This window comes from Janthinobacterium sp. SUN137, assembly GCF_030587265.1.
GTDB classification, from domain to species: domain Bacteria; phylum Pseudomonadota; class Gammaproteobacteria; order Burkholderiales; family Burkholderiaceae_D; genus Janthinobacterium; species Janthinobacterium kumbetense.
Genome location: NZ_JAPWHZ010000004.1, coordinates 686,631 through 787,412, shown reverse-complemented (window position 1 = coordinate 787,412; position 100,782 = coordinate 686,631). Strand labels below are relative to the sequence as shown.

At 63.9% G+C, this 100,782-nt stretch carries 87 protein-coding genes and 2 tRNA genes (1 of these 89 cut by a window edge); 49 read left to right on the top strand and 40 right to left on the bottom strand.

Annotation, left to right across the window (positions count from 1 at the left end; genetic code table 11):
- Positions 1 to 431: 431 nt before the first annotated feature.
- Entirely contained in the window at positions 432 to 1,208 is a 777-nt protein-coding gene (locus tag O3298_RS24020) for an enoyl-CoA hydratase (RefSeq protein ID WP_289919222.1), read from the bottom strand.
- 63 nt (positions 1,209 to 1,271) lie between these two features.
- Between O3298_RS24020 and O3298_RS24015 the strand changes: the two genes are divergently transcribed.
- Both O3298_RS24015 and O3298_RS24010 read left to right on the top strand, forming a co-directional pair.
- Positions 1,272 to 2,591 (top strand): MFS transporter, encoded by a 1,320-nt coding sequence (locus O3298_RS24015; protein WP_305060704.1) that lies wholly within the window; start codon positions 1,272 to 1,274, stop codon positions 2,589 to 2,591.
- A gap of 137 nt (positions 2,592 to 2,728) precedes the next feature.
- Positions 2,729 to 3,166: a universal stress protein gene (locus tag O3298_RS24010; RefSeq protein WP_077399338.1), complete on the top strand. Its 438-nt coding sequence runs from the start codon at positions 2,729 to 2,731 to the stop codon at positions 3,164 to 3,166.
- A 40-nt stretch (positions 3,167 to 3,206) separates the two neighbouring features.
- Here O3298_RS24010 and O3298_RS24005 read toward each other — a convergent pair whose 3' ends face one another.
- Positions 3,207 to 4,391 (bottom strand): murein transglycosylase A, encoded by a 1,185-nt coding sequence (locus O3298_RS24005; RefSeq protein ID WP_306558300.1) that lies wholly within the window; start codon positions 4,389 to 4,391, stop codon positions 3,207 to 3,209.
- Positions 4,392 to 4,485: 94 nt separating this feature from the next.
- On the opposite strand from O3298_RS24005, the gene O3298_RS24000 reads away from it, so the two are divergent.
- Positions 4,486 to 4,632, top strand: coding sequence for a hypothetical protein (locus O3298_RS24000; RefSeq protein WP_167468630.1), 147 nt, complete (start codon positions 4,486 to 4,488; stop codon positions 4,630 to 4,632).
- Between the two features lie 26 nt (positions 4,633 to 4,658).
- Here the strand turns inward: O3298_RS24000 and apaG are convergent, their stop codons facing one another.
- The gene (gene apaG, locus O3298_RS23995; RefSeq protein WP_034785627.1) at positions 4,659 to 5,033 is read right to left on the bottom strand and encodes a Co2+/Mg2+ efflux protein ApaG; all 375 of its coding nucleotides are present in this window, start codon (positions 5,031 to 5,033) and stop codon (positions 4,659 to 4,661) included.
- Between the two features lie 164 nt (positions 5,034 to 5,197).
- Here apaG and rpe point away from each other — a divergent pair, with 164 nt between their 5' ends.
- From rpe to O3298_RS23960, 7 genes are all read left to right on the top strand, one after another.
- Positions 5,198 to 5,872, top strand: a complete 675-nt coding sequence (gene rpe, locus O3298_RS23990; RefSeq protein ID WP_077399332.1) for a ribulose-phosphate 3-epimerase — start codon at positions 5,198 to 5,200, stop codon at positions 5,870 to 5,872.
- Complete coding sequence (locus O3298_RS23985) at positions 5,872 to 6,576, top strand: phosphoglycolate phosphatase (protein WP_289919228.1); 705 nt, start codon at positions 5,872 to 5,874, stop codon at positions 6,574 to 6,576. Before rpe ends, O3298_RS23985 begins: the two co-directional genes overlap by 1 nt.
- 269 nt (positions 6,577 to 6,845) lie before the next feature.
- A complete protein-coding gene (gene trpE, locus O3298_RS23980) occupies positions 6,846 to 8,342 on the top strand; it encodes an anthranilate synthase component I (protein ID WP_305060703.1) in 1,497 nt (498 codons plus the stop codon).
- A gap of 1 nt (position 8,343) precedes the next feature.
- Positions 8,344 to 8,907 (top strand): aminodeoxychorismate/anthranilate synthase component II, encoded by a 564-nt coding sequence (locus O3298_RS23975; RefSeq protein WP_099665565.1) that lies wholly within the window; start codon positions 8,344 to 8,346, stop codon positions 8,905 to 8,907.
- 65 nt (positions 8,908 to 8,972) lie between these two features.
- Complete coding sequence (trpD, locus tag O3298_RS23970; RefSeq protein ID WP_289912251.1) at positions 8,973 to 10,016, top strand: anthranilate phosphoribosyltransferase; 1,044 nt, start codon at positions 8,973 to 8,975, stop codon at positions 10,014 to 10,016.
- Between the two features lie 33 nt (positions 10,017 to 10,049).
- Complete coding sequence (gene trpC / locus O3298_RS23965; protein ID WP_289919230.1) at positions 10,050 to 10,850, top strand: indole-3-glycerol phosphate synthase TrpC; 801 nt, start codon at positions 10,050 to 10,052, stop codon at positions 10,848 to 10,850.
- A 20-nt stretch (positions 10,851 to 10,870) separates the two neighbouring features.
- Positions 10,871 to 11,335, top strand: a complete 465-nt coding sequence (locus O3298_RS23960) for a hypothetical protein (protein ID WP_305060702.1) — start codon at positions 10,871 to 10,873, stop codon at positions 11,333 to 11,335.
- Here O3298_RS23960 and O3298_RS23955 read toward each other — a convergent pair.
- From O3298_RS23955 to dkgB, 9 genes are all read right to left on the bottom strand, one after another.
- Positions 11,286 to 12,455 (bottom strand): GGDEF domain-containing protein, encoded by a 1,170-nt coding sequence (locus O3298_RS23955; protein ID WP_305060701.1) that lies wholly within the window; start codon positions 12,453 to 12,455, stop codon positions 11,286 to 11,288. The two genes, O3298_RS23960 and O3298_RS23955, sit on opposite strands and share 50 nt — an antisense overlap.
- A 215-nt stretch (positions 12,456 to 12,670) precedes the next feature.
- Entirely contained in the window at positions 12,671 to 14,491 is a 1,821-nt protein-coding gene (locus O3298_RS23950) for a M61 family metallopeptidase (RefSeq protein ID WP_305060700.1), read from the bottom strand.
- A 129-nt stretch (positions 14,492 to 14,620) separates the two neighbouring features.
- Positions 14,621 to 15,229, bottom strand: coding sequence for a nucleotidyltransferase family protein (locus tag O3298_RS23945; RefSeq protein WP_305053956.1), 609 nt, complete (start codon positions 15,227 to 15,229; stop codon positions 14,621 to 14,623).
- A 13-nt stretch (positions 15,230 to 15,242) separates the two neighbouring features.
- The gene (locus O3298_RS23940; RefSeq protein WP_305060699.1) at positions 15,243 to 17,507 is read right to left on the bottom strand and encodes a xanthine dehydrogenase family protein molybdopterin-binding subunit; all 2,265 of its coding nucleotides are present in this window, start codon (positions 17,505 to 17,507) and stop codon (positions 15,243 to 15,245) included.
- Positions 17,508 to 17,517: 10 nt separating this feature from the next.
- Complete coding sequence (locus tag O3298_RS23935; protein WP_099665572.1) at positions 17,518 to 17,976, bottom strand: (2Fe-2S)-binding protein; 459 nt, start codon at positions 17,974 to 17,976, stop codon at positions 17,518 to 17,520.
- A gap of 132 nt (positions 17,977 to 18,108) precedes the next feature.
- Positions 18,109 to 18,825 carry a DsbC family protein gene (locus O3298_RS23930; protein ID WP_034785648.1) on the bottom strand — a complete coding sequence of 239 codons (717 nt, stop codon included), beginning with the start codon at positions 18,823 to 18,825 and terminating at the stop codon, positions 18,109 to 18,111.
- A 159-nt stretch (positions 18,826 to 18,984) separates the two neighbouring features.
- Complete coding sequence (locus O3298_RS23925; protein ID WP_305060698.1) at positions 18,985 to 20,229, bottom strand: FAD-dependent monooxygenase; 1,245 nt, start codon at positions 20,227 to 20,229, stop codon at positions 18,985 to 18,987.
- Between the two features lie 66 nt (positions 20,230 to 20,295).
- Entirely contained in the window at positions 20,296 to 21,225 is a 930-nt protein-coding gene (locus tag O3298_RS23920) for an LLM class oxidoreductase (RefSeq protein ID WP_305060697.1), read from the bottom strand.
- Between the two features lies 1 nt (position 21,226).
- Positions 21,227 to 22,051, bottom strand: coding sequence for a 2,5-didehydrogluconate reductase DkgB (dkgB, locus tag O3298_RS23915; protein WP_305060696.1), 825 nt, complete (start codon positions 22,049 to 22,051; stop codon positions 21,227 to 21,229).
- Between the two features lie 186 nt (positions 22,052 to 22,237).
- Between dkgB and O3298_RS23910 the strand changes: the two genes are divergently transcribed.
- Positions 22,238 to 22,313, top strand: a tRNA-Phe gene (locus O3298_RS23910).
- A gap of 132 nt (positions 22,314 to 22,445) precedes the next feature.
- Here the strand turns inward: O3298_RS23910 and O3298_RS23905 are convergent.
- Complete coding sequence (locus O3298_RS23905) at positions 22,446 to 22,985, bottom strand: DUF2058 domain-containing protein (RefSeq protein WP_077399286.1); 540 nt, start codon at positions 22,983 to 22,985, stop codon at positions 22,446 to 22,448.
- Between the two features lie 266 nt (positions 22,986 to 23,251).
- On the opposite strand from O3298_RS23905, the gene O3298_RS23900 reads away from it, so the two are divergent.
- Positions 23,252 to 23,557 carry a PsiF family protein gene (locus O3298_RS23900; protein ID WP_046682222.1) on the top strand — a complete coding sequence of 102 codons (306 nt, stop codon included), beginning with the start codon at positions 23,252 to 23,254 and terminating at the stop codon, positions 23,555 to 23,557.
- A 51-nt stretch (positions 23,558 to 23,608) separates the two neighbouring features.
- Here the strand turns inward: O3298_RS23900 and O3298_RS23895 are convergent, their stop codons facing one another.
- Together O3298_RS23895 and ptsJ are read right to left on the bottom strand one after the other, a co-directional pair.
- On the bottom strand, positions 23,609 to 24,328 hold the full coding sequence (locus O3298_RS23895) for a hypothetical protein (RefSeq protein WP_305060695.1): 720 nt from the start codon (positions 24,326 to 24,328) through the stop codon (positions 23,609 to 23,611).
- Between the two features lie 33 nt (positions 24,329 to 24,361).
- Positions 24,362 to 25,663 (bottom strand): transcriptional regulator PtsJ, encoded by a 1,302-nt coding sequence (gene ptsJ, locus O3298_RS23890; protein WP_305060712.1) that lies wholly within the window; start codon positions 25,661 to 25,663, stop codon positions 24,362 to 24,364.
- Between the two features lie 92 nt (positions 25,664 to 25,755).
- Here ptsJ and O3298_RS23885 point away from each other — a divergent pair, with 92 nt between their 5' ends.
- The 3 genes from O3298_RS23885 to O3298_RS23875 all read left to right on the top strand — a co-directional run bounded on the left by O3298_RS23885 (position 25,756) and on the right by O3298_RS23875 (position 31,441).
- Complete coding sequence (locus O3298_RS23885) at positions 25,756 to 26,562, top strand: YggS family pyridoxal phosphate-dependent enzyme (RefSeq protein ID WP_099665577.1); 807 nt, start codon at positions 25,756 to 25,758, stop codon at positions 26,560 to 26,562.
- Between the two features lie 137 nt (positions 26,563 to 26,699).
- Positions 26,700 to 28,958 carry a bifunctional diguanylate cyclase/phosphodiesterase gene (locus tag O3298_RS23880; RefSeq protein ID WP_305060694.1) on the top strand — a complete coding sequence of 753 codons (2,259 nt, stop codon included), beginning with the start codon at positions 26,700 to 26,702 and terminating at the stop codon, positions 28,956 to 28,958.
- 92 nt (positions 28,959 to 29,050) lie between these two features.
- Positions 29,051 to 31,441, top strand: a complete 2,391-nt coding sequence (locus O3298_RS23875; protein ID WP_305060693.1) for a S9 family peptidase — start codon at positions 29,051 to 29,053, stop codon at positions 31,439 to 31,441.
- A 42-nt stretch (positions 31,442 to 31,483) separates the two neighbouring features.
- On the opposite strand, the gene O3298_RS23870 is transcribed toward O3298_RS23875, so the two are convergent.
- Positions 31,484 to 32,479, bottom strand: a complete 996-nt coding sequence (locus O3298_RS23870; protein WP_099665580.1) for a cytochrome-c peroxidase — start codon at positions 32,477 to 32,479, stop codon at positions 31,484 to 31,486.
- A 208-nt stretch (positions 32,480 to 32,687) separates the two neighbouring features.
- Here O3298_RS23870 and O3298_RS23865 point away from each other — a divergent pair, with 208 nt between their 5' ends.
- Positions 32,688 to 33,119, top strand: coding sequence for a hypothetical protein (locus O3298_RS23865; protein WP_305060692.1), 432 nt, complete (start codon positions 32,688 to 32,690; stop codon positions 33,117 to 33,119).
- A 45-nt stretch (positions 33,120 to 33,164) separates the two neighbouring features.
- Here O3298_RS23865 and O3298_RS23860 read toward each other — a convergent pair whose 3' ends face one another.
- Both O3298_RS23860 and O3298_RS23855 read right to left on the bottom strand, forming a co-directional pair.
- Positions 33,165 to 33,812, bottom strand: coding sequence for a hypothetical protein (locus O3298_RS23860; protein ID WP_305060691.1), 648 nt, complete (start codon positions 33,810 to 33,812; stop codon positions 33,165 to 33,167).
- 6 nt (positions 33,813 to 33,818) lie between these two features.
- On the bottom strand, positions 33,819 to 33,956 hold the full coding sequence (locus O3298_RS23855) for a hypothetical protein (RefSeq protein WP_305060690.1): 138 nt from the start codon (positions 33,954 to 33,956) through the stop codon (positions 33,819 to 33,821).
- A gap of 98 nt (positions 33,957 to 34,054) precedes the next feature.
- On the opposite strand from O3298_RS23855, the gene O3298_RS23850 reads away from it, so the two are divergent.
- From O3298_RS23850 to O3298_RS23835, 4 genes are all read left to right on the top strand, one after another.
- Positions 34,055 to 34,130: transfer RNA gene (locus O3298_RS23850), tRNA-Phe, on the top strand.
- A 134-nt stretch (positions 34,131 to 34,264) separates the two neighbouring features.
- Positions 34,265 to 35,416, top strand: a complete 1,152-nt coding sequence (locus O3298_RS23845; RefSeq protein WP_305060689.1) for a serine hydrolase — start codon at positions 34,265 to 34,267, stop codon at positions 35,414 to 35,416.
- A gap of 212 nt (positions 35,417 to 35,628) precedes the next feature.
- Entirely contained in the window at positions 35,629 to 37,983 is a 2,355-nt protein-coding gene (locus tag O3298_RS23840) for an acyl-CoA dehydrogenase (protein WP_305060688.1), read from the top strand.
- Positions 37,984 to 38,049: 66 nt separating this feature from the next.
- A complete protein-coding gene (locus O3298_RS23835; RefSeq protein ID WP_099665586.1) occupies positions 38,050 to 38,295 on the top strand; it encodes a DUF1059 domain-containing protein in 246 nt (81 codons plus the stop codon).
- Here the strand turns inward: O3298_RS23835 and O3298_RS23830 are convergent.
- On the bottom strand, positions 38,292 to 39,500 hold the full coding sequence (locus tag O3298_RS23830; RefSeq protein ID WP_305060687.1) for a TCR/Tet family MFS transporter: 1,209 nt from the start codon (positions 39,498 to 39,500) through the stop codon (positions 38,292 to 38,294). The genes O3298_RS23835 and O3298_RS23830 overlap by 4 nt on opposite strands.
- 105 nt (positions 39,501 to 39,605) lie before the next feature.
- Here O3298_RS23830 and O3298_RS23825 point away from each other — a divergent pair, with 105 nt between their 5' ends.
- From O3298_RS23825 to gdhA, 8 genes are all read left to right on the top strand, one after another.
- Entirely contained in the window at positions 39,606 to 40,244 is a 639-nt protein-coding gene (locus O3298_RS23825; RefSeq protein WP_305060686.1) for a TetR/AcrR family transcriptional regulator, read from the top strand.
- 221 nt (positions 40,245 to 40,465) lie between these two features.
- Positions 40,466 to 41,854, top strand: coding sequence for an FAD-binding oxidoreductase (locus O3298_RS23820; protein ID WP_305060685.1), 1,389 nt, complete (start codon positions 40,466 to 40,468; stop codon positions 41,852 to 41,854).
- A 97-nt stretch (positions 41,855 to 41,951) separates the two neighbouring features.
- Entirely contained in the window at positions 41,952 to 43,313 is a 1,362-nt protein-coding gene (yegQ, locus tag O3298_RS23815; RefSeq protein ID WP_289919269.1) for a tRNA 5-hydroxyuridine modification protein YegQ, read from the top strand.
- A gap of 184 nt (positions 43,314 to 43,497) precedes the next feature.
- On the top strand, positions 43,498 to 44,745 hold the full coding sequence (locus O3298_RS23810) for a DUF819 domain-containing protein (RefSeq protein WP_305060684.1): 1,248 nt from the start codon (positions 43,498 to 43,500) through the stop codon (positions 44,743 to 44,745).
- A gap of 466 nt (positions 44,746 to 45,211) precedes the next feature.
- Entirely contained in the window at positions 45,212 to 46,252 is a 1,041-nt protein-coding gene (locus tag O3298_RS23805) for a polysaccharide pyruvyl transferase family protein (RefSeq protein ID WP_289899411.1), read from the top strand.
- A 2-nt stretch (positions 46,253 to 46,254) separates the two neighbouring features.
- Complete coding sequence (locus tag O3298_RS23800; protein WP_305060683.1) at positions 46,255 to 47,556, top strand: Rieske 2Fe-2S domain-containing protein; 1,302 nt, start codon at positions 46,255 to 46,257, stop codon at positions 47,554 to 47,556.
- Entirely contained in the window at positions 47,553 to 48,542 is a 990-nt protein-coding gene (locus O3298_RS23795; RefSeq protein WP_305060682.1) for a glycosyltransferase family A protein, read from the top strand. The genes O3298_RS23800 and O3298_RS23795 overlap by 4 nt, the downstream gene beginning before the upstream one ends.
- 208 nt (positions 48,543 to 48,750) lie before the next feature.
- Complete coding sequence (gdhA, locus tag O3298_RS23790) at positions 48,751 to 50,094, top strand: NADP-specific glutamate dehydrogenase (protein WP_099665596.1); 1,344 nt, start codon at positions 48,751 to 48,753, stop codon at positions 50,092 to 50,094.
- Here gdhA and O3298_RS23785 read toward each other — a convergent pair.
- Positions 50,091 to 50,648: a flavin reductase family protein gene (locus tag O3298_RS23785; RefSeq protein WP_289905633.1), complete on the bottom strand. Its 558-nt coding sequence runs from the start codon at positions 50,646 to 50,648 to the stop codon at positions 50,091 to 50,093. The two genes, gdhA and O3298_RS23785, sit on opposite strands and share 4 nt — an antisense overlap.
- 174 nt (positions 50,649 to 50,822) lie before the next feature.
- Here O3298_RS23785 and O3298_RS23780 point away from each other — a divergent pair, with 174 nt between their 5' ends.
- Together O3298_RS23780 and O3298_RS23775 are read left to right on the top strand one after the other, a co-directional pair.
- Positions 50,823 to 51,452: a head GIN domain-containing protein gene (locus tag O3298_RS23780; protein ID WP_251349266.1), complete on the top strand. Its 630-nt coding sequence runs from the start codon at positions 50,823 to 50,825 to the stop codon at positions 51,450 to 51,452.
- Between the two features lie 41 nt (positions 51,453 to 51,493).
- Entirely contained in the window at positions 51,494 to 52,300 is an 807-nt protein-coding gene (locus O3298_RS23775) for an enoyl-CoA hydratase (RefSeq protein ID WP_305060681.1), read from the top strand.
- A 6-nt stretch (positions 52,301 to 52,306) separates the two neighbouring features.
- Here the strand turns inward: O3298_RS23775 and O3298_RS23770 are convergent, their stop codons facing one another.
- The 5 genes from O3298_RS23770 to O3298_RS23750 form a co-directional block, all read right to left on the bottom strand.
- Positions 52,307 to 53,044 (bottom strand): AIM24 family protein, encoded by a 738-nt coding sequence (locus O3298_RS23770; protein ID WP_152252167.1) that lies wholly within the window; start codon positions 53,042 to 53,044, stop codon positions 52,307 to 52,309.
- 3 nt (positions 53,045 to 53,047) lie between these two features.
- Positions 53,048 to 53,689 (bottom strand): AIM24 family protein, encoded by a 642-nt coding sequence (locus O3298_RS23765; protein WP_034784288.1) that lies wholly within the window; start codon positions 53,687 to 53,689, stop codon positions 53,048 to 53,050.
- A gap of 17 nt (positions 53,690 to 53,706) precedes the next feature.
- On the bottom strand, positions 53,707 to 54,324 hold the full coding sequence (locus O3298_RS23760) for an AIM24 family protein (protein WP_216350350.1): 618 nt from the start codon (positions 54,322 to 54,324) through the stop codon (positions 53,707 to 53,709).
- A gap of 157 nt (positions 54,325 to 54,481) precedes the next feature.
- Positions 54,482 to 57,646 (bottom strand): S8 family serine peptidase, encoded by a 3,165-nt coding sequence (locus O3298_RS23755; protein ID WP_305060680.1) that lies wholly within the window; start codon positions 57,644 to 57,646, stop codon positions 54,482 to 54,484.
- A 1-nt stretch (position 57,647) separates the two neighbouring features.
- A complete protein-coding gene (locus O3298_RS23750; protein ID WP_099665602.1) occupies positions 57,648 to 58,463 on the bottom strand; it encodes an NF038120 family PEP-CTERM protein in 816 nt (271 codons plus the stop codon).
- A gap of 436 nt (positions 58,464 to 58,899) precedes the next feature.
- On the opposite strand from O3298_RS23750, the gene O3298_RS23745 reads away from it, so the two are divergent.
- Together O3298_RS23745 and O3298_RS23740 are read left to right on the top strand one after the other, a co-directional pair.
- A complete protein-coding gene (locus tag O3298_RS23745) occupies positions 58,900 to 59,808 on the top strand; it encodes a histidine kinase (protein WP_305060679.1) in 909 nt (302 codons plus the stop codon).
- On the top strand, positions 59,805 to 60,482 hold the full coding sequence (locus O3298_RS23740) for a response regulator transcription factor (protein ID WP_305060678.1): 678 nt from the start codon (positions 59,805 to 59,807) through the stop codon (positions 60,480 to 60,482). The genes O3298_RS23745 and O3298_RS23740 overlap by 4 nt, the downstream gene beginning before the upstream one ends.
- On the opposite strand, the gene O3298_RS23735 is transcribed toward O3298_RS23740, so the two are convergent.
- Together O3298_RS23735 and O3298_RS23730 are read right to left on the bottom strand one after the other, a co-directional pair.
- Positions 60,479 to 62,968: a TonB-dependent receptor gene (locus O3298_RS23735; RefSeq protein WP_305060677.1), complete on the bottom strand. Its 2,490-nt coding sequence runs from the start codon at positions 62,966 to 62,968 to the stop codon at positions 60,479 to 60,481. The two genes, O3298_RS23740 and O3298_RS23735, sit on opposite strands and share 4 nt — an antisense overlap.
- A gap of 92 nt (positions 62,969 to 63,060) precedes the next feature.
- Positions 63,061 to 63,522, bottom strand: coding sequence for an Lrp/AsnC family transcriptional regulator (locus O3298_RS23730; RefSeq protein WP_305060676.1), 462 nt, complete (start codon positions 63,520 to 63,522; stop codon positions 63,061 to 63,063).
- A gap of 99 nt (positions 63,523 to 63,621) precedes the next feature.
- On the opposite strand from O3298_RS23730, the gene ilvB reads away from it, so the two are divergent.
- A complete protein-coding gene (gene ilvB, locus O3298_RS23725) occupies positions 63,622 to 65,379 on the top strand; it encodes a biosynthetic-type acetolactate synthase large subunit (protein WP_305060675.1) in 1,758 nt (585 codons plus the stop codon).
- 10 nt (positions 65,380 to 65,389) lie between these two features.
- Here the strand turns inward: ilvB and O3298_RS23720 are convergent, their stop codons facing one another.
- Entirely contained in the window at positions 65,390 to 66,247 is an 858-nt protein-coding gene (locus O3298_RS23720; RefSeq protein WP_305060674.1) for a helix-turn-helix domain-containing protein, read from the bottom strand.
- 113 nt (positions 66,248 to 66,360) lie between these two features.
- On the opposite strand from O3298_RS23720, the gene O3298_RS23715 reads away from it, so the two are divergent.
- From O3298_RS23715 to bamE, 5 genes are all read left to right on the top strand, one after another.
- On the top strand, positions 66,361 to 67,800 hold the full coding sequence (locus O3298_RS23715; protein ID WP_305060673.1) for a cytochrome P450: 1,440 nt from the start codon (positions 66,361 to 66,363) through the stop codon (positions 67,798 to 67,800).
- A gap of 35 nt (positions 67,801 to 67,835) precedes the next feature.
- Positions 67,836 to 68,297 (top strand): GNAT family N-acetyltransferase, encoded by a 462-nt coding sequence (locus O3298_RS23710; protein ID WP_289912283.1) that lies wholly within the window; start codon positions 67,836 to 67,838, stop codon positions 68,295 to 68,297.
- On the top strand, positions 68,294 to 68,653 hold the full coding sequence (locus O3298_RS23705) for a nucleotide pyrophosphohydrolase (RefSeq protein ID WP_305056702.1): 360 nt from the start codon (positions 68,294 to 68,296) through the stop codon (positions 68,651 to 68,653). Before O3298_RS23710 ends, O3298_RS23705 begins: the two co-directional genes overlap by 4 nt.
- A gap of 62 nt (positions 68,654 to 68,715) precedes the next feature.
- Positions 68,716 to 69,504 (top strand): hypothetical protein, encoded by a 789-nt coding sequence (locus O3298_RS23700; RefSeq protein ID WP_305053927.1) that lies wholly within the window; start codon positions 68,716 to 68,718, stop codon positions 69,502 to 69,504.
- On the top strand, positions 69,501 to 69,809 hold the full coding sequence (gene bamE / locus O3298_RS23695) for an outer membrane protein assembly factor BamE (protein WP_305060672.1): 309 nt from the start codon (positions 69,501 to 69,503) through the stop codon (positions 69,807 to 69,809). The genes O3298_RS23700 and bamE overlap by 4 nt, the downstream gene beginning before the upstream one ends.
- A gap of 35 nt (positions 69,810 to 69,844) precedes the next feature.
- Here the strand turns inward: bamE and O3298_RS23690 are convergent, their stop codons facing one another.
- From O3298_RS23690 to O3298_RS23680, 3 genes are all read right to left on the bottom strand, one after another.
- Complete coding sequence (locus O3298_RS23690; protein WP_099665611.1) at positions 69,845 to 71,500, bottom strand: PAS domain-containing methyl-accepting chemotaxis protein; 1,656 nt, start codon at positions 71,498 to 71,500, stop codon at positions 69,845 to 69,847.
- 438 nt (positions 71,501 to 71,938) lie between these two features.
- Complete coding sequence (locus O3298_RS23685) at positions 71,939 to 74,095, bottom strand: DEAD/DEAH box helicase (protein WP_251349280.1); 2,157 nt, start codon at positions 74,093 to 74,095, stop codon at positions 71,939 to 71,941.
- Positions 74,096 to 74,367: 272 nt separating this feature from the next.
- Positions 74,368 to 75,213 carry an alpha/beta fold hydrolase gene (locus tag O3298_RS23680; RefSeq protein ID WP_305056698.1) on the bottom strand — a complete coding sequence of 282 codons (846 nt, stop codon included), beginning with the start codon at positions 75,211 to 75,213 and terminating at the stop codon, positions 74,368 to 74,370.
- A 135-nt stretch (positions 75,214 to 75,348) separates the two neighbouring features.
- On the opposite strand from O3298_RS23680, the gene O3298_RS23675 reads away from it, so the two are divergent.
- Positions 75,349 to 76,965 carry a M28 family peptidase gene (locus tag O3298_RS23675; protein ID WP_305060671.1) on the top strand — a complete coding sequence of 539 codons (1,617 nt, stop codon included), beginning with the start codon at positions 75,349 to 75,351 and terminating at the stop codon, positions 76,963 to 76,965.
- A gap of 139 nt (positions 76,966 to 77,104) precedes the next feature.
- Here the strand turns inward: O3298_RS23675 and O3298_RS23670 are convergent, their stop codons facing one another.
- From O3298_RS23670 to O3298_RS23660, 3 genes are all read right to left on the bottom strand, one after another.
- The gene (locus tag O3298_RS23670) at positions 77,105 to 77,521 is read right to left on the bottom strand and encodes an SRPBCC family protein (RefSeq protein WP_289905649.1); all 417 of its coding nucleotides are present in this window, start codon (positions 77,519 to 77,521) and stop codon (positions 77,105 to 77,107) included.
- Positions 77,522 to 77,653: 132 nt separating this feature from the next.
- A complete protein-coding gene (locus tag O3298_RS23665) occupies positions 77,654 to 78,352 on the bottom strand; it encodes a dienelactone hydrolase family protein (protein ID WP_289905650.1) in 699 nt (232 codons plus the stop codon).
- Between the two features lie 88 nt (positions 78,353 to 78,440).
- Positions 78,441 to 81,392, bottom strand: a complete 2,952-nt coding sequence (locus tag O3298_RS23660) for a polymer-forming cytoskeletal protein (RefSeq protein WP_305060670.1) — start codon at positions 81,390 to 81,392, stop codon at positions 78,441 to 78,443.
- A 115-nt stretch (positions 81,393 to 81,507) separates the two neighbouring features.
- Between O3298_RS23660 and O3298_RS23655 the strand changes: the two genes are divergently transcribed.
- On the top strand, positions 81,508 to 82,512 hold the full coding sequence (locus O3298_RS23655) for a GlxA family transcriptional regulator (RefSeq protein ID WP_077399151.1): 1,005 nt from the start codon (positions 81,508 to 81,510) through the stop codon (positions 82,510 to 82,512).
- Between the two features lie 12 nt (positions 82,513 to 82,524).
- Here O3298_RS23655 and O3298_RS23650 read toward each other — a convergent pair whose 3' ends face one another.
- Complete coding sequence (locus tag O3298_RS23650) at positions 82,525 to 82,758, bottom strand: hypothetical protein (protein WP_034784311.1); 234 nt, start codon at positions 82,756 to 82,758, stop codon at positions 82,525 to 82,527.
- Positions 82,759 to 82,876: 118 nt separating this feature from the next.
- Positions 82,877 to 83,983 (bottom strand): S-(hydroxymethyl)glutathione dehydrogenase/class III alcohol dehydrogenase, encoded by a 1,107-nt coding sequence (locus O3298_RS23645; RefSeq protein ID WP_034753481.1) that lies wholly within the window; start codon positions 83,981 to 83,983, stop codon positions 82,877 to 82,879.
- 216 nt (positions 83,984 to 84,199) lie between these two features.
- On the opposite strand from O3298_RS23645, the gene O3298_RS23640 reads away from it, so the two are divergent.
- The 3 genes from O3298_RS23640 to O3298_RS23630 all read left to right on the top strand — a co-directional run bounded on the left by O3298_RS23640 (position 84,200) and on the right by O3298_RS23630 (position 87,067).
- On the top strand, positions 84,200 to 85,651 hold the full coding sequence (locus tag O3298_RS23640; protein WP_305060669.1) for a sorbosone dehydrogenase family protein: 1,452 nt from the start codon (positions 84,200 to 84,202) through the stop codon (positions 85,649 to 85,651).
- 130 nt (positions 85,652 to 85,781) lie between these two features.
- Positions 85,782 to 86,225 (top strand): thioesterase family protein, encoded by a 444-nt coding sequence (locus tag O3298_RS23635; RefSeq protein ID WP_077399141.1) that lies wholly within the window; start codon positions 85,782 to 85,784, stop codon positions 86,223 to 86,225.
- Positions 86,226 to 86,266: 41 nt separating this feature from the next.
- Positions 86,267 to 87,067, top strand: a complete 801-nt coding sequence (locus O3298_RS23630) for an ABC transporter substrate-binding protein (RefSeq protein ID WP_305060668.1) — start codon at positions 86,267 to 86,269, stop codon at positions 87,065 to 87,067.
- On the opposite strand, the gene O3298_RS23625 is transcribed toward O3298_RS23630, so the two are convergent.
- Complete coding sequence (locus O3298_RS23625; RefSeq protein ID WP_305056692.1) at positions 87,055 to 87,597, bottom strand: DUF3016 domain-containing protein; 543 nt, start codon at positions 87,595 to 87,597, stop codon at positions 87,055 to 87,057. The two genes, O3298_RS23630 and O3298_RS23625, sit on opposite strands and share 13 nt — an antisense overlap.
- Positions 87,598 to 87,742: 145 nt before the next feature.
- Entirely contained in the window at positions 87,743 to 88,246 is a 504-nt protein-coding gene (locus O3298_RS23620) for a DUF3016 domain-containing protein (protein ID WP_289919308.1), read from the bottom strand.
- A 435-nt stretch (positions 88,247 to 88,681) separates the two neighbouring features.
- On the opposite strand from O3298_RS23620, the gene O3298_RS23615 reads away from it, so the two are divergent.
- Positions 88,682 to 90,187, top strand: a complete 1,506-nt coding sequence (locus O3298_RS23615) for a DUF3369 domain-containing protein (protein WP_289919309.1) — start codon at positions 88,682 to 88,684, stop codon at positions 90,185 to 90,187.
- 225 nt (positions 90,188 to 90,412) lie between these two features.
- Here the strand turns inward: O3298_RS23615 and O3298_RS23610 are convergent, their stop codons facing one another.
- Complete coding sequence (locus O3298_RS23610; protein WP_305060667.1) at positions 90,413 to 92,368, bottom strand: GAF domain-containing sensor histidine kinase; 1,956 nt, start codon at positions 92,366 to 92,368, stop codon at positions 90,413 to 90,415.
- 185 nt (positions 92,369 to 92,553) lie between these two features.
- Here O3298_RS23610 and O3298_RS23605 point away from each other — a divergent pair, with 185 nt between their 5' ends.
- The 5 genes from O3298_RS23605 to O3298_RS23585 all read left to right on the top strand — a co-directional run bounded on the left by O3298_RS23605 (position 92,554) and on the right by O3298_RS23585 (position 100,278).
- On the top strand, positions 92,554 to 94,101 hold the full coding sequence (locus tag O3298_RS23605) for a C13 family peptidase (RefSeq protein WP_289912294.1): 1,548 nt from the start codon (positions 92,554 to 92,556) through the stop codon (positions 94,099 to 94,101).
- 42 nt (positions 94,102 to 94,143) lie between these two features.
- A complete protein-coding gene (gene czcI, locus O3298_RS23600) occupies positions 94,144 to 94,506 on the top strand; it encodes a cation efflux protein, CzcI family (RefSeq protein WP_289905660.1) in 363 nt (120 codons plus the stop codon).
- 107 nt (positions 94,507 to 94,613) lie between these two features.
- A complete protein-coding gene (locus O3298_RS23595) occupies positions 94,614 to 95,852 on the top strand; it encodes a TolC family protein (RefSeq protein WP_305060666.1) in 1,239 nt (412 codons plus the stop codon).
- A gap of 12 nt (positions 95,853 to 95,864) precedes the next feature.
- Entirely contained in the window at positions 95,865 to 97,070 is a 1,206-nt protein-coding gene (locus O3298_RS23590) for an efflux RND transporter periplasmic adaptor subunit (RefSeq protein WP_305060665.1), read from the top strand.
- Between the two features lie 25 nt (positions 97,071 to 97,095).
- Positions 97,096 to 100,278 carry an efflux RND transporter permease subunit gene (locus O3298_RS23585; RefSeq protein ID WP_305060664.1) on the top strand — a complete coding sequence of 1,061 codons (3,183 nt, stop codon included), beginning with the start codon at positions 97,096 to 97,098 and terminating at the stop codon, positions 100,276 to 100,278.
- A 23-nt stretch (positions 100,279 to 100,301) separates the two neighbouring features.
- Here the strand turns inward: O3298_RS23585 and O3298_RS23580 are convergent, their stop codons facing one another.
- Positions 100,302 to 100,782, bottom strand: the 3' portion of a protein-coding gene (locus tag O3298_RS23580) for a hypothetical protein (protein ID WP_099665627.1). It continues 32 nt past the right edge of the window; the window shows 481 of its 513 coding nt (coding positions 33–513); its start codon lies off the right edge, out of view; the stop codon is at positions 100,302 to 100,304.

Here is a 100,782-nt window from a genome sequence, read left to right as displayed (position 1 = left end):
TAAGGCATGCCGCCAGCGTTCAATCTGAGCCAGGATCAAACTCTTCAGTTTAATCTCTGTTACTTTGCCGTTTTACCGGCACCATCATTGCTGATGGGTCGCTCACTCAAAAAACTGACAGGCCACTACTTTCGTAGCGCCTATTTCATTATTTCTTGTGAACATTTGATATATTTTAAGTATTACAGCAATCCGAAGATCACTGCTGCACTTACATCAAATGCCCACACTTATCGACTGTTAATTGTTAAAGAACTGTATTCGGTACTGCTTTCGCGCTATCGACAAAGCGTTGTGTTTGTCAGCTGCGAAGAAGGAAGAGTATGAAGCGTTTCGGCCATTTCGTCAACCTTCTTTTTTACTACCCAGCCCCTGAAGGCTGTCCCTTTTGTGCCGCAAACTAGTGCGTCTCATCGGGGAGGCGAATCATATCAAAGACCGTCGAAGTTTGGCAAGCGCTTTTCCAAAAAAGCGTGCATGCCTTCTTTTTGTGCAGGCGTACCGAAGGCGGCCTGGAACAAGCGGCGCTCGTAGGCGACACCATCAGTCAAGGTGGTTTCAAAGGCGCGGTTGACGCAATCCTTGATCATCATGGCCACCGAGGTCGGCATGGCGGCGATAGTCTTGGCGGCAGACAGGGTTTCTTCCAGCAACTTATCGGCCGGCACGACGCGCGACACCAGGCCGATGCGCTCCGCCTCGGTGGCGTCGATGGTGCGCGCCGTCAACAGCAGATCCATGGCCTTGGCCTTGCCGATGGCGCGCGGCAAACGCTGCGTGCCGCCCGCGCCCGGCGTGACGCCGACCTTGATTTCCGGCTGGCCAAATTTGGCGCTGTCGGCGGCGATCAGGAAATCGCACATCATGGCCAGTTCGCAACCGCCACCGAGCGCATAGCCGGCCACCGCACCCACCACAGGTTTGCGCACGCGCAAGATATGTTCCCAGTTGCGGCTGATGTAGCCCTGGGTAAAGGTGTCCGGGTAGGTGTAATCGGCCATGGCGGCGATGTCGGCGCCGGCGGCAAACGCTTTTTCGCTGCCCGTGAGCACGATGCAACCGATATTGTCATCCGCATCGAATTTCAGCAAGGCGTTGCCCAGCTCATTCATCATGTTGTCGTTCAAGGCATTCAAGGCCTTCGGGCGATTCAGGCGGATGACCGCCACTTTGTCCTGGATATCGATGATCAAGTCTTCGTATTGCATATAGTCTCCTCTGGATGAACACGGTGACAACGATTGTAGCGGCTAACGGCAGCGGCGCGGCAGGTGCGCTGCTATTATTGTGAGCCTGATCATTTTCATATCGAGCAAGATATTTTCTCCTCCCTCTTCCAGTACTGCGCCCATTACCTGCGCGGCGACGGCAGCGCCGCCAGCGTCGATTTCCGCCGCCTGTGGTTCAGCAACGGCCTCAATTGCTTCGGCGCCCAGATCACCTCACTGGCCCTGCCCCTGTGCGCGGTGCTGTTACTGCATGCGACGCCGGAACAGATGGGCGTGCTGGTTGCCTTGCAGGCGCTGCCGTTCGCCCTGTTCGGTTTGCCCGTCGGCGTGCTGCTGGACCGGCGCAGCAAGCACCCGATCATGCTGTTCAGCGAAAGCATGTCCGGCCTGGCCCTGGCCAGCGTGGCAGTGGCTTACTGGTGCGGCGTGCTGTCGATGCCGTGGTTATATATAGTAGGGTTCATCATCGGCACGGGCTTCGTCGTGGGCGGCGGCGCCGAGCAGGTGTTTCTGACTTTCCTAGTGGGCCGCGATGGCTTGATCGATGCGCAGTCGAAATTTGCCGCCACCGAATCGGCTTCGCGCCTGATCGGTCCCGGCCTGGCCGGCGTGCTGGTGCAGGTCTTGTCCGCGCCCGTCGCCATCCTGTGCACGGCGTGCGGTTATCTGATTTCCGTCTTCAATTTGCGTGCCATGAGCGTGCGCGACCCACGCCCGGCGCCATCCGACAAGCACGCTTTGCGCGACATCGCCGACGGCTTGCTGTTCGTGTGGCGCGAGCCGCTGCTGCGCGCGCTGGCCTGGGGCGCCGGCATCTGGCACTTCCTGTTTTACGCCAGCATGGCCTTGACGGTGCTGTTCGCCACGCGCGATCTGGGCATGAGTCCTGGCGTGCTGGGCATGACGCAGATGCTGGGCGGCGCCGGCGTGCTACTCAGCGCCTTCATCGTCAAGCCATTGACAAAGCGCTACGGCGCCGGCCGCATCATCCTGATCGGCCTGGCATCCACCTCCGTGTGCTTTGCCCTGACGCCGACGATTCCGGCAGCACTGTTCGGCAGCGCGGCCGCCAGCGCCGTGGCGTATGCCATATTGATGTTCTTTTTCGATTGCGGCGTGATGCTGTTCTTTATTCCCTACCTGGGCCTGCGCCAGAAGGTGACGCCCGACCCCATGCTGGGCCGCATGACGTCGACCATGCGCTTCCTGACGGTGGCGACGGCGCCGCTGGGCGCGCTGGCCGCCGGCTGGATCGCGGAACACTTTGGCGTGCGCAATGGCCTGGCCTGTATCGCGGCCGGCAGCATCCTGTTGACGGTGGCCATGGTGTGGGGCACGCCGCTGCGTAGCGTGCGCACCTGAAGCGATGAACGGGCATACACTGCTAAAAGATTGCCTTGGCGACACTATTCGCGCCAAAGCCTGCGAGGTTTGATTTATATCAAGGTTTTAATTGATGTAAATCCATAAGCTGTCTTACATCACTTGAGGAGCACGCCATGTTTAACACCATCTTATTTCCCACCGACGGCTCGCCGTTGTCCGACAAAGCCGCCGAGACCGCCCTCGCCTTCGCCCAGCTGAACAAAGCCAAGCTGGTCGCCATCAGCGTGGTGCAGCCCTTCCCGTTCTCGCCGATGGCCGACGGCGGCATCGTGCTCGACGCAAGTCTGTATGAACAGCAGATGCAGGAAGCGTCACAACGCGCCATCGACAAGATCGGCGCAGCGGCGCGTGACGCCGGCGTGCCTTTCGAAGGCGTGGTGGCCGTATCGCCGAGCCCGCACGATGAAATCGTCAATGCGGCGCAAACCTACCATTGCGACATCATCCTGATGGCCTCGCATGGCCGCAAGGGCTTGAACAAGTTGTTCGTGGGCAGCGAAACGCAAAAAGTGCTGGCCCACACCCATTTACCCGTCATGGTCCTGCGCTAACCTTGCGCTAGCGCAATCCCCGCCCGGCGCCGCGAGAAACTCAGCGCGCCGGCGCCTGCTTCGGCAACAACACCCACACGGCGCCGCTCTGCTTCATGCGGCCCGCATTCTCGGCCGCTTCCGCGCCAAAGCCAAAGAAATAATCGACCCGGATCGGCCCGCGAATGGCACCGCCCGTATCCTGCGCCATCACCAGGCGCTGCATGGGAATCTCGCTATTGGCTTGCGTGGTGGACAAGAACACGGGCGCGCCCAGCGGCAGGAAGCGCGAATCGATAGCCACCGAACGCTGCGGCGTCAGCGGCACGCCCAGCGCGCCCTTCGGCCCCACTTTCGGATCGGGCAAGCGCTCTTCCTTGAAGAAGACATAGCTCGGGTTGGCGTTGAACAATTCATCCTTGCGCGTGGGATGGCCGGCGATCCACGCCTTGATGCCCTGCGCTGACGCTTGGCTCAGGGTCAGCTCGCCCTTGTCGACCAGGTAGCGGCCGATCGATTTGTACGGATGGCCGTTTTGATCCGCGTACGCCACGCGCACGGTTTCCTGCGTATCGGTCAGCTGCACGCGCCCGGAACCCTGCACTTGCAGGAAGAACGCCTCGACTTCGTCATCCACCCACAGCAATTCCTTGCCCGTGACGGACGTGGCGCGCTCGATGTCGGCGCGGGTTGCGTACGGTATCACCTTCTTGCCGACCAGCTTGCCCCGCAAGCGCATATTTTTCAGTTCCGGATACACGCCGGACAAGTCCACCGAGACCAGATCGTCAGGCACCTTGTACAGCGGTGTCTGGTATGGGCCACCGCGCTTGCGCGCGCCGTGCAGCAATGGCTCGTAATAACCGGTCACCAGTCCAGTATTGGCGCCATCGGCGGTGACGACTTGATTTGGCACAAAGAAGGTCTCGAAAAACAGGCGGATGGCCTTGTCGCTGTCGGCATTGACCTGGCGCGCAATCGTGCACGATTCCTTCCAGTCCGGCCGCTTCACCAGCACGCCGCACGAAGCCATGAAGGCGGGCCAGGCGGCGCGCATGTCGTCGCGGGCCCAGCCAGGCAAGGCGGCAAACTTGGCGGGCACGAACGTGGGCGCCGCCACATCCGTGGCATCCTTGGCATCGGCCGGCTTGGCAGGCACAGGCTTGACGACGGTCGGCGCAATGGCGGGCGCCTTGCCGCTGGAAGCAGCGGGCGGCGCGACGGGCGGCGTGGTGCAGGCGGACAAGACAAGCGCGACGGCGCCGATTGAAACAGGTAGACTACCGCGTGTAAACAGACGGCTGGTAAATGGGCTGCGGGTAAATAACATAGGGATGGGTATGTGGATCTTGATGATAGAGGCGCTGGTGGCGTTCTTCTTGCTGGCATTTATAGTCTGGTGGACCATGTATTCGGGCAAAAAGCCCGCACCGCCGGCGCGCAAGCAGCTCAGTGAAGAGCAGGACGCCACCGAAAAACTGAAATAAGGGGGCAAGCCCCCCCCGGCGTTTCCTTAATGCAGGGTGCGCGGCACCGACAGCACGAACTCGGGAATCGGCGCTTCGAACTGATGGCCGTCTTCGGCCACGCAGAAGTATTCGCCGTGCATCGAGCCTTGCGGCGTGCCCAGCATGGTGCCGCTCGTGTATTCGAACTGCTCGCCCGGCTGCAACAACGGCTGGTGACCGACGGCGCCCAGGCCGCGCACTTCTTCCACCTTGTTGTTCGCATCCGTGATGACCCAGTGGCGCGAAATCAGTTGCGCGCCAGCCGTGCCCGTGTTGACGACGCGGATCGTGTAGCTGAACACGTGCCGCCCCTGGTCCGGTGCCGATTGATCGGGCAGATATTGCGTTTTGACCGTTACCGTAAATTCATAAGTCGCCATCGTCATTCCTCTTCAGACATTGCCAGTCATATTGTGTGTCGCGCGCGACGCATTGGCCATTGCGCGATGCGTATTCTGTGTTTCACCGTACTTCATGAGGCATGGTAACGGCGTCAGGCGTAAAATAGCGCAAATCGCATTTTCTATCCTTTGGCTACTTCACCATGACAACATTCCGTATCGCTCCCAGCATCCTGTCCGCCGACTTTGCCCGCCTGGGCGAGGAAGTGCGCAACGTCGTTACCGCCGGCGCCGACATCATCCACTTCGACGTGATGGATAACCATTACGTGCCGAACCTGACCATCGGCCCGCTGGTGTGCGAAGCGATTCGCCCGCACGTGCAAGTACCCATCGATGTGCATCTGATGGTCAAGCCTGTCGATCGCATTATCCCGGATTTCGCCAAGGCTGGCGCGAACATCATCACCTTTCATCCGGAAGCGTCGGATCACGTCGATCGTTCCTTGCAGTTGATCCGCGACAATGGCTGCAAATCGGGCCTGGTTTTCAACCCAGGCACGCCGCTGCATTACCTGGAACACGTGATGGACAAGATCGACATCATCCTGATCATGTCCGTCAACCCGGGCTTCGGCGGCCAGTCCTTCATTCCGCAAGCGCTGAAGAAAATCGCCGAAGCGCGCCGCATGATCGACGAATCGGGCCGTGACATCATGCTGGAAGTCGATGGCGGCATCAAGATCGACAACATCGCCGCTGCCGCCGCCGCCGGCGCCGACACCTTTGTCGCCGGCTCGGCCATCTTCGGCAAGCCGGACTACAAGGCCGTCATCGACGCCATGCGCGCCGAACTGGCCAAAACGGTGGGCAACTGATGCAAGCGGGCACGGTGAAAGACCACGTACTGGCTGGCGTGCGCGCCGCCATCATCGACCTCGATGGCACGATGCTCGACACCGTGCCCGATTTTCATGTCGCCATCAATGGCATGCGCGCCGAACTGGACCTGGCACCCATCAGCGCCGACGCCATCAAGTTGATGGTGGGCAAGGGTTCGGAAAACCTGATCCGCACCGTGCTGGCGCTCGACTTCGATGACGCCGGCGTGGAACAGCGTTTCGAGCAGGCGATGGAGGGCTACCAGCGTCACTACCTGGCCATCAACGGCCAGTTCAGCACCCTGTATCCGGAGGTCGAAGCGGGGCTGGCGGCGATGAAGGCGGCGGGCCTGCGCCTGGCCTGCGTCACCAACAAGCCGATCGCCTTCGCCCTGCCCCTGCTGAAACTGAAAAACCTGGATCAGTATTTCGAGATCGTCTATGGCGGCGATTCGCTGCCGCAGAAAAAACCGCACCCCATGCCGCTGCTGCAAGTGTGCGCGGACTTCGACTTGCCGCCATCCAAAGTGGTGGCCATCGGCGACTCCTCGAATGACGCGCAAGCGGCCAGGGCTGCGGCTTGTCCCGTACTGACGGTACCGTATGGCTACAATCACGGACACTCTATACACGATACCGATTCCGATGGTATAGTAAAGACACTGCTCGAAGCAGCCCGTTTTATTGGCATGCAAAACTAACCGGCATACTGACCAAACCCAACACCATATCGTGAACACGTTTCTCATCAAAAAACACAATGTCACCCAAACCGGCTCGATTGAGGCCTGGCTTTGGCGACGCTGGCAATCCTGGCAGGCTTAAGGGCCGAGCCGTTACGATTGCTGCCGGTTGTACACACGTCGTTTGCGCATGTTGCGCACGTTGCGTGTCCCGGCAAGTTTTTTGATAACCCACCGCAGGGTTTGTGCACTATGCACACTCATACCCTGACGGCATGGAGAGAAACATGACCGAACTCGAATTCAAATCGCTGGGCCAGCAAGGCTACAACCGCATCCCCCTGATCGCGGAAGCGTTCGCCGACCTGGAAACCCCGCTCACCCTGTACCTGAAACTGGCACAGTCCCAACAAGGCGGCAAGAACACCTTCCTGCTCGAATCCGTCGTCGGCGGCGAACGCTTCGGCCGCTATTCCTTCATCGGCTTGCCTGCCACGACCGTGTTGCGCAGCTATGGCAAACGCACCGAAATCGTCAAGAACGGCAGCGTGATCGAAGAACACGAAGGCAATCCGCTCGACTTCATCGAACAATTCCAGTCGCGCTTCAAGGTGGCCCTGCGCCCCGGCATGCCGCGCTTCTGCGGCGGCCTGGCCGGCTACTTCGGCTACGACACCGTGCGCCACATCGAGAAGAAACTCGCCGGCGGCGCACCGAAAGACGACTTGAAGCTGCCCGACATCCAGCTGATGGTGACGGAAGAACTGGCCGTCATCGACAACCTGTCCGGCAAGCTCTACCTGATCGTCTACGCCGACACGACGCAACCCGAATCGTTTTCGAAAGCACAGCAGCGCCTGAAGGATTTGCGCATGATGCTGCGCCGCGGTGTCGATGCGCCCGTCACCAGTGCTTCCGTGCGCACGGAAACCATCCGCGACTTTTCCAAGGAAGATTACCTGAAGGCCGTCGCCAAGGCGCATGAATACGTGATGGCGGGCGACCTGATGCAGGTGCAGATCGGCCAGCGCATCCGCAAACCTTATGTCGATTCGCCGCTGACTTTGTACCGCGCCTTGCGTTCGCTCAACCCGTCGCCGTATATGTACTTCTATAATTTCGGTGACATGCAGATCATCGGCGCCTCGCCGGAAATTCTGGTGCGCAACGAAAAGACGGCGGACGGCGGCAAGAAAGTCACCTTGCGCCCGATCGCCGGCACCCGCCCGCGCGGCGCCACGCCAGAGCGCGACGCCGAATTGTCGGCCGAGCTGCTGGCCGACCCGAAAGAGATCGCCGAGCACGTGATGCTGATCGACCTGGCGCGCAACGATATCGGCCGCATCGCCGAGACGGGCAGCGTGCAAGTCACCGACCGCATGGTCATCGAAAAATACTCGCACGTGCAGCACATCGTTTCGAACGTGGAAGGCAAGCTGAAGGATGGCCTGTCGAACCTGGACGTGCTGCGCGCGACCTTCCCCGCCGGCACCCTGACGGGCGCGCCGAAAGTGCGCGCCATGGAAGTGATCGACGAACTGGAAATCACCAAGCGCGGCATCTATGGCGGCGCCTGCGGCTACCTGTCGTTTGGCGGCGAAATGGATGTGGCGATCGCCATCCGCACGGGCGTGGTCAAGGACGGCATGCTGTACGTGCAGGCCGCGGCCGGCATCGTGGCCGACTCCATCCCCGAAATGGAATGGCAGGAAACGGAAAACAAGGCGCGTGCCGTACTGCGCGCCGCCGAACAAGTGCAAGATGGCCTGGATGGAGGGTTTTAAGATGCTGCTGATGATCGACAACTACGACTCCTTCACCTACAACATCGTGCAGTATTTCGGCGAGTTGGGCGAAGACGTGCGGGTCTACCGCAACGATGAAATCACGATCGCACAGATCGAGGCGCTGAACCCGGACCGCATCTGCATCTCGCCCGGTCCGAAAGCGCCGGCACAGGCGGGCATTTCCGTGGAAGTGCTCAAGCACTTCGCCGGCAAGAAACCGATACTGGGCGTGTGCCTGGGCCACCAGGCCATCGGCGAAGCGTTTGGCGGCAACGTCATCCGCGCCAAGCAAGTCATGCATGGCAAGACTTCCCTCATCGCGCATACGGGCGTGGGCGTTTTCAAAGACTTGCCCAGCCCCTTCACAGTGATCCGCTACCACTCTTTGGCGATCGAACGCGCCTCGCTGCCTTCCTGCCTGGAAGTGACGGCGTGGACGGACGACGGCGAAATCATGGGCGTACGCCACCGGGAATACGATATCGAGGGCGTGCAGTTCCACCCCGAATCGATCCTCTCGGAGCACGGCCACGCCCTGCTGAAGAACTTTCTCGAGCGCTGATTTTCCGCGCACGCCACGGCGTGCCATCAGTGTCCTCCTGCGCCATCATTGAAGAAGGAAGCATCATGCCGATCACACCACAAGAAGCCCTGCTGCGCTGCATCGAACACCGCGAAATCTTTCACGACGAAATGCTGTACCTGTTCCGCCAGATCATGTCCGGCGAAATGTCGCCCACCATGATCGCCGCCCTCACCATGGGCTTGCGCGTCAAAAAGGAAACCATCGGCGAAATCGCCGCGGCCGCGCAAGTGATGCGCGAGTTTTCCACCAAGGTGCCCATGGCCGACACCACCAACCTGCTCGACATCGTCGGCACGGGCGGTGACGGCGCGCACACGTTCAATATTTCCACCGCCTCGATGTTCGTGGCGGCGGCAGCCGGCGCGCGCGTGGCCAAGCATGGCGGGCGCAGCGTGTCTTCCTCGTCCGGCAGCGCCGACGTGCTGGACTCGCTGGGCGTCAACATCAACCTGCAGCCCGAGCAGATCGCCCAGTCGATCGCGCAAACGGGCATCGGCTTCATGTACGCGCCGAATCACCACGCGGCCATGAAGCATGCGGCGCCCGTGCGCCGCGAGCTGGGCGTGCGCACCATCTTCAATATCCTGGGCCCCTTGACCAATCCCGCCGGCGCGCCGAATATTTTGATGGGCGTGTTCCACGCCGACCTGGTCGGCATCCAGGTGCGCGTGCTGCAGCGCCTGGGCGCGCAGCACGCCATCGTCGTGTATGGCCGCGACAACATGGATGAAGTGTCGCTGGGCGCGGCCACCATGGTCGGTGAACTGGTCAACGGCGAAATCCGTGAATATGAAATCCATCCCGAAGACTTCGGCATGTCGATGATCGCCAGCCGCAACCTGAAGGTGGCCGATTCCGTGGAATCGAAAGCCAAGATGATGGAAGCGCTGCGCGGCGAGCCCGGTGCGGCCGCCGACATCGTCGCCCTGAACGCGGGCACGGCGCTGTACGCGGCCGGCGTGGCCAGTTCGATCGAAGACGGCCTGGCGCGCGCGCGCACCGCCGTCAGTTCGGGCGCGGCCCTGGCGAAACTCGCGCAATTCGTGCAGGTCACGCAACAGCTGGGCACCCCGGCACAAGCGTAAGCTGCCGCCCTCCTTTATAGAATAGCGACCATCATGTCCGACATACTCGATAAAATCCTGGCCGTGAAAGCCGATGAAGTGGCCAGGGCCAAGGCCCGCCGCAGCCTGGCCAGCCTGCGCGGCGACGTGGAAAACGACAGCGCCCTGCGCGCCGGCCTGCGCGGCTTCGAAGCGAGCCTGCGCCAGCACATCGCCGCCGGCAAGCCCGGCATCATCGCCGAAGTGAAAAAGGCGTCGCCATCGAAAGGGGTCATTCGCGCCGACTTCCGCCCGTCTGATATCGCCGCCAGCTATGCCGCGCATGGCGCGGCCTGCCTGTCCGTGCTGACGGATGAACAGTTCTTCCAGGGATCCGTGGAGTACCTGCAGCAGGCGCGCGCCGCCTGCGCCATCCCCGTGCTGCGCAAGGATTTCATGGTCGACATGTACCAGATCTATGAAGCGCGCGCCATGGGCGCCGACTGCATCCTCCTGATCGTCGCGGCGCTCGACCATGGCCTGATGGCCGAAATGGAAGCGTGCGCCCACGAACTGGGCATGGGCGTGCTGATCGAAAGCCACGACGGCGACGAACTGACAGCGGCCCTGAAACTCAAGAGCGCATTGATCGGCATCAACAACCGCAACCTGCGCACCTTCGAAACGTCGCTCGACACGACCATCAAGCTGTTACCGCGCATCCCGCAAGACAAATTGATCATCACGGAATCGGGCATCCACGACACGGCCGACGTGCAACGCATGCGCGATGCGCACATCCACAGCTTCCTCGTGGGCGAAGCGTTCATGCGCGCGCCCGACCCCGGCGTGGAGCTGGAACGCCTGTTCAGTTAAACCATGGTAGGCTGGCGGTCATGAGACACGGAATTATCGTCCTTGCCGCCGCCAGCCTGCTGTCGGCCTGCCAGACTGCGGCCCCGCCGGCGGTGAGCACGCCCACATCCACGCCCCCTCACACGCCAGCCGCGATACAGCTGGCCGCCAGCATCGATGCCTACAAGTCGCTGGTGGCGCAGCAGATCATGGCGGCCAACGCTGCCTACACGTTCAGCGGGCGCCTGCCGCCCATGCTGCCGGCCATCGTCGTGCTCGACCTGAGCGTGGGCCCGGACGGCGAGCTGAAAAGCGTGCACGTACACCGTTCGCGCGACAGCGAAGCATCGGCCGCGGCGCTGGCCGCCGTGCGGCGCGTGCCCACCCTCTTTCCGCCGGCGGCACACCTGATGCACCGCCACGCCCGGACCTTCGATTTCTCCGAAACCTTCCTGTTCAACGACCGGTACCAATTCCAGCTGCGGACCTTGTCCGGTCCACAGTAAACGCGGCGGTATCGAGTTCGATGCGGTCGCGTCCCCGTTCCTTGGCCAGGTACAGGGCCGCATCGGCGCGCGACAACAGCTGTTCCAGCCCTTCCACCACCGACGCCTGGCAAGCGACGCCGATGCTGACCGTACACGGTGGCAGCCCCGCATGACTGGGCTCGCGCAGCAAGGCGCGGATGCGTTCGGCCACGCCCAACGCATTATGCGCCAGCATGTCCGGCATCAGCACGACGAACTCCTCGCCGCCGAAACGCGCCACGCAATCCGATTCACGCAAGGCGCCCTTGATAACGGTGGCCACATGCGCCAGCACCCGGTCACCCACCGCGTGACCGTGGCGGTCATTGATCAATTTGAAGTAATCGAGGTCGATGCTGAGCAATGTCAACGGCAAGCGGCGGCGGCGCAGATTGTCTATCTCGCGCGCATAGGCGTCGCCAAAGCCGCGCCGGTTCAGCACCTGGGTCAGCGGATCGTGGGTCGAGCGGCGCTCCAGTATCTGCTGCAGGCGGCGCGTCGCCATCGTCATGAAGCCCACCGTCAGCAGCAGCGCCATGAAATTGGCGACCGCCAGATAGATGCCGGCCGGCGTGCCGGCCACCATCAGGTTCACGCTGGCGCCGCCATGCAGCAAGGCAGACACGCCGCGCGCCAGCACCACGACGGCTTGCATCAGCATCAGCGCGGCAAAGAAAAAACTCGAGAAATGGCGCTCGCCATGGCGCCATACCAGTTGCACCTGGCGCGCATAAAACAGGAAGACCAGCAGGGAAAAGACCGCCACGCGCGCCGAAAAATCGGGCTGCGCCAGCAACCACCAGCTATTGCCGGCGATGGCCAGGGCAAGTATCAGCAGATAGGCGCGGCGGCTGGGCGCCAGGCCAAAGAATTTTTCCGTGCCCAGCATCGACAGGCCGATGCCGGCCACCAGCGCCGCATTGGCCGCGATCATGGACAATGCCGGCGGCAGCACTTCGCGGGTGCCGAACAGCAGGGACGCGCACACCAGCAACAGCAAGCCGGCCGCCCAATGCCCCAGGCCATGCACCTCGCGCCGGAAACTGCGATACACCGAGAACATGACGATGCTCATCGCCCCGCACATCAGCGTGGTCATCAGCATAATCGTTCGAGGATCGAGGGTTTGCACGTTGGGCGCGATCTAAAAGAAGCGGTTCGGCAATTTTAGTTTAGTTAAAGAAAAATTAGTTCATTTGCAGTAAATATGATGGCAAGCCGCCAGTTTCACCGGATAAGTTGCATTTGGGAAATTGCTGATTGAAATAAAAAACCGGCCAGTGACGGCCGGTTTTCTGTCTTACCGCATGAGCATCATGCCGCGCTAGGACGCTTCGGCCCCGTGGCTTTCTTCGGCGCCGGCAGCAGCGCCAGACTGACGCCGGGCACGCGGTCGCCTTGCAGCACGGCCGCAAATGTCATCAGCTCGTCGCGGCGGAAGGCGTGAATGGCCACCTTGGCGCCGACGGCGTAGCGGCCCAGCAAGGTGTCCAGGTTGGCCGGGTTACCCGTCACGCGCAAGCCATCGATGGCCACCAGCACGTCGCCCGCCGACAGGCCGGCCACGTGCGCGGCGCCGCCCTGGTGCACCTGCGCCAGCTTGGCGTCGTTGCCGTCACGGCCCAGATTGACGTCCAGGCTGGCCTTTTCCGCCTTGCGCGCGTCGCTGTATTTCACGCCGAACGGCGCCAGCAGGCGCGCCAGCGGCACGTCGTCCGTGCCGCGGATGTAGCGCTCGAAGAAGGGCTTCATCCGCGTGCCGGCAATTTCGTCGAACAGGGCTTCGACTTCGGCCGGCGTCACGCCGCGGCCTTTGCCTTCTCCCTTGCCCTTGTAGAAATCGCGGCCATAACGCTGCCACAACGCCTGCATCACGTCGTCCAGCGACTTTTCGCCATTCGTCTTCGTGCGCAGTGTCAGATCGAAGGCCAGCGCGATCAGCGAACCCTTGGTGTAGTAGCTGACGATGGCGTTCGGCGCGTTTTCATCCTGGCGGTAGTACTTGCCCCAGGCGTCGAAGCTGGAATCGGCCACGCTTTGCTTCGTGCGGCCGCTGCCGCGCAAGACGCTGTTGACGGTTTTCCCCAGCAATTTGAAATAGGCTGCCTCGTCGATCAGGCCCGCGCGCACCAGCATCAGGTCATCGTAATAGCTGGTGAAGCCCTCGAACAGCCACAGCAGCGGCGAATAGCTTTCCGCCTGCAGGTTGTACGGCGCGAAGGCGGCCGGCTTGATGCGCTTGACGTTCCAGGTGTGGAAGTACTCGTGGCTGCACAAGCCCAGGAATTTCAGGTAGCCGTCGCCGATTTCCGTGCTGTTTGAAGCCGTCGTCGGCAGGTCGGCACGCGCGCAGATCAGCGCCGTCGAGGCGCGGTGTTCCAGGCCGCCGTATCCGTCGCCGACGGCCATGGTCATGAACACATAGCGGTCCATCGGCGCTTTTTTGGTCTTCGGCTCGAAGAAGGCGATCTGCGTTTCGCAGATGGCTTTCAGGTCGCGGCACAGGCGGTTCAGGTCCAGGTTCGGCACCTTGCCCGTGATGACGATATCGTGCGGCACGCCATGCGCGGTGAAAGTGGCCAGCGCGAAGTCGCCCATTTCCACCGGGTGGTCGATCAGCTCATCGTAGTTGGCCGCCTGGTAGCTGCCGAAGCCATAGCGCTTCGCTTTCAATTCCGGCAGGGTGGTGGCCACTCTCCAAGTCTTGCAGACCGCATCCTTCGGCTGCACGATGTGCACTTCGTGCGCATCGGCCTCCTGGCCCAGCACGCGCAGGAACACGCTGGTGCCGTTGAAGAAGCCGTGGTTCTGGTCCAGGTGGGCGGCGCGCACGGACAAGTCCCAGGCGTAGACGTCGTATTCGACCGTCAAGGCGCCGGTGCACGGGGCGGCTTGCCACGAATGCTTGTCCAGCTTGGTCAGCGCCACGGCCTTGCCATCGGATTCGGCGCGGATGCTGACGATATTGCGCGAAAATTCGCGGATCATGTAGCTGCCCGGGATCCAGGCCGGCAAGGCAAATACCTGGCCGATGGCGGCCGGCGACTTGACGGTCAACGTCACCTTGAACATGTGACCGGCCAGGTCGGCTGCGGCAATGCTGTAGATGATGCCGGCGGCCGGTGTGGTTTTCACTGCGGTTCTTGCCGCGGCTTTGCTTGTGGCTTTGCTTGTGGCTTTGCCGCTTGCCTTGGCTCCCGCCTTGGCGGTGATTTTTTGAATCGGTGCTTTCTTCATGTTTTCCTCGTGTCTGGCATGGATGTTCTACAATCGCCCGGGCGCGCCAGGCGCCGGCGACAAATCGTCAGGTGTATCAATATCGCGCAAGATGCCGCTGTCGTCCACTGCTACTTCGCACACGGCATGGCTGTTGACGATGCTGCGCGCGCCCTGGTCGCCATCGAGTGCCAGCAGCAGCGGCAAGTGAAAGGCGCTGAACGCGACAGGATTGCCGCGCCGTCCCCGGAACACGGGCACGGCGATGCGCGCGCCATCGCCGATGGCGTGCGACAAGGCGGCGATTGTAGCCGCTTCCACACTAGGCATGTCGCCCAGCGCGATTAGCCAGCCCGGCGCGCCGCGCACGTGACCGATGGCGCAGGTGAGCGAAGCGGCCATGCCCGTGTCGGCATCATGGCAGACGCGCACCTCGCAGCCCAGCGCACCGAGCTGGCGCGCGACCTCGGCATCGTCGGGGCGCACCACGGCCAGCACGCGCGGCAAGGCAGCCAGCATGTTCCTCGCTGCCGCCACCACCACCGGCAGACCCGCGTGCGGTCCTTCCGCCAATGGCTGCAATAATTTGTTCTGCACGCCGGAAGGGTCGAACCTGCGTCCCCTTCCGGCTGCCAGCAAGATGCCGACCGTGCTCAAAAAACCGCTACCGTCATGCGGCCGCCAAATCGAATGGCAGCTTGCGCAGGCGCTTGCCCGTCAGCGCGAACAGCGCGTTGGCGAAGGCGGGCGCCAGCGGCGGCACGCCCGGCTCGCCCATGCCCGTCGGCGCATCGCCAGACGGCACCAGGTGCACCTCGATCACCGGCATGTCGGGCATGCGCGGCACGGGGTAGTCGCCGAAGTTCTGCTGCTCCACCACGCCATCCTTGAGCGTGATGGCCGCGCCGGGAATCGTCATGCCCAGCGCCATCAGCGCGGCGCCCTGCACTTGCGCCTCGATCGTCAGCGGATTGACGGCCAGGTTGCAATGCACGCCCGCCCATACCTGGTGCAGCTTGGGCGCGCCTTGCACCACCGACGCCGTCACCACGTAGGCAACCACGGAATTGAACGATTCATGCATGGCCACGCCCCAGGCTTGCCCCTTCGGCAGCTTCTTCTTGCCGTAGCCGGACTTGGCCACGGCCAGGTCCAGCGCGGCAATGTGGCGCGTATGCTTGGCGTCGATCAGCTGCTTGCGGTAGGCGACGGGATCCATCTTCGCCACGTGCGCCGCCTCATCGATCAGGGTTTCCATGACGAAGGCCGTGTGCGTCGAGCCGACGGAGCGCCACCACAGCACGGGCACGTTCGCCTTGGCCGTGTGCACGGACAGTTTCATCGGCAGGGTGTACGGCTCGCCCATGCCTTCGACCATGGTGCCGTCGACGCCATTTTTCACCATGAAGGCTTCGAACGGCGTGCCGGCCATGATGGACTGGCCCACGATGGTATGGTCCCAGGCGAGGATTTTCCCCTTGGCGTCGAGGCCGATCTGCGCGCGGTGTACGTGCGACGGCCGGTAGTAGCCGCCCTTGATGTCGTCCTCGCGGCTCCACATCAGCTTTAACGGGCCGCCCTTGCCCGCCGCCCGCCAGGCCTTGGCGACGTTGACGGCTTCGACCACGTAGTCGGACGAGGGCACGGCGCGCCGGCCGAAGCCGCCGCCGGCCATCATCGTGTGCAGGGTCACCTGCTCCGGTTTCAGGCCGGAGGTCGCCGCGATGGCCGCCTGGTCGCCCGTCTGGAATTGCGAACCGACCCACATCGTGCATTTGTCTGCCTGCAGGTCAACGACGCAATTGAGCGGCTCCATCGGCGCGTGCGCCAGGTAGGGAAATTCGTAGTCGGCTTCGATCTTTTTCGGCGCCGAGGCCAGCTTGCCCATGTCGGCAGGTTTGGCGACGGTGCCCGGCGTTTTCGCCAGCGCCTTGAAGGCGGCCAGCTGCTTGTCGCTGCTGACCTTTTCCACGGCGCTCGTGTCCCATTCGATCACCAGCGCGTCGCGCCCCTGTTTGGCCGGCCAGTAGCCTTCGGCGATGACGGCCACGCCGCTGCCGCCACGGTCGGTTTTGACTTCCAGCACGTCCAGCACGCCCTTGATGGCTTTCGCCTTGCTGGCGTCGAATTTCGCCACTTTCGCGCCAAACACGGGCGGGCGCGCCACCATGGCCACTTTCGCGCCAGGAGGCTTGAAGTCGATGCCGAACTGCTGCTTGCCCGTGGATTTGGCGGCCGCGTCCAGGCGTTTCACTGGCTTGCCGATGATGGCAAAGTCGCGCGGGTCCTTCAGCTTGACAGTGGCGGGGACTGGCTGGCGCATGGCAGCGTCGGCAAATTCGCCATACGTGGCCTTTTGTCCGCCGGGGCCATACAGCACGCCCTTGGCGGCGCGCACCTGGTCGGGGCTGACTTTCCATTGTGCGGCGGCGGCGCCCACCAGCATGGCGCGCGCCTTGGCGCCGATTTCGCGGTACTGCGTAAACGAATGGGCGATGCTGCCCGAACCGCCCGTCATCTGCATGCCGTAGGCGGCATCCTTGTACTGCTCGCCGGCAGGCGCCAGTGCGCCGTGCACCAGGCTCCAGTCGGCGTCGAGTTCCTCGGCGATCAGCATGGGCAAGCTCGTTTGCACGCCCTGGCCGAATTCCAGCCGGTTCACCTGCACCGTCACCGTGTTATCGGGGGCGATGTGCAGGAAAGCGTTTGGCGCGTACACGGGCTTGGCGGGTGCGGCATCGGCCGCCTGCGCCAGCTTGCCTGCACCCGGCAGGAAAAAGCCCAGCATCAAGCCGCCGCCGGCCACCGCACCGGCCTTCATGAAACCGCGCCGCGACACGCCATCGGCCACGCCCGGCGAAGCCGATGCCAGCGCCGCGCCCAGGGTCACCCCGCCATGCTGCAATGCTTCCTGATTCAACCATTCGATACGCATGTCGCTCTCCTCAGGCCAGGGTCTTGGCCGCGTCCTTGATGGCCGCGCGGATCCGTTGATAGGTGCCGCAGCGGCAGATATTGCCGCTCATGGCGCCGTCGATGTCGGCATCGCTGGGCGCCTTGTTGGTGCGCAGCAGCGCCGTGGCACTCATCACCTGGCCGCTTTGACAGTAGCCGCATTGCGGCACGTCGTGCCGCACCCACGCCGCCTGCACGGCCTTGCCCACCTGGTCGTTTTCCATCGCTTCGATGGTGGTGATCTTTTGCGCGCCGACGGAGGAAATCGGCGTGATGCACGAGCGGATGGCCTGGCCGTCGAGGTGCACCGTGCAGGCGCCGCACAGCGCCATGCCGCAGCCGAACTTGGTGCCCGTCATGTTCAGGTTATCGCGCAGCGCCCACAGGATGGGCGTGGAAGGATCGGCATCGACCTGCGTGTCGCGTCCGTTGATATTCAGGGTAATCATCTGCTGCTTCTCCTTTTTTGAATTGTTATGGCGTCTACAAACAACACTTGAGGATACGACAGCGGAAAAAAGTGCAAAAAAAAGCGCGCCTTGCGAGGGCGCGCCGTCCAGCCTTCCTGGCGACAGCCCGGATTACTTAATGGTCGAGAATTTCTGTTCCAGCGTTTTCGCATCGACCGCGCCCGGAATGCGGCTGCCGTCGGCAAAGAAGATGGCAGGCGTGCCCGACACGCGCAATTGCTGGCCCAGGGCCAGGATTTTTTCATGCGGATTGGCGCAGGTGGCGGCTACCGTGGCTGGCGCCTTGCCGTTCAACATCCAGTCATCCCATGCCTTGTTGCGGTCCGGCGCGCACCAGACATTGCGCGACTTGACGATGGAGTCCGGCGACAGGATGTTGTACATGAAGGTGTAGACGGTGACGTTGTCGATTTCCTTCAGCGCGTTCTGGCGGAAGCGCTTGCAATAGCCGCAGTTCGGATCTTCGAACACGGCGATCACGCGCTTGCCATTGCCCTTGACGGTCTTCATGGCGGAGTCGAGCGGCAAGTCGGAGAATTTGATGCGGTTGACTTCGTCCAGGCGCACCTTGGTCAGGTCTTGCGACGTCTTGGCGTCGAAGACGTGGCCGACGAACAGGTATTGCGCGGCCTTGTCCGTGTACAGGATGTCGCCGCCCGTGCGCACTTCGTACAGGCCGCCGTACGGCGTTTCCTTGACCGAATCGACCTTGGCGCCTTCGCCCAGGCGCGGCTCGATCAGCTTTTTGATGTTCGCTTCCGTTGGCGTTTCCGCGCCGGCGCACGACATCATCAGGCCCGAGGCCAGTACCAATGCGATTCTGCTCATTTTTATCACTATCACTTCTCCACTTGAAACGCCTGGCGGGACTCGCCTCTGGCCCGGCATCGTTATCTCTTTGACAAAACGATCGCCGCAGACCAGCTGCGGCGACCTTGAATTTTCACACCTGCCATTATCCGGCGATATCTTAAGATTCGCTGATATTTACTGATGTCCCAATGCGTGCGCGATCATTTTCCGCTTCAGGGCCGGTAATTTATCCAGCAAGTTTAATCCCAAATTGCGAACCACGCGCAACGGCTCCAGGTCGGCGCCAAATAATCGCGCCAGGCCATCGGTGGCCAGCTGCATCAACAGCACGTCTTCCTTGCGCGCGCGCGCATAGCGGGCCAGCACGCGCTCGTCGCCGATGCCGCGGTGCGCTTCGCGTTCGGCGATCGTCTTGACCAGCTGCGCCACGTCGGCAAAGCCCAGGTTCATGCCGTGGCCGGCCATCGGGTGCACCACATGGGCGGCGTCACCCACCAGGGCCACGCGCGGCGCCACCATGGCGTGCGGGCGCATCAGGGTCAATGGGAAGGCGCGCACCAGCTCCGGCTGCAACGGCGTCAGCTTGCCCAGTTTGTCGTGGCAGTAGGCGGCCAGGCGCGCGGCCAGGGCGTCGGCCGATTCGGCCATCAAGGTGTCGGCCAGCGCATCGGGCGCCGACCAGACCAGCGAAACGCGGTCGCCCGGCAGCGGCAGCAGCGCGACGATGCCGTCGCTGCCCGTGAACCACTGGTGGGCCGCGCCATGGTGCGGCTTTTCGCAGGCGAAGTTGCTGACCACGCCGCGCTGGCCATAGGAGCGGTAATCGAGGCCGATATCGCACTGGCCCCGCACCCACGACTGGGCGCCATCCGCACCCACTACCAATGCGCAAGTGATGGTGTCGCCGCCATCGAGATGCACGATGGCCGAGTCGTTCGTCCATTCCAGGCGGCTGGCGCGGCCCTGCACCACGTTGACGTTCGGCGCAAATTTCAGGGCGGCGTCCAGCGCCTGGCCCAGGTTGCGGTCTTCGATGATCCACGCCAGCGTGCCCACATGGGCGCCATAGGCGTCAAAACCAAGCCCGCCCGCCTGCGCGCCGTCGCCATTGACCAGCATGGCGTCGACGGGCGCCACCCTGTCAGCCTCCAGGGCGCCCCATACCTTCAGCGACGACAGCAGCTGGTGCGCCGTGTGATTGAGCGCATACACGCGCACATCCCAGCTGGCTTCGACCGGCTTGGCGGCCGAAGGGGATGTGGGCGCGGGCGGACTCACCGGGGATAACAGGGTGACGCTTTGTCCTGCCTGGGCAAACGCCAGCGCCGTGGTTTTCGCGATGGCGCCATTGCCGACGATGCAAACGTCGCTGTGGCTATGCATGAAGCGCCGCATGGTAGGGGGAGTGGGACTGTTCATGGAACCATTATAGCGTTTGCCCCACCCTTTTCAGATAGTCCGGAAGTACAGGACGCGTGTCCCAGATCAAGCGATGCCATGAAAGACGGGCAGCACGTGGTCCGCAATCTCCTGCATCGTCTCGGCCAGCGGGCGGCGGTTCTGCCGCAGCTGCAAGCCGATGTGCCGCACGCCGGCGTCGCGCATGGCCGTCAACTCGGCGATCAGGCCGTCGCGCCCCGTGCGTGCGCCAAAACGGAAGCGCTGCAGCGGCAAGTTCGGGTCTTCGTCCAGGTCCAGGTGGATGAAGCTGACGTAGGGTTTATCTTCCCTAGCGACGGCGCGCCATTGCGCCGAGCGCCGCGCATGGTCGTCCGGCGTGCCCGGATAGGCGAGCCAGCCATCCATTTGCTCGCCTATCCAGGCGGGCGACTGCTGCGCCAGCCCCGCCACCAGCAGCGGCACGGGCGCGGACGGCTTGGGCAGCAGGCGGATGCCGGGCGGCAGATGCGTCTCGCCCCAGTCGCGCAGCATGGCCACCTGTTCGCGGAACGCCGCGCCGCGCTGCTCGAAGTCGCGGCCGAAGACGGGATATTCGACAGGACGGTCGCCGCTGGCCACGCCCAGCAGCAAACGCCCGCCGCTCAACTGGTCGACGCTGGCCGCCGCTTTTAACGTCAATACAGGCTCGCGCAGGGGCAGCACCACGGCGGCCGTGCCCAGCAAGATGTTCTCCGTGATCCCGGCCAGGTAGCCAAGATAGGTAAACACCTCGAAGACCTGGGCCGCGTCGCCGAACGACGGGTCATACAAAGGCACGTCGCGCAGCCACAGGGCCCTGAAACCGAGGCGGTCGGCCAGTTTTGCCAGCGCCGCATGCTGTTGCAGGTCCGGTTCGCCCGGCACGCGGCCGGACGCCGCATTCGCCTGGCGCCCCGTGGACGACCAGTCATTATCGAGCGGCAGTTCCAGCCCGATGCTGAAACCGCCCTGCCCGAGCTTCGTCATGGCGCCCATATCAATCCCACTGCGGCGCCAGGCCGTCCGGGTTGGCCAGGCGTTCGCCACGCTCCAAGGTCGCCATCTGCGCCATCTCGTCCGGCGACAGGGTGATGCGCTGGAAATGCAGGTTCGCTTCCAGGTTGGCCCGTTTGGTGGACGACGGGATCACGGCAAAGCCCTGCTGCAGCGACCAGCTCAGGGCCACTTGCGCCGGCGTCACGCCGTGTCTGGCGGCGATGGCGGCGATCACTGGGTCCGCCACCACCTTGCCATACGCGAGCGGCATGTAAGCCGTGATATGGATGCCCTGGCTGCGCGCGAAATCGATGACGGTGCGGTTTTGCAGGAAGGGGTGGATCTCGACCTGCTGCGTGGCGATTTCCTTGGCTCCCACCGCAGCGATGGCTTGCTGCAGCTGCGCATTCGTGAAATTCGATACGCCGATGGCTTTCGTCAGTCCCTGCGCCTTGGCGTCCGCCAGCGCCACCATGTACTCGGCGACGGGAATGGCGTCCTGCGGCGACGGCCAGTGGATCAGGGTCAGGTCCAGCTGCTCCAGCTGCAGCTTGTGCAGACTGTCCTTCAGGCTGGGAATCAGTTTATCGCGCTGCAGGTTCTCGATCCAGATCTTGGTGGTGACGAACAGTTCGTCGCGCGGGACGGGGCTGGCGGCGATCGCCTGGCCCACTTCGGCTTCGTTGCCGTAGATTTGCGCCGTGTCGATATGGCGGTAGCCGACGTCGAGACCCGTGGTGACGGAATCGATGACGACCTGGCCCTGCAGGCGGAAAGTGCCCAGGCCGATTTCAGGGATGGCGGTGCGATTTGTGGTGGCGTTCATGCGGTAATCCTCTCAAGTCAATGTCGATGGCCACACTATGCGCCCATCCTTTGTTGAGAAAAATACCGCTGATATCAAATCATATTTGATCCACAGGCAAGTAAAACCATGCCCATGCAGGAAATCGGGGAAAAGTCGCAGCCGGCTCTTGCATTCCCGTTTTGGTCTGCTATAATTCGCCACCTTGGCCTGGTAGCTCAGTCGGTAGAGCAGAGGATTGAAAATCCTTGTGTCGGTGGTTCGATTCCGCCCCGGGCCACCAAGAATATGTTTTACATTCAAAAACGCCACCTTCGGGTGGCGTTTTTGTTTGTGGACTGTCTACACGATACGCAGGCCGTTTCCGGCCCGCAACCACTCCCCCGGCGCCGTCAGCGCCAGGCAAACATCCCTCTTACCACATCAAATCATCAGGAATCTGGAACGCCGCATACGGATCGTCCTCGTCCACTTCCGTGCTGGCCTGTTTCACGCGCACGACGATGGCGGGGTCGCGTTCGGCGATCTTGTCGGCGATGATGCGCGGCACCAGTTCCACCGCGCCGTTCAGGCAGATGATGACCAGGCGGCCCGCCACCAGGTGGGCTTGCACGGCGGCCGTCACGTAGATGCGCTCGATCTTGTTATTAAATGTAAAGTTGTACGGCACGTCGCCGTTGTTGCCCTTGCTCTGGCGGTTCTTTTGCACCATTTGCGCGATCTGCGCCACGATGGCCTTCTGGTTGGCGGCCGCGTCGCGCTGGGCGTTCAGTTCGCGCGCGCGCTCGGCATTCTTGCGCTGGGTCTCGAGCGCGGCCAGGCGCACTTCGTCGACGCTTTGCGTGCCGCTCTTGCGCTCGTCCTTTTTCTGCTTGCTCTTGTCCTGGTTGGCCAGTTTGACCTTCTTCTTGTCGACCAGGCCGGCCTTTAAAAACTGCTCTTGCAACGAGACCATAACTACTCCGTATTGAGGGTGCGCCGGCCAAGGCAGCGGCATCGGCCGGTGGAAAGACGCTAGCATAGCAAAAAACAGGGGCGCTGCCGCCGCAAGATGGCTGCCAGGGCCAGCCGGCGGGCGCCTTCTGCCTGCCAGTAACAAAAAGACACACTCGAGTGGAAATTTTGTTGATAAATGTCATATAGTTAGTTACGTTTTGCATATCGGCATTCTCTGCCGATTGTATCGTCCCCTTCCACCGACTGCGTCTACAAGGATTTGCCATGAAACAATTAATCGCCCTCTGCATCGCCGCCGCGTTTGCCAGCACCGCCTTTGCCGCCGCACCGGAAGCGGCGCCTGTCGCCAAGACGGCCCAACAATCGAAGATGACGACCTGCAATGCGGACGCCGCCGGCAAGAAAGGCGATGAACGCAAGACCTTCATGAAGGAATGCCTGAGCGCCAAGCCGGCACCGGCCATGACGCAGCAAAACAAGATGAAAGCGTGCAATGTCGACGCCAAGGACATGAAGGGCGATGCCCGCAAAGCCTTCATGAAGGAATGCCTGAGCGCGCCGAAGAAATAAGCGCCTCGCCTGTTTGCCCCCCAACGCCAGCGTCGACGCTGGCGTTTTTTTTTACGGCGATGCGTACGCCTGCATGAGCCGGTCAAGGAAACCGAACAGCTGGCCGTTCATGGCGTGCCAGTCGTGGCTGCGCAAGACCGCTGGCGGCTGCACGAAGCGGTGCGGCTCCAGCATGGCCAGTTCGGCTTCCGACGCGGCGATCAGCAGTTCGACCACCTCCGGCGTGAACTCCATATGGCACTGGAAGCCGTACACCAGCCTGCCGTATTCGATGATCTGGCGGGGGCAGCCTTCGCTACAGGCGATGACCTTCGCGCTGTCGGTCAGGCCAGGCATGTCGCAATGCCAATGTCCGGTTTCCAGCACGTCGCCGAAATGGGCAAACTTGTCGTTCGCCCGCCCTTCCGCCGTCAGCATGACGGGGAACTTGCCGATCTCCTTTTCAGGGCTGTGCGCCTGGCGCGCGCCCAGGGCTGCGCCTATCAGTTGCGCCCCCAGGCAGACGCCGACGACCGCCTTGCCCGCCGCCGCACATGCGGCAATCAGGGCCTGTTCGGCCGCGGCGTCGAAATGCGGGCATTCCTCGCGCGTCGTCGACGGCGACTGCGGCCCGCCCATGACGACCAGCAGGTCGATGTCCGCGATGGACGGGGGCAGCGGCTCATGGGCATGGACGCGGGAATACGTGGCCGCGTAGCCGCGCTCGCGCACCCATGTCTCGTAGGCGCCCGGCGCCTCGAACGCTTCATGCACGATGAAATGGACTTTCATGATGTTCCCTTTCTGTGGCGAGGAATTAAAAAACTATGGCCGGCCCAGCACCTGGGCCAGCACGCCGGCGAACGCCTGCGCGCCCGCTTCATCGATGGTCGACACGGTGATCCGCAATCCCTGCGCCGGCGCCTGCACGCCGAACGCTTCACCACCACGCACCAGCCAGCCATGCCTGGCCAGCGCCAGCACGGCCGCCTGGCTGCTGCCTGGCAGCGGCAGCCACAGGTTCAAGCCATCGGCGGGACTGGCGCAAACGAGGCCTTGCGCCGCCAGCGCATCGGCCAGGATGCCGCGGCGGCGCGCATAGCCTGCGCGGGCCAGGGCCACCTGCGCCAGCACGTGGGGCGACGACAGGCAGGCGCTCACGGCATCCTGCAAGAGATGGCTGACCCAGTTCGTGCCGGGCGCCAGGCGCAGGCGCAGGCGGCGGGCGGTCTGTCCGTCGCTGGCAACGACGGCCAGGCGCAGGTCGGGGCCGAAGATCTTGGATACCGAACGGACCAGCGCCCAGCGCCGGGCGGCAGGGGGAATCACGTCCCGGTAGCCGGCGACGGACAGCAGCGAAAAATGGTCGTCAACGATGACCAGCACGTACGGATAGGCGGCCAGCACCGCGCGCAGCTGGTCCGCGCGCGCCGCGCTCAGGCTGCAGCCGGTCGGGTTGTGCGCGCGCGGCGTCACGATGACGGCTTGCGCGCCTTGCGCCAGCGCCCGTTCCAGCGCCCCGGCCTGCATCCCCTCGGCATCGACCGCCACGCCAACGGCGTGCAGCCCGGCGATGCGCAAGGTGTTGATGCTGCTGACGAAGCAGGGGTCTTCCACGGCCACCTTGTCGCCCGCGACCAGATACGCGCCCAGCAGGCGCTCGACCGCATCGACCGCCCCATTCGTCAGGGTGATGTCATGCCCTTCCGGGCAATCGCCGGCCAGCCAGCGCCGCGCCAGGGCTTCCAGCGCCGGGTCCAGCGTGGCCTCGCCATACAGGCGCGGGCGGTAGGGCTTGCGCGCCAGGGCCGCGCCGATATCGGGCAGCCAGGCCAGGTTCGGATTGCCGCCGCCCAGGTCGGCCAGCGGCGAGCCGGGCAGCAGGCCTTCCTGCTCGCCGGGATCGCGCTGCGCGCGGATGGCCGTGCCCAGGCGCCCTTGCGTGACCGCGATCCCGGCCGTCACCAGGCGCTTGTACGCCAGCGACACGGTATTGCGGTTGACGCCCAAGGTCGCCGCCAGCTCGCGCACGGTCGGCAGCGCCTGGCCCGGCGGCAGTTCGCCCGCCTGCGTCAGCGCGCGGATGCTGTCGAACAGCTGCGCTGCGGTTTTCCCCGTCATCTTCATGATGGTCTCAGACATGATATATTTTGGCATAGGACAATCATACATCACTGCGGCGACTCCTGCCACTCATAAGGCTGACACAAGGCTGACACATGAACAATGACACTCCCCTGCCCACTCCCACCATGCACGCGCAGCATGGGCGCTGGCCGCAAGCCGTTTCCGTGGACGACTTCCGCCGCAATCTGGCGGCGGTGCATGCGCGCATGGCGGCCGCATGCCAGCGGGTCGGGCGCGATCCGGCCGGCGTGCGCCTGCTGCCCGTCAGCAAGACCAAGCCCGAGGCGAGCCTGCGCCTGGCCTATGCCGCGGGTTGCCGCCTGCTGGGGGAAAACAAGCCGCAGGAAGCGGGCCGCAAGTGGGAAGCGATGGCGGACCTGGCCGACCTGCAATGGTCGGTGATCGGCCATTTGCAGACCAACAAGGCCAAGCTGGTGGCGCGCTTTGCCAGCGAATTCCAGGCCCTCGACAGCCTGCGCGTGGCCGAAGCGCTGGAACGGCGCCTGCAAGCGGAAGGGCGCGGGCTCGACGTGTTCGTGCAAGTGAACACGTCGGGCGAAGCCAGCAAGTACGGCTTGCCGCCGGACGAAGTGGCCGCCTTCCTGCGCCAGCTGCCCGCCTTCCCGGCGCTGCGGGTGCGCGGATTCATGACATTGGCCCTGTTGTCGGCGGAAGCGGTGCGCGTGCGCCGCTGCTTCGTGCTGCTGCGCGAACTGCGCGACCGCCTGCGCCAGGACGCCCCGCCTGGCATCGGCCTCGACGAGCTGTCGATGGGCATGTCCGGCGATTATGAAATCGCCATCGAGGAAGGCGCCACCGTCGTGCGGGTCGGCCAGGCCATCTTCGGCGCGCGGGACACGCCGGACAGCCACTACTGGCCCACGGCGCAGACGGAGTAGGCGGCCCGACGCGCCCCGCAGGTAGCCGCGCAGTCAACCATGCCGAATGATCAAGATGACATGCATAAAGATAGCGCGTAATATTTTTACCATACTGCTCAGCTCGGCAGCACAGCTCCTGGGGAAAGGACGGCAGCGTGGCCGCGTCAAACGATCTCGCGCACTGGCGCGGACAGATTTTTTCGCGCCTGCTGCAGGTAGTGTTGCTGCTTGGCATCATCACCGCCATTCCCAGCGCCTTGCTGGCGGCGCGCGAAGCTATCTGGTCCATAGTCGCCCTCGACGTGCTGGCCATCGGCTGGGTCGGTCTCATCTGGCATCTGCGCGCCATGCCCTACCGCTGGCGCGTGTGGCAATTCCTCATCGTCGCCTACCTGGTGGGCGTGGGCCTGCTGTTGAAAATCGGCCCCGTCAGCCAGATCTACATGATGCTCATGCCCGTGCTGGCGGCCCTGCTGCTGGGGATGCGGCCAGCCTTGTCGACCCTGGCCCTGACTTCGCTGACCATCTTTTTCCTCGGCTTGCATCCCGACGTCGCCCTGCACGTGCAGGGCGTGCCCGACTCCCCCGTGCTGCGCGCGCTGATCGTGGCCCTGAACTTCCTGTTCATCGCCGCCGTGCTGACCCTGTCCTGCGCCTTCCTGCTGCGCCACCTGGAACGCAGCAGCCAGGCCCTGTCGCAGCTGAACGCCGACCTGCGCTTGACGGCCACGGCGCTGGCCCGCCTGAACGACATGGTGATGCTCGCCGAAGTGACCGATGCCCCCGACGGCGCGGCGCCGGCCACGCGCATCATCTTCGTCAACGACGCCTTCGAGCGCAGCAGCGGCTATGCGCGCGCCGAGGTGCTGGGCCGCAGCCTGCTGTTCCAGCAGGGCCCCGCCACCGATGCGGGCGAACTGGCGCGCGTCGCCGCCGCCATGGCCAACGCCCAGCCGGCCAGGGCGGAATTGCTCAATTACAACAAGGCCGGCAAGGCGTACTGGGTCGAAGCGGAACTGGCGCCGTTCACGGATGCGGACGGCAAGCAGACGCACTGGGTGGCCGTCGAGCGCGAAATCGACGAGCGCAAGAAATCGGAAGCGGACATCCACCGCCTGGCCTTCTACGACGTGCTGACGGGCCTGCCCAACCGGCGCCTGCTGATGGACCGCATCGGCCACCTGCTGGCCGCCGCGCCGCGAGGGAATACCATCAGCGCGCTGATGTTCATCGACCTCGACCACTTCAAGCACATCAACGACGCGCGCGGCCACGCCACCGGCGATGCGCTGCTGCGCCTGGCCGGCGAACGGCTGGCGCAGCTGATGCGCAAGGCCGACACGGTGGCGCGCATCGGCGGCGACGAATTCGTCGTGCTGCTGGCGCACCTGGCCGAAGACCTCGACAGCGCCGCCCGCGCGGCGGCCCAGGTGGCCGAGAAAATCCGCGCCGCCATCGCGCGCGACTTCGATATCGACGGGCAGTCCTATCATTGCAGCGCCAGCATCGGCGTGACCCTGCTGCCGAAAGCGGGCCAGCAGGCGCACGACCTGCTGCGCGAAGCGGACATCGCCATGTACCGCGCCAAGGCGGAAGGACGCAACGGCATCGCCTTCTTTGAAGCGGCCATGCAGGCGGGCGTGGAACGCCGCCTGACCCTGGAACGGGCGCTGGCGCGCGCCCTCGATGCCCATGCACTGTGCATGCACGTGCAGCCGCAGGTCGACCGCCATGGCCGGGTGACGGGCGCCGAATTGCTGATGCGCTGGCCGCAGGCGGACGGCAGCCATATCGCGCCCGGCATCTTCATTCCCATCGCCGAGGAATCGGGGCTGATCGTCAGGCTCGGGCACTGGGCCTTGCGCGAGGCGTGCCGCGCCGCCGCCATGCTGGCGCGGGCCGGGCAGCCCGTCGCCCTGTCCGTGAATGTCAGTCCGGCCCAGTTTCGCCAGCCCGATTTCGCCGCCCGCGTGCAGGCGGCGCTGGCCGAACACGGCACGCCGGCCGGCGCCCTGATCCTGGAACTGACGGAAGGCCTGCTGATCGACCAGCGCGACGCCTCGCTGGCGCGCATGCGCGAACTGGCGGCCCTCGGCATCCGCTTTTCCATCGACGATTTCGGTACCGGCTATTCCAGCCTCGCCTACCTGACCTCGATGCCGCTGTACGAACTCAAAATCGACAAGCGCTTCATCGACGACACGCCGCACGATGCGCGCGACACGGCCATCGTGCAAGCGATACTGGCCATGGCGCGCCACCTGGGCTTGCGCGTGGTGGCCGAAGGCGTGGAAACGCAGGAGCAGGCCGACTTCCTGCTCGCCCACGATTGCGACGGCTTGCAAGGCTACCTGTATGCGCGGCCCATGCCGCTGGACGACTTTCCCGGCTGGCTGGCCCGGTATCAGGCTTAGCTTTCCGACATTTCCTGCACGAAACTCCTCCGCTAGAATACCGGCCTCATAGCCTGTACCTTCACCATCCCCTTTGATTAAAGTGATCCCCGATGCGTCTGGTTCTTCCCCTTTTGGCTCGCCCGCTCCTGCTGCTCTCTCTGCTCCCCGCCGCCCATGCGGCCCCATCCACCGCACCCACGCCCATCACCCTGGACCAGGCCATGGCCGATCCCGACTGGATCGGCACGCCCGTCGAAGCGGCATGGTGGGGCTGGAATGGCCAGCTCTACTACAAGCAGAAACGTCTCGGCTCGCCCCTGCGCGATACCTATCAATTGCCGGGCGCGAACGCCAAACTCAATAGCGGCAAGAAGGTCGACGATGCGCAGCTGGCCAATCTCGACGGCCAGCACATGGTGGTCAACCGGGCCGGCACGCGCGCCATCCTGCTGCGCAACGGCGACTTGTTCGAGCGCGACCTGAAAAGCGGCGCCTTGATCCAGATCACGCGCGGCGTGTCCGCCATCAGCGACCCGCAATACTCCGCCGACGGCGGCGCCGTGCAATACCGCAGCGGCACAGACTGGTTCAGCTGGAACCGGCTTGACCGCCTGAGCGCCCCCGTGGCCCTGTTGCGCGCCGTCAAGGACCCGGACGCCAAGCCGGAAGCGGACGCCCTGCGCGAACTGCAGCTGCGCCTGATCGTCAACCTGGCGCGCCAGAAGGAAGACCGCGACGCCAGCCGCGAACGCCGCCATGAAGAGCGCCGCCTGGACGCCACGCGCGCGCCGGAACCGATCTACCTGGGCGACAAAATCACCATTTCCGGCAGCGCCCTGTCGCCGGACGGCCGCTGGCTGCTGTTCGTCACACAGGACAAGGCCGCCGAAAAGGGCAAGCTGGGCAAACTGGCCCGCTACGTCACGGAAACGGGCTATCCGGAAGCGGACGACGAGCGCACGCGCGTGGGCCGCAACATGCCGATCGCGCAAAGCCTGAAACTGGCCGACCTGCGCACGGGCCAGGTGCGCGACATCGCCTTCGATAACCTGCCCGGCATCGCCGCCGACCCGCTGGCCGCCATGCGCGCCGAACAGAAGCTGCCGCCGCTGAAAGGCAACCGTGCCGTGCGCATCGACGCCCAGCGCGACGGCATCGCCTGGACCGACGACGGCGGCAAGGCAGCCGTGCGCATCCGCGCCATCGACAACAAGGATGGCTGGCTCGCCAACGTCGACCTGGCCAACGCCGCCCTCGTGCCCATGCACCGCATCAGCGACACGGCCTGGGTCAACCGCCGCGCCGACGAATTCGGCTGGCTGCCCGACAACGCCACCCTGTGGTATCTGTCCGAAGAAAGCGGCTACGCCCACCTGTACACGAAAACGGGCGCGGCCCCGGCGCGCGCCCTGACCAGCGGCCAGTGGGAAGTGAGCGCCGTCGAATGGAGCCGCAACGGCAAGACCGCCTACTTTATGTGCAACCGGCAGGCGCCCGGCACGTATGAAGTGTGCGCCAGCACGGCGAAAGACGGTGGCGCGCGCGAAGTCACCGGCTTGAAAGGCGTGGAAAACTTCGGCCTGTCGCCCGATAACGGCAAGCTGCTGCTGCGCTATTCCACCAGCTATATGCCGGCCCAGCTTGCAACCGTTGCCGTTACGGGCGGCAAGGCCAGTATCCTGACGGATACGCGCAGCGACGCCTTCAAGGCCCGCAGCTGGGTCATGCCGGAACTGGTGCAAGTGCCGTCCACGCATGGCGCGGCACCGATCTGGGCCAAGCTGTACCGCCCGGCCCAGCTGGAAGCGGGCAAGAAATATCCCATCGTCATGTTCGCGCACGGCGCCGGCTACCTGCAGAACGTGACCGAACGCTACCCCGTCTACTTCCGCGAACAGATGTTCCACAACCTGCTGGTGGAGCAGGGCTACATCGTGCTCGACGTCGATTACCGCGCCTCGCTCGGTTACGGCAGCGCCTGGCGCACGGCCATCTACCGCCAGATGGGCCATCCGGAACTGGAAGATTTCATCGACGGCGCCCACTGGCTGGCAGCCCAGCACCAGGGCGACATCAAGAACGTGGGCATCTATGGCGGCAGCTATGGCGGCTTCATGAGCCTGATGGCCCTGATGCGCGCACCGGAAATCTTCAAGTCCGGCGCCGCGCTGCGTCCCGTGACGGACTGGACCACCTACAACCACGAGTACACGGCGAATATCCTGAACACGCCGGACGTCGACCCGCAAGCGTATAAAATCTCGTCGCCGATCGAATACGCCGACAAACTGACGGGCAATCTCTTGATCGCCCACGGCATGATCGACGACAACGTGTTTTACCAGGATTCCGTGCGCCTGTCGCAGCGCTTGATCGAGCTCAAAAAGGATAACTGGGAAATGGCCAGCTACCCGATGGAGCGCCACGGCTTCGTGCAGCCGGAAGCGTGGTATGACGAGTACCGCCGGATTTATCAGTTGTTCCAGAGAACATTGAAATAAACCCCGATGCCCGCTTGATGCGGGCATTTTTCATGGACTCATTCAGTCAAACGGCACGGGCCGCGGCGTCGTATCCGACGATGGCGGCAGGATCGGCAGCACGATGTGCGGCTGCTTGCCCGTCAGGGTTTTCAGGAAGGCCACCAGCTTGCCATTTTCATCGGGCGTGAAGGTGCGGCCCAGCTGCAAGCGGCCCATCACGTCGACGGCTTGCGTCAGGGTTGCCGCCTCGCCATCGTGGAAGTAGGGATACGTCAGCTCCACGTTGCGCAGGGTCGGCACCTTGAAGTTGAAGCGGTCCGCATCCTTGCCCGTCACGGCCGAGCGTCCCTCCGCCGTCATCGCCGTCTTGTACGGCTCGACGACACCCATCTTCTGGAAGGTGTTGCCGCCCACGGCGGGACCGTTATGACAGGCGATGCAGCCGCTCGATTTGAACAGCTGGTAGCCGGCCAGCTCGTCTTTCGTCAACGCGCTCTTCTTGCCCGACAGCCATTGGTCGAAGCGGGAACCGGGCGTCACCAGCACCTCTTCAAAGGCGGCGATGGCGCGCGTGACTTGCTCGATGGTCAATTTATCCTGTCCAAACACTTGCCGGAATTCCGCGCGGTAAGCGGGAATCGAGGCCAGCACGTCGATGGCAAGCTCGTGCGTAAAAGCCATCTCGCCGGGATTGGCGATGGGGCCGCCCGCCTGCTCCTGCAAATCCTTGGCGCGGCCATCCCAGAATTGCGCCACGTTCATGCTGGAATTGAGCACGGTGGGCGAATTGATGGGTCCGCGCTGCCAGTTGTGGCCGATCGACGTCTTGATATTGTCCGTGCCGCCCATGCTCAGGTTATGGCAGCTATTGCAGGAAATAAAGCCCGAACGCGACAGGCGTGGATCGAAAAACAGTTTCTTGCCCAGCTCGACCATGGCCGGATTGGCCACCTTGGCGGCGGTGATCGGCTGGATCGGCTCCTTGTCGGCGGCGTGCAGCACGTTGCCGAAAGTCAGGCTGGCGATGAAGAGGAAGGGGGATAAGGTGCGGCGCATAGTCTAACTCCTGGAAACATTCCCGAATCGGCGGCGCGCGCCGGCGCGGGAATGCAGCGCACCGGCCCGGTTGCCACCCGTACATCGCTGGTTGGATGTTGATTTATATTAACTTTGACTAGTTAATAAGGAAAATGACCGGGATCAAGGTTCTGGCCAAGTGCGAATCGCGCTTGCCATTTACGCAAGCGTGGCACATGATGAGCGCATGCAAACGCCAACCTACTCCGCCCTGCTGCGCGCCGCGTGCGCCAGCTTCCTGCTGCTGGCCGCCAGCGCCTGCGGCAGCGCCCCCACGCAAGATGATGCGCCGCCCGCCCCCGGCAATGCCGGCTTGCTGGCGCAAATCCAGGCGGAAGTGGGCGCCGCCGCGTGCGATTCCACCCAGCAATGCCAGACCATCGCCATCGGCGCCAAGGCTTGCGGCGGCCCCGAGCGCTATCTGGCGTGGTCCAGCAAAAGCAATGACGGCAAAAAACTCAAGGCACTGACCCAGGCGCAAGCCGAGGCAAGCCGCAAACAGCAGCAGGCGGACGGCATGATGTCGACCTGCTCCATCATCACGGACCCGGGCGCCACTTGCCAGGCAGGGCGCTGCGTGCTGCAAAAGAGCGGCCTGGGCGGCAGCTCGGCCATGTAAAAAAGCCGCTGATTCAGCGGCTTATGAGGCTCTATAACAGTTCAGTCAGGACTGCAATTGCAAGGTCTTGACGATCTTGCTTTCCACCTTCTCGCCCGCGCCCGACATGGCATTCTTGCCTTCCTTGCGCAGGAGCAATAAATGGTCGCCGCTGACGCCATACTGGCGCGTCTCGTCCGTCTTTTGCGTAAAGCTGATGACGACAAAGGCGCGCCCGCTCACATCCACGCGGAAATGGCTGGCCAGCGGCGTGCCGTCCGCCGCGATCCACACATCGAGGCCGCCTTCGAACTTCTTCACATACTTGCGGTCTTTCTCAGGCACCTTGTCGAGCGACAAGGTAAAGCTGAGCAGGCGCGCCGGCTTGCCCTTGTAGCTATCCATTTTTTCGCCGCTGAACACGGCTTCCTCGATTTCGCGCGACAGGGTATCCGCCGCCGACACCATGGAGCGCAGCTCCGTCGCCTTCATTTCCCCCAGCGCAAAGCCGATCGGCGCCTTGGCCTTCGGATCCTTCACCTTGGCGCGCTGCTCGGCCTCCACTTTCGCCAGCAGTTCCTTACTGTAGAGCACCTGCAAGCCCGCCGGCCCGCCCTCGACCGCCACCGTGGCCTGGCCGCTATCCTCTTCCGCCGCCTTGCCCTCGCCTTCGCGGCGCCAGGTTTTCGATTCGACCTGCGCCTTGATCGGCATCTGCCCCTACAAGCGCGCCAGCGCCGCGTTCAGCTCGGCCACCCCGTCGGCCCGCGCCGCGCCGCACAACAAACCGAACAAGCCCGCCACCGCCAGGCCTTGCACTCCAATACGTCGCTGCATCGCCACATCCCTTTCGGTCATACAAGGATGCCAAAACACCATGTTTTGGCCATCTGTTGCATTTGAACACAGCCAGCTCTGGTCAGGTGGAAAGTCTTTCTGCTATAATTCGCCGCCTTGGCCTGGTAGCTCAGTCGGTAGAGCAGAGGATTGAAAATCCTTGTGTCGGTGGTTCGATTCCGCCCCGGGCCACCAAGAATAAAAAAACGCCACCTTCGGGTGGCGTTTTCTTTTGTCCGGCACCGCCGTTCCCCCTCTGGCAAAACCGTACGCGTGACTTTTTTCTGTCGCCGCCGAACCCATTGTGCGAGAATGCCCCTCCCCACTGGATGGTGCGCATGATGATCAGACTCGCCGCAATCACAACTGGAATGACACTGCTGCTGGCAGCTTGCAAGCCCGCGGCCACGGCGCCCGCGCATGACATTCCTGCGGCAATGCACCAGACCGCGACCACCCTGCTGCAGTCGAAACTGCTGCACGCGACCTCGATAGCCGTGGTTTATCGCGGCAAGGAGTTCATCCTGCATCAAGGCGAGCTGGAGACCGGCAAGGCCAATCCGCCCAACGATACAACGCTGTATGAAATCGGCTCAGTCAGCAAAACCTTTGCCGGCCTGCTGCTGGCCAACGCGGTGCTCGATGGGAAGGCGGCGCTCGACGATCCCATACAAAAATACCTGCCCGCCGCCTACCCGAACCTGCAGTCGCAGGGGCAGCCCGTGCGCTTGCGCCATTTGATCACGCACACGAGCAATATGCCGGGCATGCTGCCATTGCAGGTGAACACCGTATTGCAGGACTTCACGGCGCACGCCACGCCGGCAAAGCTCAACGCAGCCTATGCCAACTACGGACAACCCCAATTCTGGCAGGACTTGCATACAGTCAACATCAACGGTCCGCTGGGCAAGGACTACGCCTATTCCAGCGCCGGCACCGAACTCGTTGCGCACGCGCTCGAAACCATCTACGGCATGCCCTATGAAGTGCTGCTCACGCAATTTCTCGCGCGCGAAGCCGGCATCCACGATACCAGGCTGAGAATCGCAGCCAAGGATGCCGGCCGGCTGGCGCCCGGCTACCACAGCGACAATCCCGTCATCACGACACCGATGCCGCAACTGCCCTGGGGGGCCGCCGGCAACCTGAAGTCGACCATGCCGGATATGGCGAAGTACCTGCGCCTGCAATTGGGCAACCATCCCGCCGTCGTTGAATCGCACAAGCCGCTGCTACGCTTTCAGGATGACTTCAGCATTGCCTATTTCTGGAACATCGGCACGAATCGCCAACTGGGCACGCATTACGTCCACCATGGCGGCGTGCCGCGTGCGCAAGGCTACGCCTACATCGTTCCCCAATATCAGCTCGGGGTCTACATCATCACCAACCAGAGCGGCGACGCCACCGCCAGCGCCATGGAAAGCGCGCTGGCGCATCTCTTCGGCACCGTGGCATCCATGGAAAGCGCGCAGTAGGCCGGGCCTGGTTTGGCACATCCTCGTGCCGCTGCTTCGATTCCACCCCGGGCCAGCAAGCACTCAGCAAGCCATGACAAAAAAACCAACCTTCAGCCTGGCATTTTTCATCGGCACTGTCACGCTGCCGGGCTTCGCCCCTATGCGCAGTACCGCACAGTAACATCGGCCGCATCGGCCTACTCTGTTGTCATGACACAGGGAGATATCGCATGCTGACGATCATACTGATGCTGGCCCTGCTGGGCCTGGCTTTACTGTTTGCGCCCGGCCCCGTGCGCCGCGCCTTGCTTGCGCCGCACCTGCTCGCGCTGTTCAAGCGCATCTTGCCGACCATGTCCGAGACGGAACGCGATGCGCTCGAGGCGGGCACCACGTGGTGGGATGCGGACCTGTTTTCCGGCCGGCCCGACTGGCCCAAGCTGCTGGCGTATGGCCGCGCCATGCTCACCGCCGAGGAGCGCCACTTTCTCGAGCACGACGTCGAACGGCTGTGCGAACTGGTCAACGACTGGGAAACGCAGCAGCAACTCGACTTGCCACCGCAAGCCTGGGACTACATGAAAAGCCAGGGTTTCCTCGGCATGATCATCCCGAAACAATACGGCGGCAAGCAATTCTCCGCCTACATGCATTCGCAAGTGGTGATGAAGCTGTCGAGCCGCTGCTCGGCCCTGGCCGTGACCGTGATGGTGCCCAATTCGCTGGGGCCGGCCGAACTGCTGTTGCACTACGGCACCGAAGAACAGAAGGATTACTACCTGCCGCGCCTGGCCGCCGGCACGGAGATTCCCTGCTTTGCGCTGACCAGCCCGTATGCGGGTTCCGACGCGGCCGCCATTCCCGACCTGGGCGTCGTGTGCATGGGCATGCATGAAGGGCGCGCCACTGTCGGTTTCCGCCTCACGTGGAACAAGCGCTACATCACCCTGGCGCCCGTGGCAACCTTGCTGGGCCTGGCATTCCAGACCAGCGATCCCGACCATTTACTCTCCGACAACGATGCGCCCGGCATCACTTGCGCCCTGATCCCCGCCAGCCACGACGGCGTGGTGATCGGCCGCCGCCACCATCCCTTGAACGCCGCCTTCCAGAACGGCCCCACGTCCGGTCAAGATGTCTTCATCCCCATCGACTGGGTCATCGGCGGCCAGGCGCAAGTGGGCAAGGGATGGCGCATGCTGATGGAGTGCCTGGCCGCCGGGCGCGCCATTTCGCTGCCCTCGTCCAGCGTCGGCATGGGCAAGATGGCCGTGCGCGGCACCGGCGCGTATTCGGCCGTGCGGCGCCAGTTCAACATGCCAATCGGCAAGTTCGAAGGGGTGCAGGAAGCGCTGGCCCGCATGGGCGCCAACCTGTACTTGATGGATGCGGCCCGCACCCTGGCCGCGCACGCCGTCGACCTGGGCGAAAAGCCGGCCGTCATTTCCGCCATCGTCAAATACCACATCACGGAACGGGGCCGCGCGCTCGTCAACGATGGCATGGACATTCTCGGCGGCAAGGGCATCTGCGTGGGACCGAACAATTTCCTCGCCAGCGCCTACCAGCAAATCCCCATCGCCATCACCGTCGAAGGCGCCAACATCCTCACGCGCAGCCTGATCATCTTCGGCCAGGGCGCCATCCGCGCGCATCCGTATGTGCTCAGGGAAATGGCCGCCGTCAGCGAAAGCGACGGCCGCAAAGCCGTGCACGATTTCGATGCAGCCTTCTTTGGCCACGTGGGCTTTGTCCTGGGCAACCTGGCACGGGGGCTGTGGTACGGCCTGGGCGGCGCGCGCCTGGCAGCCGTGCCCGACGACGGCGCCGCGGAACTGGCGCCCTATTACCGCGCCCTGACGCGGCTGTCGACGGCGTTCGCCGTCATGACGGATATGTCGATGTTCGTGCTCGGTGGCGAACTCAAGCGCCGGGAACGGCTGTCCGCCCGCCTCGGCGACGTGCTGGCGCAGCTGTACCTGGCGTCGTCCGTGCTGAAGCGCTACGAGGACGATGGCCGTTTCGCCGCCGACCTGCCCTATGTGCACTGGTCGCTGCAAGATGCGCTGGTCAAGGCCCAGCAAGGCTTGACGGGCGTGCTCGATAATTTCCCCGCGCGCGGGCTGGCCGTGCTGCTGCGCACCCTGCTGTTTCCGTTTGGCCTGCCACACCGTCCGCCATCCGACGAACTGGGCAGTGAAGTGGCGCTGGCTCTGCAAACGCCGGGCGCCGACCGCGAACGGCTGCTGGCCGACGGCCATGTCGCCAGCGACGCCGCAGACCCCGTCGCCTGCGCGGAGCGGGCGCTGGCCTTGCTGCCCGACGTGCTGCACATCGAAAAACGCCTGAAAGACACGCCCGCAGGCGCGGCCCTGCGGCACCTGCCGCAAAGCTTGTCCGCCATGCAACAGTGGCTGGCCGCAGCCAAGGCGGCAGGCGCCGTCAGCTGCCAGGAGCACAATACCTTGCTGGAATATGCGCGCCTGGCCGATGGCTTGATCCAGGTCGACGATTTTCCGGCCGAGACGGCGCAGCCAGCACACTTGCCGATGCACGAGGCCGATACCGGCAGCCGCGCCGCCTAGGCGAATTTGCGACCTATACTGAATGGAGCGGGCGCGGTGCCCGCTCTTTGCAGAAAGGAGTCGATCATGACGCGCAAATTCATCGATTGCCGGGAATTTCCAAGCGACACACATTGCTCGGTGGCCATTTCGGCCGACAGCGAGGAAGAGCTATTGGGTATTGCCGTGGAACATGCGGTCTCGGTACACCACCACCACGACACGCCGGAGCTGCGCCAGCAGCTGCGTCAACTGTTCAAGGACGGCATGCCGCCCGAACACCTGCCCATGACGGGACAGGCCGGCAGCAGCGGGGCCTCGCACGCGCACTAGCCTGCCAGGGCTTGCGCCGGTTTCTGCAAGCGCAAGCCCAGCACGAGCGGCACCAGCGCCGCGTACACGACGATCACGGACAGCCAGACGGCGCCGGGCCAGTACGCCCTGACGCCAAAATAGATACTGGAAAACACCAGCGGACACAGCACGGACGCCAGGCTCACGGCCGAGGCCAGCACGCCCTGGAACTGGCCTTGCCGGTCCTCGGCAACTTGCCGCGTCGCCAGCGACTGCAAGGCCGGCGCGCCGATGCCGCCCAGGGCGAACACGGGCATGATGGCGAAGATCATCCAGCTGCGCGTGGCAAACGCCATGACGAGCAGCGCCACGCAGGCGCAGGCGATACCCGTCAGGATGGTGGCGCGTTCGCCCAGCAGTTTCACGGCCGGGCCCGGCAAGAAAGCCTGGGCCAGCGCCTGGCACACGCCAAAGGCGCCCAGCGACAGGCCGATCCACAGTCCGTTCCATGCGAACGCATCGTGTCCCCACAAGGCCCAGCACACGCCATACACTTCCCCGGCCGCGCTGAAGGTAAAGAAGATGACGGTGATCGGCAGCAAGCTTTTCTCCGAGAAAACCCAGCGCAAGGGGCGCAAGGGATGCAATGCCGCCAGGTCGATTTTTTCGCGTGTCGGCGTTCGTGATTCGGGCAAGCTCAACCACGCCAGCAACAGATTGCCCGCATTCAAGACGGCTGCCGCCATGAACGGCAGGCGCAGCCCGTAATCGCCCAGCGCGCCGCCCAGCACGGGGCCGATGATGAAGCCTGCGCCGAACATGGCGTTGAGCAAGCCGAAGCGGCGCGCCCGCTGGTTCTCGGGAGAAATGTCGGTGATGTAGGCGGTGGCCACGGAAACGTTGGCACTCGTCAACCCCGCAATGGCGCGCCCCAGCAGCAGCATCCACAGGCTTGGGGCGAAGGCAAGGAACAGGTAATTGACGGCCGCGCCCGCCAGCGACAGCAGCAGCACGGGACGCCGGCCCAGGCGGTCGCTCAATGCGCCCAGTACCGGCGCAAAGATGAACTGCATCAGCGCGTACAGGGCCGTCATGATGCCGATATACGGCGCCACGTTATCGGCATGCGTGACGTCCCGCAGCAACGCCGGCAAGATGGGGAAGACCAGGCCGATGCCGACGGCGTCGAGCACGACAGTGGCGAAAATGACGGGCAGCGCCGCCACGGGAAGGGATTTCTTCATATACTCAATCTAAATATGTACTCAGTACATAAATAGTATTCCCCATCTTGCCGCATCATCAAGCGTTATCTGTACTCAGTACACTTCGTGTATGATCGGGGCAACATGACGATTCCTGCCGACCTCCGCTCCCGCAAACGCCTTGCCACCCGGCAAGCCATCTCGAATGCCGCCACGCGATTGTTCTTCGTGCACGGCTTCGAGCAAGTGACGGTGGACGAAATCGCGGCCGCCGCCAGCGTGGGACGCATGACGGTGTTCAACCATTTTCCCCGCAAGGAAGACATGTTCTTCGACCGCGAGGAAGAGGGACGCGAACTGCTGCGCGACGCCCTGCGCCAGCGCGATCCCGCCATCGCTCCCGTCGAAACCCTGCGCCTGCTGGCGCACCGCCTGGCGGCCGAGGACTGTCCCTATCTCACGTTTTCTGCCGCCGGCCAGGGCTTCATTGCCACCGTCGAGGCCAGCGCTACCTTGAAGGCGCGGGCGCGGGCGATCCGCGACGAGCTGGCGCACGTGGTGGCGCAAGCGCTGAGCGACGCCACGGGGCGCGATGCAAGCGATCCCCTCGCCCACCTGGCGGCCAGCCTGCTGCTGGCCACCTGGAGCACCGCCCTCATCGAAGCGCACCGTGCCTTCGCGCAACATGGCGACGCGCAACTGGCCAAGGCCGGCTTCCTGTCCCTGGTGGACCGGGGACACACGGGCTTGAACGCCGCCATGGCGGGCACGCCCTACGCCTGAAGCGGCAACCCCGTCGTTCAGGCAGCCCAGCGTCTGTCGCAGCGCAAGCCTTCGCACTTCCCTGTTTCATTTGCCGGCACCTGGGCTTGCGTACCGTCTGGCGCCTTCCTATCATGAAACCACGCGCTGGCAAACGATGCATGCAGGCCGGCACGCGGGGACAGTCCTCCTGCTTCCCGTCACCATACCCATAACCGCATGCAGCCGCTGGGAGGTACACGATGAATACCTTGACGAACGGCCAGCTCAATGAGTTGCAAGCCTCATTGAGAGGGCAACTGTTACAAACGAACGACGCCGGCTACGACAGCGCGCGCGCCGTCTGGAATGCGATGATCGACCGGCATCCGGCCCTCATCGCGCGCTGCGCGGGCACGGCCGACGTGCGCGCGGCGCTGGCGTATGCGCGCGACCACGGCCTGCCCCTGGCCGTGCGGGGCGGCGGCCACAATATCGCCGGCAGCGCCCTGTGCAACGATGGCCTGGTGATCGACCTGTCCGGCATGCGCTCGGTGCATATCGATCCGCAACAACGCCGCGCCCACGTCGAAGGCGGGGCCACCTTGCACGACTTCGACCACGAGGCGCAGGCGTTCGGCCTGGCCACGCCGCTGGGCATCAATTCCACCACGGGCGTGGCAGGACTGGCCCTGGGCGGCGGCTTTGGCTGGCTCAGCCGCACGCTGGGCCTGGCAGCCGACAACCTGCTGGCGGCCGACGTCGTCACGGCCGACGGACAATTCCTGCATGCGAGCGCGACGGAGCATCCCGACCTGTTCTGGGCCTTGCGCGGCGGCGGCGGCAACTTCGGCGTGGTCACGCGCTTCGAATTCCAGCTGCATCCGGTGGGGCCGCAAGTGACGGCCGGTCTCATCGTGTTTCCCTATGCGCAAGCCAAGGCGGTGCTGACGAAATACCGCGATTTCGTCAACGGCATGCCCGATGAATTGACCGTCTGGGCCGTCTTGCGCAAGGCGCCGCCGCTGCCCTTCCTGCCGCCGGAAGTGCACGGCCAGGACGTGCTGGTCCTGCCCGTTTTTTCACCCGTGCAATCTGCCGCCATGCAGGAAGCGATCGAGCGCATCGGCAGCTTCGGCCAGCCGCTGGGCATGCACCTGGGCAGCATGCCGTACACGGCCTGGCAACAGGCCTTCGATGCCCTGCTCACGCCGGGCGCGCGCAATTACTGGAAATCGCACAACTTCACGCAGCTCAGCGACGCGGCCATCGATACCGTCATCCGCCATGCCGGCAAGCTGCCGACGCCACAATGCGAAATCTTCCTCGGCCTGCTGGGCGCGCAGGCGAGCCGGCCGGCGCCGCAGGATACGGCCTATCCGCACCGCGACGCCCTGTACGTGATGAACGTGCACACGCGCTGGGACGAGCCGGCCGATGACGCGCGCTGCATCGCCTGGGCACGCGACTTCTTCAACGACGCGGCACCGTATGCGACGGGCAGCGTGTACGTCAATTTCCTGACCGAGGATGAAAGCGGGCGCACGGCCGACGCGTATGGCGTGAACTATCCGCGCCTGGCGCGCATCAAGAAGCAATATGATCCCGCCAACCTGTTCCGCGCCAACCAGAACATCTGTCCGGCCGCCTAGGCTAGCCTGCCACGGCGCGGCGCCTTGCAATCCCTTGATTCAGGGCAATGCAATGCGCCCGCCGCCCGCTTACAATCGCCGGCTTTGCCCCTCCTCCATGCGCCACGCTCCCGAACTTCTCCTGCCTGCCGGTTCCCTGGCCAAGATGCATGCCGCCTTCGACTATGGCGCCGACGCCGTCTACGCAGGCCAGCCCCGCTACAGTTTGCGCGTGCGCAATAACGATTTTTCGACCTTGCAAGCCTTGCAGGAGGGAATTGATGGCGCGCATGCGCGCGGCAAGCAATTCTTTGTCGCCAGCAATATCTTCGCCCACAACGCCAAGCTGAAAACGTATTTGCGCGACATGGAGCCGGTGATTGCCATGCGCCCGGACGCCCTGATCATGGCCGATCCGGGCCTGATCATGATGGTGCGCGACAAGTGGCCGGAGATTCCCGTGCACCTGTCCGTGCAGGCGAACGCCGTCAACTGGGCCGACGTCAAATTCTGGCACCGCATGGGCTTGACGCGCGTGATCCTGTCGCGCGAACTGTCGCTCGACGAGATCGAGGAAATCCGCCAGCGCTGCCCGGAAATGGAACTGGAAGTATTCGTCCACGGCGCCCTGTGCATCGCCTATTCGGGCCGCTGCCTGCTGTCCGGCTACTTCAATCACCGCGACCCGAACCAGGGCACGTGCACGAATTCCTGCCGCTGGGATTACAAGGTGAAAAATGCCACCGAAGACGCCAGCGGCGACCTGGGCGGCATGCAAGTGGTGCCGCTGGAATTCCACCAGGCGCTGGCCGAGGCCGACAACAATGCGTTTTCCGCCCTGCACCAGCAGCCGCGCCACCCGCTGGCCGACCAGCCCTATCTGATTGAAGAAGCCCAGCGTCCGGGCCAGCTGATGCCGATCCTCGAAGACGAGCACGGCACCTACATCATGAACTCGAAGGACTTGCGCGCCGTGGAACACATCGAGCGCCTGGTGAAAATCGGCGTCGATTCGCTGAAGGTCGAGGGCCGCACCAAGTCGCTGTACTACGCGGCGCGCACGGCGCAAGTCTACCGCCAGGCCATCGATGACGCCGTCGCGGGCCGGCCTTTCGACATCGGCTTGCTGGGCCAGCTGCAAGGCTTGGCCAACCGCGGCTACACGGACGGCTTCTACCAGCGCCACCACACGCAGGCGCACCAGAACTACATGCGCGGCGCATCCGAGGCGGACCGCAGCCAGTACGTGGGCGACGTGCTGGGCGTGACGGACGGCTGGGCCAGGGTGGACGTGAAAAACCGCTTTGCCGTGGGCGACCGCATCGAAGCCGTGCATCCGGGCGGCAACCGCGACTTCACGATTACCCGCATGCTGGCCGACGATGGCAGCGAGATCCAGGTGGCGCCGGGCAGCGGCCACTTCGTGCGCATTGAACTCGACGGGTCCCTCGACAAGGCCTTGCTGGCGCGCTATTTGTAACCGCCAGTCTGGAGCACGGGGTGGTAAACCAGTATGTAAGTGTTTGATTTGACAAGAAAAATTCCCGCTGACACGGCCTAAATAATTTGTTTAGGCTTCAACATTGCTATACGATACGGCCACCCTGCGCCCGGGGGCCTTATCGGCATCCCGTGCGTCCCTGACACGTTCACCGGAATCCCCGATGCCACCTGCCACCTCTGCCCTGATCGCCAATGACGCCGTCGTCCTCGGCCTGCTCGCCATGACCCTGGGGGCCGTCTTCTGGACCGCCTCCCGCACGAACGGCTTCTGGAAAAAGTTCTATACGTATATCCCGTCCCTGCTGATGTGCTACCTGATCCCGGCGTTGCTCAACACCTTCGGCATCATCGACGGCAACACGTCCGGCCTGTACGCCGTGGCGCGCGATTACCTGCTGCCCAGCGCGCTCGTGCTGCTGTGCGTGGCCATCGATTTCGGCGGCATCATCCGCCTCGGCCCCAAGGCCATCATCATGTTTCTCACCGGCACACTCGGCGTGATGCTGGGCGCCCTCGTCTCGTTCGAAGCCTTGCGCCTGATCCATCCGGAAACGGTGGCGGGCGACACGTGGCGCGGCATGACGACTGTCGCCGGCTCGTGGATAGGCGGCGGCGCCAACCAGGCGGCCATGAAGGAAGTGTTCGAAGTGGACGCCACCCTGTTCGGCCAGTTCGTCGCCGTCGACGTGCTGGTGGCCAACGTCTGGACGGCCGTGCTGCTGTTCCTGGCAGGCCGCGCGGGCGCCTTCGACCGCTGGACGGGTGCCGATTTGACGGCCATCAATGCGCTCAAGGACAGCATCGAAAGTTACCGCGCCCAGCACGCGCGCGTGGCCACCCTGACGGACATCATGATCATCCTCGGCGTGGGCCTGGGCGTGACAGGACTGTCGCACTTCCTGGCCGGCCCCATCATCAGCTGGATCAATACCTTGCCCGCCGCATGGCGCCTGCAGGATTACAGCCTGACGTCGAACTTCTTCTGGATCGTCGTGCTGGCCACCACCTTCGGCTTGTTGCTCAGCTTTACCCGGGCGCGCAGCCTGGAAGGCGCGGGGGCATCGACCATCGGCTCGGCCATGCTGTACGTGCTGGTGGCCACCATCGGCATGCACATGGACCTCGGCGCCCTGCTCGACAAGCCGTTCTTGTTCCTGCTGGGCCTGATCTGGATCGCCGTGCATGGCGGCCTGATGCTGCTCGTCGCCAAGCTGATCCGCGCCCCCCTGTTCTTCATGGCCGTGGGCTCGCAGGCGAACATCGGCGGCGCCGCGTCGGCCCCCGTCATCGCCAGCGCCTTCCACCCGGCCCTGGCGCCCGTCGGCGTGCTGCTGGCCGTGCTCGGCTACGCGCTGGGCACCTACGGCGCCTACATCACGGGCTTGATCTTGCGCAGCATGGCGGGGTGACACTCCTGGCAGCACGGTAACGACAACGCCAGCCTTCGGGCTGGCGTTGTCATTGCTGCGCAGTATAGGCACTGCCTGCAGGAAGCTAGCGACAGTTGCTATGGAGCGACACAAACATAAATAAAAGACAACATCGTGTCACAAATGACAGGAAGTAAGATAGTATTTTGAAGCAACATATTTTCTATAAAGTAATTTTTTCTGATTGAAAAACAGTCAATTGCACGCAACAAAGTTCGAAACGCGCCCGGCCTGTTCGCCCTCATTGAAAGTACGTTCTCGAACGCCACGCTCTTGCGGCGCCATGAAATCGCTGATTCTTGCGCCATCTCCAAGCGTGGCAACGGCGTCCGCTGCCTGACGCGGACGCTGCCAGAGCCCCTCAGGACAGGAATTGACACCGTGCGTTCAAAAGCAGCCGGCAACATTTTTTGCTAAGCAAATAAAACCTAACAAGGAACAAGCAGTGAATATTTTCATGGTGCGCCCCACCACTCGCAATATCGGCAACGATCTCATCGGCTACGCTACGGCAGAGCTCCTCTATGAGGTGTTCGGAGCGGCCACCAATGTCGTCAGCATTCCTGCCTTGAAGGGACCGCAATTTGGCGGCCTGGTGCCACGCCAGATTTACGATATGAATCGCCTCGCCGACGCCGTCATCGTGGGCGGCGGGAATCTGTTTGAAAACGGCCAGCTGTCCTATGATGCCCAGGCCGTCAATGCCTTGCGCCGGCCGATGATGCTGATGGGGCTATCCCACGGCCGCATCACGGGGCGCGACGGGCAAATGGAAGACCGCACCGATGCGCTCAGCCCGACTGCGATACGGCACCTGGTCGAGCATGCCAAGGTGGCCATGGTGCGCGACACGGGTTCGCAGGAAATCCTCGCCGACCTTGGCGCCAAGGTGACGGTCGGTGGCTGCCCCACGCTGTACCTGCCGCCGAATGCCGAGGGCGATGCCGCCAAGGGCGGCGTGATCATTTCCATCCGTCACCCCATGCGCATGAGCGTTCCGGCCACCTTGCAGTGGCGCATCGCCGAAGACTTGCGCCGCCTGATTGCCGCCCTGCGTGCCGAATATGCGCAACCCGTCTACCTGGCTTGCCACGACTACATCGATCTCGAATTTGCCGCCGGCTTCCCGGAAGCGGCCCCCCTGTACTTTGACGAAGTCAGCCGCTACATCGAAGCGCTGCGCACCTGCAAGCTGCACGTCAGCTACCGCCTGCATGGTTTCCTGCCCTGCCTGGCCATGGGCTCGCACAGCATCAACCTGTCGTATGACGAACGGGGCCGATCGATGCTGTCGACCATCGGCATGGCGTCGTGGGATGTTGATCTGATGCAAAGTGGCGACTGCGTGAGCGCCATCATGGACCGCGCGCGCTCGGTCGCGCAGTATCGCCGCGCGCGCCAGGACGCCCTGCCGCTGATACAAGAGTTGCGCCAGATCACGGTGCGCGGCTTGCAAACCTTGCGCACCCTGGCATCGGAGCAATGAAGATGAGCGCTCCACCCTCGACACAGGGCGTGTGGCTCAAGTGCCACGTCCGTGAACTCGCCCCGTGGGCAACGATGACCGAGCGTGTGCTCAGCGAAATTATTTCCACGGTCGAACAAATGAAGGGCGCTGCGGCAGCCCAGGTGCTGCGCCAGCATGGCATCGAGCGGCTGCACGAAGTGATCGACACCGACGATGTGACGTCCTTGCGCAACCAGGTACTGGAACGCTTGCGCCAGCCCTTGCTGGCCATGGCGACGGCCGTCGGCCGCCAGGTCCTGGGCTGGGATGGCGATTTCTATGTGGATGACTATTTGATCCTGCGCATCAACTTCCCTTACGAAGTGGCGCGCAAGACCAATCCGGCGAGCGAAAATCCCGGTATTGGCCGCCTCAGCGCGACCGTGCGCGAGCAGTTTCAGGCCCGTAAGGTCATCGACCCCGTGTACGCGCCGAAAGACTATCACCGGGGCCACCCGCCCGCCGCCTGGGCACATGGTCCGCACATCGATAGCTGGGCCGGCCATTCGCGGGACGGACGCAATATCTGGTGGGCCATTGGCGAAGTGCCGGCGGAAGCGGGCATGGTGCTGTATCCGGAACTGGCCAACGCCTCGCTGCCCTGCGAGCGCCGCACGCTGTACCTGCAAGCGGGCTACCGCCTGCCGGTGCCGACTTATCTGCCGCTGGCGGCAGGCGAGATGCTGGTCTTCGATCCAGAAGTGCTGCACGGCACGCACCTCAATACGACGGACGCGACGCGCGTGGCCATCTCCATGCGCCTCAATGCTTCCCGCCCGACCTTCGATCCCGCCTGTTTTTACTCGCGCGAATTCTGGCGCCGGGCCGCCGATATCGAACAGGGCCACGATGAAGTGCTGCACCTGCGACGCGAAGACAATTTCGGCGCGCCCGTCGCCGCCGCCCCCGTGCAGACGCCGGCAGCCGTTCCCGTCGTTGCCGGCCAGCTCGACCAGGCGAGCGGCGTCATACATGGCCAGCTTCCTGCTGCCGGGCCCGACACGCAGCGCATCATCGTCGATGCCGCGCCGTATCGCATCATGCTGGTGCGCACCAGCGACGGCACCCGCGCCTACGATGCGGCCTGCCCGCATTACGGCGTGGACCTGGCCGATGGCGGCTGCGATAGCGACAAAGTGTATTGCCCGGCCTGTGCAATCTCGTTCGACTTGCAAACAGGAAAATCGTCCTGCCCGTCATTGACACTGCAACCGTATGACATCCGGCAAGACGGCGCAGCCATCCGCATCCGTGTTGCGCCGCCAGAAGCCGTGGCGCCATGAGCGTCGCCCCCGTCAGCGTCATCATTTGCACCAGAAACGGCTGGTCCAGGGGGTTTCTCGACGACACCTTGCAATCGCTGCTGGCCCAGTCCCGGCCCGCGCAGGAAATCTTGCTGATCGACGATGCCAGCAGCGACGGCACTGCCGCTTGCGTCCACGCTGCCTACCCGCACGTGACCATCGTGCACAATGCGGGCACCGGCCTGGCGGCCGCCAGGAACACGGGAGTGGCCGCCGCCCGTTGTCCATGGGTGGCCTTCATCGACGACGATGACATCTGGCTGCCTGAAAAACTGGCCGAACAACTGGCACAGGCAGAAGCATCCGACACGCCAGATGCAATTGTGTATGCATCGCAAGTTGCCACGCTTAACAGTCATGGCGGCAATCCCGTGGCCTGGGCAACGCCACGGCAATTTGCCGCCTGGCCCGCCTGCCTGCTGGGTTCTCCCATCCAGCCATCCGGCGTGCTGCTCAGCAAACGACTGCTCTCCCGTATCGGGCCATTCAGCGAACAGCTGAAGGAAGGCGCCGCTTACGATTACTGGATACGCTGCCTGAGTGCCGGCATGTCCATACACTACAGTAGCAACGTCCTGCTGCACTATCGGCAACATCATCCGCAAATGACAGCAATGTCGCGCAAGCTCGAGCATTTCCTGCATATCGACGCCATGCTCACGCCGCACCTTGCGCGGCTGGCGCCAGCACTGGCCAACAGGATCCGCTCAGCACGCAAGCTGAACAATCTGCGTTCCCTGCTGAACCATACCGGTATACCGGCAGCAACACGTTACTGGCGCGCCAGCGCCCCTTGCCCGGTGCCCGGCCTGCGCACTCTTTCCTATTTCTTGCTGGATACTGTTGCATGCCGGGCTCCGCACCGGATTCGCCACACGCTGCGGCAGCGCGCCATGCAGCTGCTCATCGGCAAGGAAACGCCCTTGCCCGGGCTGTGCCCGAAACGATCCGGACACCTGACGTAAAGGTCCGCAACGCCAGCACTCACGCTGGCGTTTTTTGTTTTTCGGTCACTTTTTCCACCAGACCACTCTCTGTTTGGCCTCGCCGCTTGATGGGAAAGCGCGCCCCACAATGTAGCAGAAACCCCTCAAAACCAAATTTCCGCACCATTTTCGTGCAAAATCTGCGATGATAGTTGCCCAAATAACCGATTACCTCCATGGAATTCTGATGAAATACGCATCTGCTCACGAGTATGTCCAGCATGTCGCCGCACGCAATCCAGGTCAACCCGAGTTTCTGCAAGCCGTCACCGAAGTCATGGAGAGCTTGTGGCCATTCCTGGAACAGCACCCGAAATACGCGGAACAAGGCTTGCTGGAACGCTTGATCGAGCCGGAACGCGTGGTGATGTTCCGCGTGTCGTGGGTCGATGATCATGGGCAAGTGCAAGTCAATCGCGGCTACCGCATCCAGCACAGCATGGCCATCGGGCCGTACAAGGGCGGCATCCGCTTCCACCCGTCCGTGACCCTGTCCGTACTGAAATTCCTCGCCTTCGAGCAAACGTTCAAGAATGCACTGACCACGTTACCGATGGGCGGCGGCAAGGGCGGCGCCGATTTCGATCCGAAGGGCAAGAGCCCGGGCGAAGTGATGCGTTTCTGCCAAGCCTTCGTGAGCGAACTGTTCCGCCATGTGGGTTCGGACACGGACGTGCCGGCCGGCGACATCGGCGTGGGCGGGCGTGAAGTGGGCTATATGGCCGGCATGATGAAAAAACTCAGCAACCGCGCCGACTGCGTATTCACGGGCAAGGGCGCCAGCTTCGGCGGCTCGCTGATGCGTCCGGAAGCGACAGGCTACGGCACCGTGTATTTCGCCGAAGAAATGTTGAAAACGCGGGGCCGCTCGTTCGAAGGCATGCGCGTGTCCGTGTCCGGCTCGGGCAACGTGGCGCAATACGCGGTGGAAAAAGCCATGGCCATGGGCGCGAAAGTCATCACCGTCTCCGATTCGAGCGGCACCGTCATCGACGAGGAAGGTTTCACGCCGGAAAAGCTGGCCATCCTGATGGAAATCAAGAATCATCTGTATGGCCGGGTCAGCGATTACGCCGCGCGCACGGGCGTGCGCTTCGAGGCGGGCGTGTCGCCATGGCATGTGCCGGTCGACATCGCCCTGCCCTGCGCCACGCAAAACGAACTGGACATCGACGCTGCGCGCACCCTGATCGCTAATGGCGTGCAGTGCGTGGCCGAGGGCGCCAACATGCCTACCACCATCGAGGCAGCCAAGGCCTTCGAAGCGGCCGGCGTGCTGTACGCGCCGGGCAAGGCCAGCAATGCGGGCGGCGTGGCGACTTCCGGCCTGGAAATGAGCCAGAACGCGGCCCGCATATCGTGGCCGCGCGAAGAAGTCGATGCACGTTTGCTGCAGATCATGCAAGGCATCCACGCCGCATGCAAGCAATACGGCACGCGCGCGGACGGTTCCGTCAGCTATGTGGATGGCGCCAATATCGCCGGTTTTGTGAAAGTGGCCGATGCGATGCTGGCGCAGGGTGTCATTTAAAGCATTTCAGGTTTCATCAGGCTCTTGCGGCTGATGGTGCGGCCCGATACCATGAACTCGCCGTTGCCGCGGTAGTGCAGGGTTTCGGGCAGCTTGGGCGACGTGGCCACGTGGGCTTTCACGCACTCGAAAATGAAGAAGCCGCCCTTCGGGTTGCCCGCCACCTGGGCCAGCTTGCATTCGAAGTTGGCATAGCACTCGGCGATCAGGGGCGCGCCCACCTGCTCGGCCGGCTGCGGCGTCAGGCCGAAGGCCGTGAACTTGTCCGTGTCTGCGCCGCTGCAATTGCCGATGGCGACCACCTGGTCGACCATGTCGGCCGTGGGCAGGTTGATCACGCATTCCATGCTGCGCTTGATCATTTCATAGCTGTGGTTCGCGTCGGAAATGAAGCAGCCCAGCAAGGATGGCGTGAATTCCATCAGCATGTGCCAGGCCATGGTCATGACATCGCTTTCGCCCTGCCACGTTGAACTGACCAGCACCACCGGCCCCGGTTCGAGGAAGCGCCGGATGTCGGCGACGGGGTAATCTTCTTTGTGGTAATTTTTCATGCAGTCTCCAGGACGCGGTACGCCACAGCATAGCCCAACGGCGCCTTGCCGGGCGCGCGGCTGGCCGCTGGCTGCTCTCAGCCGCGCCGCGATTTGTGCCATTCATCGCAAATTTCTCCCCAATGGAGATGTTGCGCAATAGAATACACTGATCAACTACTCAAGGAAACCGTCATGCGCCCTCTGTTCCTGTTGTCAGTCCTGTCCCTTGCCTGCCTCTCCACCCTCGCGCATGCCGACGAGCAAACCCGCACGGTCGGTGCCTTCAACGCCATCGATATCCGCGGCCCCATCAGCATCGAAGTCGAATCGGGCAAGGAGCAAAGCCTGCTGCTGCGCGGCGACCAGAAATTCCTCAGCGGCGTGATCACGGAAGTGGTCGATGGCGAACTGAAAATTTCCATGAAGGACAAGGACATCAAGAAGACCGAGGGCGATCCGCGCATCATCATCACCATGCCCACCTTGCGCAAGCTGATCGCGGAAGGCGCGGGCGAAAAGATATTGACCAAGCTCAATGGTCCAAGAGTCGACATCAGCTACAAGGGCGCGGGCCGCCTGGCCGCCGATGGCCAGGTCGACTGGCTGCGCCTGAAGGCGCAAGGCGTGGGCGAAGTCGATACGAAAGCCTTGCTGGCGAAAAACGTCGATGTGAATTTCGAAGGCATCGGCTCCGTCAAGGTGTATTCCTCGGGCGAACTGAACGCCGTGGTGCGCGGCATGGGCGAACTGACGTATTACGGCAAGCCGAAGATCGTGCACAAGTCGATCGCCGGCATCGGCAGCGTCAATGCCGCCAAATAAGATTTCCTAAAACAACAAGGCCACCAGGCCAGGGAGACCGCATGACCGCAACACCCGAAACCCAGGATAACGATGCGCCGCTGGTGCTGCGCGAAGACGAGGGTGGCCTGGTCACCCTGCGCCTGAACCGTCCCCTGCAATTCAATGCCCTGTCGGAAGCCATGCTGGCTGCGCTGCAAGAGGCGCTCGATGCCGTCGCGCAGCAGCCGCACGTGCGCTGCGTGGTGCTGGCAGCCGAAGGCAAGGCTTTTTGCGCGGGCCACGACTTGCGCCAGATGCAAGCCACGCGCCAGCTTGCGTATTATCAAACCCTGTTCGCGCAATGCTCGCGCGTGATGCAAGCCATCCAGGCCTTGCCCGTGCCCGTGATTGCCCGCGTGCATGGCATCGCCACGGCGGCCGGCTGCCAGCTGGTCGCCAGCTGCGACCTGGCCGTGGCGGGCGCGTCCGCGCGCTTTGCCGTCTCCGGCATCAACGTGGGCCTGTTCTGCGCCACGCCATCCGTCGCCCTGTCGCGCAATGTGTCGCCCAAGCGGGCCTTCGACATGCTGGTGACGGGCCGCTTCATCGACGCCGACACGGCCGCCGACTGGGGTTTGATCAACGAAACGGTGGCCGACGCGGCGCTCGACGAGGCCGTGGCGCGCCTGGCGCAGCAGATCATGGCGAAAAGCCCGACGGCCATCCGCTACGGAAAGCAAATGTTTTACAAACAGCGCCAGCTGCCGCTGGACGACGCGTATGCGTATGCGGGCGACGTGATGGCGCGCAACATGATGGAAGAGGATGCGCAGGAAGGCGTCACTGCCTTTTTAGAAAAACGGCCGCCAAGCTGGGCGCGACCGTAAAGCAGCTTAGCGCTGTTCCTTCATCTGCTGCTGCACGGAAAGACTCAAGGTACCGAGGTCTTCCTTGCCCAGCAGCGGCAATTGCGCCAACAGCTGCATCAGGGCGGAACTGCCCGTCACGTCCAGCTCGGACGACTGCACCAGCACCGTGCCGGCGCCCGTGAAGTCGATCTGCTTTTCCTCGCCCGACAAACTGAAACCGGTGAGCGCGCCGGCGGCCGAGGCCCAGCCCTGCACGTGGGCGTAATCGTAGTGGTACGAGGGGCTGGGGCAATCGGCCCAACCCAGCACGGCCTGCTCATCCACGCGGCACGGCAGTTCCAGGAAATGCACGGGGCCGTTCGACGAGGCGATGACCTTGCCCGTGCCGATCATGGTCAGATAACCGGGCAAGGTCGATTCCTGGCAAATCACATCCTTCGTAAAACCCAGCAGGTTTTTCGCGCGGATGGTCATGTTGGCGTTGTCCAGGTCGTAGCACGCCAGGTCGTTGCCGTTGTCGCCCAGGATCAACTGGCCTTGCCCTTGCGCCACGACAAAGTGGTGCACGTATTTCGGTGCATTGAAGGCATTGCGCACGATCAAGTCGAGCACGCTGCTGCCCATGGCTTCGAAGCGCAGCTCGCCATAGAAGGCGATCATCTTGCCCTTGCGAATGAAGATCTGTTCCTTGACGTCGATGACATACGAAAAACGGTTCAGGTTATCGTTCTTCGGCAAGGTATCGGGATTGTAAATCGTCATGGCTTACCTTTCGCTCGCTTGGATGTAGACCGTGCCCTGGCCCGTAAACTTCACCTGGTACGATTCGCCCGATGCCTGGCCGACAAAGGTTTTCCAGTTCAGGTCCGTGACGATGGTCGAGCTCAGCTGGCCCGTGTGGCCGATATACGCTTGCGGGTCGACAAACACGGGCACGTCCGGCGTGACGGGCAAGCCGATGGCGTTGCCGTCGGACAGGATCGCCACTTCGCCCGTGCCTTGCAAGGTGGTGGTAAACAAGCCCTGGCCCGAAGCCATGCCGCGCACCACGCCCTGCACGCCGCCCTGGTTGCCGAGGAACATGGTGCCGGCCGTCAGGCGCGCATCGAAGGCCAGCAGGGAATCGCTTTCCACATAGAACGTTTCGCCGCGCACGGGGACGATGGTGACGAACAGGCCGCCCTGCGCGTAAAACACGCTGCCCGTGCCGCGCGCCGACATCAGGGCATAGCCTTCGTTCGTGACGGCGCGCATGGCCAGGCTTTGCACGCCCTGGCCGGCCAGGAAGGAGCGGCTGAACGCCACGTCGCCCTGGTAGGACACCATGGCGCCCTTGCGTGCGAAGACTTCTTCATTGCCGAGTTTAACCTCGAGCATCTTTTCATTGATCTGCTGATAGACAGGCATCGCGGGTCCTCGCTGACTTAACGTTCGGCGGGCTGGATGAACACCACGCCCTGGCCTGTGAATTTATGCTGGTACGATTCGCCCGAACTCTGGCCGATCATGGTGCGCCAGTTGACGTCAAAGACGAATTCCTGGCGGATGTCGCCCTTGAAGCCGACGAAAGCGTCCGGGTCCACGCGCAGCGGGTGTGCCGGCGTCACTTCCAGCATGATCAGGTTGCCGCGCGAAATGACGGCCAGGTTGCCGTGGCCTTCGACGGTGGTGGAAAACAGGCCCTGGCCCGAACTGGCGCCGCGCAAGCCGGCAAAGCTGGTGCCCGTCTTCAGGCTCGTGTCGTAGGCCAGCAGGCTGCTGCTTTCGATGGTCAGCTTTTCGCCCGTCAACGGAATGACTGTGATCTCGGCCGCATTCTGCGCGAAAAACACGGTGCCCGTGCCGGCGGCCTGCATCACCTGCATGCCTTCGTTCGTCACCTTGCGCTTGAGCGCGCCGAACAGGCCCTCGCCGCCGAGCAGGGATTTTTCAAATTTGATGCTGCCCGTATAGGCGACCATGGCGCCGGCAATCGCCAGCACTTTTTCATCCTGCAGGCGCACTTCCAGCAGGCGGTCGGTATTGGTGCGGAAACTGGTCACGCGCGACTCCCCAAGAATGCCAGGGCACAAAGCCATGGCTATCCGACAAGATACCGTTGGCGTTACCACCATGCAAGTGCTATTCCTCCCGAACGGGGGTGGGTGAATAAAAAAAAGCGTGCCCGAAGGCACGCCTTGCGTTCAAGCAAAGAACGGTTTATTCAGCCAGCACCGGCTTGGCGCCGCGCGCGTTCTGGAACAGCGGCACGGGATCGTTGGTATTGACCTCGACCACCGTCACGCCCTGCACCACGCCAGCCACCTGGTAGCCGACGGCGCCCAGGTGACGCTTGCCTTCGGCCAGGTTGGACCAGCTCAGCGAGACAGTCGCCGTGCCGCCCGTGTAGGCCGTGCCCGGCATCAGCGCCTTGAAGCCGCCATTCGACAAGCCCGGCGCCAGTACCCACGACGACAAGGTGTAGTCGGCCTGGCCGTTTTGCGGCGCAAAACCGATCACGCAGACCTTGTAGGTGCCGGCGGCGGGCAGGCGCAGTTCCACTTGCTCATTGGAACTTTCATTGCCGCTGCTGCCGACCAGCACATTGGCGGCGTTGTAGACCTCCATGTCCATGTCGGTATTCGCGCCACCCGTCGTTTCGGCATCGTAGGTGGCAAAGCGCGCCGCCAGGGTGCCGGCCGGGATCACCACATTGTGCACGTTCACACCCGTGGCGCCGCCCGCCTTGCAGGCAGCCGATGCGGCGGCGCCCGTCGTCGCCTGGCCGATCGTGCGCGCCTGGCGCACGGCTTCGACGAGACCCGACTTGACGCCCACCAGCGCGCCCGAGAAGCCCGTGCCCAGGGTCAGCACCTTGCTGCCCGTGGCCGCTTCGCTGCTGACCAGCGGAATGGCGACCAGCGCCGTGCCGCGCGCCGTCAGCGGGCTGCGCACCGTGTGCGTGCCATCCGTCCAGCTCAGGGCGCCGTAGGTCCAGGTATTGGCCGGCGCCGTGGTGCGCGTCAGCTTGACCTGGTACTGGCCCTTGGCGCCCGGCGCCAGGCTCAGGCTCGTTGGCGTCACCGCCACCGTGTAGCCGGGCAAGCTGGCCGAGACGTTGTAGACGGCGCTGCTGGCGCCCACGTTGGTCACCGTGCGCGTCAGGGTTTGCGTGCCCAGCACGTTGGCCGCCGTCAGCGACGCCAGGTTCAGGTTATAGGCCGCGATGGTGCCGATGGCCTGGCACGTGGCTGCGCTGTAGACCTTCAGGTTCAGGCCGCACAGGAAGCGCGCATAGTCGATTTCCGACATGTCGTACACGAGGCCGGGATCGGCCGCGCTGTTCGGCGCGATGTGGCCGGCGCCCTGGCCCCACGGCAGCTGGCCCGAGTTCTTCGCCGTGGCATCCCACGACACGGAACCGTTCAAGCCGTCCGAATAGGTGCTGAAGGCCGTCGTCATCAGCGCCGACTTGATGGCCGCGGGCGACCAGTCAGGATGCTGCTGCTTGAGCAATGCCGCCACGCCGGCCACGTGCGGGCTTGCCATCGAGGTGCCGGAATAGAAATCCCACTCGGCCGCCGGCGCCACGCCGCCGGCCGCCACGGCATCGCGCTGCGCCTGCGTCAGGTCGGCCGTCACGCCGGCCAGCACGTTGGTGCCGGGCGCCGAGAGATCCGGTTTCAGGATGTTCGCGTTGGCCACGTTCGGACCGCGCGAGGAACGGTCGCTGACGATCGGCGCCTGCACCGTCGTGTCGGCGGTGGTGTGGATTTCGCCCAGCGCCGCCGTGCCGTCGGGCGTCGCCGCCATGAAGGCCTTCAGCGCGTCGCCCTGCGCCTGCGCCAGGTGCACGGTCGACAGCGCATGCGCCTGGTTGATGACGGTGTTGGCGCCGCCGGCCACGTTGGCGATGATCACGCCCGCCGCACCGGCCGTTTTGGCGTTCGCGCTCTTGTTGACCAGCACGTTGCCGCCACGGTCGCACACGAGTATCTTGCCCGCCACTTTCGCCGGGTCCAGATACGCCGACGTGGCATCGGCCACGCCGAAGCAGCGCAGCAAGTTGGCATCCGTCGGCAGCACGCCGGCCAGGCCCGCGTCGCGCGACTGGATCAGCGGCAGCGCCGGGGTATTCGCGTTGCTCGATGCGCCTTCCAGTTTCGTGCCGCTGCTGAGAGTGACGTTGGCCGCGTACAGGCGGTTGTGGGTGGAATTGGCGACCGTTGCCAGCCACGGGCTGATGTGCGAGACGGGTGCCGGCACGTCGGGTGCGGGCGTGGCCGGGCCGGAATTGCCGCCCGATGTGGCGACAAACACGCCGGCTGCCGCCGCGCCGAGGAAGGCCACTTCCGTCGGCTCGTCGAAGGCGCCGCCGCCCGCGTTCGGGCCGATGGAGAAGTTGATGACGTTCACGCCATCCTTGACCGCCTGGTCGATGGCGGCCACGCTGTCGGCCGTGGCGCAGCCGTTGCGGCCCGTCGAGGCTGCCGTCCAGCACACTTTATAGGCGGCGATGCGGGCGCGCGGCGCCATGCCGGACGCCTTGCCCAGCGACACGCCGTTCGAGGTGGCCAGGGCGCCATTGTTGCCGCCGGCCGTGGACGCCGTGTGCGTGCCGTGGCCGCCGTGCCCCGTCAGGCCGGCAACGGAATCGCGCGGCGACATGAATTCCGTCCAGTGCAGCGCCGACGTGGCGGCGCGGTAGTAGCGCGCGCCGATCAGCTTATTGTTGCAATTCTCGGCGCTAAAGCCTTCGCCCGTCTGGCAAGTGCCCTGCCAGCTGGCCGGCGGCGCGCCATACACGACGTTGTTGCCGCTGTGGCTGGGCACGCCACTCTCGTCGAGGCGGTCGGCAAAGGCCGTGTTCTCGGGCCAGATGCCGCTGTCGACGATGCCGATGATGATGTCTTCGCCCGCGTGCGCCTTGCCGCCCAGCTGCTCCCAGATGCCGCCCGGCTTGTCCAGGCCCAGGAAGCTGGGCGTATAGCTGGTGTCGAGCTGCAGGATGGAATCGGCGCTGATGCTGGCCACGCCGCTGTTTTTCTTCAGGGCGCGCACTTCATCGTCCGTCAGCAAGGCGGAAAAGCCGTTGAAGACGACGCTGTACTGGTGCGTGATTTCCGCCGCGCTGACGGTGCCGGCCACGGCGGCCTGTTTGGTGTCGAGGTAGCTCAAATAGGCCTGCACATCGGCGGCGCCCACGTTGATGCGCGCGCCCGGGGCCGGCTTGGTGGCGGCCAGGCCGTCGACCTGGCCCGTGTAGGTGGCGGCCGGCTTGTCGACCAGTTGCACGATGTAGGAGCGGCGTTCCTGCGCCTGCGCCGCTTGCGCCAGGCTGGCGGCCAGCAAGAGGATGCCGAGTGAAACGGGACGTAATTTCATCTCATGCTCCTTGCACGGTGGAGGCGGCGAACTTGCCGCTGCGGCGGCGCGACAGCATGCCGATGGCGCCCAGTCCGGCCAGCATCAGCATGTAGGTCGACGGTTCCGGCACGGCGCTGATATTGATATTGTCGAGCGCGAACTGGCCCTGGTTGAAAGCGGGGAAATCGAGGGAATTGCTGCACGCGCCCGTATCGTTGAAAATGCACGCATTGAAGCTCAGGCCCGTAAACGCATAGTTGCTGAAACCGCCCAGCAGGGAAGCGCTCTGGAAATGGTAATTGCCATCGCTGCCCTGGCCGGGAAACGCCAGCGAGGTGCTGATCACCTGGCCGTCGCTGAGGGTGCCGCTCAGCTGCAGCTGGCCCCAATTCTGGTTCGGCAAGCCGGATACGGGGGCGATAAAGGAATAATCGAAACCGGCCAGGGTGAATGCCTGGTGGTCGGCGCGCGTGAAATTCACGCCGCCATCGTTGAGGATAGCCAGGTAATTGCCGGTGGCGCCCTGCGGGCAGGCGGCGATATCGCACGATGAACCCACGCGGCCATCGAGGATGGCGCCCACGCCGCTGACGCCGCCGCCGGCCGCCGTCGTCGGGTCGGCCAGGAACAGCAGGTTGTAGCTCGACGTATTGAGCGTCTGGCCGCTTTCATACACGTCGGGACGCAAGTTGTCGAAAGTCAGGACACCGGCCAGGGCCGGCGCCGAGCCCAGCACGGACAAGGTGGCCAGCGCGGCAAGGACGGCGACGCGACCGCGGGTAGCGGGCGGATTGGCGGTGGCGGGCGATACCCGCGCATGTGATAAACGATTCATTCTATTCCCTTGATTGTTGTGGATAGATAGGTCGGCAGGTCTGGCGCCCGCTTTCAGCTTTTTCACAAAAGTGTCAACAAATATAGCAAATCGCATAAAACAAATATCATATTTTTAATATCATTTATTTATTTTTTATCTAACTCCGCGAAACTTTGTTTTGTTTTATCTATGAAAGTTTGAGGAATCTCAACGTTACATTTGAACAACAAGCCCGCACACTGCAGACGCGTACGCCAGCGGACCGGCCCGACTTCGGATAAGCTCGAAAACCGTGCCTGCCGCGTCGTCCTCCCCGTCACATCGCGGTACACCTGTTCCATCCTGGAACACTTGCCTGTCCCCTCGACCTCGTATGAGCGGCCCCTCGCGCCCTTGCGCAGATGGCATGAAGCTTGCACAACAAGAAGATCGACCGTGCTCAGGGAGCAGCATCATGGAACACCATCAATTTGGCGCCCAGGCAAGCGCGCACGCCCGGCCGCGCCGGACCGTCCTGCTGTGCTGCGCGCTGGCGCTGGCTTTTTTCCTGCTGGCCGCCAGGCTGGACCTGGCCGAACGGCTGACGCAGTCGCTCTGGCGCCAGGAACATTGGCAGCTCGATGAACTGGCCCTGAGCCTGCTGGTGCTGGTGCTGGCGCTGGCCGGCTTTGCCGTGCGGCGCGGACGCCAGGTGGCGCTGCTGCTGGCGCAAAACCGCGCCCTCACGCAGCGCCTGCTGCACGCGCAGGAAGAGGAGCGCTGCGCGCTGGCGCGCGAGCTGCACGATGAAGTGGGACAGGACTGCACGGCCATCCGCGCCGCCGCCAGCTACATCCTGCGCGCGCGCGCGGGCGACCAGGCAAACGTGCAGGCGTGCGCCGCCAGCATCGCCCGCTCGTCGGAAGCGCTGCACGCGATGGTGCGCACGATGCTGCGCCGGCTGCGCCCGCCCGTGCTCGACAGCCTGGGCCTGGAAGCAGCGCTGCAGGCGCTGTGCGACAGCTGGACCCAGCAGCACGGCATCGCCTGCCATTTCGCGCCGCACGCCATCCCCGCCGGCCTCGACGACAGCACCGCCACCGCCATCTACCGCCTGGTGCAGGAAGGCTTGACGAACGTGGCGCGCCACGCGGGCGCCGACCAGGCCACGGTGGAATTGCGCGCCGATGCGCACGGCTTGCTGCACCTGGCCATCGAAGACAATGGCCGGGGTTTGCGCCAGGACAAGACGCCAGCAGACGGTTTCGGCATGCTGGGCATGCGCGAGCGCGTGGCGGGCTTGCGCGGCCATATCCGCTGGATCAGCGCGCTGGGCAACGGCTTGCGCATCGAAGTGGCCCTGGCGGCACGGTGCGCGGCATGAACGCCATGAACGCCATGCACAGCGGCATGCGGCCGATCCGCGTGATGCTGGTGGACGACCACCCCGTGGTGCGCACGGGCTACCGGCGCCTGCTGGAACAGGGCGGCGACATCGCCGTCGTGGCCGAGGCGGGCAATGGCGAAACGGCGTATGGCTTGTACCAGGAGCACGCGCCCGACATCTGCGTGACGGATTTGTCCATGCCCGGCATCGGCGGCCTGGAATTGCTGCGCAAGCTGCTCGCGCGCGACGCGGGCGCCCGCGTGCTGGTGTTTACCATGCACGACACGCCGCAGCTGATCGCGCGCGCGTTTGACGGCGGCGCCTGCGGCTTCGTCAGCAAGCAGGCCGACCCGGAACACCTGGTCGACGCCGTGCGCGCCGCCCACGCGGGCCGACGCTACCTGGACCCGCACAGCGCGCCCGGCGTGCTGCAAGGCACGGCCAACATGGAAGCGGACCGCTTGAGCAGCCTGAGCCAGCGCGAATTCGAAATCTTCCGCCTGCTGGCCGAAGGCCGCAGCGCCGCCGACTGCGCCCGCCTGCTGCACGTCAGCAGCAAGACGGTGGCCAACCACCAGACTTGCATCAAGGAAAAGCTCGACGTGCCCGGCCCCGCCGCGTTGGTGCATCTGGCCCTGCGCAATGGCATCATCGAGCAGGGCCATCCTTAAAACGCGTAGCGCACGCCCACGTTCACGCTGCGCGGTGCGCCAGCCGCATAGAACGTCGCATTGACCATCGGATAGTCGCCGTTCACGGCGGGCAGCGGGCGGGCGGCAAAATTGCCGTTGGCGTCGAAACCCGTCGCGCCCAGCTGGGCCGCCGTCGCATATTTCCGGTCGAACAGGTTATTCACCTGGGCAAACACGCTGAGGCGGGGCGTCAGCTGGTACTTGCCGTTCAATTCCACCACGGCATAGCCGCCGCTCTTGCCCGCGCCCAGGTACGACGTTCCTCCCGCCTGGTGCGCATTGTTTTCATTGCCGCGCGCATACGCGCTGGAGACGGCCGTCATGGCCAGGCCCAGCGTCCAGTCGCGTCCGCCCTGAATATCCACGTGCGCCTTCAGGATATGGTTCGGCGTCAAGGGAATGCGCTTGCCGGGCGTGATGACGATATTGCCTTCCAGGCCGGGCGCGTCCGCATCGCTGCTGCTGTTGGCGCTGCCGTTGACCATTTCCCGGCTTTGATACGTCGCCTGCAGCCACGTGTAGTTGACGCCGAAGTCCAGCATGCCCGCCTTGCCATCCAGCGCCAGCTCCACGCCCTGGTGGCGCGTCTTGCCGAAATTCTTGAAATAGCCAAACCCCGCCTGGTTGTCGGCCACGAACAGGATATCGTCGTGATTTTCCGCGCGGAACACGCCGGCGCTCCAGCGGGCCACCTCGCCCCACTGGCCGCGCACGCCCGCTTCCCACGTCTTCGTGATGACCTGCTTTAATGGCGGGTCGCCGGCCATGGCGTTGGGCAAACGGCACGGGTTTTCCGGGTCGGCGCAACCGAGCTCGATGGCCGTCGGCGTGCGGCTGCCTTCGTTGTAGCCAAGATACGCGCTCACGCCCGCGGCCGGCGCATACGCCAGGCCGATGGCGGGATTGAAGCGGCTAAAACGGTGGTCGCCATCGAGCGAGCCGCTGCCGCCGCCTGGCGTGATGGCGTCGCGGTTGCGCACCGTGCTGCGGTTGTAGCGGCCCGAAACGGTCAACGTTAAATCTTGAGTGAACGCCATGCTGTCGCTCGCATACACGCTCCACGTGCGCATGCGCCCGCTCAAGTCGACCCGGTTGTCGACGGGCGTGCCATCGTCATCGATTTCCGTGCCGTCGGCAAAGAAGTTCACAGCCGTGATGCTGCGGTCCGGATTCAGGTAGCCGAACTGGCTCGTCTGGCGGAACGTGGCGTGGCTCGTGTCATAGGCGGCGCCGGCCGTTACGGCATGGCGCGCTCCCGCCAGGTCGGCCAGCACGGTGAACTGGCCCGAAAACCCATAGTTTTCCTGCCGCGTATGGCTGCGGTTGAGCATGCCATTGCATTTTTCGGCCGGCTCGTCGTTCAGCAGCACGTTGGCGATGCAGCGCCATTTCGGGAAGGGCGTATTGGCCGCGTTCGCGCCGCTGGCGGGAAAGCCCGTGTAGCCGGCCGCCGCCAGGGCCGCCCGCTCGGCCGCGCCCGGCTGGTAGACGGACTGGTCGAGCGACTCGTCGTTCAAGTCGCCATTGAACGTGTGCGTGTCGATCTTGCGGTAGTACACATTGCCCGACAGCAGCAAGGCCGCGCCGGCCTGGTGCTTGCCCGTCAGGTTCAGCAGGGTCGATTTGTTCTGCGTCAAATCCGGCTTGGTATAGACGCTGCGGTAATCGCGCGCCAGCATGCGCTGTTCCTGCAAGCCGTTGCCCGTCAGCGCATTGTCCGCGTGGGCTACGTTAACGGCGATATCCGTGCGCGCATCGCTCCAGCCCAGCTTGCCAAACACCTGGCGCACGTCGGACGGCGAATCGTCGCGCCAGCCGTCTTCCTTGAAGCGGTTGCCCGTCACATACCAGTGCCAGCCTTGCGCATTGCTGCCGCCATGCTCGACCTCGACGGCGCGCCGTTTGTCGGAACCCAGGCGCGCTTCGATGGCGGTGCCGGGGCTGCTGCGGCCATCCTTGGTTTGCAGCGCCAGCGCGCCGCCCAGGGTATTCAAGCCGAACAGGGGATTCGAGCCGGGCATCAGGGTCAGCGACTCGATGGCCATGCGCGGGATCAAGTCCCAGCTGACGACGTCGCCGAACGGCTGGTTCAGGCGCATGCCGTCCAGATACACGGACAGCCCTTGCGGCGTGCCCAGCAAGGGCGACGCCGTATAGCCGCGGTAGCTGACGTCGGGCTGGAACGGGTTGTTCTGCACCTCGTTCACATAGACGCTGCCCAGGTTGCGGCGCAGGAAGGCGGAGATGTCGAGCGCGCCGCTGCGGGCGATCTGCTGCGCGCTGGCCGTCTGCACGGGCGCGGCCAGGGTATCGCGCGGCTGGTCCACGGTGGGCAGCGGCATGCTGCCCGTGATGATGACGGTGGGCAAATCGCCCGAGGCGGCCAGGCTGGCGTCAGCGGCAAGGTCGGCGGCCTGCGCCTGGCACAGCGCCATGGCGGCGGCGGCCAATAAAGTCAGTTTCATGCGTATCCCCAGTTTTATCGTGGTTTTTATTAATGTCCAGTATCGGACAGCCACCATCGGGGAACCAGGGAAAAACTCCCGCCGTGCGGGGATTAGCGTTGCAAGGGCAGGTAACTCTGTTTGAGCTGGCGCAACACGAAACTCGATTTGCTGTGGCGGATGCCGGGAATTTTATATAAACGCTCGCGCAGCAGGCGTTCATAGTCGCGCGTGTCGCTGACGGCAATGCGCAAATAGTAGTCGTAGTCGCCCGAGACGAGAAACGCTTCCAGCACTTCCGGGATCATGGCCAGCGCGTGGCCGAATTCGAACAGGGCCTGGTCGGAATGGTCGTCCAAGGTCACTTGCACGATGACGGTGTCGGCCAGCCCCACCTTGGCCGCGTTGACGTTCACCGTGTAGCCTTCGATGACGCCATCGTCTTCCATGCGCTTGATGCGCGCCCAGCATGGCGACGAGGTCAGGCCCACCTTGGCGCTCAGGTCGTGCAGGCTGACGCGGGCATCCTGCTGCAGGGCCGTCAGGATGGCGAGGTCGAATTTGTCCAGTTTCATTCTGTTCTTTCGATATTTTGCAGCAAATTTTGCTGAATATCGCATTCTATACGAGAAAACCAGCAGCCTTTTCTGCCGCATCAGGCAGAAAATAAGGCCATGAAACCCGATCCCGCTCCCCTCCTCGCTCCCGCCGCCGATCTTGCGCCGCGCAACGGCGCCAGCACCCTGATCGACACCCTGCTGGCCCTGGGCGTCGACACCGTCTTCGGCTACCCGGGCGGCGCCGTGCTGCCCCTGTACGACGCGCTGCACGCGCAGCCCCGCTTGCGCCACGTGCTGGTGCGCCACGAACAGGCGGCCGTGCACGCGGCCGAAGGCTATGCGCGCAGCACGGGCCGGCCCGGCGTCGTCTTCGTCACGTCCGGCCCCGGCATGAGCAACACCACCACGGGCTTGCTCGACGCCCTGTGCGATTCGGTGCCCGTCATCTGCATCAGCGGCCAGGTGGCCAGCACCAGCATCGGCACGAACGCCTTCCAGGAATGCGACGCGCTGGGCATTTCGCGCCCCGTCACCAAGTGGAACCGGCAAATCCGCGCGGCCGAGGAAACGGCCGCCGTCGTGCACGAAGCATTTGTTCAAGCCACGCAAGGGCGGCCCGGCCCCGTGCTGGTCGATTTTCCCAAGGATCTGCAGCTGGCGCCCGTCACGCAGCACGCGCCGCTGCCGCCCGCAGCCACAGCGGCCGCGTCCCTGCCGCAGACCGCCGACCTGGAACGGGCCGCCAGCCTGATCGCCGGCGCGCGCCAGCCCGTATTCTATGGCGGTGGCGGCCTCATCAATTCCGGCCTGGATGCCTGCGCCGCCTTCCAGCAACTGGTGAAACTAGCCGCCGCGCCGTGCACCCTGACCTTACTGGGCCTGGGCGCCTTTCCCGCCTCGCACCCGGCCTTCCTCGGCATGCTGGGCATGCACGGCACCCTGGAAGCGAACCTGGCCATGCACCATGCCGATCTGATCGTCTGCGTCGGCGCCCGCTTCGACGACCGGGTCACGGGCCGCCTGGATGCGTTTTGTCCTGGCGCAAAGGTCATCCACATCGACATCGATCCGGCCTCCATACACAAGGTGGTGCGCGCCGACGTGGCCCTGCGCGGCGACTGCGCGCCCGTATTGGCCGCCTTGCTGGCGCAGCTGCGCGGACGCCTGCTGGCGGACCGCCAGCCGTGGTGGCAGCGCATCGACGCCTGGCGCGCCCAGGACAGCCTGGCGTTCGACGATACGCCGGAGGTGATCGCGCCGCAGGCGCTGATGCGGCGGCTGCAGGCGGCGCTGGACAGCATCGATGGCGGTGACGCCATCGTTTCCACCGACGTGGGCCAGCACCAGATGTGGGCGGCGCAGCACTTGCGCTTCGAGCAGCCGCGCCGCTGGCTCACCTCGGGCGGTGCCGGCACCATGGGCTATGGCTTGCCGGCCGCCATCGGCGCGCAGATCGCCCATCCGGGCAAGCGCGTCGTGTGCGTCAGCGGCGATGCGTCGATCTTGATGAATATCCAGGAACTGGCCACGGCCGTGCAGCACCGCCTGCCCGTGAAAGTGGTGTTGTCGAACAATGGCTACATGGGCATGGTGCGCCAGTGGCAGGAACTCATCCATGGCGGGCGCTACAGCCACAGCTACACGGAAGCGCTGCCCGATTTCGTCGCCCTGGCGCGCGCGTTCGGCTGGCAGGCGCACTCGGTGAGCCGGCGCGAGGAACTCGATGCGGCGCTGGCGGCCTGCCTGGCATCGGAGGGCCCGTACCTCCTCGACGTGCACGTGCATGGCGCGGAAAACTGCTTCCCCATGATGGCGCCCGGCGCGGGGCACCATGAAGTGACCTTGCGCAAAGGCGTCGTCTACACCGGGTAACAAACCCTGTTCAACTCCACACCCTGTATATCCAGTAGCTTTCATCGTCGCGCATGGCGCGCGCCAGCTCGGTGGGGCTCAAGCCCGTGATTTCGCGCGTCTCGCGGCAAAAATGGGCCTGGTCGGCGTAACCGCCGCTGGCGGCGACATCGGACCAGGACGCCGTGCCCTGCAGGATGGCGCCGCGCTCGTCGAGAAACAGCTGTTCCGCGCGGCGCATGCGGCGCAAGGTGCGCATGGGCTGGCCGGCCCAGGCCTTGATGCGGCGCTCGATATTGCGCGCGCTGCTGGCCAGGCCCGTCGATGCCGCCTGCACGGCCAGGCGGCGCACCCAGTCCTGCACGGCGCCGGCCGGATGGTCGCCGCTCTTGCGCGCCAGCGCCCAGCGCGGCGCGAGAAAATCCTCCACCAGCCTGACGCGGACCGCGTCGTCGGGCGCCGCCAGCACGGCGTCCGACAGGGCCAGCCATTCCCCATCGAACAGCGCGTCGAGCGGGCGGAACTGGTCCAGCAAGGCATCCATCGAGACGCCCGTCAACGCATGCAGGGCGGCCGGGTAAAACATCACGACAAACGTATGCACGGGGCCGGGGTTGTAGCTGACCAGCGGATACGAACGGGGGCCGCCGAACAGCGCGGGCGGCATGCGCACGTCCCGCAGCGACAGGCCCGGCGCTGCCGCTTCCACGTCGCCCGCGACGGTCCAGACGATGCTGCACATGGGCGCGGCGGGAAAGCGGTTCAGGCGCTGCGCCGGCGGCAGCGGCGCGCAGCCCGTGGTGTCGCGCACGAGGAAGGCGCGCACGCAGGAAGCGAGCGCCGTGCGCGGCGCGATCAGGCGGGTCAAGGGCGTAGGGGCGGCAGGCATGGCGACGATTGTACCGGCAATTTCCGGCCGCGCCCGATGTCGTATTCGTTCAAGACGCGGACGCGCAAGCGCGCTACAGTGAAGTCATTGTCGCCATCCACCAGGAGTACGCCATGCCCCCGCTCGACCACGCCGCCGCGCCCGCCACCACGGTCCTGCGCCAGATTCGCCGCCTGCCGGGGCCATTCGCCCTGCCCATCGTAGGCAACAGCCTGCAGATCAAGCTCACGCGCATCCACCGCGACGTGGAAGAGTGGGTGCAACGCTACGGCCCCTACCTGCGCGTCTGGTTCGGCCGCACCCTGGTGCTGGTGATAGCCGACAGCGAGGCCGTCGCCGCCGTGCTGCGCGACCGGCCCGACGGCTTTCGCCGCCCCCTGAGCAGCTCCATCGTTTCCGAGGAAATGGGCGGCATCCCCGGCCTGTTCCTGGCCGAGGGCATGGAATGGCGCAACCAGCGCCGCATGGTCATGGCCGGCATGGCGCCCGGCGCCGTCAAGGCCTACTTCCCGGCGCTGGCGACGGTGGCGCAGCGCCTGCGGCGGCGCTGGCATCTTGCCGCCACGCAAGGCCAAGCGATCGACCTCGATGGCGACCTGAAACGCTACACGGTCGACATCATCGCCGGCCTCGCCTTCGGCACGGAGGTCAACACGCTGGAAGCGGGCGAAGACGTGATCCAGCGCCACATGGACGCCATCCTGCCCGCCGTGGCGCGACGCAGCCTGTCGATGTTCCCGTACTGGCGCTACGTCAAGCTACCCGTCGACCGCCGCCTGGACCGCGACGTGGCGGCCCTTTCCGCCGCCGTGGCCGACCTGGTGCAGCAGGCGCGCACGCGCATGGCGCGCGACCCGGCACGCCGCGAGCGTCCGCCCAACCTGCTCGAAGCGATGATCGCCGCCGCCGACGAAAAGGACAGCGGCGTGAACGACCGCGCCGTGGCCGGCAATGTGCTGACCATGCTGCTGGCGGGCGAGGATACGACGGCCAATACGCTGTCCTGGATGATTTACCTGTTGCAACGCCATCCACACACCCTGGCGCGGGCGCGCGAGGAAGTGCGGCGCCTGGCGCCCGACGCGGCCCGCTTCACGATCGAGCAGATGGATAGCCTCGACTACCTGGGCGCCTGCGCCAGCGAAGCCATGCGCCTGAAGCCGGTGGCCCCCTTCCTGCCCGTGGAAGCGCTGCGCGACACGGTCATCGCCGATATCGCCGTGCCGGCCGGCACCCTCGTGTGGTGCGTGATGCGCCACGACACGGTGTCCGATGCGCACTTTCCCGACGCGCAAGCCTTCCAGCCCGAGCGCTGGCTGGCCGAAGGGGGCGAGGCGAACAACAAGCGCGCCGCCATGCCCTTCGGCGCCGGCTTGCGCACGTGCCCGGGCCGCTACCTGGCCTTGTTGGAAATCAAGATCGCCATGGCCATGCTGCTGGGCAGCTTCGACATCGCCGGCGTCGACACGCCCGATGGCGGCGAGGCGCAGGAACTGATGGGTTTTGTGATGTCGCCCATCGGCTTGACGCTGCGCCTGGCGCGGCCGCAGTGATACCATGGGGGAAGTCCCATTCATTCGACCTCCCCATGACCATCCGCCTGGAATCGCCGCAGCAAGCCGACGTGCAAACCCTGATCGCCGAGCTTGATGCATATCAACAGACCCTGTATCCGGCCGAGTGCGTCTACTCGCTGGACCTGGCGTCCGTGCCGTCCGATACCCTGCTGTTTGCCGTCGCCCGCGATGCGGCCGGCGCGGCACGGGCCTGCGGCGCCATCGTCGTCACGCCCGCTTTCGGCGAGCTCAAGCGCATGTACGTGCACCCGGACAGCCGGGGACTGGGCCTGGCGAAACGTTTGCTGGCCTTGCTGGAAGAGCAGGCGCTGGCGCGCGGCTGCCGCTTGCTGACCCTGGAAACGGGCATCCACCAGCCCGAGGCGATCGCCCTGTATGCGCGCCACGGCTACCAGCGGCGCGGACCGTACGGCGACTATCCCGACGACCCATTCAGTGTCTTCATGGAAAAACCGCTGCAGGCGGCGGCATGAGCGCGCCCAGCGACAGCCTGCTCGACATCCGCGCGCGCCTGCGCGCCTTTGCCGACGAACGCGACTGGGACCAGTTCCACACGCCGAAAAACCTGGCCATGGCCCTGTCCGTGGAAGTGGCGGAACTGGCGGAACACTACCAGTGGCTGCCCACGGGCGCCGATGGCGAACTGGACGAGGCGAAGCGCACGGGCATCCGCCACGAACTGGCCGACGTGCTGATGTATCTGGTGCGCCTGGCCGACAAGAGCGGCGTCGACCTGCACGCGGCCGTGCTGGAAAAGATGCAACTGAACGCACAGAAATACCCGGCGCAGCAGGTGCGCGGCGACGCGCGCAAATACAGCGAGTACTGATAGCGAGTGCTGACACGCCCACCCGTGCGTGGCGGATGCGCAAAAAGGCGTAGCATTCAGGCATGCGCATTTATCGATTACTGCTGATCATAGGCTTGCTCCACGGCCCTATTGCGCTGGCGCAAACCGCACCCGTGCCGCAGGTGAAGGTGGACGCCACGCGCGACCCCGTCGACAAGTCCTACCGCAAGATGCTGCAGGGCGTGGACCGCTTCGAACGCGACCATGCGCTGGCGCCGCAGGCCGTGCTGCGCTTCCGCTTGCTGCCGCGCCAGCCCGGCGTGGACATGACGGGCGTGCAGCTGCGCATCGCCGGCGACACCGTCAGCATCCCCTTGCCCCTGGCCGAAGACAACAGCTTTGCCCCCGTGCGCAATGCGCAAGCGGCGCGCGAAGATGCCGTGCTGCTGGCCAACCGCAAGGCCACCACCATGAGCTGGCGCGCCCAGGTCATCACGCCCGGCTTGCCGCCCGGCACCCGGCGCCTGGGCGACCTGCGCCTGGAATGCCGCGCCGGCATGGATTCCGGCCTGATCTCGAACGACCCGCAAATCATCGCCTGGCTGTCCAGCATGCTCTACAGCACAGATAAAGTGTGTTCCGAGCCGGATGGCAATTATCTGTTCTTCACGGACCGTCCCCTGTTCGGCGTGACCCTCGTGCATGGCGAGCGCCGCCTGGCGTTGCCGTTCACCATGCTGTACGCGGGCGGCGAGCAAACGCCCGCCTCGCTGCCCTATTGCGATTGCCAAGTCTTGCTTGACCGCACGTATTACGCGCCCTTGTGGGATAGCAACTGGCCGGACGACACCCTGCTGGAATTTACTTATATGGACGAGGTGGCGCCATGAAGTGGCTGTCGCTGATCTTGTTGACGCTGCTGGTCGCCTGCTCCGGCACGCGCGCCTTGCAAGCCAGCAAGAATGTTCCCTACGCCACCCTGGAACAGACGGTGCAAGTGGGCAGCAGCACGCGCGAACAGGTGCGCGCCGCGCTGGGCGACAGCACATCCATCCGTTTCGACAACGGCAAGGAAGTGTGGATGTACACCTATCCGGCGGCCTCGGGCGCGCAGGGGGAATATGTGATTCTGTTTGGCGGGGATGGGGTGGTGAAGCAGGTGCGCAGCGGCGAGGTGTACCAGGTACGGAAGTGATTCCCGCCAGCATGGCGCTGGCGGGAATGGCATGCTTATCGTGCCTTCAGCAAGGCCCGCGACGCGACGCCCGCGCCCACGCTGCGGCCCACGCCGGCAACCTTGCGCTTGGGCGACGCCTTCAGCTTGAAGATGCCGATCGACTGGGCCACGCTGTCGGTGCGCTGCGCCAGGTTGGTGGCGGCCGCGGCCGCCTGCTCCACCAGCGCCGCATTCTGCTGCGTGATGCCATCCATGTGGATGACGGCCTGGTTGACTTGCCCGATGCCCTGGTTCTGCTCGCGCGTGGTCGAGGAAATCTCGTCCATCACTTCCGTCACGCGGGCTACCGAGGCGATCACTTCCGCCATGGTGGCGCCCGCATTGCTGGTCAGTACGCTGCCCGCGTTCACGGTGGCGATCGAATGGTCGATCAGGTTTTTCACTTCTTTCGCGGCCGTCGCCGAGCGCTGCGCCAGGCTGCGCACTTCGCCGGCCACGACGGCGAAGCCGCGACCGTGCTCGCCCGCGCGGGCCGCTTCCACGGCCGCGTTCAAGGCGAGGATATTCGTCTGGAAGGCGATGCCGTCGATCAAGCCGATAATGTCGAGAATCTTGCGCGACGAGCTGCTGATCTCATCCATCGTAGTGACCACTTCGCTGACGATGGTGCCGCCCTTGGCCGCCACGGTGGACGCCTGCGCCGCCAGGTCGTTGGCCGTGGCCACGTGGTCGGCGCTGTTTTGCACGGTCGACGTCAGTTCTTCCATGCTGGCCGCCGTCTGCTCCAGGCTGGACGCCTGCGATTCCGTGCGGCTGGACAAGTCCATATTGCCCGTGGCAATTTCCGCCGTGGTGATGCGGATATCCTCGAAGTTGGCGCGCACGTCGCCGATGATGCTGTGCAAGTTGATGTTGGTCTGGCGCAAGGCCGCCATCAATTGGCCCATGTCATCGTCGCGCACCTTGTCGATGACGCCCGTCAAGTCGCCGCCGGCCATCTTGCGCGCCACCGTGATGGCGTCGCCCAGCGGGGCGACGAGGGAATTGTGCAGATGGGCCCAGAAATACAGCATCAGCGCCACGGCGGCGGCGGCGGCACCGCTGAGCCAGCTGCGCGTGGCCGTGCTCGTGTCACCGTCGATATTCCACACGGCGCAGCCGAGGATGGCCAGCACCACGCCGAAGACGATGCAATGCAGTGCCAGGTCTTGCGACAGGCTCAGCTTGCGCCACTCGGCCAGCTTGGCGGCCCAGCCCTGGCGCACGACGCGGCCATTGCGGATCGCCAGGTTGGCGCTATTGCCGTCTTTGAAACTTTTATACAGGGCTGCCGCTTCGTTGATCTGCTCGCGCGTGGGCTTGGTGCGCACGGACATATAGCCGATCGGGCGGCCGCTTTCGATGACGGGCGTGATATTGGCGAAGACCCAATAGAAATCGCCATTCTTGCAGCGGTTCTTGACCATGCCGGTCCAGGGCATGCCCGTCTTGATGGTGTCCCACAGGTCGGCAAACGCTTCGGCCGGCATATCGGGATGGCGCAGGATATTCTGTGGCGCACCCAGCAGTTCCATTTCTGAAAAACCGCTGACTTCAATGAAATACTGATTGGCGTAATTGATGTTTCCCTGTAAATCCGTGGTGGAAACAATCGTCATGCCTTCATTTAATACGTATTCATTTTGCGTGATAGGCGTATTGACCCGCATCGTCGCTCCTCTATTTTTTTTCAACTAGCATAACAAAAACATAAAAACAATATACCACATCAAGCACCCATGATATATCGCCTCGGCGACAGTGACGCCAGTCAAACAATTTAATAAAAGTCAATTTATTTATATTTTAGGATTTACTTTGATTCAACTTGATTGATTTTATTGAAATGCAAAATTTAAATTGCGTGCACATACAATAATTAATAAAAAATTATGTATCGATGCAGCAGGCAATAAAGATGGCGTTTACGCCGATAAAAAGATGCAAAGGAGCGGCGGCCATTGCCGGCAGATGGCAATACCTGCCGCCAACCATAACGCGGCAATCATGTTTATTTCTTGAGGGAAAATAAAAACTGGCGCGAATGCGCCAGTGGGGGATGTGTCTCCAATCCGCGACACAGGCGCCGGAGCACCCGTGGGGATGGCTTACTTGTACGTTTTACGTGGTGGCGACTTCGGACGCGGTGGCGCAGGCTTGCGCTCCGTCGTGCCGTCGTCCAGGCTGATGCGCAGTTTCTGGCCAGAAACGACGACCGATTTCAGGTGGTCGAGGATTTCCGGCGGCATGCCTTCCGGCAAGTCCAGCACGCTGTAGTTGTCAAAGATATCGATGCGGCCGATATGCTTGGCTTCCAGGTTCGCTTCGTTGGCGATGGCGCCGACGATGTTGCTTGGCGTTACGGCGTGCTCACGGCCCACTTCGATGCGGTAGGCCGTCACGCCCGGGCGTGGACGTTCCTTCTTCGGCGCGCGCGGGGCAACTTCGCCCGCGTCCGCCGGCGCATCCTTGAACGCTGGCGCGGACTTGGCGGCGAACGGCTTGCGCGGCGCGGCTGGCGGCGCCAGGTCCGGTGCGTCGCCGTCGCGGCTGATGCGCAACTGCTGGCCCGCCACCCACACGGTTTTCAGCTGGTCCAGCAATTCTTTCGGCATGCTGTCTGGCAAGTCCAGGACGCTGTAGTCGTCATAGATTTCGATGCGGCCGATGTTTTTCGAATCGATGCCCGCTTCGTTGGCGATGGCGCCCACGATATTGCCCGGCTTCACGCCATGCTGATGACCTACCTCAATGCGGAAGGTTTGCATGCCGGCGTCGGCCGGACGCTGGATGCGTTCCTTTTTCGGGAAGGCCGGGCGCTCGCTGCGCTCGTTGCGGTCGAAGCGGTCATTGCGTTCGAAACGGTCATTGCGTTCAGGGCGGTCAAAGCGGTCTTGGCGCGCAGGACGGTCGTCTTGCCACGTGGCTTGCTCGCGCGCCTTGTTTTTGTCCAGCAACAAAGGCACATTGCCACGCGCCATCTTCGCCAGGGCGGCGGCGATTTCGATGGCGGGAATGTTCTGTTCACGTTCGAAATCTTCGATCAGCGACTGGAACTGTTCCAGTTCGCCCAAGGCCAGGGTTTCGCTGATCTGTTCCTTGAACTTGGCGATACGCACGTCGTTGACGGCCTGGATGGTCGGCAGTTCCAGCATGCCGATCGGCTGGCGGGTCGAGCGTTCAATGGCTTTGAGCAAGTTCTTTTCACGCGGGGTGATGAACAGGATCGCTTCGCCGCTGCGGCCGGCGCGGCCCGTGCGGCCGATGCGGTGGGTATAGCTTTCCGGATCGTGCGGCACGTCGTAGTTGACGACGTGGCTGATGCGCTCGACGTCCAGGCCGCGGGCGGCCACGTCGGTGGCGACCAAAATGTCGATCTTGCCGTCTTTCAACTGCTGGATCGTGCGCTCGCGCTGGGCTTGCTGGATGTCGCCATTGATGGCGGCAGCCGAGAAGCCGCGGGCTTGCAGCTTGCCGGCCAGTTCTTCCGTGCCCAGCTTGGTGCGGGCGAAGATGATCATGCCGTCAAACGCTTCCGCTTCCAGGATGCGGGTCAGCGCGTCGAGCTTGTGCATGCCCGACACCAGCCAGTAGCGCTGGCGGATGTTGTCGGCCGTGCCCGTCTTGGCGGCAACCGTCACTTCGGCCGGGTTCACCAGGTAAGTGGTGGCGATGCGCTTGATGACGGAAGGCATGGTGGCCGAGAACAGGGCCGTTTGATGGCCTTCCGGCGTTTCTTGCAAGATGCGTTCGACGTCGTCGATAAAGCCCATGCGCAGCATTTCATCGGCTTCGTCGAGCACCAGGGTCTTCAGCTTGGACAGGTCGAGCGAACCCTTGTCCAAGTGATCGATGACGCGGCCAGGCGTGCCGACGACGACGTGCACGCCGCGGCGCAGGGCCGACAGTTGCGGGCCGTAGCTTTGGCCGCCGTAGATCGGCAGCACGTGGAAGCCGGGGATGTGGGCGGCGTACACCTGGAACGCTTCGGCGACCTGGATGGCCAGTTCGCGCGTCGGTGCCAGGACCAGGGCTTGGGGTGAGCTTTGTTTCAGATCGATACGCGACAGGATCGGCAAGGCGAAGGCGGCGGTCTTACCCGTGCCTGTTTGCGCCTGGCCCAGCACGTCGCGGTTCGCGAGCAATAATGGAATCGTCGCCGCCTGGATAGGCGACGGTGTTTCGTAACCGACATCCTTGAGCGCGCGAATCAGCGGCTCGCTCAGGTTAAGGTCGGAAAATAAGGAAATTGGTGTATCAGACATGAAATCACTCACAAGTTCGCTCGAATCGCCCAATGCGAAAGAGTGTATCTGCTAGTTTACTCTTTACTGGACCTTACCGGGTGGCTGCATGCCGCAGAACGCCGTTTTTTGCGCCATATCTACGTAAAAAAGCCAGAAAAATCGGCGATCCGCACGCATTTGGCGCGTGATTTTGCCAACATTAAACGATACACAACAATATGCCGGCTGCGCCTGTTCTGCGTGGCAACAGCTACGGCGGGCGCCCCGCCGCCACGGCGCCCGCCCCCGCTTCAGGTGCGCAAGAACTCCAGCAAGTCCTCGTTCAACCTATCCTTGTGCGTCGTCGCCAGGCCGTGCGGTGCGCCCGCATACACGAGCAATTTGCTGCCGATGATGAGCTCGGCAGTGCGGCGCGCCGAGGCGGCGATCGGCACGATCTGGTCGTCGTCGCCATGGATCACCAGGGTCGGCACGTCGAATCTGGCCAGGTCGCCCGTGAAATCCGTTTCCGAAAACTGCTTGACGCACAGGTAGGCGGCCGGCATGCCCGCCTGCATGCCTTGCCGCCAGAAACTGTCGCGCACGCCCTGCGACGGCTTCGCGCCGGGCCGGTTGTAGCCATAGAAGGGCTCGCTCAAGTCGCGGAAAAACTGGCTGCGGTCGGCCTGCACGCCCGCGCGGATGGCGTCGAACGCGGACAGCGGCAAGCCCAGCGGATTGTCGGCCGTTTGCAGCATCAGCGGCGGCACGGCGCCCACAAGCACGGCGCCGGCCAGGCGCTGCGTGCCGTGGCGGCCGATGTAGCGCGCCACTTCGCCGCCGCCCGTCGAATGGCCGACGAGGGTGGCGCCCGTCAAGTCCAGCGCGGCGATCAGGGCGGCCAGGTCGTCGGCATAGGTATCCATGTCGTTGCCGCCGAACGGCTGGCTGGAACGGCCGTGGCCGCGCCGGTCGTGCGCGATGACGCGGTAGCCGTGCGAGGCCAGATAGAACATCTGGTCTTCCCAGGCGTCGGACGACAGGGGCCAGCCGTGGCTGAAGACGACGGGCGGGCCGCTGCCCCAGTCCTTGTAGTAGATCAAGGTGCCGTCGGCGGTACGCAGGGTATTGCTCGATTGCAAGTCAGGGCGAGTCATGGAACGCTCCTTGTCGGTGGACCAGCAGCCATTGTGGCCCCAATCGGCTGGCGCGCGCCGCGCGCTACGCCAGAGCATTGCGGTAGAGTAAGATTACCGCTGCTTTGCTTTCCCGTATTCACTTTTGGAGTTGTCATGCGCTTTCCCTTCGTCCTCGCCGCCAGCCTGTTCAGCACGGCTACCCTCGCCCAACCGCTCGTTGCCGAGGCGCCCCTGCGCGCCCACCTGTCCTTCCTGGCCGACGACTTGCTGGAAGGACGCGGCACGGGCCAGCGCGGCGGCGACCTGGCCGTGCGCTACCTGGAAACGCAGGCGGCCGTGGCCGGCTTGCAGCCGTTGCCGGACGGCACGTATCGCCAGGCGCTGACCATCGTCGGCAGCAAGGCATTGCCATCGAGCACAGTGACCTTCAGCGCGGGCGGCAAGACCTTGTCTCCCGCCTTCGGCCAGGACATCGTCTTTGGCGCGGCGAATGGCCAGCAGAAAGTGGCGTTCGACGCGCCCGTCGTGTTCGCCGGCTACGGCATCCGCGCGCCCGAAGAGCAGTGGGACGACTTCAAGGGTGCTGATTTAAAAGGAAAAATGGTCATCCTGATGGTCAACGACCCGCAGCCGACCGTTGCCGAACCGAACCGCTTTGCCGGCAAGTCGCTGACCTGGTACGGCCGCTGGGTCTACAAGTACGAGGAAGCGCTGCGCCAGGGCGCCGCCGGCGTGCTGCTGATCCACACGACGGCGTCCGCGTCGTATCCGTGGTCGGTGCCGGCCAACGGTTTCGGCCATGAGCGCTTCAACCTGGCCGGCGCGGGCAATGCGATGGAAGGCTGGCTGCAGGAAGACATGGCGCGCGCCCTGTTCCAGGTGGGCGGGCAAGACCTCGATGCCTTGCGCGCGCAGGCGGAAACACGCGAGTTCCGTCCCGTGGCCTTGAACGCGACGGTCAAGGTGGTCTTGAACAGCCAGATCCGCAGCATCGAGCAATTCAACGTGGCCGGCATCGTGCCGGGCACGGATCCGAAACTCAAGGACGAAGCCGTGATTTACTCGGCCCACTGGGACCACCTGGGCAAGGATGACGAAGGCAACAGCCGCAGCGGCCAGAGCGACCACATCTACAACGGCGCCATCGACAACGCCTCGGGCGCGGCGGCCCTGCTGGCCATGGCGCAAGTTGCGGTAAAACAACCTGCACGGCGCACGCAGATCTTCCTGTGGCCGGCCGGCGAGGAAACGGGCATGCTGGGCAGCACGGCCTACACGCGCAAGCCCCTGTGGCCGCTGGCGAAAACGGCCGCCGACCTGAACCTCGACAGCATGAATTTCGTCGGCAAGACGCACGACATCGGCGTGGCCGGCGCCGAGCGCAGCAGCCTGTACGCGAGCGCCGCCAAGGTGGCCAAGCGCATGGGCCTGCGCCTGGCGCCCACCATTCCCGACCTGTCCGGCGCGTTTTACCGGGCCGACCATTTTGCCTTCGCCAAGGCTGGCGTGCCCGCCTTCAACGTGGGTTCGGCCGTGTTTTCCGGCGACGGTTCGTTCGACTTCGTCAAGGAGCCGAAAGCGTCCAGCGAACGCCTGGTGGCGTTCAAGAAGGATTACCACCAGGTAACGGATGAATACCACCCGTCGTGGGACCTGTCGGGCATGGTGCAGCAGGCGCAGTTCACCCTGAACCTCGGCTATGAAGTGGCGAACGACAAGAATTTGCCTACATGGAACAAGGGCGAAGCGTTTGGCAAGGTGAAACGCTAGGCGCCATGAAAAACACCGGCCTGTGCCGGTGTTTTTTAAGAGTGCTGGACAAAATGTTCAGGGCTAGGCGTGTTGCCGAAGACAGTACGAATGTACGGCGAGGCAACGCAACAACGCCATGGACTTTTTGTCAGGCGCTCTAAATTGCCATGATGCGTTTCAGGTCGACGAAGGCCGTTTCATACAGGTGCTGGAAGGCGCCGATCATGACTTCTTCCACGCCTTCGGCCGCGTCGAACTCGCTGGCCCATTCCGCCACGCAGGAAGCGCCGCCCGGCTCGCCCGTGACGCGCAGGGTGGAGCGGTAGTTCTTGACGGGGATCGGCCCCGAAACGATGGTGTAGCTGTAGCTCTTGTCCGCCTCGCTGTAGCTTTGCAGGCGTTCGGCGATGATGGCGCCGTCCGTGGTTTTCAGGCGGCGCACGCGGCCGCCGTGTTCGGACAGGCTGGTCTTGATCGAGCTCGACCATTCAGCCAGCGACTGGAAGCCGCCGATAAAATCCCACACGCGTTCGGCGCTTGCCGCCAATGTTACAGAAACAATTACTTGGGCCATCTTTAATTCGGTTCCTCATCCAGGTTTGCCGGGCGTTGCCCGGCACAGCCGCTATTTTAGCGCCCATGCGGCTTTGTTGCTGGGCGCGTATTGAGCTCGAGAATAACAACTGGCCGGCCTGGCGAGGCAGCCTTACAGGTTTTCCGCCAGGAAAATCAAGGAATTGCCGTGCGCGTGGGCGGCGGCGCGCTGCTGGTAGCTGTCGCGGTGGGTGCAGTTGAAACCGTGCTCGGCGCCCGGGTAGATATGGATTTCCACGTCTTGCCGGTCTTCGAAGCGTTCGGCGATCTTTTGCACGGCTTCCGGCGGAATGTGGCTGTCCTGGCCGCCGAAATGCATGAGCAGCGGCACCTGGATGCGGTCGGCCAGGTCCAGCTTGTTCTGGATGCCGCCGCCATAATAGGCGATGGCCGCGTCGACCAGGCCAGCCGCGGCCGTCTGGAACGACAAGCGGCCGCCGAAGCAGTAGCCGACGGACGCCAGCTTGCCCGTCACTTCCGGACGCGCGCGCAGGACGGCGATGGTGGCCTTGATATCGGCGTCGGCGTGGGCATTGTCGGTAGCTTGCATGAGTTCGACGGCGCGCTTCCAGCCGTCCGCGTCATAGCCCAGTTCGATGTGCGCACCGGCGCGCCAGAACAGGTCGGGCACCAGCACCACATAGCCATCGGCCGCGTACTGGTCGGCCACGGCGCGGATGTGCTCGTTGACGCCGAAAATTTCCTGCAACAGGATGATGGCGGGGCCCTTGCCCACGTGCGGCACGGCCAGGTAAGCCTGGAAGCTGCCGTCCGGGCCGGCGATATCGATCCACTGCGATGTTGTGCTCATAGAAACTCCAGTCTGAGGTTGGGGGGAATGCCACAGCCAGGCATGTTACTGGTTTTTCCCTCTTTCTGCGCCCACCCTTTGTCCTGGCTCAATACATCTCGCGCAGATAAATCACCGGGCCCGACTTGAAGACGCCAAAGACGACTGTGCCCACGGTGCTGGGCAAGTACGCGATGCCGGGCACGGACACATCGACGCTGCCGGTCTTGCCGGCGCCGGGCGCCGCCACAATCAGGCGTCTATTCGACGGCAAGATGCCCTTGTCGAACGTATAAGTAATAGTCGTGCCAGCGGGGAATGCAAAGTCCTTGCACGCCAGTGTTTTCTTACAATTGGCAAACACCACCTGCGCGCTGCCGAAGGCACTGATGCTGTCCAGCAGACTGGTGACCCAGGTCTTGCCGTCCCAGTACTGCGCCTGCACGGCCAGGCGCACGGGATAGCGCTCGGAACCGTAGTCATGCGGCACCATCAGGCGGCCCGTGAACACGGTCAGCTGCGCTTCCTTGCCATCGGCCGGCGCCGAGCTCACATTGCCAGCCGCCGGATAGGCATACGTCGCGCGCAGCAGCAGCCCCGTCGGCGATGCCAGCGCTGTCGGGTCCTTGGGCACGGCATAGGCGGCGGGGAAACTGTAGGCGATGGCGCGCGTGGCAACGCCATTGGTAAAACTGCTGACGGGTACGCCCGTCACGGCCGCAGGTACTGTTGCCCCGTCCGTCAGCGTGCTGCCCGATGGCGCCGTGGGCGGATAGCTGTTGTTCCCCGTGGCCGCGTCATATGGGACCAGCGGCACCTGCGTTTTATTGATGTCGGCATTCCTGGCGTCGAAGTTCTTCGTCTCGTTGCCGGCGGCCGTCTGGGCGCGGATGGTCAGGTCGAAGGGCTGGCGCGAATACACGGCGCGGTTGCCGGCGCACACGAGCGGCGCGCTGCACGGGAAGGGAAACTCCGTCTTCGTCCCCCCCGGGAGGTCCACTTGCTTGACGACCAATTCCGTTACAAAGTGGTGCGGGTAGAAGAGCACGGTATCGCTCGTCCCCGGCGACGTCAGGCTGCTGCCCAGATAACCGTTTTGCAGCGCGGCCGTGAAATTGATCTTGCCCACTTCGGGCCAGACCAGCGGCGGCGCCGCAATGATGCCCCCTTTCGTCACGAAATCGAGATCGCCGCTGACCTGCGGATTGACTACGCCTGTGTAGAGCGGCGCCAGCAGATTACGGTCGAGCACGACTGTTTGCACGGCGACACCGCTTTCGTTGCCGAAATTCTTCGTCACGGCACCGGCCGCGTTGACGGCCGATAACGTGATGGTCGTCCCCGCCACGAGGGGCGCTGCCGCCAGGCCCGCGCGCTGAATCGGCGCCAGCGTCGTGAACAGAAATTTCTTCGGCGCCACGACGACCGTGCCGTTGCCTTTCATGTCCAAACCTTTGTCGCTGCCGCTGTCCGGCTTGTAGGCAGCCGTCAGGATCAGCGCACCCGCGTCGGCATACAGCATGTTCGGCTTTGCCACGCCATCGGCGCCAAACGTCACATTCACCTTGGTGCTCGCCACGGCGCAGCTGCTCTGGTCGCTGCCAGCCAGGGCGACATAGCTATTTTGGACGCTGTCAAAGATGCGCGCAGGCAATGTTCCCTTGTCCGGATTGCTGTACCCGCAAGTCAGGTTCAATTGCTTGGTCTGGCTGGCAAACATGGGCACGCACACGTCCCTGTTGCCGGACGAGGTCTGCAAGGCGCTGATTTCCAGTACGGCCACGTCCTCCGCGTAGCGCGGAACGCCGCTTACCTGGAAGCCGCTGGAAAGAAAGCTGATCTGGCAATTGCTCGTGTTGCCGCCACTCTTGCACACCAGCGCGCCCGTCGTGGCGGGCGTGCTGACCAGGCTCAGGGTGGCGATGCCCACCGTGGTCTGGCGCACCGTGACATTGGGATTGACGCCGCTGGTATCGATCTGCGTCGGCACGCCGCCCGGGCTGACGGTGACGCTGGGGCTGGGACTACCCTTGTACACCGCGCTGCAGTTGGCATCGGCACAGGCAGTCACCGTCACCGTGGGTACCTGGCAAGTGAGCGCCGTCAGCGGGTGCTCGATCTGGAAATGGTGCAGTCCGGTCGGCGTACCGGGCCCGCACTTCGGCCCCATCGGTTCATTGAAGGCCCAGCCGCTGTTGTTCGTCACGCAACTGCACGGGTTCGACGGCGTATACGCCTTGCAAGTGATGGTTTGCTGCACCCGGCCCTGCCAGCCCAGGGTGATGTGGTCGACCTTGGCGTTGCCCGTGATATAGGCGTTGGACGAGTCGAGGGTCACCTCGCCAGCATCCACATTGCCCTTGATGCCATTGCCGGAGGCGATCGTCAAAGAATTGCTCGCGTCCACGTCGCCCGTGACGAGCAGGCCCGAGGCCTTCAAGTCGATGGTCGGCGATTTCAGGTTGCCCGTCACCTGGCTGCCGGAACCGATGGTCAGCGATGTGGTCGCCGTGATATCGCCCTGGATGCGGGTACTGGCGGGCAGGATGTTGACGACGGTGCCGCTGATGGCCCCGTTGATGACGGAACCCGAGGCAATTTCCACCGGGCCCTTGGCGCTGATCTTGCCCGTCACCTTGACGTTGTTCGAGCCCATCTTGATGGTCGTGGCCGAAATATTGGCCGTGACGGTCTGTTCCTGCGCGCCCATGAGGAAAGTGCCGCCTTCGGCTGTCAGGCTGCCCCCCGTTACTTTCAGGTTCGGCGGATTGATATCCTTGATATCCAGGTTGCCCTTGACCGTCAGCGTGGCGTCGCCGCTCATCGTCAAGCCCTGGTTATAACTCATCGCCAGGGAACTGTTGACCGTCACGGCATACGCGCTGCCGATGACGATGACGTCGGTAGAGCTCAGCGCCAGCGAGGCGCAAGTATATTGGGTGCTGGACGCCAGCAGGGTGCAGCCGCTGACGGCGCCGCCATTGAAGTTGAGCGTGGCCGCGTGGGCAAGGGATGAGCCCAGCAGCAATGTCAGGGCGGCAAAAATGTGGAGTAAGCGCACGATATCGAGGAATCCGGTGGGTGGGGAGCCAGCGGGCGCGCGGATTATTTCATGCTAACCTACGCCATCGCTGTTGTTGCATTATGGCAGTATTTATCCCCCTCGCGCATATCGCATGATCAAGCAAAGCCCCAAAGAATTCCCCCTGCGCACCGTCGACATCATCGTCTATCCCGGCTTCAAGGCGCTCGAAGCCATCGGCGCCATGAAGGTGTTTGACTACGCCAACACCCATTTGCGCCTGCGCAATCTGCCCGGCGGCTACGACGTGCGCATCGCCTCGACAGCCATCGGCCCGGTCGAGTCGGACACCCTGATGTCGCTGCACGCCAGCAAGGCGCTCGATGTGAACCGCCTGCCCGACCTGGCCGTCATCGTCGGCTGCCACCACGTCGAGCAAGTCTTGCAGGACATTCCCGCCCTCGCCGCCTGGGTGGCCGAGGCGGCGCCGCGCATCGATACCCTGGCGGCCCTGTGCACGGGCTGCTTCTTCCTGGCCGAGGCCGGCGTGCTCGACGGCAAGAGCGCCGCCACGCACTGGAGCGCCGTGGACAGCCTGCGCCAGCGCTATCCATTGATACAGGTCAATGCCGATGCGATTTTTGTACGGGAAGGGAAATTCTGGACGTCGGCCGGCGTGACGGCCGGCATCGACCTGGCGCTGGCCCTGGTGGAAGACGATTTCAGCCGCGATATCGCGCTGGAAGTGGCGCGCGACCTGGTCGTGTATCTGAAGCGGCCCGGCGGCCAGTCGCAGTTTTCCGTGCACCTGTCGAGCCAGATGACGACGCACCCGACCATCCGCCAGTTGCAGGGCTGGATCATGGAACATCTTGCCGAAGAGCTTACCGTGCCGCTGCTGGCGGCCAGGCTGGCCATGAGCGAACGCAATTTCACGCGCGTGTTCCAGCGCGAAACAGGCACCAGCCCCACGGAATTCATCGACACGGCCCGCTTTGAAGTGGCGCGTCGCTTGCTGGAAGACAATGTGTCTTCCTTAAAACAGGTGGCCGTACAGGCGGGCTTGCACAGCGAGGACAGGCTGCGCCGCCTGTTTCAAAAGAAACTCGCCATCACGCCGCGCGATTACCGCGAGCGCTTTTCCAGCACGGCGCGCTAGGCGCAGCGGGAATCAGCGCGGCTTGCCGTGACGCACGTGGCGCGTGGCCAGTTGGCGGCTCTGCCGGGCCAGCGGCGTAAACAGGAGTGCGCACAGCAGATACGTGGCCAGCAGCGCCAGCCAGATGGCGGGCGTGGCGAGGCTGGCGGCATTGCTCCACCACAAGGCCAGCAGGGAAGACAGGGCCGCGCCGAGAAAGACGGGCAGCATGCGGCGCAAGGTCGCGAGGTAGGCAGTGGCAAACATGGACGGCTCCCGAAGCAAGGCGGTGATGTCTTCACACTAGCAGGGGCAAGCAACGAAGTACAGCGCGCCGCCCTGCCCCGTCCGTCAAGTGTTGCGCAATGAGTACAGTCAGATAAAATTAATACAACACGACGGAACGGATCGATTCGCCGCTCTTCATCAGGTCGAAACCTTCGTTGATGCGTTCGAGCGGCAAGCGGTGCGTGATCAGGTCGTCAATGTTGAGCTTGCCTTCCATATACCAGTCGACGATCTTCGGCACGTCCGTGCGGCCCCGCGCGCCGCCGAAGGCCGAACCGCGCCATTCGCGTCCCGTCACCAGCTGGAATGGACGCGTGGAAATTTCCTGGCCCGCCGCCGCCACGCCGATGATGAACGATTTGCCCCAGCCCTTGTGCGTGCACTCGAGCGCCTGGCGCATCAGGGTCGTGTTGCCGACGCACTCGAACGAATAATCGGCGCCGCCGTCCGTCAGTTGCACGATGGCATCGACGACGTTTTCCACTTCGTTCGGATTGATAAAATGCGTCATGCCGAACTTGCGCGCGATGGCCTGGCGCGCCGGATTGATGTCGATGCCGATGATTTTATCGGCGCCCACCATCTTCGCCGCCTGGATCACGTTCAGGCCGATGCCGCCCAGGCCGAACACGGCCACGTTGGCGCCCGCCTCGACCTTGGCCGAGAACAGCACGGCGCCCACGCCCGTCGTCACGCCGCAGCCGATGTAGCACACCTTGTCGAACGGCGCGTCGGAGCGGATTTTCGCCAGGGCGATTTCCGGCACGACGATGTAATTGGAAAAGGTGGACGTGCCCATGTAGTGAAACAGCGGCTGGCCATTCAGCGAAAAGCGGCTGGTGGCGTCCGGCATCAGGCCGCGGCCCTGCGTGGAGCGGATGGCCTGGCACAGATTGGTCTTTTGCGACAGGCAGAATTTGCACTGTCGGCATTCCGGCGTGTACAGGGGAATGACGTGGTCATCCTTTTTCAGGGTCGTCACGCCCGGGCCCACGTCGACGACGACGCCGGCGCCTTCATGGCCGAGAATGGCGGGGAAGATGCCTTCCGGGTCGGCGCCGGACAGGGTGTAGTAATCGGTATGGCAGATGCCCGTGGCTTTCAGCTCGACCAGCACTTCGCCGGCGCGCGGGCCGGCCAGGTCGACTTCTTCGATGGTCAGCGGGGCGCCCGCTTTCCAGGCAATCGCGGCTTTGGTTTTCATATGTGTCATTCCTGCTCGGTTTCAGATGCGCCATTATCGGGCGCCGGCGGGCGCGGTGGCGCAAGTGCCGGCGCGCTTGTCTGAAAACGCGGCGCATTTGTCCGATGCCACCGTACGTTTGCGCCAGCTCAAACTTCCCGCCGCAAAGACGCGCATTCTTGGCACAAGCCCATCCCCTCTTGAGCAGCCATTGCGTCGTTCCCGCAGGAGACTGACATGCGCCATTTCCTTTCCCGCTTGCCGCTGCCCTGGCTGGCCCTGCTGCTGGCATGCTGCCTGGCGCTGCTGGCTGCTTGTGGCGGCGGCCATCACCACCCTGCGCCGGGCGCCACCACGGGAAACCTGACGGTCACCATCGGCGGCTTGCCGGCCGGCGTGGCAGGCGCCGTCACGGTCACGGGGCCGGCGTCGTACAGCAAGACGCTGACGGCCAGCACCACGCTCACCGGCCTGGCGCCCGGCGCCTACGCGGTTGGCGCCGCCAGCGTGACGCAAGGCACGGGGACGCTGGCGCCCACGCCCGTCACGCAACAGGTGCAAGTCACTGCGGGGGCGACGGCCAGCGCCAGCGTCACGTATGCGGCAGCCACGCCGCTGGCCCTGCGCCTGCAGGAAGTGGCCAGCGGACTGGATGCCCCCCTCTTCCTCACGGCGCCGCCCGGCGACAGCCGTTTGTTCATTGTCGAACGGGCCGGCCGCATCCGCGTGGTGCAGAACGGCAGCCTGCTGGCCACACCCTTCCTCGACATCAGTACGCTCACCACCACCAGCGGCGAACGGGGCTTGCTGTCGCTGGCCTTTCATCCGCAGTACGCCAGCAATGGCTATTTCTTCATCTATTACACCAACCTGGCCGGCGACATCGTCATCGAGCGGCGGCAAGTGTCGGCCGGCAACGCCAACGTGGCCGATCCCCTGTCCGCGCTGGCCATCCTCACGATTGCCCACCCCGCCTTCAGCAACCACAATGGCGGCTTGCTCAGCTTTGGCCCGGACGGCTATCTGTATGCGGGCACGGGCGACGGCGGCAGCGGCGGCGACCCGCCCGGCAACGCGCAAAACACGAATGTGCTGCTCGGTAAACTGCTGCGCCTGGACGTCAACGCCAGCAGCGTCGCCCAGCCGTACACCATTCCACCCGATAATCCCTTTGCCACGGCGGGCGGACGCCCTGAAATCTGGGCCTACGGCTTGCGCAATCCGTGGCGCTACGCCTTCGACGCGCCGGCCCAGCTGCTGTATATCGCCGATGTGGGCCAGGCCAGCTGGGAAGAGGTCGATGTGCGTCCCGCCTCCCAGGCGGGCAACAACTATGGCTGGAACATCATGGAAGGCGCGCAGTGCTACAACAGCAGCAGCAGCTGCAGCCAGGCGGGGCTGGTCTTGCCCGTCATCACCTACGGCCACGATACGGCCGGCGGCTGTTCGATCACGGGCGGCTATGTGTATCGGGGCGCGGCCCTGCCGGAACTGGCGGGGCAATACCTGTATTCCGACTACTGCAGCGGCTGGCTGAAGAGTTTCAGCTACGGCAATGGCACGGCCTCGACCGTGACGGACTGGGGTATCGCGAACGTGGGCAACATCGTGTCGTTCGGCCAGGATGGTCAAAACGAGCTGTACATGCTGAGCGGCACGGGCAAGGTGTACCGGATCGTGCGCAAATAAGCGTACGTGAATAGCGCGCGCAAGCAGTCATGGCGGCGCACGCCTGGGGCGGCATTTTTCGACGGGGTGCGGGGAACCGGCTAGAATTGGCATTTTCGCCGCGCCCTGCGCACCAGCCCAAGAGAACACCATGGCCCGTTTGAAACTTGAATTTCCCGAAGACCAGTACTGCTATTCCTCGCAACTGACGGTACGCACCACGGACATCAACGCCGGCAACCATCTCGGCAACGATTCCATGATTTCCATGATTTCCGAGGCCCGCGCCCGCTTCCTGTTCGAATATGGCGTGCGCGACATCGAAGCGGACGGTACCGGCATCATCGTCACCGACCTGGCCACCACCTACCGCGCCGAAGCCCATGCGCGCGACCAGTTGCTGTTCGAAGTGGGCGTCATGGATTTCAACAAGTATGGCGGCGACATCACTTTCCGCATCACGCGTCCGCGCGACAGCACCCTGATCGCGATGGCCAAGTCCGGCTTTGTGTTTTTCAACTATAAGCTCAGCCAGGTCGTGCCCATGCCGGAAGATTTCGGCAGCAAGTTCCCGCAGGTGAACTGGATCGATTGAGGCGCGGTACATTCCGGCCATCATCCTGTATGCTTGTCAGGATGATATGTAAAATTGACCTGCGCCGCGCCGGCGCCTGCCTGCTGGCCGCCCTCTGCGCGATGGCCGCACCCGGCATCGGCCATGCCGCGCCGCAAACCGTCATCCTGTACGGCGACGACGACTATGCGCCGTACAGCTATGTGGAAAACGGCGTCTTCAAGGGCATGTATGTCGATATCCTGCGCCAGGCGGCCAGCACGATGCCCGGCTACCGGCTGGAACTGCAGCCGCGCCCCTGGAAGCGGGGCCTCGATGCGCTGGAAAAGGGCCAGGTGTTCGGCCTGTTTCCGCCCGGACGCAAGACGGAACGGCCCTACGTGCAGCCGTATTCGGCCATGCTGTACCGCGAATCGGTGGTGCTGTTTTGCCATGACGCCGTCATGCGCACGCCGCGTACGCGGTTTCCCGCCGACTTTGCCGGCCTGACCATCGGCGTCAATACGGGTTTTTTACTCTCGGAAAAACTGATGGCGCCGGCCCGCGAGGGACTGCTGCGCCTGGAAGCGGCCAAGGGCAATGAAGCCAATCTGAAAAAACTGGCCTTGCGGCGCATCGATTGCTACGCCAGCGACCGCGGCGCGGCACGCCACACGGCGCGCCGGCTGGGCGGCGAACTGGCCCGTTACGGCTTTGCCTTGCACGAAGTGCTGGAATTGTCGTCCGAAGCCACGTATATCGCCTACAGTGCGCGCAACACGCCGGCCTACAAGGCCGACTTCGTCGCGCAGATGAATGCCGCCCTGCTGGCCCTGCGCCAAAGCGGCCAGCTGGCGCGCATCGAAGCGGCTTATTTGCGCTGAACGTCGCGCGGCTGCAAGGTCATGACGGGACGGCTGCGACCCTGGGGCTGGACGCCGAAGGTATTCTTGAACCAATCGTCGATCATGCGCTTTTCATAGCGCAAGGCATCGTTGCTGGGATAACGATTGATATGCTGCAAATAGGACATGTCCGACAGGTAGGCATTGCCGCTGGCGATGACCTTGCCCTGCTGCTCGAGCGTATAGCGCAAGCGCAGCCGCGGCCAGTCCGCGCGGCCCGTCATCAAGCGCACATCGAAGGCGCCGCGGCGCGCCGGGTCTTCGCGCCCCGCCAGGTCGACATCGGTGATCTCGATCCGGAGCTCCTGGCCATGCGGCAAGCCCTTGCCCAGCCAGCTAAAGTGATTGGCCAGGCCCTCCAGGACCTGCTCCCGGTCTCGCGAACTGAACGGTACATCGGAATAGTCGTCGGGCTTGTCGAACGTCACCTGGACGCCTGCCCAGGCGCTGCTGCCAGCAGCCAGCGCCAAGGCGGCTATCCATGCCTTCGTCATGCTGGAAATACGCATATGCATTCCTTTCAGAAAGTTCACGGGCAGGCAGCTGCCGCAATGCCGGCATCTGCCTGTTTCCCGTTTGACTATAGCCTGAAGTGAAAATTTCCGGAGCGCAATACGTTTCGTGCAGCGCAGGCCCGGCGCCCAGCCGCGCAGCCTACTTGCGGGCCTTGCGCTTGACCTTGATGCCAAAGGTATCGGCATACCATTCGTCGATCATCAGCTTTTCATAACGCAACTTTTCATTGCTGAAGTAAGGATTGATACGGCTCAGGTAAGACATGTCGGACAGCGCGGCATCGGCGCTGCTGATGACCTTGCCATTCTGTTCCAGCACATAGTGCAGGCGCATGCGCGGCCAGTCGACCCCGCCATTCATGACGCGGATATCCTGGCCGGCACGCAGGTTGGGATTCTCACGTCCCGCCAGGTCCACGTCCGTCACGTCGATTTTCAAGGTCTGCCCGGGTGGCAGCAATGCGCCCAGCTTTTCGAAATGCCGGCTCAGTTCTTTCAACACCTCTTCCCGCTCGTGCGGGTCGAACGGTACATCCGTGAATTGATCCGGCTTGCTGAAATGCACTTCCGTTCCTGCCCAGGCCGCGCTGCTGGCCAGCAAGGCCAGACCGGCGATCAGGGCGCGCGTCGTTTGCTTTTGCATGATGTACCCTTTCAGGAAATGTACGTGGCATGGCGCCACTTTCTTATGCTTGTTTAATATAACGCGCTACCTTCCATTCTGGCGCGTAATTCATACCTTGTTACTTTTCCGCTTTTCCGCCAGAACAGCAAGACGCCGTATTTTTTTACAGATTCATTGGCAATATTAACTAAAACAAAGTATTGTCTTGAAAATATAGTTGCCTAAGCGATAAAGTATAGATAGTGTCAGCAGCATGGATTTAAAGTGCCTTTTTGGCATGGATGTTGCATGATTTTAGTCAATTGTTCTTGCTTATTGTTAATACTTAGCTGTCAGTCTACAATCGACAAAATGCGCCCGAAAAACGCGCAACGCCAGTGGTGGCGCACAGCTTAGTCTGGCGCAGGCGTCTCAGCATTGCGTCAGTTATGCCTTTTAGCGGAACTCGTCCTTATGTCATTTTTGTCTTCAGCCTCGCCCAAGTTACCCCCCTGGAAAGTCCTGCTCGTCGACGATGAACCCGACATCCACGACATCACGGAACTGACGCTGAGCCGTTTCCGGCTGGAAGGCCGCGCGCTGAGCTTCGTGCATGCGTACAGCGGCGCCGAAGCCAAGCAGGTGCTGGCGCGCGAAGCAGGCATCGCGCTGGTGTTTCTCGACGTGGTGATGGAGCGCGAAGACAGCGGCCTGGAAGTGGCGCGCTGGATGCGCGAAGACCTGGGCAACCAGTTTACGCGCATCGTGCTGCGCACGGGACAGCCGGGACAGGCGCCGGAAGAACGGGTGATCGTCAACTACGACATCAACGACTACAAGGAAAAGACGGAACTGGACCGCACCAAGCTGTTCACCACCACCTTTGCCGCCCTGCGCGCCTACCGCGACATCATGAAGGTGGAAGAGGCTCGCCAGGCCCAGCTCCATTACCGCGAGGGACTCGAGCGCGTCATCGCCGCCTCGGCGCACATCTTCAAGCAGCGCAACCTGCGCGACTTCGCCAGCGGCCTGCTGCAGCAAGTCGTCGCCCTGCTGCGCCTGGAAACGAGCATGCTGCTGCGCCTGCGCGGCGCCAGCGCCATTTCGGGCGAACAGGATTATGAAATCCTCGCGCAGATCGGCGACACGGATGACGGCATCCTCAGCCCTTCCCTGCTGTCGCAGCTGGACGACGCCAAGAGCAACAAGATTTCGCGCCTGCACGGCGACACCTATGTCGGCTATTTCCCGAACAGCAGCGGCAAGGCCTCGCTGCTGGTACTCAAGGGCGTGGAAGAAATCTCCGACCTCGATGCGCAATTGCTGGAAGTCTTCTGTTCCGGCGTGGCCATCGCCTTCGACAATATCCTGCTGACGCAGGAAATCACCGATACCCAGGCCGAGCTGATCCTGCGCCTGGGCGACGTCGTCGAATCGCGCTCGCACGAAGGGGGCAACCACGTGCGCCGCATGGCCGAAGTGTGCCAGCTGCTGGCGCAGGCGTCCGGCATGTCGGAAGAAGAAACCATGGTGCTGCGCCATGCGGCGCCCATGCATGACATCGGCAAGATTTCCACGCCTGACGCCGTGCTGCTCAAACCGGGCAAGCTCGATGCGGCCGAATGGGAAATCATGAAGCAGCATCCGACGGTGGGCATGTCCATCCTCGACGGCTCGCAGCGCCCGCTGCTGAAGGCGGCCGCCGTGATTGCCCACCAGCACCACGAAAAATACGACGGCAGCGGCTACCCGCAAGGCCTGGTCGGCGAGCACATCCACAAATACGCGCGCATCGCCGCCGTCGCCGACGTCTTCGACGCCCTGATGCACAAGCGCTGCTACAAGGACGCCTGGCCCCTGGAGCGCGTGGTCAGCTACCTGCGCGAAGTCAGCGGCAGCCACCTGGATCCGCAATATGTGGAATTGCTGATTGCGAACCTGGATGAAGCGCTTGCGTTAAATCAACGTTTTCCAGACTAGCAGACCGGATTACGCAGTTCGTCCAAGAGCCAAGTGCCCCCTGAGCAATACGCACGCCGGCAAAACACGCTTCGGCCCAGGTCTCCAAGACGGGCATTCCGGGCCAAGCGGACCTGAAAAATGTCGAGGGCAAGGCGCAGCGACGCAGACAGTACGCATGTACGGCAAGGAGCTGCAACGCCGCCATCGGCATTTTCTCAGGCCCGCGTCTCCGGCCCGCCGCTTTTAGGTTTTCAAGGACACATCATTGAACCCGAGCGGGAAACGGATCTTGTAGTGCAATCCCATCCCCGGCGCGCTGACCACCTTCACCGTGCCGCCCAGCGGCCCCGTCACCAGGTTGTACAGGATATGCGCGCCCAGGCCGCTGCCGCCGGAACCCCGCTTGGTCGTGAAGAAAGGGTCAAACAGCTGGCCCAGGGTGGCGCTGTCCATGCCCATGCCGTCGTCGCTGTAGTCGAGTTCCAGCATCTCGCCGGCCGTGCGCACGCTGATCCTGATCTTGCCCGGCTCGCCTTCGACAAAGCCATGCACGAGTGAATTGACCACCATGTTCGTGACGATCTGCGAGACGGCGCCCGGATAGCTGCGCAGCTGCACCTCGGGCGCGCAATCGATCTCCACCTTGACGGGCTTGCCCTTCAGCTTGGGCTGCAAGGACAGCAGGATTTCATCGAGGTATTTGCGCAAGTTGAAGCTGCGCAATTCGTCCGACGACTGGTCCACGGCCACCTGCTTGAAGCTGCGCACCAGCGCCGCGGCGCGCTGCGTGTTCGTCGTCATGATGCGCAGGGTCTGGTCGATGATGTCGAAAAATTGCCGCAAGCCATCTTCATCGAGCTGGCCGCCTTCCAGGTCTTCGCGCGTGAGCTTCAATTCCTGCACCAAATGGCTGGTGGCCGTCACGCAAATGCCCAGCGGCGTATTGATTTCATGCGCCACGCCCGCCACCAGGCGCCCCAGCGAAGCCAGTTTTTCCTGGCGCACCAGTTCCGACTGCGCTTCCTGCAAGGCGCTCAGGGCGCTGTTCAGGGCCGCGTTCTGCTCTTCCAGCGCTTCCTTGGCGCGGCGCATGGCGCTGTCGGCCTGGATGCGGGCCATCGCCACGGCCACATGGCTGGCCATGAAGGCCAGCACGTCCAGTTCCGCCTGGCCATACACGACGGACGTGTCATAGCTTTGCACGATGATCACGCCATATTTCCGGTCGCCCAGCAGCATGGGCGCGCCCATCCAGCTGGCGATGCTGGTATTGCCCAGCGGCTCTTCCATTTCGCCGCTGGCCACCAGCGCCGCATAGCTGCCGGCATCGAGCAGGCAGGCTTGCCGCCGCGCCAGCACATAGGAACTCATGCCGATGCCGTAATGAAAGCGTTTCACGGGCGCCTGCGCATCCTTCTCGTCGACGAAATACGGGATCGTGATGTCCTTGTTATCCGGGTGGTACAGGGCGATGAGGAAATTCTTCGCCGTCACCAGCTCGCTGATGATGGCATGCAGGCGCGCGTACAGGGTCGTCGCATCGGATGCCTGCGCCGACAGGTTGGCGATTTCATACAGCGCATGCTGCAGGTTTTCCGCGCGGCGCCGCTCGGCCACCTCGTGCGCCAGCAGGGCCGTGCGCTCCTGCACCGCCTTTTCCAGCCGGTCCATGCTTTGCATGCCTTGCAGCGCGCTCGACACGTGCGTGGCGATCAGCGCGAACAGGGCCTGGTCTTCCAGGCTGAAGCGGTGCTGGGCGTCATAGCTCTGGATGACGATGGCGCCCAGCACCTGGTGCTGCTGGTCCAGCAGCGGACAGCCGATCCAGTGCTCGGCCGCCGTGCCCCCGCCCCAGGCGCCGCCGCCGATGGCGCGCATGGCGTCGTCGTCGGCCGTCATCACCAGCTGCTTGCGGTTGACGATGACCCACGCCGTGGGCGACTGCGCGGCGCTGGCCAGACGCACGCCCTCGTCCGGGTCGGGCGCGGCGTCGAATTCGTCGACAAAATAGGGAAAGCGCACGAGGCCGTCGTCGCGGTCGCTGAGCGCGACATAGAAGTTCGCCGCATACATGATGCGTCCCAGCGCCGCATGCACCGCCTGCAGGAATTCACTGATATCGCTGCAGGTGCTCGAGCGCTGCCCGATTTCCAGCAACACGGTTTGAACGGCTTCCAGGCGGCTGAGGCGGCTTTCCATGGGTGACTATGTACCTTGTGCAAGTATATGTTCTGAAAATCAATATTATCAGTTCAGCCCAGCCTTGGCACGGCATAAAACGGAGAATCTTGCCTTGAGGCAGAGCAACACACGCCACGCGCGCATTTGCCACGCTGGCAATACAGTGGCAGACTAGGCCCCTTCCTACAGACCAGACCGTCCTCATGACTGCCACGCTACGCGCCTCGCTTCGCCCCTACACCCTCGCCGGCCTGCTGGCCTTTGCCGCGCTGGGCATGCCGCCCCTGTGCGCCGCGCCAGCCAAGGCGCCGGCGGCGGAAACGGCCGATGGCGGACGCTATTTCGGCCCCCTCGTCGCGGGCAAGATGCATGGCCAGGGCCGGCTCGAATATGCGAGCGGCGCGTTTTACGAAGGGGGCTTCGCGCGCGGCGTGTTTTCCGGCCAGGGCAAGCTGCGCCAGGCGTCCGGCGTCGAATACACGGGCGCGTTCAGTCAGGGCGCCTTCGACGGCCTCGGCCGCTACACCTCGCCCAAGGGCGAAATTTACACGGGCAACTTCGTCAAGGGCAGCTTCGAGGGCGTGGGCCGCTTCCAGGGTGCCGACGGCGCCACCTTCGAAGGCCATTTCAAGCACTGGCGCCCGCACGGCGCCGGCAAGCTGACCGACACGGACGGCACCGTCTTCGAAGGCGAATTCGTCCAGGGCCAGGTGCAGGGCAAGGCCACCGTCACCACCAGCGACGGCATCCACTACGAAGGCGAGCTGAAGGACTGGAAATTCGAGGGCCAGGGCGTGCTGCGCACGGCCGAGGGCGACGAATACCGGGGCGGCTTCAAGAATGGCCAGTTCGACGGCAAGGGCGTGCTGCGCTATGCAGTGGCGCAGGCGGACGGCCGGCGCGAAGACAGCGGCAACTGGACGGAAGGCCAGCTGGACGATCCGGCCCTGGACAAGCTCACGCGCGACAATATCGAGCTGGCGCTGTACAACCAGCGCACCTTGCTCGACGGCGCCCTGGCCCGCATCGCGCCACGCGATGCGGCGAAAAAGATCAATCTGTATTTGCTGGGCGTGGCCGGCGATGGCGCACAGGAAGTGTTTCACCGCGAAACGGCCTTCGTGCAGCGCCAGTTCGACCGCGATTACGGCACCGTGGGCCGCTCCTTGATGCTCGTCAACAGCCGCAACACGGTGGCGCAGCAGCCGATGGCCACGCGCACCAGCATCGCCGCCAGCCTCGACGCGCTGGGTGCGAAGATGGACAAGGCCAACGACATCCTGTTCCTGTTCCTCACCAGCCACGGCTCGCCCGAGCACGAACTGGCGCTGGCGCAAAACGGCATGGACTTGCACAGCCTGCCCGCGCAAGAGCTGGCGTCCATGCTCAAGCACAGCGGCATCCGCTGGAAAGTCATCGTGATCTCGGCCTGCTATGCGGGCGGCTTCATTGCCCCCTTGAAAGATGACAACACCCTCATCATCACGGCCGCGCGCAGCGACCGCACCTCGTTCGGCTGCGACGACCAGAACGATTTTACGTATTTCAGCGAAGCGTATTTCAAGGAAGCCTTGCCGAAAAGCAGCAGCTTCACGGAAGCCTTCGACAAGGCCAAAGTGCTGGTGCAGGCGCGCGAAGCGGCCGATTTCAACGAGGGCGGCATGGAAGCGGAAGAGCATTCCGAGCCGCAACTGTTCCAGGGCAAGGCCATCGCCGCGCAATTGAAAGCGTGGCGCGCCCAGCCGCGCTGACATGGGCACGCCCGCCCGCCTTTCTGTACAATAGCCGTCACCATGCGTAAATTCTTCCTCATTTTGCTGCTGTTCGTGCTTCCGCTCCAGATGTCCTGGGCTGCGGCGAGCGCGTATTGCCTGCACGAGGAAGGCAAGGCGGCGCAGCACTTGGGCCACCACAGCCACCAGCACAAGGCGGATGCGGACAAGAAACCCGTGGCCGACAAGACTGACAAGCAATCCAAGGGCCAGCCGCACAGCGATTGCAACGTCTGCCATGGCATCGGCCACGCATGGCTGCCGGCCGGCTCCAGCCTGCCCGTCGGCGACATGGCGTCCGTGAACGCGGACACTTCCCCCTTCTTTTACGCTTCCCACATCCCGGACGCTCCCAAACGCCCCGACTGGTCGTCGGCCATCTAGGCCGACGGGACGTCCCCTTTTGTCATAGCGCAATGCGCGCCCTGAGATAATCCGGGCGCAGGCCTGCGCGTCCCGTCGAATTCTTTTTCCATACCTTGGAGAATTCGATGCACCGATCCATTTATCTATTGCTACTCTCTGCTGGCCTGCTGGCCGGCAACATTGCCCATGCGCAAGCTCCGCAGGAGCCCGCCGGCCCATTGACCCTGCCCGCCGCGCTGGCCCTGGCGGAGGGCGGCAACGCCACCCTGTCGGCCGCCCGCCATGAACTGGCGGCGCAAGGGGGCGCCCTGCAACAGGCGCGCGCCTTGCCCAACCCGGAATTGCAAACCGTGCTGGAAGACACGCGGCGCGCCACGCGCAGCACCACCGTGCAGCTCAACCAGCTCATTGAGCTGGGCGGCAAGCGCGGTGCGCGCGCCGCCGTCGCCCAGCGCGGCGCAGACCTGGCGCAGGCGGGCCTGTCCCTGCAACAGGCGGACACGCGCGCCGCCGTCACGTCCGCCTTTGTCGACGTGCTGGCCGCGCAGGAAGGCTTGCGCCTGGCCGACAGCGCGCAGGCGCTGGCCGCGCGCGCCAGCGACATCACGGCGCGCAGGGTGACGGCCGGCAAGGCGTCTCCTGTCGAGGAAACCCGCGCCAGGGTGGCCGAAGCGAGCGTGCGGCTGGAACTGAACCTGGCGCGCAGCACCCTGGCCAGCGCCCGCCAGCGCCTGGCCGCCCTGTGGGGCAATGCCACGCCCCGCTTCACCCTGGCAGAGGGACGCCTGGAAACCTTGCCGGAGCTGCCCCCCGCCAGCGAACTGGCGGAGAGAATGACCCAGGCCCCTGCCGTGCGCCAGGCGCAAAGCGCACTGGCCCAGCGGCAAGCCATGCTGGACGTGGAACAGCGGCGTTCCACGCCCGACGTCACGCTCAGCATCGGCATGAAGCGCTCGGAAGAGCTGGGCCGCAACCAGGCCATCATCGGCCTGGCTCTGCCGCTGCCCCTGTTCGACCGCAATGCAGGGAACAAGCTCGACGCCTTGCGCCGCAGCGACAAGGCCAGCGACGAGCTGGCTGCCGCCCGCATCGCCGTGCAAACGGCCGTGGCCGCCGCCAGCGAACGCCTGGCCACGGCACGGCTCGACGTGGAAAGCTTGCGCCAGGACATCTTGCCTGGCGCGCAAAGCGCCTACGACGCGGCCAGCAAGGGATTCGAGTTCGGCAAGTTCGCCTTCCTCGACGTGCTCGACGCCCAACGCACCTTGCTGCAAGCCAAAAATCAATACCTGCGCGCGCTGACAGAAGCGCAGCACGCCGCCGCCGACATCGAGCGCCTGCTGGGCACACCAGCTCCTCTGTAAGGAACACCCTCCATGAACATCTCACGCAACAAAAAGCAGGCGATCGCCATCGCTTCCATCGCCGCCGCCGGCATCGTGCTGGCCGTTCTCATCCTTGGCACGGGCAATTCCAAGACCCCGCCGCCCGCCGCCGCCAAGGCGGAAGCACATGTGGAAAAGAAAGACGAACACGGCCACGAAGAAGTGGAAGGCAAGCTGGAATTGACGGCTGCGCAAAGCCGCGCAGCCGGCGTCGTCATCGCCACGGCCGCGCCCGGCCGCATCAAGACGACGGTGGCCCTGCCCGGCGAAATCCGCTTCAATGAAGACCGCACGGCCCATGTCGTGCCGCGCCTGGCTGGCGTGGTGGAAGCCGTGCACGCCGACCTGGGCCAGCTGGTGAAAAAGGGGCAAGTGCTGGCCGTCATCGCCAGCACGGAACTGTCGGAACAGCGCAGCGCACTGCTGTCGGCGCAGCGGCGGCTGTCGCTGGCCCGCTCCACGTATGAGCGCGAAGAAAAACTGTGGCGCGAGAAGATTTCGGCCGAACAGGATTATCTGCAGGCGCAGCAAGCGTGGCGCGAAGCGGAAATCGCCGTGCAAAACGCCCAGCAAAAACTCAGCGCGCTGGGCGCCAACTCCACCAGCAAGGGCCCGCTGAACCGCTACGACATCCGCGCGCCGTTCGACGGCATGGTGCTGGAAAAACACATCACGCTGGGCGAAGCCGTCAAGGAAGACGCGAACATCTTCGTCATTTCCGACCTGTCGACCGTGTGGGCGGAAATCGCCGTGCCCGCGAAAGACCTGGCCACCGTGCGCATGGGAGGCAAGGCGGAGGTCAAAGCGTCCGCGTTTGATGCCAGCGCGCAAGGCACGATCACCTACGTGGGCGCGCTGCTGGGCGAGCAGACGCGCACGGCCAAGGCACGCATCAGCTTGCTGAACCCGGACATGGCGTGGCGCCCGGGCCTGTTCGTCACGGTGGAAGTCGTGTCCGGCGAAGCGGACGCGCCCGTCACCGTGCAGAGCACGGCCATCCAGACGGTGGAAGACAAGCCCGTCGTCTTCGTGCAGGTGAAAGATGGCTACCAGGCCACGCCCGTGGTGCCGGGGCGCAGCGATGGCAGCTTGACGCACATCAAGCAGGGCCTGGCCGCCGGCACGCCGTACGCGGCGCAAGGCAGTTTTGTCCTGAAGTCCGAGCTGGGCAAGGACTCCGCCGGTCACGAACACTGATCACGTCAAGGCTAAGGAAACCATCATGTTTGAACGCTTGATCCGCTTTGCCATCGACCAGCGCTGGCTGGTGATGCTGGCCGTGGCCGCCATGGCTGGCCTGGGCATCTACAGCTATCAAAAGCTGCCCATCGACGCCGTGCCCGACATCACCAATGTACAGGTGCAAATCAATACCCAGTCCGCCGGCTATTCGCCGCTGGAAACCGAGCAGCGCGTCACCTTCCCCATCGAGACGGCCATGGCCGGCTTGCCCAACCTGGAGCAGACGCGCTCGCTGTCGCGCTACGGCCTGTCGCAAGTGACCGTGATCTTCAAGGATGGCACGGACATCTATTTTGCGCGCCAGATGATCAACGAGCGCTTACAGGAGGCGAAGGAAAGCTTGCCAGCAGGCATCACACCGAAGATGGGCCCCGTTTCCACGGGCCTCGGCGAAATCTACCTGTGGACGGTGGAAACGCAGGACGGCGCGAAAAAGCCCGACGGCACGCCGTACACGCCGACGGACTTGCGCGAAATCCAGGACTGGATCATCAAGCCGCAGTTGCGCAATGTCACGGGCGTGACGGAAATCAATGCCATCGGCGGCTACGCCAAGCAATACCAGGTGGCGCCCTACCCGGAAAAACTGGCCGCCTACGGCATCAGCCTGCAAGATGTGGTGACGGCGCTCGAGCGCAACAACAGCAACGTGGGCGCCGGCTACATCGAACGGCAGGGCGAGCAACTGCTGATACGCGCGCCGGGCCAGGTGGCGTCCAAGGACGACCTCGGCAACATCGTCGTCGCCAATGTGCAGGGCGTGGCCATCCGCATCCGCGACGTGGCCGACGTGGTGCTGGGGCGCGAGCTGCGCACGGGCGCGGCCACGGAAAACGGCCGCGAAGTGGTGCTGGGCACGGTGTTCATGCTGATCGGCCAGAACAGCCGCGCCGTCTCGCAAGCCGTCGACAAGAAGATGGTGGAGATCAACCGCAGCCTGCCGAAAGGCGTGCACGCCGTCACCGTGTATGACCGCACGGTGCTGGTCGACAAGGCCATCAATACGGTGAAGAAAAACCTGCTGGAAGGCGCCGTGCTGGTGATCGCGATTTTGTTCCTGTTCCTCGGCAATATCCGCGCGGCAATCATCACGGCCATGGTGATTCCGCTGGCCATGCTGTTCACGTTTACGGGCATGGTGCAATACCACGTGAGCGCCAACCTGATGAGTTTGGGGGCGCTGGACTTTGGCATCATCATCGATGGCGCCGTGGTGATCGTGGAAAACTGCGTGCGCCGCCTGGCCCATGCGCAGCAAAAACTGGGCCGGCCGTTGACCTTGCAAGAACGTTTTCACGAAGTGTTTGCGGCATCGCAAGAGGCGCGCCGGCCCTTGCTGTATGGTCAGCTGATCATCATGGTCGTGTACCTGCCCATCTTCGCGCTGATGGGCGTGGAAGGCCGCATGTTTACGCCGATGGCCCTGACGGTCGTCATCGCCTTGCTGGGCGCCATGCTGCTGTCGATCACCTTCATCCCGGCCGCCGTGGCGCTGTTTATCGGCGACAAGGTGGCGGAGAAGGAAAACGCCATCATGCGCGCCGCCAAGCGCTGGTATGCGCCGCTGCTGGGCAAGGTGATGCGCAACACGCCCGTCGTGCTGACGGGTGCGGCCGTGGCCGTCGTGCTGTCGGGCTTGCTGGCCACGCGCATGGGCAGCGAATTCGTGCCCAGCCTGAACGAGGGCGACATCGCCATCCAGGCCCTGCGCATCCCCGGCACCAGCCTGACGCAATCGCTGGCCATGCAGCAACAGCTGGAAAAAAAGCTGATGAGCAACCACAAGGAAATCGCGCGCGTATTCGCCCGCACGGGAACGGCCGAGATCGCTTCTGACCCCATGCCGCCGAATATTTCCGACGGCTACATCATGCTCAAGCCCCGCGACCAGTGGCCGGAACCGAAGAAATCGCGCGGGCAATTGCTGGCGGAAATCGAAGCGACGGCCAGCAGCTTGCCCGGCAACAATTACGAGTTTTCGCAACCGATCCAGCTGCGCTTCAATGAACTGATTTCCGGCGTGCGCAGCGACGTGGCCGTGAAACTGTTCGGCGACGACATGGCCGTGCTCGACGGCACGGCGGCGAAGATCGCCGGTGTGCTGGGCAAGATTCCGGGCGCCACGGAAGTGAAGGTCGAGCAGACGACGGGGCTGCCCATGCTGACGGTGCAGATCGACCGCGAGCAGACGGCCCGCTATGGCCTCAACATTGCCGACGTGCAGTCGGCGATTGCCACGGCCATCGGCGGGCAGGAAGCGGGCACCCTGTTCCAGGGCGACCGCCGCTTCGACATCGTCGTGCGCCTGCCCGACAGCCTGCGCAGCGACCTGGAGCAACTGAAACGCCTGCCCATCGCCCTGCCCCTGGGCGCGGCGGCGGAAGGCCGCGCGCGCTTCATCCCGCTCGGCGAAGTGGCCAGCCTGCAAGTGGCGCCGGGGCCGAACCAGATCAGCCGCGAAGACGGCAAGCGCCGCATCGTCATCAGCGCGAATGTGCGCGGCCGCGACATCGGCTCGTTCGTGGCCGACGCCACGCAGCAGCTGCAAGCGCAGGTGGCCATTCCCGCCGGCTACTGGACCAGCTGGGGCGGCCAGTTCGAGCAATTGCAGTCGGCCACGAAACGCCTGGAGCTGGTGGTGCCGGTGGCGCTGGCCCTCGTCTTCGTCTTGCTGTTCGCCATGTTCGGCAACGTGAAGGATGGCTTGCTCGTGTTCAGCGGCATCCCGTTCGCCTTGACGGGCGGCATCGTCGCCCTGTGGCTGCGCGACATTCCCATGTCGATCTCGGCGGCCGTGGGCTTCATCGCCCTGTCCGGCGTGGCCGTGCTGAACGGCCTGGTGATGATCGCCTACATCCGCCAGCTGCGCGAACAGGGCATGCCCTTGCAGGAGGCGATACGCGTAGGGGCGATCACGCGCTTGCGGCCCGTCTTGATGACGGCGCTGGTGGCCTCGCTGGGCTTCGTGCCGATGGCGATCGCCACGGGCACGGGGGCTGAAGTACAGCGTCCGCTGGCCACCGTGGTGATCGGCGGCATCCTGTCGTCGACAGCCTTGACCCTGCTGGTGCTGCCGCTGCTGTACCGGCTGGCGTACCGCAAGGAAGAAGAGGTGGAAATGCGCACCGCGCCCGAAGGCGCGGGGGTACAGCTGAGTAAATAGAGGGAAGCGCTACCGCAATCGGCTTAACCCGGCCGGCGGTAGCCGCCTTCGATCCAGTTCGCCGCTGCGGTGGCGTTGAACTTGAAGGCGGCCGAGGTGCGCACCTTGGCGATCTGTTCGCCGTCGGCGTCGTAGGCGCTCAGTTCCGCGTACGGGTGGTCTTCGTCGGGGACGATGTCGAACATCACCTTGATCTGCCCCTCGTCGGTGGCGACGAACAGGTTCTTGTGCAATTGCGCATGCAGCTGCTGCTCGTGGCGGCGCAGCACTTCCGAGGCCGTCTTGACCAGCGTGTTGAACGCGTTGACGTCGAGCGGCTTCGGGTTTTTCTTGTCGCGGCCCATGGTCCACGGGCCCACCAGCGCTGGCTCCGGTTCGCCATCCTTGATCATGGCGACGGCCCAGCCTTCATCTTCCTCGTTCTTAATCACGCGCGCCGTCCAGCCATTGCCTACCCACAGGCGCGGCTCCTGGATCGGGGCGTCATTGTCCTGCTCGGCTGCT

Excerpts from the sequence above, each read along its gene's own strand:
- O3298_RS24020 (WP_289919222.1), bottom strand. The coding sequence starts at position 1,208 with ATGCAATACGAAGACTTGATCATCGATATCCAGGACAAAGTGGCGGTC.
- O3298_RS24010 (WP_077399338.1), top strand. The coding sequence starts at position 2,729 with ATGTTTAACACCATCTTATTTCCCACCGACGGCTCGCCGTTGTCCGAC.
- O3298_RS24000 (WP_167468630.1), top strand. The coding sequence starts at position 4,486 with ATGTGGATCTTGATGATAGAGGCGCTGGTGGCGTTCTTCTTGCTGGCA.
- apaG (WP_034785627.1), bottom strand. The coding sequence starts at position 5,033 with ATGGCGACTTATGAATTTACGGTAACGGTCAAAACGCAATATCTGCCC.
- rpe (WP_077399332.1), top strand. The coding sequence starts at position 5,198 with ATGACAACATTCCGTATCGCTCCCAGCATCCTGTCCGCCGACTTTGCC.
- O3298_RS23985 (WP_289919228.1), top strand. The coding sequence starts at position 5,872 with ATGCAAGCGGGCACGGTGAAAGACCACGTACTGGCTGGCGTGCGCGCC.
- trpE (WP_305060703.1), top strand. The coding sequence starts at position 6,846 with ATGACCGAACTCGAATTCAAATCGCTGGGCCAGCAAGGCTACAACCGC.
- O3298_RS23975 (WP_099665565.1), top strand. The coding sequence starts at position 8,344 with ATGCTGCTGATGATCGACAACTACGACTCCTTCACCTACAACATCGTG.
- trpD (WP_289912251.1), top strand. The coding sequence starts at position 8,973 with ATGCCGATCACACCACAAGAAGCCCTGCTGCGCTGCATCGAACACCGC.
- trpC (WP_289919230.1), top strand. The coding sequence starts at position 10,050 with ATGTCCGACATACTCGATAAAATCCTGGCCGTGAAAGCCGATGAAGTG.
- O3298_RS23960 (WP_305060702.1), top strand. The coding sequence starts at position 10,871 with ATGAGACACGGAATTATCGTCCTTGCCGCCGCCAGCCTGCTGTCGGCC.
- O3298_RS23955 (WP_305060701.1), bottom strand. The coding sequence starts at position 12,455 with ATGACCACGCTGATGTGCGGGGCGATGAGCATCGTCATGTTCTCGGTG.
- O3298_RS23940 (WP_305060699.1), bottom strand. The coding sequence starts at position 17,507 with ATGCGTATCGAATGGTTGAATCAGGAAGCATTGCAGCATGGCGGGGTG.
- O3298_RS23935 (WP_099665572.1), bottom strand. The coding sequence starts at position 17,976 with ATGATTACCCTGAATATCAACGGACGCGACACGCAGGTCGATGCCGAT.
- O3298_RS23930 (WP_034785648.1), bottom strand. The coding sequence starts at position 18,825 with ATGAGCAGAATCGCATTGGTACTGGCCTCGGGCCTGATGATGTCGTGC.
- O3298_RS23925 (WP_305060698.1), bottom strand. The coding sequence starts at position 20,229 with ATGAACAGTCCCACTCCCCCTACCATGCGGCGCTTCATGCATAGCCAC.
- O3298_RS23920 (WP_305060697.1), bottom strand. The coding sequence starts at position 21,225 with ATGGGCGCCATGACGAAGCTCGGGCAGGGCGGTTTCAGCATCGGGCTG.
- dkgB (WP_305060696.1), bottom strand. The coding sequence starts at position 22,051 with ATGAACGCCACCACAAATCGCACCGCCATCCCTGAAATCGGCCTGGGC.
- O3298_RS23905 (WP_077399286.1), bottom strand. The coding sequence starts at position 22,985 with ATGGTCTCGTTGCAAGAGCAGTTTTTAAAGGCCGGCCTGGTCGACAAG.
- O3298_RS23900 (WP_046682222.1), top strand. The coding sequence starts at position 23,252 with ATGAAACAATTAATCGCCCTCTGCATCGCCGCCGCGTTTGCCAGCACC.
- O3298_RS23895 (WP_305060695.1), bottom strand. The coding sequence starts at position 24,328 with ATGAAAGTCCATTTCATCGTGCATGAAGCGTTCGAGGCGCCGGGCGCC.
- ptsJ (WP_305060712.1), bottom strand. The coding sequence starts at position 25,663 with ATGAAGATGACGGGGAAAACCGCAGCGCAGCTGTTCGACAGCATCCGC.
- O3298_RS23885 (WP_099665577.1), top strand. The coding sequence starts at position 25,756 with ATGAACAATGACACTCCCCTGCCCACTCCCACCATGCACGCGCAGCAT.
- O3298_RS23875 (WP_305060693.1), top strand. The coding sequence starts at position 29,051 with ATGCGTCTGGTTCTTCCCCTTTTGGCTCGCCCGCTCCTGCTGCTCTCT.
- O3298_RS23870 (WP_099665580.1), bottom strand. The coding sequence starts at position 32,479 with ATGCGCCGCACCTTATCCCCCTTCCTCTTCATCGCCAGCCTGACTTTC.
- O3298_RS23865 (WP_305060692.1), top strand. The coding sequence starts at position 32,688 with ATGCAAACGCCAACCTACTCCGCCCTGCTGCGCGCCGCGTGCGCCAGC.
- O3298_RS23860 (WP_305060691.1), bottom strand. The coding sequence starts at position 33,812 with ATGCCGATCAAGGCGCAGGTCGAATCGAAAACCTGGCGCCGCGAAGGC.
- O3298_RS23855 (WP_305060690.1), bottom strand. The coding sequence starts at position 33,956 with ATGACCGAAAGGGATGTGGCGATGCAGCGACGTATTGGAGTGCAAGGC.
- O3298_RS23845 (WP_305060689.1), top strand. The coding sequence starts at position 34,265 with ATGGTGCGCATGATGATCAGACTCGCCGCAATCACAACTGGAATGACA.
- O3298_RS23840 (WP_305060688.1), top strand. The coding sequence starts at position 35,629 with ATGCTGACGATCATACTGATGCTGGCCCTGCTGGGCCTGGCTTTACTG.
- O3298_RS23835 (WP_099665586.1), top strand. The coding sequence starts at position 38,050 with ATGACGCGCAAATTCATCGATTGCCGGGAATTTCCAAGCGACACACAT.
- O3298_RS23830 (WP_305060687.1), bottom strand. The coding sequence starts at position 39,500 with ATGAAGAAATCCCTTCCCGTGGCGGCGCTGCCCGTCATTTTCGCCACT.
- O3298_RS23825 (WP_305060686.1), top strand. The coding sequence starts at position 39,606 with ATGACGATTCCTGCCGACCTCCGCTCCCGCAAACGCCTTGCCACCCGG.
- O3298_RS23820 (WP_305060685.1), top strand. The coding sequence starts at position 40,466 with ATGAATACCTTGACGAACGGCCAGCTCAATGAGTTGCAAGCCTCATTG.
- yegQ (WP_289919269.1), top strand. The coding sequence starts at position 41,952 with ATGCGCCACGCTCCCGAACTTCTCCTGCCTGCCGGTTCCCTGGCCAAG.
- O3298_RS23810 (WP_305060684.1), top strand. The coding sequence starts at position 43,498 with ATGCCACCTGCCACCTCTGCCCTGATCGCCAATGACGCCGTCGTCCTC.
- O3298_RS23800 (WP_305060683.1), top strand. The coding sequence starts at position 46,255 with ATGAGCGCTCCACCCTCGACACAGGGCGTGTGGCTCAAGTGCCACGTC.
- O3298_RS23795 (WP_305060682.1), top strand. The coding sequence starts at position 47,553 with ATGAGCGTCGCCCCCGTCAGCGTCATCATTTGCACCAGAAACGGCTGG.
- gdhA (WP_099665596.1), top strand. The coding sequence starts at position 48,751 with ATGAAATACGCATCTGCTCACGAGTATGTCCAGCATGTCGCCGCACGC.
- O3298_RS23785 (WP_289905633.1), bottom strand. The coding sequence starts at position 50,648 with ATGAAAAATTACCACAAAGAAGATTACCCCGTCGCCGACATCCGGCGC.
- O3298_RS23780 (WP_251349266.1), top strand. The coding sequence starts at position 50,823 with ATGCGCCCTCTGTTCCTGTTGTCAGTCCTGTCCCTTGCCTGCCTCTCC.
- O3298_RS23775 (WP_305060681.1), top strand. The coding sequence starts at position 51,494 with ATGACCGCAACACCCGAAACCCAGGATAACGATGCGCCGCTGGTGCTG.
- O3298_RS23770 (WP_152252167.1), bottom strand. The coding sequence starts at position 53,044 with ATGACGATTTACAATCCCGATACCTTGCCGAAGAACGATAACCTGAAC.
- O3298_RS23765 (WP_034784288.1), bottom strand. The coding sequence starts at position 53,689 with ATGCCTGTCTATCAGCAGATCAATGAAAAGATGCTCGAGGTTAAACTC.
- O3298_RS23755 (WP_305060680.1), bottom strand. The coding sequence starts at position 57,646 with ATGAAATTACGTCCCGTTTCACTCGGCATCCTCTTGCTGGCCGCCAGC.
- O3298_RS23750 (WP_099665602.1), bottom strand. The coding sequence starts at position 58,463 with ATGAATCGTTTATCACATGCGCGGGTATCGCCCGCCACCGCCAATCCG.
- O3298_RS23745 (WP_305060679.1), top strand. The coding sequence starts at position 58,900 with ATGGAACACCATCAATTTGGCGCCCAGGCAAGCGCGCACGCCCGGCCG.
- O3298_RS23740 (WP_305060678.1), top strand. The coding sequence starts at position 59,805 with ATGAACGCCATGAACGCCATGCACAGCGGCATGCGGCCGATCCGCGTG.
- O3298_RS23735 (WP_305060677.1), bottom strand. The coding sequence starts at position 62,968 with ATGAAACTGACTTTATTGGCCGCCGCCGCCATGGCGCTGTGCCAGGCG.
- O3298_RS23730 (WP_305060676.1), bottom strand. The coding sequence starts at position 63,522 with ATGAAACTGGACAAATTCGACCTCGCCATCCTGACGGCCCTGCAGCAG.
- ilvB (WP_305060675.1), top strand. The coding sequence starts at position 63,622 with ATGAAACCCGATCCCGCTCCCCTCCTCGCTCCCGCCGCCGATCTTGCG.
- O3298_RS23720 (WP_305060674.1), bottom strand. The coding sequence starts at position 66,247 with ATGCCTGCCGCCCCTACGCCCTTGACCCGCCTGATCGCGCCGCGCACG.
- O3298_RS23715 (WP_305060673.1), top strand. The coding sequence starts at position 66,361 with ATGCCCCCGCTCGACCACGCCGCCGCGCCCGCCACCACGGTCCTGCGC.
- O3298_RS23710 (WP_289912283.1), top strand. The coding sequence starts at position 67,836 with ATGACCATCCGCCTGGAATCGCCGCAGCAAGCCGACGTGCAAACCCTG.
- O3298_RS23705 (WP_305056702.1), top strand. The coding sequence starts at position 68,294 with ATGAGCGCGCCCAGCGACAGCCTGCTCGACATCCGCGCGCGCCTGCGC.
- O3298_RS23700 (WP_305053927.1), top strand. The coding sequence starts at position 68,716 with ATGCGCATTTATCGATTACTGCTGATCATAGGCTTGCTCCACGGCCCT.
- bamE (WP_305060672.1), top strand. The coding sequence starts at position 69,501 with ATGAAGTGGCTGTCGCTGATCTTGTTGACGCTGCTGGTCGCCTGCTCC.
- O3298_RS23690 (WP_099665611.1), bottom strand. The coding sequence starts at position 71,500 with ATGCGGGTCAATACGCCTATCACGCAAAATGAATACGTATTAAATGAA.
- O3298_RS23685 (WP_251349280.1), bottom strand. The coding sequence starts at position 74,095 with ATGTCTGATACACCAATTTCCTTATTTTCCGACCTTAACCTGAGCGAG.
- O3298_RS23680 (WP_305056698.1), bottom strand. The coding sequence starts at position 75,213 with ATGACTCGCCCTGACTTGCAATCGAGCAATACCCTGCGTACCGCCGAC.
- O3298_RS23675 (WP_305060671.1), top strand. The coding sequence starts at position 75,349 with ATGCGCTTTCCCTTCGTCCTCGCCGCCAGCCTGTTCAGCACGGCTACC.
- O3298_RS23670 (WP_289905649.1), bottom strand. The coding sequence starts at position 77,521 with ATGGCCCAAGTAATTGTTTCTGTAACATTGGCGGCAAGCGCCGAACGC.
- O3298_RS23665 (WP_289905650.1), bottom strand. The coding sequence starts at position 78,352 with ATGAGCACAACATCGCAGTGGATCGATATCGCCGGCCCGGACGGCAGC.
- O3298_RS23655 (WP_077399151.1), top strand. The coding sequence starts at position 81,508 with ATGATCAAGCAAAGCCCCAAAGAATTCCCCCTGCGCACCGTCGACATC.
- O3298_RS23650 (WP_034784311.1), bottom strand. The coding sequence starts at position 82,758 with ATGTTTGCCACTGCCTACCTCGCGACCTTGCGCCGCATGCTGCCCGTC.
- O3298_RS23645 (WP_034753481.1), bottom strand. The coding sequence starts at position 83,983 with ATGAAAACCAAAGCCGCGATTGCCTGGAAAGCGGGCGCCCCGCTGACC.
- O3298_RS23640 (WP_305060669.1), top strand. The coding sequence starts at position 84,200 with ATGCGCCATTTCCTTTCCCGCTTGCCGCTGCCCTGGCTGGCCCTGCTG.
- O3298_RS23635 (WP_077399141.1), top strand. The coding sequence starts at position 85,782 with ATGGCCCGTTTGAAACTTGAATTTCCCGAAGACCAGTACTGCTATTCC.
- O3298_RS23630 (WP_305060668.1), top strand. The coding sequence starts at position 86,267 with ATGATATGTAAAATTGACCTGCGCCGCGCCGGCGCCTGCCTGCTGGCC.
- O3298_RS23625 (WP_305056692.1), bottom strand. The coding sequence starts at position 87,597 with ATGCGTATTTCCAGCATGACGAAGGCATGGATAGCCGCCTTGGCGCTG.
- O3298_RS23620 (WP_289919308.1), bottom strand. The coding sequence starts at position 88,246 with ATGCAAAAGCAAACGACGCGCGCCCTGATCGCCGGTCTGGCCTTGCTG.
- O3298_RS23615 (WP_289919309.1), top strand. The coding sequence starts at position 88,682 with ATGTCATTTTTGTCTTCAGCCTCGCCCAAGTTACCCCCCTGGAAAGTC.
- O3298_RS23610 (WP_305060667.1), bottom strand. The coding sequence starts at position 92,368 with ATGGAAAGCCGCCTCAGCCGCCTGGAAGCCGTTCAAACCGTGTTGCTG.
- O3298_RS23605 (WP_289912294.1), top strand. The coding sequence starts at position 92,554 with ATGACTGCCACGCTACGCGCCTCGCTTCGCCCCTACACCCTCGCCGGC.
- czcI (WP_289905660.1), top strand. The coding sequence starts at position 94,144 with ATGCGTAAATTCTTCCTCATTTTGCTGCTGTTCGTGCTTCCGCTCCAG.
- O3298_RS23595 (WP_305060666.1), top strand. The coding sequence starts at position 94,614 with ATGCACCGATCCATTTATCTATTGCTACTCTCTGCTGGCCTGCTGGCC.
- O3298_RS23590 (WP_305060665.1), top strand. The coding sequence starts at position 95,865 with ATGAACATCTCACGCAACAAAAAGCAGGCGATCGCCATCGCTTCCATC.
- O3298_RS23585 (WP_305060664.1), top strand. The coding sequence starts at position 97,096 with ATGTTTGAACGCTTGATCCGCTTTGCCATCGACCAGCGCTGGCTGGTG.